This is a genomic window from Paenibacillus sp. SORGH_AS_0306, assembly GCF_030819345.1.
In the GTDB taxonomy this organism is placed as follows: domain Bacteria; phylum Bacillota; class Bacilli; order Paenibacillales; family Paenibacillaceae; genus Saccharibacillus; species Saccharibacillus kyungheensis.
In genome coordinates this window covers 2,998,914-3,114,256 of sequence record NZ_JAUTBP010000001.1, presented here as the reverse complement: position 1 = coordinate 3,114,256, position 115,343 = coordinate 2,998,914, and the positions used below count along the sequence as shown (strand labels likewise).

General features: G+C 38.1%; 105 protein-coding genes and 1 riboswitch (2 of these 106 cut by a window edge). Of the genes, 73 read left to right on the top strand and 32 right to left on the bottom strand.

The features are described from left to right. The 4 genes from QE450_RS13485 to QE450_RS13470 all read left to right on the top strand — a co-directional run. A protein-coding gene (locus QE450_RS13485; protein WP_307299742.1) for a methyl-accepting chemotaxis protein crosses the window boundary here: on the top strand, nucleotides 1-534 show its 3' portion. Its footprint begins 1,152 nt before the window's first position; 534 of the gene's 1,686 nt are visible here — the last part of the coding sequence; the start codon falls outside the window, past its left edge; its stop codon occupies nucleotides 532-534. Between the two features lie 129 nt (nucleotides 535-663). After that, nucleotides 664-1,944: a helix-turn-helix domain-containing protein gene (locus QE450_RS13480; RefSeq protein WP_307299741.1), complete on the top strand. Its 1,281-nt coding sequence runs from the start codon at nucleotides 664-666 to the stop codon at nucleotides 1,942-1,944. A 267-nt stretch (nucleotides 1,945-2,211) separates the two neighbouring features. Then, nucleotides 2,212-2,631 carry an integrin alpha gene (locus QE450_RS13475; protein ID WP_301262782.1) on the top strand — a complete coding sequence of 140 codons (420 nt, stop codon included), beginning with the start codon at nucleotides 2,212-2,214 and terminating at the stop codon, nucleotides 2,629-2,631. Nucleotides 2,632-2,678: 47 nt separating this feature from the next. Next, a complete protein-coding gene (locus QE450_RS13470) occupies nucleotides 2,679-3,479 on the top strand; it encodes a hypothetical protein (RefSeq protein ID WP_307299740.1) in 801 nt (266 codons plus the stop codon). Nucleotides 3,480-3,579: 100 nt separating this feature from the next. Here the strand turns inward: QE450_RS13470 and fabV are convergent, their stop codons facing one another. Continuing rightward, nucleotides 3,580-4,776: an enoyl-ACP reductase FabV gene (gene fabV, locus QE450_RS13465; RefSeq protein ID WP_274172126.1), complete on the bottom strand. Its 1,197-nt coding sequence runs from the start codon at nucleotides 4,774-4,776 to the stop codon at nucleotides 3,580-3,582. A 335-nt stretch (nucleotides 4,777-5,111) separates the two neighbouring features. Between fabV and QE450_RS13460 the strand changes: the two genes are divergently transcribed. Together QE450_RS13460 and lpdD are read left to right on the top strand one after the other, a co-directional pair. Beyond that, the gene (locus QE450_RS13460; protein ID WP_204823093.1) at nucleotides 5,112-5,546 is read left to right on the top strand and encodes a LysM peptidoglycan-binding domain-containing protein; all 435 of its coding nucleotides are present in this window, start codon (nucleotides 5,112-5,114) and stop codon (nucleotides 5,544-5,546) included. Nucleotides 5,547-5,776: 230 nt separating this feature from the next. Further along, entirely contained in the window at nucleotides 5,777-6,139 is a 363-nt protein-coding gene (lpdD, locus tag QE450_RS13455) for a prenylated flavin chaperone LpdD (protein WP_307299739.1), read from the top strand. A 150-nt stretch (nucleotides 6,140-6,289) separates the two neighbouring features. Here lpdD and QE450_RS13450 read toward each other — a convergent pair whose 3' ends face one another. The 3 genes from QE450_RS13450 to fdhF all read right to left on the bottom strand — a co-directional run bounded on the left by QE450_RS13450 (nucleotide 6,290) and on the right by fdhF (nucleotide 11,003). Then, the gene (locus QE450_RS13450; protein ID WP_307299738.1) at nucleotides 6,290-7,009 is read right to left on the bottom strand and encodes a stalk domain-containing protein; all 720 of its coding nucleotides are present in this window, start codon (nucleotides 7,007-7,009) and stop codon (nucleotides 6,290-6,292) included. Between the two features lie 186 nt (nucleotides 7,010-7,195). Further along, the gene (locus QE450_RS13445) at nucleotides 7,196-7,690 is read right to left on the bottom strand and encodes a helical membrane plugin domain-containing protein (RefSeq protein ID WP_307299737.1); all 495 of its coding nucleotides are present in this window, start codon (nucleotides 7,688-7,690) and stop codon (nucleotides 7,196-7,198) included. A 373-nt stretch (nucleotides 7,691-8,063) separates the two neighbouring features. Further along, nucleotides 8,064-11,003, bottom strand: coding sequence for a formate dehydrogenase subunit alpha (fdhF, locus tag QE450_RS13440; RefSeq protein ID WP_307299736.1), 2,940 nt, complete (start codon nucleotides 11,001-11,003; stop codon nucleotides 8,064-8,066). Between the two features lie 472 nt (nucleotides 11,004-11,475). On the opposite strand from fdhF, the gene QE450_RS13435 reads away from it, so the two are divergent. The 4 genes from QE450_RS13435 to QE450_RS13420 all read left to right on the top strand — a co-directional run bounded on the left by QE450_RS13435 (nucleotide 11,476) and on the right by QE450_RS13420 (nucleotide 14,960). Continuing rightward, nucleotides 11,476-11,826 (top strand): Na-translocating system protein MpsC family protein, encoded by a 351-nt coding sequence (locus QE450_RS13435; RefSeq protein WP_273616339.1) that lies wholly within the window; start codon nucleotides 11,476-11,478, stop codon nucleotides 11,824-11,826. Nucleotides 11,827-11,831: 5 nt separating this feature from the next. Beyond that, the gene (fdhD, locus tag QE450_RS13430; RefSeq protein ID WP_307299735.1) at nucleotides 11,832-12,659 is read left to right on the top strand and encodes a formate dehydrogenase accessory sulfurtransferase FdhD; all 828 of its coding nucleotides are present in this window, start codon (nucleotides 11,832-11,834) and stop codon (nucleotides 12,657-12,659) included. Between the two features lie 67 nt (nucleotides 12,660-12,726). Next, nucleotides 12,727-13,746 (top strand): GTP 3',8-cyclase MoaA, encoded by a 1,020-nt coding sequence (moaA, locus tag QE450_RS13425; protein WP_273613244.1) that lies wholly within the window; start codon nucleotides 12,727-12,729, stop codon nucleotides 13,744-13,746. Between the two features lie 356 nt (nucleotides 13,747-14,102). Continuing rightward, nucleotides 14,103-14,960: a formate/nitrite transporter family protein gene (locus tag QE450_RS13420; RefSeq protein WP_273613243.1), complete on the top strand. Its 858-nt coding sequence runs from the start codon at nucleotides 14,103-14,105 to the stop codon at nucleotides 14,958-14,960. Nucleotides 14,961-15,069: 109 nt separating this feature from the next. Here the strand turns inward: QE450_RS13420 and QE450_RS13415 are convergent, their stop codons facing one another. Beyond that, on the bottom strand, nucleotides 15,070-16,830 hold the full coding sequence (locus QE450_RS13415; protein ID WP_273613242.1) for a methyl-accepting chemotaxis protein: 1,761 nt from the start codon (nucleotides 16,828-16,830) through the stop codon (nucleotides 15,070-15,072). A 52-nt stretch (nucleotides 16,831-16,882) separates the two neighbouring features. Next, on the bottom strand, nucleotides 16,883-17,893 hold the full coding sequence (locus QE450_RS13410; RefSeq protein WP_301262789.1) for a BMP family lipoprotein: 1,011 nt from the start codon (nucleotides 17,891-17,893) through the stop codon (nucleotides 16,883-16,885). A 229-nt stretch (nucleotides 17,894-18,122) separates the two neighbouring features. Here QE450_RS13410 and thrC point away from each other — a divergent pair, with 229 nt between their 5' ends. The 5 genes from thrC (at nucleotide 18,123) to aspA (ending at nucleotide 24,595) form a co-directional block, all read left to right on the top strand. Further along, nucleotides 18,123-19,523: a threonine synthase gene (gene thrC / locus QE450_RS13405; RefSeq protein ID WP_274172134.1), complete on the top strand. Its 1,401-nt coding sequence runs from the start codon at nucleotides 18,123-18,125 to the stop codon at nucleotides 19,521-19,523. Between the two features lie 242 nt (nucleotides 19,524-19,765). Then, a complete protein-coding gene (locus QE450_RS13400) occupies nucleotides 19,766-20,179 on the top strand; it encodes an Rrf2 family transcriptional regulator (protein ID WP_273613239.1) in 414 nt (137 codons plus the stop codon). 158 nt (nucleotides 20,180-20,337) lie between these two features. Then, entirely contained in the window at nucleotides 20,338-21,654 is a 1,317-nt protein-coding gene (locus tag QE450_RS13395) for an SMI1/KNR4 family protein (protein WP_307299732.1), read from the top strand. 36 nt (nucleotides 21,655-21,690) lie between these two features. Continuing rightward, on the top strand, nucleotides 21,691-22,986 hold the full coding sequence (locus QE450_RS13390) for an arsenic transporter (protein ID WP_273613237.1): 1,296 nt from the start codon (nucleotides 21,691-21,693) through the stop codon (nucleotides 22,984-22,986). A gap of 199 nt (nucleotides 22,987-23,185) precedes the next feature. Then, nucleotides 23,186-24,595: an aspartate ammonia-lyase gene (gene aspA, locus QE450_RS13385; protein ID WP_273613236.1), complete on the top strand. Its 1,410-nt coding sequence runs from the start codon at nucleotides 23,186-23,188 to the stop codon at nucleotides 24,593-24,595. 159 nt (nucleotides 24,596-24,754) lie between these two features. Here aspA and QE450_RS13380 read toward each other — a convergent pair whose 3' ends face one another. Continuing rightward, on the bottom strand, nucleotides 24,755-25,663 hold the full coding sequence (locus QE450_RS13380; protein ID WP_307299728.1) for an FUSC family protein: 909 nt from the start codon (nucleotides 25,661-25,663) through the stop codon (nucleotides 24,755-24,757). Between the two features lie 150 nt (nucleotides 25,664-25,813). On the opposite strand from QE450_RS13380, the gene QE450_RS13375 reads away from it, so the two are divergent. From QE450_RS13375 to QE450_RS13365, 3 genes are all read left to right on the top strand, one after another. Further along, nucleotides 25,814-27,112, top strand: a complete 1,299-nt coding sequence (locus QE450_RS13375) for a hypothetical protein (RefSeq protein WP_307299726.1) — start codon at nucleotides 25,814-25,816, stop codon at nucleotides 27,110-27,112. A gap of 265 nt (nucleotides 27,113-27,377) precedes the next feature. Continuing rightward, nucleotides 27,378-27,800: a MarR family winged helix-turn-helix transcriptional regulator gene (locus tag QE450_RS13370; protein ID WP_307299725.1), complete on the top strand. Its 423-nt coding sequence runs from the start codon at nucleotides 27,378-27,380 to the stop codon at nucleotides 27,798-27,800. A gap of 41 nt (nucleotides 27,801-27,841) precedes the next feature. Beyond that, complete coding sequence (locus QE450_RS13365; protein ID WP_273613232.1) at nucleotides 27,842-28,489, top strand: nitroreductase family protein; 648 nt, start codon at nucleotides 27,842-27,844, stop codon at nucleotides 28,487-28,489. Nucleotides 28,490-28,630: 141 nt separating this feature from the next. Here the strand turns inward: QE450_RS13365 and QE450_RS13360 are convergent, their stop codons facing one another. From QE450_RS13360 to QE450_RS13350, 3 genes are all read right to left on the bottom strand, one after another. After that, nucleotides 28,631-29,389 carry a YdcF family protein gene (locus tag QE450_RS13360; RefSeq protein ID WP_307299724.1) on the bottom strand — a complete coding sequence of 253 codons (759 nt, stop codon included), beginning with the start codon at nucleotides 29,387-29,389 and terminating at the stop codon, nucleotides 28,631-28,633. A gap of 179 nt (nucleotides 29,390-29,568) precedes the next feature. Continuing rightward, on the bottom strand, nucleotides 29,569-30,711 hold the full coding sequence (locus QE450_RS13355; protein WP_307299722.1) for a VanZ family protein: 1,143 nt from the start codon (nucleotides 30,709-30,711) through the stop codon (nucleotides 29,569-29,571). Nucleotides 30,712-30,782: 71 nt separating this feature from the next. Then, nucleotides 30,783-32,129, bottom strand: coding sequence for an amino acid permease (locus tag QE450_RS13350; protein WP_301262797.1), 1,347 nt, complete (start codon nucleotides 32,127-32,129; stop codon nucleotides 30,783-30,785). 181 nt (nucleotides 32,130-32,310) lie between these two features. Here QE450_RS13350 and QE450_RS13345 point away from each other — a divergent pair, with 181 nt between their 5' ends. Further along, nucleotides 32,311-33,792: a family 43 glycosylhydrolase gene (locus QE450_RS13345; RefSeq protein WP_307299719.1), complete on the top strand. Its 1,482-nt coding sequence runs from the start codon at nucleotides 32,311-32,313 to the stop codon at nucleotides 33,790-33,792. 70 nt (nucleotides 33,793-33,862) lie between these two features. On the opposite strand, the gene QE450_RS13340 is transcribed toward QE450_RS13345, so the two are convergent. From QE450_RS13340 to QE450_RS13330, 3 genes are all read right to left on the bottom strand, one after another. Next, nucleotides 33,863-34,843 carry an iron-hydroxamate ABC transporter substrate-binding protein gene (locus tag QE450_RS13340; protein ID WP_307299717.1) on the bottom strand — a complete coding sequence of 327 codons (981 nt, stop codon included), beginning with the start codon at nucleotides 34,841-34,843 and terminating at the stop codon, nucleotides 33,863-33,865. 131 nt (nucleotides 34,844-34,974) lie between these two features. Continuing rightward, nucleotides 34,975-36,177, bottom strand: coding sequence for a PstS family phosphate ABC transporter substrate-binding protein (locus tag QE450_RS13335; protein WP_307299715.1), 1,203 nt, complete (start codon nucleotides 36,175-36,177; stop codon nucleotides 34,975-34,977). 62 nt (nucleotides 36,178-36,239) lie between these two features. Next, the gene (locus QE450_RS13330; RefSeq protein WP_307299714.1) at nucleotides 36,240-37,028 is read right to left on the bottom strand and encodes an exodeoxyribonuclease III; all 789 of its coding nucleotides are present in this window, start codon (nucleotides 37,026-37,028) and stop codon (nucleotides 36,240-36,242) included. Between the two features lie 128 nt (nucleotides 37,029-37,156). Here QE450_RS13330 and QE450_RS13325 point away from each other — a divergent pair, with 128 nt between their 5' ends. Beyond that, nucleotides 37,157-37,837 carry an alpha/beta hydrolase gene (locus tag QE450_RS13325; protein WP_307299713.1) on the top strand — a complete coding sequence of 227 codons (681 nt, stop codon included), beginning with the start codon at nucleotides 37,157-37,159 and terminating at the stop codon, nucleotides 37,835-37,837. Here QE450_RS13325 and QE450_RS13320 read toward each other — a convergent pair. Beyond that, on the bottom strand, nucleotides 37,818-38,696 hold the full coding sequence (locus tag QE450_RS13320; protein WP_307299712.1) for a PhzF family phenazine biosynthesis protein: 879 nt from the start codon (nucleotides 38,694-38,696) through the stop codon (nucleotides 37,818-37,820). The two genes, QE450_RS13325 and QE450_RS13320, sit on opposite strands and share 20 nt — an antisense overlap. Nucleotides 38,697-39,026: 330 nt before the next feature. On the opposite strand from QE450_RS13320, the gene QE450_RS13315 reads away from it, so the two are divergent. The 4 genes from QE450_RS13315 to QE450_RS13300 all read left to right on the top strand — a co-directional run bounded on the left by QE450_RS13315 (nucleotide 39,027) and on the right by QE450_RS13300 (nucleotide 42,154). Further along, entirely contained in the window at nucleotides 39,027-39,668 is a 642-nt protein-coding gene (locus tag QE450_RS13315; protein ID WP_274172147.1) for a cell wall hydrolase, read from the top strand. A 220-nt stretch (nucleotides 39,669-39,888) separates the two neighbouring features. After that, entirely contained in the window at nucleotides 39,889-40,191 is a 303-nt protein-coding gene (locus QE450_RS13310) for a hypothetical protein (protein ID WP_273613222.1), read from the top strand. Between the two features lie 147 nt (nucleotides 40,192-40,338). Next, nucleotides 40,339-41,652, top strand: a complete 1,314-nt coding sequence (locus QE450_RS13305; RefSeq protein ID WP_307299707.1) for a hypothetical protein — start codon at nucleotides 40,339-40,341, stop codon at nucleotides 41,650-41,652. A gap of 40 nt (nucleotides 41,653-41,692) precedes the next feature. After that, nucleotides 41,693-42,154: a hypothetical protein gene (locus QE450_RS13300; protein ID WP_307299706.1), complete on the top strand. Its 462-nt coding sequence runs from the start codon at nucleotides 41,693-41,695 to the stop codon at nucleotides 42,152-42,154. Between the two features lie 67 nt (nucleotides 42,155-42,221). Here the strand turns inward: QE450_RS13300 and QE450_RS13295 are convergent, their stop codons facing one another. Together QE450_RS13295 and QE450_RS13290 are read right to left on the bottom strand one after the other, a co-directional pair. Then, nucleotides 42,222-42,851 (bottom strand): YfbR-like 5'-deoxynucleotidase, encoded by a 630-nt coding sequence (locus QE450_RS13295; protein ID WP_301262806.1) that lies wholly within the window; start codon nucleotides 42,849-42,851, stop codon nucleotides 42,222-42,224. 160 nt (nucleotides 42,852-43,011) lie between these two features. Further along, a complete protein-coding gene (locus QE450_RS13290; RefSeq protein ID WP_307299703.1) occupies nucleotides 43,012-43,542 on the bottom strand; it encodes a cupin domain-containing protein in 531 nt (176 codons plus the stop codon). A gap of 234 nt (nucleotides 43,543-43,776) precedes the next feature. Here QE450_RS13290 and QE450_RS13285 point away from each other — a divergent pair, with 234 nt between their 5' ends. The 10 genes from QE450_RS13285 to QE450_RS13240 all read left to right on the top strand — a co-directional run bounded on the left by QE450_RS13285 (nucleotide 43,777) and on the right by QE450_RS13240 (nucleotide 52,632). Next, nucleotides 43,777-44,184 (top strand): DoxX family protein, encoded by a 408-nt coding sequence (locus tag QE450_RS13285; protein ID WP_307299701.1) that lies wholly within the window; start codon nucleotides 43,777-43,779, stop codon nucleotides 44,182-44,184. Beyond that, a complete protein-coding gene (locus QE450_RS13280) occupies nucleotides 44,181-44,849 on the top strand; it encodes an alpha/beta hydrolase (RefSeq protein ID WP_307299700.1) in 669 nt (222 codons plus the stop codon). Before QE450_RS13285 ends, QE450_RS13280 begins: the two co-directional genes overlap by 4 nt. After that, nucleotides 44,846-45,625: a dioxygenase family protein gene (locus QE450_RS13275; protein WP_307299698.1), complete on the top strand. Its 780-nt coding sequence runs from the start codon at nucleotides 44,846-44,848 to the stop codon at nucleotides 45,623-45,625. Before QE450_RS13280 ends, QE450_RS13275 begins: the two co-directional genes overlap by 4 nt. A 316-nt stretch (nucleotides 45,626-45,941) precedes the next feature. Then, nucleotides 45,942-46,685 (top strand): TerC family protein, encoded by a 744-nt coding sequence (locus QE450_RS13270; RefSeq protein WP_307299697.1) that lies wholly within the window; start codon nucleotides 45,942-45,944, stop codon nucleotides 46,683-46,685. Between the two features lie 230 nt (nucleotides 46,686-46,915). Further along, the gene (locus tag QE450_RS13265; RefSeq protein ID WP_307299696.1) at nucleotides 46,916-48,541 is read left to right on the top strand and encodes a DUF1593 domain-containing protein; all 1,626 of its coding nucleotides are present in this window, start codon (nucleotides 46,916-46,918) and stop codon (nucleotides 48,539-48,541) included. Between the two features lie 136 nt (nucleotides 48,542-48,677). Then, nucleotides 48,678-49,451 carry a hypothetical protein gene (locus QE450_RS13260; RefSeq protein WP_307299695.1) on the top strand — a complete coding sequence of 258 codons (774 nt, stop codon included), beginning with the start codon at nucleotides 48,678-48,680 and terminating at the stop codon, nucleotides 49,449-49,451. Nucleotides 49,452-49,510: 59 nt separating this feature from the next. Further along, complete coding sequence (locus QE450_RS13255) at nucleotides 49,511-50,227, top strand: DUF4274 domain-containing protein (RefSeq protein WP_307299693.1); 717 nt, start codon at nucleotides 49,511-49,513, stop codon at nucleotides 50,225-50,227. Beyond that, complete coding sequence (locus tag QE450_RS13250) at nucleotides 50,220-51,023, top strand: hypothetical protein (protein ID WP_307299692.1); 804 nt, start codon at nucleotides 50,220-50,222, stop codon at nucleotides 51,021-51,023. Before QE450_RS13255 ends, QE450_RS13250 begins: the two co-directional genes overlap by 8 nt. 57 nt (nucleotides 51,024-51,080) lie before the next feature. Continuing rightward, nucleotides 51,081-51,518 carry a DUF6678 family protein gene (locus tag QE450_RS13245; RefSeq protein ID WP_307299690.1) on the top strand — a complete coding sequence of 146 codons (438 nt, stop codon included), beginning with the start codon at nucleotides 51,081-51,083 and terminating at the stop codon, nucleotides 51,516-51,518. Between the two features lie 16 nt (nucleotides 51,519-51,534). Further along, entirely contained in the window at nucleotides 51,535-52,632 is a 1,098-nt protein-coding gene (locus QE450_RS13240) for a hypothetical protein (RefSeq protein WP_307299688.1), read from the top strand. Between the two features lie 50 nt (nucleotides 52,633-52,682). Here the strand turns inward: QE450_RS13240 and QE450_RS13235 are convergent, their stop codons facing one another. The 5 genes from QE450_RS13235 to QE450_RS13215 form a co-directional block, all read right to left on the bottom strand. Continuing rightward, nucleotides 52,683-53,228, bottom strand: a complete 546-nt coding sequence (locus QE450_RS13235) for a DUF1697 domain-containing protein (protein ID WP_307299687.1) — start codon at nucleotides 53,226-53,228, stop codon at nucleotides 52,683-52,685. A 311-nt stretch (nucleotides 53,229-53,539) separates the two neighbouring features. Next, on the bottom strand, nucleotides 53,540-55,192 hold the full coding sequence (locus tag QE450_RS13230; RefSeq protein ID WP_307299685.1) for a DUF6138 family protein: 1,653 nt from the start codon (nucleotides 55,190-55,192) through the stop codon (nucleotides 53,540-53,542). 197 nt (nucleotides 55,193-55,389) lie between these two features. After that, nucleotides 55,390-56,463, bottom strand: coding sequence for a hemolysin family protein (locus QE450_RS13225; RefSeq protein WP_273613207.1), 1,074 nt, complete (start codon nucleotides 56,461-56,463; stop codon nucleotides 55,390-55,392). A gap of 76 nt (nucleotides 56,464-56,539) precedes the next feature. Beyond that, the gene (locus QE450_RS13220) at nucleotides 56,540-57,838 is read right to left on the bottom strand and encodes a hemolysin family protein (RefSeq protein ID WP_273613206.1); all 1,299 of its coding nucleotides are present in this window, start codon (nucleotides 57,836-57,838) and stop codon (nucleotides 56,540-56,542) included. A 379-nt stretch (nucleotides 57,839-58,217) separates the two neighbouring features. Further along, entirely contained in the window at nucleotides 58,218-59,273 is a 1,056-nt protein-coding gene (locus QE450_RS13215) for a 2,3-butanediol dehydrogenase (protein ID WP_307299682.1), read from the bottom strand. 338 nt (nucleotides 59,274-59,611) lie between these two features. Between QE450_RS13215 and QE450_RS13210 the strand changes: the two genes are divergently transcribed. From QE450_RS13210 to QE450_RS13185, 6 genes are all read left to right on the top strand, one after another. Next, a complete protein-coding gene (locus QE450_RS13210; protein WP_307299681.1) occupies nucleotides 59,612-60,652 on the top strand; it encodes a LacI family DNA-binding transcriptional regulator in 1,041 nt (346 codons plus the stop codon). A gap of 208 nt (nucleotides 60,653-60,860) precedes the next feature. Continuing rightward, complete coding sequence (locus QE450_RS13205; protein ID WP_307299679.1) at nucleotides 60,861-61,715, top strand: SDR family oxidoreductase; 855 nt, start codon at nucleotides 60,861-60,863, stop codon at nucleotides 61,713-61,715. Between the two features lie 170 nt (nucleotides 61,716-61,885). Then, nucleotides 61,886-63,505 (top strand): helix-turn-helix domain-containing protein, encoded by a 1,620-nt coding sequence (locus QE450_RS13200; protein WP_307299678.1) that lies wholly within the window; start codon nucleotides 61,886-61,888, stop codon nucleotides 63,503-63,505. A gap of 111 nt (nucleotides 63,506-63,616) precedes the next feature. Further along, complete coding sequence (locus tag QE450_RS13195; protein ID WP_307299676.1) at nucleotides 63,617-64,276, top strand: ABC transporter substrate-binding protein; 660 nt, start codon at nucleotides 63,617-63,619, stop codon at nucleotides 64,274-64,276. A 97-nt stretch (nucleotides 64,277-64,373) separates the two neighbouring features. Then, on the top strand, nucleotides 64,374-64,592 hold the full coding sequence (locus QE450_RS13190; RefSeq protein WP_307299674.1) for an ABC transporter substrate-binding protein: 219 nt from the start codon (nucleotides 64,374-64,376) through the stop codon (nucleotides 64,590-64,592). A gap of 1 nt (nucleotide 64,593) precedes the next feature. After that, on the top strand, nucleotides 64,594-65,619 hold the full coding sequence (locus tag QE450_RS13185; protein ID WP_274172166.1) for an NAD(P)/FAD-dependent oxidoreductase: 1,026 nt from the start codon (nucleotides 64,594-64,596) through the stop codon (nucleotides 65,617-65,619). Between the two features lie 190 nt (nucleotides 65,620-65,809). On the opposite strand, the gene QE450_RS13180 is transcribed toward QE450_RS13185, so the two are convergent. The 3 genes from QE450_RS13180 to QE450_RS13170 all read right to left on the bottom strand — a co-directional run bounded on the left by QE450_RS13180 (nucleotide 65,810) and on the right by QE450_RS13170 (nucleotide 67,904). Further along, the gene (locus QE450_RS13180) at nucleotides 65,810-66,382 is read right to left on the bottom strand and encodes a DUF4352 domain-containing protein (RefSeq protein WP_307299673.1); all 573 of its coding nucleotides are present in this window, start codon (nucleotides 66,380-66,382) and stop codon (nucleotides 65,810-65,812) included. After that, nucleotides 66,339-66,743, bottom strand: coding sequence for a hypothetical protein (locus QE450_RS13175; protein WP_307299672.1), 405 nt, complete (start codon nucleotides 66,741-66,743; stop codon nucleotides 66,339-66,341). The genes QE450_RS13180 and QE450_RS13175 overlap by 44 nt, the downstream gene beginning before the upstream one ends. A 396-nt stretch (nucleotides 66,744-67,139) precedes the next feature. After that, nucleotides 67,140-67,904 carry an SDR family oxidoreductase gene (locus QE450_RS13170; protein ID WP_307299671.1) on the bottom strand — a complete coding sequence of 255 codons (765 nt, stop codon included), beginning with the start codon at nucleotides 67,902-67,904 and terminating at the stop codon, nucleotides 67,140-67,142. A gap of 154 nt (nucleotides 67,905-68,058) precedes the next feature. Between QE450_RS13170 and QE450_RS13165 the strand changes: the two genes are divergently transcribed. From QE450_RS13165 to QE450_RS13130, 8 genes are all read left to right on the top strand, one after another. Beyond that, entirely contained in the window at nucleotides 68,059-68,319 is a 261-nt protein-coding gene (locus QE450_RS13165) for a hypothetical protein (RefSeq protein ID WP_307299670.1), read from the top strand. Then, on the top strand, nucleotides 68,282-68,812 hold the full coding sequence (locus QE450_RS13160) for a hypothetical protein (RefSeq protein WP_307299668.1): 531 nt from the start codon (nucleotides 68,282-68,284) through the stop codon (nucleotides 68,810-68,812). The genes QE450_RS13165 and QE450_RS13160 overlap by 38 nt, the downstream gene beginning before the upstream one ends. Nucleotides 68,813-68,829: 17 nt before the next feature. Beyond that, nucleotides 68,830-69,390 (top strand): AAA family ATPase, encoded by a 561-nt coding sequence (locus QE450_RS13155; RefSeq protein WP_307299666.1) that lies wholly within the window; start codon nucleotides 68,830-68,832, stop codon nucleotides 69,388-69,390. Nucleotides 69,391-69,465: 75 nt separating this feature from the next. Next, the gene (locus tag QE450_RS13150; protein WP_307299663.1) at nucleotides 69,466-69,978 is read left to right on the top strand and encodes a DNA topology modulation protein; all 513 of its coding nucleotides are present in this window, start codon (nucleotides 69,466-69,468) and stop codon (nucleotides 69,976-69,978) included. A 286-nt stretch (nucleotides 69,979-70,264) separates the two neighbouring features. Next, the gene (locus QE450_RS13145) at nucleotides 70,265-70,909 is read left to right on the top strand and encodes a FusB/FusC family EF-G-binding protein (RefSeq protein ID WP_307299662.1); all 645 of its coding nucleotides are present in this window, start codon (nucleotides 70,265-70,267) and stop codon (nucleotides 70,907-70,909) included. A gap of 240 nt (nucleotides 70,910-71,149) precedes the next feature. Continuing rightward, nucleotides 71,150-71,653, top strand: a complete 504-nt coding sequence (locus QE450_RS13140; RefSeq protein ID WP_307299661.1) for a hypothetical protein — start codon at nucleotides 71,150-71,152, stop codon at nucleotides 71,651-71,653. Nucleotides 71,654-71,879: 226 nt separating this feature from the next. Beyond that, nucleotides 71,880-72,554, top strand: a complete 675-nt coding sequence (locus QE450_RS13135; protein WP_307299659.1) for a hypothetical protein — start codon at nucleotides 71,880-71,882, stop codon at nucleotides 72,552-72,554. Then, nucleotides 72,529-72,888 (top strand): hypothetical protein, encoded by a 360-nt coding sequence (locus QE450_RS13130; protein ID WP_307299658.1) that lies wholly within the window; start codon nucleotides 72,529-72,531, stop codon nucleotides 72,886-72,888. Before QE450_RS13135 ends, QE450_RS13130 begins: the two co-directional genes overlap by 26 nt. Before the next feature lie 163 nt (nucleotides 72,889-73,051). Here QE450_RS13130 and QE450_RS13125 read toward each other — a convergent pair whose 3' ends face one another. Then, nucleotides 73,052-74,266 carry an FAD-dependent monooxygenase gene (locus tag QE450_RS13125; RefSeq protein WP_307299656.1) on the bottom strand — a complete coding sequence of 405 codons (1,215 nt, stop codon included), beginning with the start codon at nucleotides 74,264-74,266 and terminating at the stop codon, nucleotides 73,052-73,054. Nucleotides 74,267-74,579: 313 nt separating this feature from the next. Between QE450_RS13125 and QE450_RS13120 the strand changes: the two genes are divergently transcribed. The 3 genes from QE450_RS13120 (at nucleotide 74,580) to QE450_RS13110 (ending at nucleotide 77,148) form a co-directional block, all read left to right on the top strand. Next, a complete protein-coding gene (locus tag QE450_RS13120) occupies nucleotides 74,580-75,026 on the top strand; it encodes a hypothetical protein (protein ID WP_301262829.1) in 447 nt (148 codons plus the stop codon). 324 nt (nucleotides 75,027-75,350) lie between these two features. After that, entirely contained in the window at nucleotides 75,351-76,280 is a 930-nt protein-coding gene (locus tag QE450_RS13115; RefSeq protein ID WP_307299653.1) for a VanZ family protein, read from the top strand. Nucleotides 76,281-76,629: 349 nt separating this feature from the next. After that, nucleotides 76,630-77,148, top strand: coding sequence for a GNAT family N-acetyltransferase (locus QE450_RS13110; RefSeq protein WP_307302699.1), 519 nt, complete (start codon nucleotides 76,630-76,632; stop codon nucleotides 77,146-77,148). Between the two features lie 104 nt (nucleotides 77,149-77,252). On the opposite strand, the gene QE450_RS23570 is transcribed toward QE450_RS13110, so the two are convergent. Next, a complete protein-coding gene (locus QE450_RS23570; RefSeq protein WP_373461980.1) occupies nucleotides 77,253-77,420 on the bottom strand; it encodes a sulfurtransferase in 168 nt (55 codons plus the stop codon). Nucleotides 77,421-77,710: 290 nt separating this feature from the next. Here QE450_RS23570 and QE450_RS13100 point away from each other — a divergent pair, with 290 nt between their 5' ends. Beyond that, the gene (locus QE450_RS13100; RefSeq protein WP_307299652.1) at nucleotides 77,711-79,645 is read left to right on the top strand and encodes a hypothetical protein; all 1,935 of its coding nucleotides are present in this window, start codon (nucleotides 77,711-77,713) and stop codon (nucleotides 79,643-79,645) included. 89 nt (nucleotides 79,646-79,734) lie between these two features. Continuing rightward, nucleotides 79,735-80,820, top strand: coding sequence for a Shedu immune nuclease family protein (locus QE450_RS13095; RefSeq protein ID WP_307299651.1), 1,086 nt, complete (start codon nucleotides 79,735-79,737; stop codon nucleotides 80,818-80,820). Nucleotides 80,821-80,939: 119 nt separating this feature from the next. On the opposite strand, the gene QE450_RS13090 is transcribed toward QE450_RS13095, so the two are convergent. Next, complete coding sequence (locus QE450_RS13090; RefSeq protein WP_307299650.1) at nucleotides 80,940-81,803, bottom strand: sulfurtransferase; 864 nt, start codon at nucleotides 81,801-81,803, stop codon at nucleotides 80,940-80,942. A gap of 188 nt (nucleotides 81,804-81,991) precedes the next feature. On the opposite strand from QE450_RS13090, the gene QE450_RS13085 reads away from it, so the two are divergent. Then, complete coding sequence (locus QE450_RS13085; protein WP_307299649.1) at nucleotides 81,992-83,770, top strand: acid phosphatase; 1,779 nt, start codon at nucleotides 81,992-81,994, stop codon at nucleotides 83,768-83,770. Between the two features lie 89 nt (nucleotides 83,771-83,859). Here QE450_RS13085 and QE450_RS13080 read toward each other — a convergent pair whose 3' ends face one another. Then, the gene (locus QE450_RS13080) at nucleotides 83,860-84,240 is read right to left on the bottom strand and encodes a winged helix-turn-helix transcriptional regulator (RefSeq protein ID WP_273613185.1); all 381 of its coding nucleotides are present in this window, start codon (nucleotides 84,238-84,240) and stop codon (nucleotides 83,860-83,862) included. A 211-nt stretch (nucleotides 84,241-84,451) separates the two neighbouring features. Here QE450_RS13080 and QE450_RS13075 point away from each other — a divergent pair, with 211 nt between their 5' ends. Together QE450_RS13075 and QE450_RS13070 are read left to right on the top strand one after the other, a co-directional pair. Next, the gene (locus QE450_RS13075; protein WP_307299648.1) at nucleotides 84,452-85,000 is read left to right on the top strand and encodes an NAD(P)H-dependent oxidoreductase; all 549 of its coding nucleotides are present in this window, start codon (nucleotides 84,452-84,454) and stop codon (nucleotides 84,998-85,000) included. A gap of 301 nt (nucleotides 85,001-85,301) precedes the next feature. Beyond that, the gene (locus tag QE450_RS13070; RefSeq protein ID WP_307299646.1) at nucleotides 85,302-85,934 is read left to right on the top strand and encodes a restriction endonuclease; all 633 of its coding nucleotides are present in this window, start codon (nucleotides 85,302-85,304) and stop codon (nucleotides 85,932-85,934) included. Nucleotides 85,935-86,323: 389 nt separating this feature from the next. On the opposite strand, the gene QE450_RS13065 is transcribed toward QE450_RS13070, so the two are convergent. Continuing rightward, nucleotides 86,324-87,277 carry a DMT family transporter gene (locus QE450_RS13065; RefSeq protein ID WP_307299644.1) on the bottom strand — a complete coding sequence of 318 codons (954 nt, stop codon included), beginning with the start codon at nucleotides 87,275-87,277 and terminating at the stop codon, nucleotides 86,324-86,326. 370 nt (nucleotides 87,278-87,647) lie between these two features. Here QE450_RS13065 and QE450_RS13060 point away from each other — a divergent pair, with 370 nt between their 5' ends. The 4 genes from QE450_RS13060 to QE450_RS13045 are packed head-to-tail and all read left to right on the top strand — an operon-like array spanning nucleotide 87,648 to nucleotide 92,158. Continuing rightward, nucleotides 87,648-88,769 (top strand): glycosyltransferase family 2 protein, encoded by a 1,122-nt coding sequence (locus tag QE450_RS13060; protein ID WP_273613181.1) that lies wholly within the window; start codon nucleotides 87,648-87,650, stop codon nucleotides 88,767-88,769. A gap of 1 nt (nucleotide 88,770) precedes the next feature. Then, entirely contained in the window at nucleotides 88,771-90,054 is a 1,284-nt protein-coding gene (locus QE450_RS13055) for an MATE family efflux transporter (RefSeq protein WP_307299642.1), read from the top strand. A gap of 12 nt (nucleotides 90,055-90,066) precedes the next feature. Beyond that, the gene (locus tag QE450_RS13050) at nucleotides 90,067-91,281 is read left to right on the top strand and encodes a glycosyltransferase family 4 protein (protein WP_307299640.1); all 1,215 of its coding nucleotides are present in this window, start codon (nucleotides 90,067-90,069) and stop codon (nucleotides 91,279-91,281) included. After that, a complete protein-coding gene (locus QE450_RS13045) occupies nucleotides 91,244-92,158 on the top strand; it encodes a glycosyltransferase family A protein (protein ID WP_301262837.1) in 915 nt (304 codons plus the stop codon). Before QE450_RS13050 ends, QE450_RS13045 begins: the two co-directional genes overlap by 38 nt. Here QE450_RS13045 and QE450_RS13040 read toward each other — a convergent pair. Beyond that, nucleotides 92,142-92,834: a response regulator gene (locus tag QE450_RS13040; protein ID WP_273613177.1), complete on the bottom strand. Its 693-nt coding sequence runs from the start codon at nucleotides 92,832-92,834 to the stop codon at nucleotides 92,142-92,144. The genes QE450_RS13045 and QE450_RS13040 overlap by 17 nt on opposite strands. A 45-nt stretch (nucleotides 92,835-92,879) precedes the next feature. On the opposite strand from QE450_RS13040, the gene QE450_RS13035 reads away from it, so the two are divergent. From QE450_RS13035 to QE450_RS13025, 3 genes are all read left to right on the top strand, one after another. Next, nucleotides 92,880-93,329 (top strand): hypothetical protein, encoded by a 450-nt coding sequence (locus QE450_RS13035; RefSeq protein ID WP_273613176.1) that lies wholly within the window; start codon nucleotides 92,880-92,882, stop codon nucleotides 93,327-93,329. Continuing rightward, nucleotides 93,326-95,062 (top strand): ATP-binding protein, encoded by a 1,737-nt coding sequence (locus tag QE450_RS13030; protein WP_307299637.1) that lies wholly within the window; start codon nucleotides 93,326-93,328, stop codon nucleotides 95,060-95,062. Before QE450_RS13035 ends, QE450_RS13030 begins: the two co-directional genes overlap by 4 nt. Nucleotides 95,063-95,156: 94 nt before the next feature. Continuing rightward, nucleotides 95,157-99,590, top strand: coding sequence for an O-antigen polymerase (locus tag QE450_RS13025; protein WP_307299635.1), 4,434 nt, complete (start codon nucleotides 95,157-95,159; stop codon nucleotides 99,588-99,590). Between the two features lie 23 nt (nucleotides 99,591-99,613). On the opposite strand, the gene QE450_RS13020 is transcribed toward QE450_RS13025, so the two are convergent. Then, complete coding sequence (locus QE450_RS13020) at nucleotides 99,614-100,309, bottom strand: response regulator transcription factor (RefSeq protein WP_204823172.1); 696 nt, start codon at nucleotides 100,307-100,309, stop codon at nucleotides 99,614-99,616. A gap of 357 nt (nucleotides 100,310-100,666) precedes the next feature. Between QE450_RS13020 and QE450_RS13015 the strand changes: the two genes are divergently transcribed. The 10 genes from QE450_RS13015 to QE450_RS12970 all read left to right on the top strand — a co-directional run bounded on the left by QE450_RS13015 (nucleotide 100,667) and on the right by QE450_RS12970 (nucleotide 114,345). Further along, nucleotides 100,667-102,049: a sugar phosphate nucleotidyltransferase gene (locus tag QE450_RS13015; RefSeq protein WP_274172193.1), complete on the top strand. Its 1,383-nt coding sequence runs from the start codon at nucleotides 100,667-100,669 to the stop codon at nucleotides 102,047-102,049. A gap of 32 nt (nucleotides 102,050-102,081) precedes the next feature. Further along, on the top strand, nucleotides 102,082-104,877 hold the full coding sequence (locus tag QE450_RS13010) for a PAS domain-containing sensor histidine kinase (RefSeq protein WP_307299633.1): 2,796 nt from the start codon (nucleotides 102,082-102,084) through the stop codon (nucleotides 104,875-104,877). 126 nt (nucleotides 104,878-105,003) lie between these two features. Further along, nucleotides 105,004-105,795, top strand: a complete 792-nt coding sequence (locus QE450_RS13005) for an SDR family oxidoreductase (protein WP_273613171.1) — start codon at nucleotides 105,004-105,006, stop codon at nucleotides 105,793-105,795. Nucleotides 105,796-106,010: 215 nt separating this feature from the next. Then, nucleotides 106,011-106,121, top strand: a riboswitch (glycine riboswitch). A 160-nt stretch (nucleotides 106,122-106,281) separates the two neighbouring features. Next, nucleotides 106,282-106,947 carry an L-serine ammonia-lyase, iron-sulfur-dependent subunit beta gene (sdaAB, locus tag QE450_RS13000; RefSeq protein WP_273616337.1) on the top strand — a complete coding sequence of 222 codons (666 nt, stop codon included), beginning with the start codon at nucleotides 106,282-106,284 and terminating at the stop codon, nucleotides 106,945-106,947. Between the two features lie 24 nt (nucleotides 106,948-106,971). Next, nucleotides 106,972-107,865 (top strand): L-serine ammonia-lyase, iron-sulfur-dependent, subunit alpha, encoded by an 894-nt coding sequence (sdaAA, locus tag QE450_RS12995; RefSeq protein ID WP_307299631.1) that lies wholly within the window; start codon nucleotides 106,972-106,974, stop codon nucleotides 107,863-107,865. Nucleotides 107,866-108,191: 326 nt separating this feature from the next. Then, nucleotides 108,192-111,017, top strand: a complete 2,826-nt coding sequence (locus tag QE450_RS12990) for an S-layer homology domain-containing protein (RefSeq protein ID WP_307299629.1) — start codon at nucleotides 108,192-108,194, stop codon at nucleotides 111,015-111,017. A 132-nt stretch (nucleotides 111,018-111,149) separates the two neighbouring features. Continuing rightward, nucleotides 111,150-111,971 carry an aminoglycoside adenylyltransferase domain-containing protein gene (locus QE450_RS12985; RefSeq protein ID WP_307299627.1) on the top strand — a complete coding sequence of 274 codons (822 nt, stop codon included), beginning with the start codon at nucleotides 111,150-111,152 and terminating at the stop codon, nucleotides 111,969-111,971. A 14-nt stretch (nucleotides 111,972-111,985) separates the two neighbouring features. Next, nucleotides 111,986-112,585 carry a nucleotidyltransferase family protein gene (locus QE450_RS12980; protein WP_307299625.1) on the top strand — a complete coding sequence of 200 codons (600 nt, stop codon included), beginning with the start codon at nucleotides 111,986-111,988 and terminating at the stop codon, nucleotides 112,583-112,585. 122 nt (nucleotides 112,586-112,707) lie between these two features. Beyond that, nucleotides 112,708-113,280, top strand: a complete 573-nt coding sequence (locus QE450_RS12975; protein WP_307299624.1) for a GNAT family N-acetyltransferase — start codon at nucleotides 112,708-112,710, stop codon at nucleotides 113,278-113,280. Nucleotides 113,281-113,283: 3 nt separating this feature from the next. Further along, entirely contained in the window at nucleotides 113,284-114,345 is a 1,062-nt protein-coding gene (locus QE450_RS12970; protein WP_274172199.1) for an LLM class flavin-dependent oxidoreductase, read from the top strand. 69 nt (nucleotides 114,346-114,414) lie between these two features. On the opposite strand, the gene QE450_RS12965 is transcribed toward QE450_RS12970, so the two are convergent. Continuing rightward, nucleotides 114,415-115,343, bottom strand: the 3' portion of a protein-coding gene (locus tag QE450_RS12965; RefSeq protein WP_273613165.1) for a ring-cleaving dioxygenase. Its footprint extends 46 nt past the window's final position; only the last 929 of its 975 coding nucleotides appear in the window; its start codon lies beyond the right edge, outside the window — the gene reads right to left on this strand; its stop codon occupies nucleotides 114,415-114,417.

Here is a 115,343-nt window from a genome sequence, read left to right as displayed (position 1 = left end):
AATGAAATTTCTTCTCAAACGAACTTGCTTGCTTTAAATGCTTCTATAGAAGCAGCTCGTTCTGGAGAACATGGACGTGGATTCGCAGTCGTTGCAGAAGAAGTTAGAAAATTAGCAGAACAATCAGCTAATGCAGGTAAACAAATCAAAGAACTGGTCAGTCATATTCAGTTAGAAACTCAATCTACGATGTCAGCTATTCAAACTGTTCAAACAGATGTAGCAACAGGTAATCAAATGACCAAAGCAACAGTACAGCAATTCCATGATATTTTACGTGCTGTTGAAGAAATTTCTACCAAAACTGAAAGTATTGCTTCCAATGCTTCACATGTTAACGATTCGTTTGCAAACTCTGCCGATTCTATGCAAACGATGACTAAAGGCACGCAAGAAATATCAGATAGCACACAGGAAATTGCAGCGGCAACCGAACAGCAATTAGCTTCTAGTGAAGAAGTTTTACATTCTGCTGTCGCTTTAACAAGCCTTGCCGAAGATTTACAAGCATTAGTAAGTCGCTTCAAAATATAATCTATTTCTGACAACCTGATGATCACTTATTCTGTGCATAAACCAACAGAATAGATGACCGTCAGGTTGTTTTTGATTACAATGAGCAGTAGCTACATGTCTACAACAATCGTTCAAGGAGGTTATATTATGCTAAAAGAACGTATTGATTATTTGTGCAAAAAAAAGGAGATTACTCGTAAAGACCTGGTGGAAGGATTAGTCACTCAAGCTCATTTTGCCAATATTTTAGCAGAACGTTATCCACTACCAGAAGATTTGGCAGAGCAGATTGCTGAACGTCTGGGTGTGAGTAAGGTGTATTTGGAACGGGCAGCAGCTGATGATCTGGAGACATTACAACGTGCTGAACAGATTTTTGAACGATTATCGATGCAAGCTTCTAGTATTCCTGAGCAAGAAGTAAATGATCTGCCTGATCGTGATAATACTTTAACGATAGAATTAACAACGGCTTTGATGAAAGCGACCTATTTTCAACAATTGAATGATCATGATGCGTACGACTATTTGCATCAATCGTATTTGAATTTTTATCTGGATAAGTTTGGACGACCGGACGATATTCTGTTGCCTATTCCATTACTCAAAGCGTTGTTATTTTATAAAATTCAACATTTCCGCTCCAAGCATCAATATTACGATGTTCTGCATCAAGTAGAACGCTGGATTGCATTGCTTCAGACCGGTAGTGAAACATGGCTTACAGCGCAACATATTCGGATGGAAGCATATGTACATACCAAGCAGTTTGAAGAAGCGAAAAAAATCTTTGAACAAATTATGAAGCAAGTGTATGAACAGCGATGGTTTCACCGATTATCCGGTCTGTATATCATCTATAGTGGTTACTGTTTTTCGATGAAATTTATACAAGAATCGCTAACTGCTCTCTCTATGGCAGAAGCTCATCTCGTCTATGCAGAACATCAAAGTGATATGTTAAGTATGATTATGAATAATCGGATTATGATGTTAACCATGACAGAGCAACTAGAACAGGCAGAAGCAGAGATTCTACGATTTGAAGCGATGGTGGATCATCAGTCTGAAGAAACAAAGCAAAATATGTGGCCTGTGTTACTTATTTATCGTTGTGAGATAGCACTTGCGACCAAAGATTGGGCATCCGTAATAAATCATATCGAACAATTGAATACGCTCACTCTTCATCAGGATCAGCAGATGGCTGTTACATTTTATGAAAGTCAGATAGCTTTGTCTCAAGGACAGTCGGAACTGTTTATTGAAAAAGCTTTGGTGTGTTTGCCTTACTTTGAATCAATCCATCAATCTACCCGACTCAGTATATTATATGAAGCTTTAGCAGTTGTATCAGAAGATCAGCGACGATACAAAGAAGCTGCTCAGTATTATCGAAAATTAGTCTATTTGTTACGTACTTATTAATATTGTTGGCTCATATATCTATATTATTTAGATAAAAGTATTGATTAATTTACAAATATCTAGGTGTGAAAAAGAATTAAAGCAAAGATTTGTACGTATTGTTTGCGAATATTTACTGAAACGAACCCTATTTTGATAGAAAAGCTAGATTAAGCAGACGATTTGTCTGCTTTTTTTGTATGTGCCTGTATCTATTGTTGTGTACCAAAAGCATTTATATAATAAAAGCAGAACCACAATATACCTGAACAGAAGGAGCATACACTTATGGGATTTTTTAAACGAAATAAAAAAGAGCAAGATCATATGGAGCAAGCAGATCAAGCTATGAACAAAGGATTAAGCGGATTAATTATGAAAAGTATAGTTCCTAAAGAACAGCGAGATCAGATAAATGCTAGCCTAGAGATGGCACGCCAAGCCCAATCCTCTGCAAGTGGACAAATTCCGATCACTGCTACTGCACAGGTTATCTCTGTAAAAGATACAGGCAAGTTAGTAAATTTTGATCCTATTATTATTCTGGTCTTAGATGTGACTGAGAACAATGGAACCCGATATCAGAAAACATTAGAAACAATGGTATCTAAAATGCATATTCCACGTCCGGGTGATCATATAGGATTAGGCATTCATCCATCTTCACCTGCTAATTTTATTTATATGGGAATCATATCTTCTTCATAATTAACAACCAAACAAACAACCATTTGAACAAATAAGGAGCCATAATAATGAAAAAAATTCTGCTAACAATAGGTATACTATGTATAGCACTTGTATGGGGACTACCGATGTACTTGAATATAACAGGGGGCGATGTGCTAGAATTCATAGATCAACCGTGGTATCATCCTTTGCTTTATATTGGAATTGCGCTTATTTTTATACCCACGATTCTTTCTACAGTATTCAGTCTCAAAACTGTCAAATCTGGCAAGTCCGCAGTTGGTCTTATTGAGTCTATTCAACAAACAGGTACTTATATCAATGAGCAACCGCAAATTCAGTGTAAAGTGATTGTGACCTGTCAGGGTGAAGATTCATATCCTGCTGAATTGCGAGCTGTAGTGCCGCTTACATCGTTGGCTCAATTTCAACCAGGTGCACTGATTCCGTTACTCGTTTCTCCTAAAGATCCATCTAAAGTAGGAATCGATTGGAAAGGGCAGGTCTCGCAAGCAGAAGCACAGCAATTATTAAATGAGCAAATGATCAAACAAGGCGTATCACCAGAAATGATGAATATCGCTACACAGGGTCAACAAGCGTACGCTAAAATAATCGATGTTGTACCTTTAGGAGATATCGATGCACATAAAATAAGTCTTCAACTTACACTTAGTATAACTCAACCATCGGGAGAGACATTAACTGTAAATGTGCAAAAAGAAATTTTTAAAAGCAGTTTAGCTCAAGTTCAACAAGGACAGATTATTCGTGTTATCTATTTGCCTGAAGATCCATCTCAATTAGTGCTATCACTACAATCGGAGTCTGCTGATCTACAACATATATTTGGAGCTACGCGATGAGAGGTAGAAGAGATGTAGATCATTTTGATCCTTATACTATAGTTATACACAAAAAGCACATCCTATATGAGATAGGCATGTGCTTTTTGGTATGAAAAGCTTATTCTGAATAAATATTAGGAACTTTTACATCGGGTTCTACATCAGCTTCATAATCAACATGATCGGTCTCAAAACCGAACAATTGGAAAAATTCACGACGATATCCTTCCAGATCAGTCAATTCATAAATATTTTCTGATGTTAAGTTATCCCAGATTTCAGCAACTTCGGCTTGCACGTCTTCGCGCAACTCCCAGTCATCAATACGAATCCGATTTTTTTCATCGACAGGAGCAGGGCCTTCTGTATACAAGCGATCTGCAAATAGACGATACATTTGCTCGATACAACCTTCATGAATACCTTTTTCTTTCATGACTTTGTACAATGCTGAGATATAAAGAGGAACAACAGGAATCGCCGAACTGGATTGAGTCACTAATCCTTTACTTACAGAGACAAAAGCACGTCCGCCTGTTGCACTCAATTGATCATTCATTTGTTGAGCAGTACGTTCTAGATCATCTTTCGCTTGACCGATCGAACCTTGACGATAGATCGCTTGTGTAATTTCAGAACCGATATAAGAGTAAGCCACTGTGGTTACATCTTCAGTTAATACACCTGCTTCGTGTAATTGATCCATCCACAATTTCCAATCTTCACCGCCCATAACTTTGACCGTATCTTGTACTTCTTGTTCAGAAGCAGGTTCGATCGTGATTGGAGTCACTTCGCCATTATGGAAGTTAACCGTTTTGTTTGTATATTCAGCGCCGATAGGTTTAAGAACAGAACTGAATGTTTCACCTGTTGCTGGGTCTGTGCGACGTGGAGCCGCTACACTATAGATGACAGTGTCGACTTGACCGAATTCTTTGCGAATCGCTTCAATCGTTTTGGCTTTGATTTCATTGGTAAATGCATCGCCAATCACACTGCAAGATTTGAGACCTGCTTTTTGAGCTTCTTGTTCAAAAGCTGCCGAGTTATACCAACCAGCAGAAGCAGTACGTCCTTTGACAGAACCACCATCACGATAAACACCAATCGTATTAGCGCCTGCACCGAATGCTGCTACAATGCGAGAAGCCAATCCGTATCCAGTAGAAGCACCGATCACAAGTACATTGCGTGGTCCGCTAATTTTAGGTTGAGATTGTACATATTCAATTTGTTCTTGAACTTGACGTGCACAGCCGACAGGGTGAGCTGTCGTGCAAATAAAACCACGTGTTCTAGGTTTAATAATCATAGAGAGGGTTCCTCGCTTTCACTTTTTACATCATCTTTCGTATTGTAGCATTTTTTGCGAATGAGTACACCGTATCACCAACTAAAGCTTCGATTAAGAAGAGATAGAAGCGTTATTGGAAAGTAAAAATAGTACGAAAATAGTAGGAAAGAGCTGTTTAAAATTTAGATAGGTTGGTTAATAAATAATATCGAAGAATAATTGCACAAAATATAATAAAATATTTTTAAATAGTATTGCAATATTCTTTAATTAATGTTATTATTAATTCATAAGGTTACTAAGAGAAAATTAGTTACCAAAAAACAGCTAACATCCCAAAGGAGAAATTAATCATGAATACCAAATTTCAAAAAGTTTTATTGTCAACTACTTTAGCACTAGGTCTTGGAGCAGTAGCAGTTGTAGCACCAATCGGAGCTAACCAAGTATCTGCAGCTTCTAACGATCAAAGCAACCACGAGAAAAACAAAGACAAAGCAGAACAACGTGCTAACAACCAAGCTTATGTAGATTCTGTAAGTGCACAAATCAACTCTATGTTCGGAACTGCTAACGAAACAACTGAACCTACTACACCAACAGACAACACAACTACTGAGCCTACAAAAACAACTGAGCCAGTAACAAACAACAAAATCACTGTAGTTCTTCCACAAGGTGCTAGCCTTACTGAAATCGCTGCTCAATATGGTGTAACTGTAGACGAATTGGTTGCTGCCAACAACCTTCTACCTGCTGGATACCAATTGACTATTCCTCAAAAATAAGAATTTAGACATTCTCGATCAACTGCCATCTGATCGGCCTAAATATTATCTACCCTTAAGTATCTGCCAAATGCTTATGGAGTAGTTTATATATAAAAAAGCTAACGTTCCCCCGAGCGTTGGCTTTTTTTGTTTGGTTTGGCAGAAGGATAATACACACCATTGTTATAAAGTTCATTGTGTCATAAAACCTGTTCACTTTTAATAATTAAAGAAAGCGAGGAGAGATTATGATTCATATACATAAAAGTAGAGGAAGAATCCAGATTCAAATGGATGTTTATTATATGGGTACAGACGATATCGTGATATTGATCAGTGGAGGAGATCGTCCTCATATAGGAACTATTACCGCAGGCACTCCGAACCAACCACTGCAAACGATCCAATTTCAGCAACATCAAGAATTTTATTTTACAGAAGAAATCGCTATCCATTTACGTAAACAATGGCGTGGGAATTTTGTAATCTGTGGAGGAGTTCATATTGATCAGATCAGTGGGGAAGAAATTAATCAAGTGATCGAAATGGTAGTAGAGATGGGAAGTGAATTAATACTTCATTTGCAGGAGAGTCAATCTATAGAATCATAGTCAAAGCCAGAAGATTCACTATTTAACTAATTTGCGCAGATCACTAAAGAGTAGATGTATATAGAAAAGAACGAGATCATAAGTCAACGAATACTCTATCTATCGTTAACACTATTCTCTCGTTCTTTTGCAACATAAATTGATTATAGATTATTTAGTTAATGAAGAAGTTGTTAAAGGCACAAATAATTTGGAATCATTATCAGCATCTTTAATGTCAACATAAATAGCTTTGGTATTAGCAATATCTACGTCAGTACTAACCATGCCATTGTCAGGATTAACAGATAACGTTTTGAGTGTTGTATTATCCTGATTCGTAATCACAATTTTTTGGTTACCACTAAGTGCTGCTAGTTCTAGATGTAGTTTGGAATATTTATTTTCAGTCATAATCTGAAAGCTTTTACTCTGGTTATTTTCGCCTGTATATAGGAAAACGTCTTTGTAATCTTTATCTTTGTAAACGGTATTGCTTGGATCTTTAGTATGCCAGTCTGAGGAACCTAACACTTTGGTGCCTAATGTACTTAAAGATTGTGAGCTTGTTTCTACAGGAGTTGTAGGCGATCCTGTGTTACCTGAACCTCCGATAATAACAGAAGAAGAAGCACTGTCATACGTAATAGAAGTTCCCATTAGAGTGCCGACTGCACGTACAGGTAAGTAAGTTGTACCGTTATAAGTAATAGGGAGAACAGCTTTGCCATTTGCATCTTTAGCAGTTACTGTTGCACCGTTCATTTTTAGAGAAATTGTACTGTTCAAATAAGCTTTGATAGGTTCTAATCCTGTCGCTGCTAGAGCACCTGTCCCTATTCCAAATGTCAATGTAGCTGCTAGAATTCCCAAACCAACCTTTTTGTTCATTAAATATCCCTCCTGAGTAATAAAGTAGCAATCACTATTATAAATAAACGATTAACAACCGATTGTCAAGTTTCTAAAGGCTACTTTATCAGTATGATTGGATAGTTGTGATATGACTACTTGGATATAAAAAAACAGTACAAAGTCAATAAACTTTGTACTGTCTGCTATAGTTAATGCTATATATTAGGAATGATCAGCAGGATTTTTTTCTTTCAATCCTTGACCAAGTCCTTTCATAAATCGCATACCGAATCGGAGCGCTCGATTGATATCAGGATCTTTCAAAGCTTTCATCAGCGAAAATACACCTATTTTTGTATTATCGTCTTTGCCTGCTTCTTCTAATCCTTTGGTAACACTGTTCATTAACTGGGTAGTCTGCGCAGGATCAACCGCAGTTAATGCACCCGCTGCCGCCATCCCATTGTTAATTAGATTAGTGATTTCTTTACGTGATACTTGCCCGAGTGCAATCTCTGCAATATGTGCTTTTGCTTTGAGCATAGATTCCGCCGCTTCCAAAATCCCGCTATCATTCAACTCCCGCAAAATCGACATCGAACGTGCCAGAGCCGCATTAGATTCAGCTAATTCCTTTTTCAATTCATCAATCGTCTGTTGCTGTTGTTCCTCTTCCGTCAGCACCCGCTTCCGAATCGTAGTAATCGGAGTCGCCATATATTCATTCTCCTTTCTCCCACTCAAAACATATAAATTCACCATCAAACATCCAAACACCAATCCCAACAATAAAAAAAGAACAAATAAAATGAAAAGCAGATAAAAGTAAAACCCAATCCTATAAAACCAATCCCTATAAAACCAACCACTTTATTCAACTCACTAAAAGGATTAAACTCTTTAAAGGTTCTATGCCTTACCCTGCTCCACAACCCCAAGTTGCACCAGCGAAGGGAGTGAGATTGTTCTGAAAGAGCGAAGCGCTCGCCTTTGTAATAGAATCCCTACCGCCCAGCGGTAAATCAAGGGATTCTGTTACAACAGCGACGACAAGAACAATTCACTCACGAAGCGCCATCAACCCTCCCACCTACATATCCACTAAAGAAACATAATCATCACGATTCCATTTGCGCTGCACCTCAACACCATTTTGCGGATGGCGTTTTTTGTTACGAGGATTAGAGGAAGGTAAAGGATTAACCCCTTTAACATTTAAGACCATCATACGTACTTTAGCTTGCTTGTAAGCAGGTGTATGTGTACGTACATCAACAGCAGAACCGGTTAACAGATTGACCGCTGTTTCGTGACTAGTAGAGTGCATCGGTACATAGATTTCATTACCACGTACCCGATCAGTGACGACTGCTCTTAATTTAATCGCTCCATATGGAGATTCCAGACGAACGAGTGTACCGTCTTCAACACCGCGTTCTACGGCAAGCTCAGGAGAGACTTCAACAAACACTTCCGGCAATTTACGATTAATTCCTTTAGATTTGTTCGTCATATTGCCTTCATGGAAATGTTCAAGTAAACGTCCATTATTGAGCACTAGATCGAATTCAGCCGGGAATTCAGCCGCAGGAACATATTGCACGAGAGAGAAACGAGCTTTTTTATCCGGGAAATGGAAACCATCGGTGTAAAGCAAAGGTGTACTTTCGCCTGTGCTTGAACCCCATAAGAAGCTTCCCCAACCTTCCAATACATCGTAATTACAACCAGAGAAGAAAGGAGTCAGACTTGCCATTTCATCAAAAATTTGAGAAGGATGAGTATAACCCCAATCGAATCCTAAACGTTTGGCAAGTTGGGTTGTAATCCACCAGTCTGGCTTGGAATCGCCCAAAGGCTCAAGCACTTGATATAGACGTTGTACACGACGCTCGGTATTTGAGAATGTACCGTCTTTTTCAAGTGATGGAGCAGCAGGTAACACAACATCTGCGAATTGAGCCGTTTTGGACAAAAATACATCTTGAACAACAAAAAATTCAAGTTGAGCTAGCATTTCATGTACATGATTCACATTGGAATCGACCCATGCCATATCTTCTCCTACAAGATACATCGCTTTAAGTTCTCCGCGCGCAATATCATCAACCATAGCAATATTATCTTTACCAGGAGCAGAAGAGATCGATACACCATAAGCTTTTTCAAATTTAGCACGTGCTTCATCATTAGAGACATGTTGGTAACCTGGCAACCACGGTGGCAAAGTACCCATATCACAAGCACCCTGTACGTTGTTATGACCACGAAGTGGATATGCTCCTGCACCTGGACGCATATAGTTACCTGTTGCTAACAGCAAGTTAGAAATTGCTGCCGATGTATGTGATCCGGCGATATTTTGCGTAACGCCCATACCCCAACAAATAACAGTACCATCTGCATCACGAATCATTTCAGCAATTCGGATTAATTCAGCTTGAGCTATTCCGGTCACTTCTTCTGCATAAGCCAGTGTATAAGGTTCCGATGCTTTGAGATATTCATCAAATTGGTTAACATGTTGCTGGATAAAGTCTGCTGCATGCCAGCCTTGTTCAACCATGTAGTTCATAATCGCTGTAATCCAGACGAAGTCTGTTCCTTGTTGTGGACGAATAAATAGATCTGCACGTTCAGCCATTTCATGCTTGCGTAGATCAGCGACAACTAATTGTTGACCATGCAATTTGTGCGCACGTTTGATACGAGTTGCCAGTACCGGATGACCTTCAGCCGGTGAACAGCCGATTAGAATAACCAGACCAGCAGCGGCGATATCTTTGATCGTACCTGCATCTCCACCGATACCTACAGTAGACATTAGACCATCGGAAGCAGGAGATTGGCAATAACGAGAACAGTTATCGACATTGTTCGTTTCAAATACTTGACGCGCTAATTTCTGAATTACATAGTTTTCTTCATTTGTAATTTTGGAAGAAGAAATAAATCCTAATTTGTCACTACCATGTTCTTTGCGAATTGCTGACATTTTTTCAGCTACAAGATCCAGCGCTTCATCCCATGTCGCTTCTACAAATTCACCATTACGACGGATCAGTGGAGTGGTCAAACGTTGATCACTGTTAACAAAGTCCCAACCAAATTTACCTTTAACACAAGTAGAAATAGCATTTACCGGTGCATCATGAGAAGGCTGTACCTTAAGAATCTCACGACCTTTGGTCCAGACTTCAAATGAACAACCAACTCCGCAGAAAGTACAGACAGTTTTGGTTTTGCGAGTACGTGTATCACGCATTGCTGCTTCGATCTCAGAAATAGCAAAAATACCGCTGTATCCTGGTTCTACATCTTTGATCAAATCGATCATTGGATTAAGCATTTCTTCGCCAATCCCGGACATAAATCCAGCTTCGCCAAGCATTGATTTCTCCATCAAAGCATTACATGGACAGATCGTGACGCATTGCCCACAACTTACACAAGAAGATTCGTTGATAGGTACGCCTTCATCCCACATTACGTATGGACGTTCGGCTTCCCAGTTGATCGACAACGTCTCATTGACTTGTAAATTCTGGCACACTTCTACACATTGACCACAAGCGATACATTGATTGGGATCATAGCGATAAAATGGGTGTGACATATCCACTTCGGTTGTAGGCACTTTAGGTTGGAAAGGGTATTTTTGATGTTCAATACCCATCGCTTCTACCGTATTATGGAGTTTGCAATTGCCGTTATTATTGTCGCAAACCGTACAGTACAACATATGATTTTCAAGTAAACGATCCATACCTTCTGTTTGTGCCGCTTTGGCAGAGACAGAGTTGGTCTGTACATTCATGCCTTCTGTAATGATAGTCGAACAGGCGCGTGCTAATTTGCCATCGATCTCAACAATACACGTATCACACGTCTGAATAGGATCGACTTCAGGAACATAACAGATTTGTGGATGCTCAATTTGAGCAAGATTGATCACATTCAGTACACTTAATCCAGAACCGGCTTCATACGATTCGCCATTGATTGTAATTTTGATAGGTTGTTCGCTCATGCAGATACCCCTTTATTTAACAGTTGTATTTCTAGATGTAAGCATTTGGCAATATAAATGCGGCTTCTTCTAGTGAAATCAAAAATGATTTTTGTGAAACAAAATATCGCCCAGCATTAGCGCATAATATAATGGATAACGGATAATTGTAGTATAATATTTATACTTTTATTTCTTTTATATGTATTATTATCTATTAGATACATATAAAGGGTATAGAAAAAAGAGCATAAAAAAACTCCACCTTAAAATCACTACCTCTTTTCAGGTAGCACTTTTAAAGTGGAGTAATCGTTTAGCAATGACATACTAACTGACCAATCCCATTATATTATGACGAAAATGTGAATACTCTAAATTATACTCTTCTTTTGTGAAATTTCAAGACACAATTAACACGATATGCTAGCTTGGAATAGTTGAAATCTGCAAAATGAGGTGTATGATCAAAACATCAGAGCAAGGAGGATTATTGATGAAAAAAGAAACAACTTTCAATGAAATCGTACGTAAAGTGCGTAAAGATACATTTGGCAAAGGCCCTGAACGGATTCATACGACCTTTGTTGATAATATGGCGATTACTAAAATGTGGGGTAATTTTACACCTACCGAAAAATTTATTGCTCTTACTCCTGAAGGCAAAGAAATGGTACACCGTGCACGTACACAGATGGTTCAAGGGCTATATGATCAGCATGTCCCAGATGGGATGGAAGAATTATGCGGTTCTAAACTACAGCATTTGTTTACCGATATTAAGGTGGAAGATGATTTTGCCATCTCTGTATTCGTTTTTGAAAAAAATATTGAGCAAGGATGAGGCAGATGGATCAAGAATTGCAACAAGACCGTACGATTGTACGTTATCGGCGCGGGCAAGTCACCACGACCACAGATCAGGTTGTTCGTGAACAACCGATTACAGTCAAAGTAAACGGCGAAGAATTTGTTACGTTGGTCTGTACGCCTGAATATATTGAAGATATGACGGTAGGATTTTTAGCTTCTGAAGGGGTCATTAAACAATATGACGATATTCAAGAATTGTGGGTACAGCCAGAAGAAGGGTTTGTGCATGTACGCACAGATCGCTGGAAACCTCAGCACCGTCAATTGTTTACCAAACGTTATATCACTTCATGTTGCGGAACAAGCCGGCAAGGATTTGTTTTTTTTAACGATGCTCGTACAGCCAAAGTAATGGATACAGTAAATGTTACGTTGTCGTTTGAAGATTGTTTTCGGCTGATGAATGAAGTGCAACACAGTGGAGAATTATTTCAGCATACCGGTGGTGTGCATACCGCTGCTTTGTGTGATCCTAATGGGATTATTGTAGCAAGAAGTGATATTGGTCGTCATAATGCTTTAGACAAAATTTATGGCTGGTGCTTAAAGCAGAATCTAAGTCTAGAAGGTAAAATTATTGTATTTAGCGGAAGGATGTCTTCCGAGATTTTGACGAAAGTATCTAAGATTGGCTGTGAAGTGATTTTGTCCAAATCTGCTCCTACAGGGCTAGCGTTAGAGTTAGCCGATCATTTGGGTATAACCACAGTTGGATTTATTCGCGGAGATTCTTGCAATGTATATACACATTCACAAAGAATTTCGGAATGTCAGGACATAGCACCGGATTCTATGATACTCTAGTAGGAAACCGAAAAATAAATATACAGTTCGAAGTCGTTGCAACACGGTATAAGTGAGGAATGGAGAGGTGTCTATGACTTCAAAAGATCAGCATAATCGTATATTAAGAGACTTACGCATCTCTGTCACAGACCGCTGTAACTTCCGTTGTCGATATTGTATGCCAGAAGAAATTTTTGGTAAGGATTATTCTTTTTTACCTAAAGAAAGCGTACTGACAGAGGAAGAGATCGGTAGAATTGCTAAAATATTTGTATCACTAGGAGCCAAAAAATTACGAATTACCGGCGGAGAACCTTTACTGCGTAAAGACTTGCCTAATATTATAGAGCGTCTATCTCGATTGGATGCAGAAGATATCTCGCTAACGACCAATGGCAGTCTGTTATCTCGTATGGCTGTAAGTCTGCGACAAGCGGGGCTTCATCGTGTCACTGTGAGTCTGGACAGTCTGGAAGACGATATGTTTTTACAGATGAATGGCGGTCGAAGTCGTGTTCAGCCTGTGCTTGATGGGATTGATGCGGCGGCAGAAGCGGGACTTCAAGTCAAAGTGAATATGGTCGTACAAAAAGGATTCAATGAAAATGCTGTTGTCCCGATGGTCGATTATTTCCGGCAAAAAGGTCATATTCTGCGAATGGTTGAATATATGGACGTAGGCAATAGCAATGGCTGGAATCGTCAGCATGTAGTCAGCAAGCAAGAATTACTGGATCGGATCGGAGAACATTTCCCACTTCAACCGATCGCACCGAATTATGATGGCGAAGTTGCTACACGTTATCAATTTGCAGATGGTATCGGAGAAGTAGGCTTTATTTCTTCAGTAACGGAAGCTTTCTGCTCTTCTTGCACACGAGCGCGATTGTCAGCAGAAGGCAAATTATATACCTGTCTATTTGCTACAAAAGGTCATGATTTAAGAGAGTGGCTGCGTTCAGATCGTAGTGATGAACAGATTGCCGATTATATACAAGCGGTATGGACCAATCGTAAAGACCAGTATTCGTTAGAACGAGGATTAGCGTCTGACAAAAATGATCCGAATGGTCATAAAGTAGAAATGTCGCATATTGGAGGATAGAAGGGGCAACCCTTCTATTTTTTTATTTCAAAATGTAGCAGAATTGTATATTGCAAAATTTTAGTTGTCACAGTATTGACAAATTTCTAAGGCGAGATTAATCTTAATGAGCAGTAGCAATATGTGTTTGAAGCAGACTCATGTGATGTTTTTGCTTTAAACCTGAATCGACCGTTGATTGATATCCTTATAGGAGTCTGTAAGGGCATTAACCAGCATTAATTATTCTCTAGACCTCTTGATGCTTAGAATATATAAGAGGAATATTAGGGCATTGTTAATGGTGGTTTTTTGGCGTTTTTGAACTGATGATACCAACAATGAGTAACAACCACGATGAACATGGAGGGTTTACAATGTCTTTTTACACCCCGCAAGAAATTATGAATATCACCGCTGAAAATGGTCTCAAAAAATCAAAATTACCGTTCTGGACAGTACTTATTTTAGGTTTTCTTGGAGGCGCTTTTATTTCGCTTGGATTTTTGGCAGATATACGTGTGATCGGGACAGCGCCTAAAGAATTAGGTTCGATCGCTGGATTTTTTGGAGCAGCGGTGTTTCCTGTCGGTCTTATGTTAACGATTCTTGCAGGGGCAGAGCTATTAACAGGGAATATGATGGTTATGGCGATGTCATGGTTTGCCAAAAAAATTACGTTATCTCAAGTAGTGGTAAATTGGGTACTGGTATTGCTGTCTAATTTTATCGGTGCTATTGCTGTTGCTTACTTTTTTGGACATGTGGTTGGATTAACAGAAGGCGATTTTTTAGCAAAAACACTCGCTATTGCTCATGCCAAAGTGAACGAAGGTTTTGGTGAAGCTTTTGTATCGGCGATTGGTTGTAACTGGTTGGTCTGTTTGGCAGTGTGGCTCGCTTATGGTAGCAAAGATTCAGTCGGTAAATTTGTAGGGATCTGGTTCCCCATTATGGCGTTCGTTGCTATCGGATTTCAGCACGTTATTGCTAATATGTTTGTGATTCCAGCTGCTATTTTTGCAGGTTCGGATATTACATGGACACAATATGTAGAAAATTTTGTGCCTGTCTTTTTGGGAAATCTAGTAGGGGGAGCTATCTTTGTCGCGTTGGCATATTTCGGAGCGTATCGATATACAACAGAAGCTAGTATGTCTCCTGAAGCAGTCAGCGATACGAACAACTATCATGAGCAAGGATTGAGCGGATCGACTGTTCATATCAAACATTAATATTGTATGTTATACATCGAAAAAAGAAGCAGAACCGCGTGTATACGGTCATGCTTCTTTTTTGATGTGAATGTATTACCTGATAGCATAGTATACGATCTGCTACTGATTAAGCAGAAGTTTTCTCATTATGCGTAGTAGAATCGGTTGGTGAAGGTTGAATGATAGGTTCAACATTATTTGATGCCTCAGTATTAGCCGATTCATCAGCACTCATATCAATTTGAAAACGATTCAGTTCATGTTGCATCTCTTCGCGAATCTGACGAAGCATTTTCACTTTTTCACTGGATTCCAAGAACGAACGTTGTTGTTCAACAGTAGAAGCAGTAATCTCTTCACTACCTGCAGCAGATTGTTCAGTGATTGCACTGATATTTTCTATCGCTTGATGCACTTGATTACTCATATCTTGAGAGACTTTCATATCTGTAGCGAGTTTACTTACATGCTCAGCAATCTGTCCTACTTTTTGGCTGATCGCAGCGAATGAAGCATCAGTAGAACTGGTAGCTTGTTCTTGCTCCTGGAACAGATCAATACTTTGAGCGACAGAAGATTTTACTTTGTTCATAGCAATAGTAATACTATCCACAGCAGCGAAGATTTGTTGTACAGCTGTGACAGATTGAGAAGCTAACTTTTTCACTTCATCTGCAACTACAGCAAATCCTTTACCTGCTTCACCTGCACGAGCCGCTTCAATCGAAGCATTGAGAGAAAGCAAGTTTGTTTGCGAAGCAATTTCAGAGACTAACTTGGTCATATCTGTAATTTGTTCTGCATTTTTTTCGAGTTCAGTGACTGTTTTCTCCACTTCAGCCATCGCAGAACGATTGTTAGCAACGAGTTGTAATTGTTGCTTCATCACTAGACTACCTTGTTGAATCGCTTGGATCGCTTCTTCGCTGTAGGCTGCTGATTCAGTAGTAGTCTCTAGATTAGATGAAAATTTCTGTTGCATATCATCGACAACCATAACAGTTGTGCTAAGATCTTCCGCAATCTTCTGACTGCCGATAGCTAGCTCTTCAGTAGAAGTAGCAACTTGATTCACAATTTCTTGCATCACATCGTTACTGCGGTCAATATCTTGAGCCATATTGTCTACGCGAACTCCTGCTTGATCAATTGAAGTCACGATACTACGCAAGTTATCAATCATAATATGGAAAGAACGATTCAGATCATCGAGCTCGTCTTTACCTTTAGTCTCTGCTAATTTGATTGTAAGATCTCCATCTGCAATTCGTTGTGCTGCAATATTCATTTGTTGAGTACGGCGTGCGAATTTGCGAGCAGTCCATGTATTGAATACACCGACAGCAATTAATAAGAAGATCGCACCAATCAAAGCGATTTGCCAGGTTAGATCAATACTGTTGGTCAAATCTTTCGTGTATTCGTTATAACGTGCTTGCGTAATTTCATTCAAAATATAAATATCATTTTGAACACCTTCAATACGAATACTTTGACGTTTCGCTTCTGCACTATCATTATTTGTTAATGCTTGTTGAGAAGCGTCGCTTAATTCTTTGAATTTCGTTACGATTGCGGACAGACGCTTTTGCTCTTCTGGTGTCTGTAACATGCCATTTGATAATGTATCAATAGTAGCTTGTGTTTGATTCAACTGTGTATTTACAATCGATTTGTTACTAGCTGACATCGTAAAGGAGAAGTTAGCCAAAGCTTGCCCGGTCTGTACCATATTGCCGTCTAGCTGTTTAACATTTAGCATCGCTGGTACAAGATTATTATTTTGTGAATTGATATTGAGTAATTGAAAAATGATATATGCGACAAGAATTAAGGAAGCAATTAGCGAAATCATCGCATTTAATACTAATTTACCTTGTATTTTCATAAGTTCCTCCACGTAGTTACTTGAAATTAAGGAGCTATAATGTACTCATTAATTAAGAAGTTAAATCGATTTTGATTTCGCCTGAAATTAATTTTTTCTTCAAGTCTTCTAATTGTTTTTGTTGTTCGGCGGTTAATTGAATAACATGAATATCAGTTAAGCCTACACCATCATCGGTTAGACCAAATACCATATCTTTATCTTTAAAAGTGTGATTGTTTTTGGCAAACGATTGTAATGCGCTATACAGAGCAACATCGACATTTTTGATCATCGAAGTCAGCACTGCTTTTTCAGCGACAAAAAATTGATCACTATCTACACCAATTGCGTATTTACCTTGAGTCTGGGCTTCTTGTAACGCACCGACTCCAGTCAAGCCAGCAACTGTATAAATGACATCGACATTGTCGTTTTCAATCATATCTTTAGCTGCTTTGGAACCCACAGCGGGATTACCAAAATCACCTGTATAATTCGTAACAAAAGAAACATTAGGATCGATAGAGCGAGCTCCTTGTTCAAATCCAGATTGGAATTTGTGTAACAACGGGGATTCAACACCACCGATAAAGCCAATACGGTTCGATGTACTTGCCATAGCAGCTACAGCACCTGCCAAAAAACTACCTTCTTCTTCTTTAAAAGTAATCGATGCCACGTTAGGCAATTCTGATGTTTCGTCCACGATAATAAATTGTTTGTTGGGATTAGCTTTAGCCGCTTTTTCTAAGCTGTCTTTCATGATGTAACCAAGTCCGATAATAACATCGTTATCTTCTTTCGTTAGTTGGTTAAAAGCTTCATCATACGTTTTGGTCTGAGAAATTTCTTTATAATCAAATATAATACTTTCTTCATTTCGAGCTTTGATCAACCCACGAAAAGCCGCATCACTATAAGATTGGTCACCTAATCCAATATCTGATAGCACGATACCTACTTTAGTTTTGGTAGTCGCTGTTGCTGCTTCTGTGGTCGCTTGCTGAGAAGAGCAAGCACTTAATAAAAGCATGATTGCGATCAAAGCTGTAAATCCAGACAGAAATGTTTTTTTTCTCATAATACTTCTCCTATTCCTCTCTAATCCCAAAATAAATAACTTCCTTTCTTATATCGGTTAATCGTAGAACTTCGTTTATAAAATTTTATTGTGGAATCTATAATTATTTCAAATTTAAATTAATATTTAGGTAGAAAATACGTTTTTTGAAATTAATGCTTGGATGCGACACTGTGACAGGGTATGATAGACAATAAAAATACGAATTCGTTATTACTGGAGGAGAAGCATGAAGTATATCAGTACTAGAGGACAAGTAGAGCCAAAAGGATTTATTGATACTGTTTTGATGGGACTTGCCGATGATGGCGGTCTTATGGTACCCGAGCATATTCCGGTGATTGCTCCTGAGACGTTAAATGAATGGAAAAGTCTAAGTTATGTAGATTTATTCCTTACTATATTTTCTTATTATACGAATGATGAGATTCCCGCAGACGATTTGAGAGATTTAGCGACTCGTAGTTATGCGAACTTCCGTCATCCTGAAGTTACACCGATTACTAAGATTGATGATTCTCTGTATATTATGGAATTGTTCCACGGACCTACTTTTGCTTTTAAAGATGTTGCATTGCAATTTATGGGTGAATTTTATTCCTATGTATCCAAAAAGCAAAACGAAATTATTCATATTTTGGGAGCTACTTCTGGAGATACCGGTGCGGCTGCAATTCAAGGGGTACGTGGTAAAGAAGGAATTAAAATCTGTATTTTGCATCCACATGAGAAAGTTAGTCGTGTACAAGAATTACAAATGACAACAGTAGATGATCAAAATGTACTGAACTTATCAGTAAAAGGTAATTTTGATGATTGTCAAAAAATCATTAAAGAGCTATTCGGTGATCTTGCATTTAAAAAAGAATATCATCTACGTGCGATCAACTCGATTAACTTTTTGCGGATTCTAGCACAGACGGTTTATTACTTCTATGCTTACTTGCATATCGATCAAGGACAGCACCAATTGAAAAAAATCAACTTTAGCGTACCATCTGGTAATTTTGGTAATATCTTTTCAGGATTTTTGGCTCAAAAAATGGGCTTACCGATCAACAAGTTGATTATTGCGACGAATGAAAATAATATTTTAGAGCGTTTTGTACAGACAGGTGAGTACAAGCCTGGTGATTTTAGAAGTACGTACAGCCCTTCTATGGATATTCAAGTGGCTAGTAATTTTGAGCGTTATCTGTATTACTTTGTAGGGGAAGATGCAGCTAAAGTATCTGAATATATGAATGTATTAAAAAGCGAAGGACAAATCGTAATGACAGGCGATGATCTTGCCAAAGTACAAAGTGACTTTGCAGCTTATGGCGCGTCGAATCAGGAATGTCTGGATATGATTTTGAAATACAAAGGCGATCATGATTATCTACTTGATCCTCATACCGCTTGTGGTATTACAGCTTATGAGAAATATCAAGGTGATGATGAGATCTGTATTACATTGGCTACTGCTCATCCAGCTAAATTTGATGAAGCGATTATCTTATGTGAGATTGAGCAAGAGTTCCCTGAAGAAATCAAAGAACTATTCGCCAAACCTCAATATCAAGAAGTAGTGGAGCATGATACAGCAGAGATAGTACGTCAATTAGAATCTTTTTATGCGTTAGATTAACAAATCATATATAGCATTCAACCACATCCTTTTACCTTCTATATCTTTATGATGATGTAAAACATTGTTATAGATTTAGAGGTAAAGGATGTTTTTATTATAGGTATAGGAGCGGACAGATTGACGGTCATTCTTTCGTTCGTTAAAATAAAAGACATCATACATCTTGATTATATGTAATAAAAATAAACAAGCTCAAACTAACGAATATATGATGCTAAACACTGGAAGTAGGTGTCTTTATGAAATTTTCAAAAGCAACGAATTATGCACTGCATACGATGGTATATCTTGTTCAAAATGAAGTAAACAAATCGTTAGGTGTTCAACAAATCGCTGAAACGTTTTCAGTATCGCCCACATATCTGTCCAAAATTTTGACCAAATTGGTTAAAGCCGGATTGATCGAATCAGCGTCAGGTGCAAATGGGGGTTACCGACTCAAGCGCAAGGGTGAAGACATTTCATTTCTGGAAGTTATTCATGCAATTGAAGGGGTGAACTCTTTATTCACCGGTTGCTTAAATAACAATGCTCAGTGTGCGATTCAGCAGGTTATGATTGAAGCAGAAGGTCAGATGGAAGAGTATCTCAAAAACAAAAAGTTGATTGATGTCTCGATCAAATCTGAAATTATGGCATCTCATTCTTCATAGTTTATACATTATAGATCGCAGAGAATGAGTCTGCGATCTTTTGTTTGCGTTAAGCCTATATTAAAATGGGTACTAAAAAGAAGCTGTATCCGTTACAGATTCTTTGTAAGCATATATGATAAAATCAAATGTTTTAGTATGGAAAGGATGACATAGCAATGCTGCAACAGAATCTAATCGAATGGCAACAACAATGGAAGCAATTACTACACCAGTTGGAGCAGAAAGGAGCATCCACAGCATTACTGTGGGAAGAACCAGCTACTGATCAAGAGATCACTGATATGGAACAAGAGTTAGAAGTGACTTTGCCAGAAGAATTAAGAAGTCTGTTACAAGACGGTGGTAAAAAAGTCACTATGTACTGGCAGATTACGTATCCACAGACAGCAGCTTTTGATCTATCAGGAGATATAGGCTGGAATATCGAAAGTATCATGTTTTCAGACTTTGGAGACGATGAGCAAATTGATCAAAAGCGTTATTTATGTTTTTATCATGCCGGTAACGGAGATGAACTGCTGTTAGATTTGTATAGTAATCCTCAGCGTCCAATGGTATTTCATTGGGGACATGAGACAGGTGAATTTCGTATTTTAGCAGTATCGCTAACAGACTTTTTAAATAAAGTCACAGAGTTGAGTGGAATCGGTGCAGAGGAATGGCAATACACTCCTTTTATCGATAACTGTGGTCTTAATCTCTATAGTCAACAATCGAAGAAGTGGAAGCAATGGATTCATGATTATCTTTATTTTACATTCGAAGAAGCAAAGCAAAATCTTCATCAATTGATTCGTTATACCGAATTGAATGGAGTAGACGATACTATAATTCAAGCCTTCTCAGCGTACCGCCCAGATGATGTATTACAAGCATGGCTTGAACGGCTTCATACCGAACATAATCAGTCTATCAAAGATGGGTTACTGGAATATACAGGCTTAATCAACCGTCATCATGCGGCAGATTGGGTGCGTGAGTTATGGAATTTACCGGAAGAACAACGTATTAATTCGTATATTCTAGCGTACCTGACAGCAATCTGTTTACCAGAAGATGAAGGACTAGAGCGGATATGGCAAAAGATCGAAGAGAAAGAAAAGGAAAAAGGACGCAAACTCAATGGATATGAAGCTAACACAGGGCTGAAGAATTTTCACAGTCGTAAAGTGATTCGTTGGATCAAAGATCGAGTGAATTTTCCATATGATGGTTGGGATGATCTATTTGCAACTTCTCGTCCTCATAGTGACGATTATAAAGAATGGCTACAAAGCAAAAATGTACATCAACAAATCGCTATTTCTGCTCTGGGCAAACAAACAGAATTGAAGCAAACTTTTGACACAGTTGAACAAATAGAAAGTGTGCGTGTATTATTAGAACAAGTGATGAGCAAAGCAGTGATTAAAAAAGAAAAACGAATTATCGCAGAAGCTTTGTATGTATTGAATCACTATAAGCTTGAATAATTAGATAAAGAATGATGTACAGTGGAGGCTAACTACGTGGTTTTGGTTATATTATCGTGTCTTATTTTTGTGATCACATTAACATTTGTGATCTGGCAACCACGAAATCTATCGATTGGTTGGTCTGCTTGTGGAGGAGCAGTACTTGCGCTTCTTCTAGGTGTAGTTAGCTTTCATGATGTCTGGGATGTCACCATGATCGTCTGGAATGCTACGCTAGCATTTGTAGGTATTATTTTAATTTCGCTTATTTTGGATCGGGTAGGATTATTTGAATGGGCAGCACTGCATGTCGCTCATATCTCCCGTGGTAACGGTGTACGGATGTTTATCTATGTAGGTATTCTAGGAGCAATTGTATCCGGATTGTTTGCAAATGATGGAGCAGCCTTAATCTTAACCCCTATTGTACTAGCGATGGTACGTGCTTTGAATCTGGATGAGCGTAAAGTGTTTCCTTTTATTATTGCAGGCGGGTTTATAGCAGATACAACGTCTTTGCCATTAGTTGTGAGCAATCTTGTAAATATTGTGTCTGCTGATTATTTTGGCATTACCTTTATGCAATATGCAGGGCATATGATAGTGCCTAATCTATTCGCCTTGATTGCAAGTATCGGTGTATTGTACCTTTATTTCCGCAAAAGTATTCCTCGTACGTTTGAAACTACTCATCTAAAACCACCTATGGATGCAATTAAAGATGTACGGATGTTTCGATTATCATGGATTGTATTAATCGTATTGTTAATCGGATATTTTGTGAGTGAATTTTTGAAAATTCCAGTCTCTATTGTTGCTGGTGTGATAGTCATTATCTTCTTAATTCTGGCACGCAAAAGCCCTATTGTGCCTGTCAAAGAAGTGCTCAAAAATGCTCCGTGGTCGATCGTATTTTTCTCTATCGGTATGTATGTTGTGGTGTACGGGCTACGTAATGCAGGCTTAACAGATCTGTTAGCGATACTTATTCAAAAGATTGCTGATCATGGAATGTTAGCAGCTACTATGGGAATGGGCTTTATTGCAGCGATCATATCATCAGTCATGAATAATTTACCGACAGTATTGATTAATGCGTTAGCTGTCAAAGCGACGGTGACCTCAGAGCCGATTCGCGAAGCGCTAGTATATGCAAATGTAATCGGGTCGGATCTAGGGCCTAAGATTACACCGATTGGTTCGTTGGCTACGTTATTATGGTTACATGTATTAGCTACCAAAGGAATCAAAATCTCATGGGGAACGTATTTCAAAATAGGAATTATTTTGACTATTCCAACGTTATTTATTACATTGCTTGGATTGTACTTGTGGTTACTGGTTGTATAATTCAAATCTAAATATCTTGATCTCAAAGCAGTACTGTTTCTCAACAAGAAGCAGTGCTGTTTGATTTATTTTTAAAATGTAAACGTTTACAAAATAAGGGTTGAATGTAGTGGCGTATATTATAATGGAAGCATATAATAGTCAATGTAGAACAACTATGACGTTTTTAACAAAAGGCAAACAGTCGGAGGAATGAATTGTGAGAATAGAAAAAGACTTTTTGGGTACGAAACAAGTGCCAGATGAAGCTTATTATGGTATTCAGACGATGCGCGCGGTAGAGAATTTTCCAATTACCGGACAACGTCTACATCCTGAATTAATTCGTGCTATGGCGATCGTCAAAAAAGGAGCGGCGATTGCAAACATGGAATTGTCGCGTCTATATGGTCCTAAAGGGGAAGCGATGGTACAAGCAGCTGAAGAGATTATTGCCGGACAATGGCAAGATCAATTTATCGTTGATCCGATTCAAGGTGGAGCAGGTACATCGATTAATATGAATACCAATGAAGTTATCGCTAATCGTGCATTGGAAATTATGGGCAAAGACAAAGGAAGTTATGTGGATATTAGCCCGAATAATCACGTGAATATGGCACAATCGACCAATGATGCTTTTCCAACAGCAATTCATATCGCAACATTATCGATGATCGAAAAATTGCTTGTAGCGATGCGTGAATTACAACAATCTTTTCAAGTCAAAGCAGACGAATTTGATACAGTGATCAAAATGGGACGTACTCATTTGCAAGATGCGGTACCGATCCGCTTAGGACAAGAATTTCAATCGTATGCTCGTGTATTAGGACGGGATATTCGCCGCGTGGAAGCAACCAAAGAAAACTTACTGCATATCAATATGGGAGCAACAGCAGTCGGTACAGGGCTTAATGCTGATCCACGTTATATTGTGCGTGTAGCTGAAATACTGGCTGATATTAGTGGATTTCCTGTAGTGGCATCTGATCATCTGGTAGATGCTACTCAAAATACCGATGCGTATACGGAAGTATCGGCTGCTCTCAAAATCTGTATGATGAATATGTCCAAAGTGGCTAACGATATTCGCTTAATGGCATCTGGGCCATACGCAGGTCTGGGCGAATTGGTACTGCCAGCGCGCCAACCGGGTTCTTCTATTATGCCGGGTAAAGTCAATCCGGTAATGTGTGAAGTGGTGAATCAGATTGCATTTCAAGTGATTGGTAATGATCACACCATCTGTCTTGCATCAGAAGCAGGTCAACTGGAACTGAATGTAATGGAGCCAGTATTGGTCTATAATTTATTGCAATCTTTAGAAATTATGAAGCAAGGATTTACTGTTTTCCGTCTGCATTGTGTCGATGGTATTCAAGCGAATGTAGATCGTTGTCGTGAATATGTAGAGCGTAGTGTAGGGATGATTACAGCGCTGAATCCTCATCTAGGATATGAAGTGGTATCACGGATTGCACGTGAAGCAATTCAGACCGGTAAGCCTGTACGTGAACTGTGCTTACTTTATAACGTACTGACAGAAGAAGAATTGAATATTATTCTCGATCCTTATCAAATGACAGAGCCGGGTATTGCAGGCGAGCAATTGTTGCATAAAGAATAATAGAGCCTTTTTCGCATCAGAACAAGATATTTTGTTATTATTAGATGTATTCAATATTGTGCACTGCCTCTAATCAAAATCAGTTGGCATAAACCTATATTATAAAAAATAAATAAGCGATGCTTTTTCCTTATGAATAGAAGGATAGCATCGCTTATTTTATGTGGATGACTTTGTAAATGGTTGCGCAATATGAGCAGGAATCAGCAAGCCAAGTGTACTCATTTCTTGCAAAATACAACTTACATGATAATTGTAAATAATCTGCTGAGAAGATAGATCCAGTGGCAATTGAGCCATCAGATGACTATGGTGTTGCTCTGGAAGATCCCAGTGATGATGTGTAGGCAATTCATCGGTCAATAGACGAATCATCCGCATATGAGAATACGTATTATGATACACATCAATTTCTTGTTCTAGATGTGCTAGCATTTTTTGTTTGTTCTTTTTGAGATGGAATTCAGAAGCATAGGTTTCATACGCTTTTTCCAGATTAGCCATATCTTTTTTGAGCGGACTAATATGAATATTTCCACCTTCCCGCAGTAATTCATGAGCAAGCTTGGTTAAATGTTTACGTAATACACTGCGCATTTGCTCCATCAATCGTTCATGATCCGGTGGGAAAACAAGATAATTGACGATTACAGCTACGCCAATACCGATCAATGTATCTGCTACCCGGTGCATACCGTACAAAAAAGGGCTCTCTCCGGGACGTAAATTCAACATAATCGCCAGAAAGACAATACTTGCAATCGATATCGATTTGTTCCAGTGAAGCAAGTTACAAATATAAATTACAATCACAATTCCTATCGCTGAAAAGAGGGCGCTATGTGGATCAATCCAAGCGAAAATAAAACCAATAGCTGCACCTACCAATGTACCCATCATTCGGTTTTTGCCGACAGTATACGAATTGGTGACCGAGTTTTCCATCGCAATGATAGTTGCAATCACAGCATAGAAAGGATACTCTAATTGCAGAAGTTGTGAGATAATAATGCAAATAAAAACAGCTAATGCTGTTTTGAGGTTACGCATACCTATTAAAAATTTCATAAGATTTCTGTGATTCCTTTCTACATCGTCAAACGTTTTCTATCGTACATTCATAAGGAGGTTAGATAACCGTATACGCTGATATGCTTTAATACCCGTAAATCGGGGTTATTAAAAATCTATAGTTCACTAACTGAGTGGAGGAATATAATGATTACCAAAAAGAAAATAATACAGTTCTCTTTGATCTGTACAGCATGTGCAGGACTATTGGTGAGTGGAAGTTCATTATCGTTACCAACAGCTACGACACAGGTCGTAAGCGCCGCAAGTAGCAAAGCGGACCAGAGCACCGATGTTACATCCAAATTACAATTGCTAGGGCAACCTTTCTCGACACCTGCTTATGCGCGCAATGTGTGGGATATGCAAGTCTTTGATGGCAAAATTTATCTAGGTCATGGCAACAGTAGTAATGCACAGCCCTCACCTAATGCAGGGCCGATTCCTATTGTCTATTATAACCCCCAGACCAGTCAATTTGTAACGCAAAAAGTCACATATACCGATCCCAAAACAGGCAAAAAAAGTACAGAAGATGCAACAAATGAAGAGCAGATCGATACGTTCAAAATTCTGAAAGGCAAACTGTATATTCCAGGGAACGATTCCAAAAGCGAAGAATGGAACTTTGGTAACTTTTACACTTTAGACGGAGATCAATGGACCAAGTATCGCAATTTACCGGATGGTATCCATGTGTATGATATGGCTTATTATCATGGCAAATTACTTGCAGCGATCGGTACAGATAGTGCACCAAAAGTATTGATTTCAGAAGATAATGGAGCCAACTGGAAAGAGTTAGCCCAGATCAAAGGAATTGGCACAAGAGCCTACAAATTTTTTGAATTTAAAGGAACATTGTATACAGCCGCTATCCTGATGCCAAATAATAATATTTGGAAAGATCAGACTCATCTGCTGGCGATCGATAAAAACTTTAACGTGACCCAACAACAAGTATCCGGTGCTAATTTGTTACCTGGTATGACGTATGTACAGACAGCAGGCAAAACGCCGTATATGAAAATGGGCAAAACGGTGGTCTTTAAAAAGCAACTGGCTTATATTGTAGGGGATGTATATAACGATGCTCAATTAGCTCCAAAAGCGCTAATCGTCACCAAAAATATAACCGATCCTGCACGTACGGTGACTTTCGCAGATGCAGGAGCATTGCCTACAGATATTATTACACGTCCTAACAAGACATATGTACTGACCTACACCAAGCAAGCTGACGGTTCTTATATCAATAGAGTGTATATGACCAAGAACCTCAAAAAATGGACTCAAATCTTACAATTCAAACAAGATACGTACGCCAAGTCATTTGAAGAATTGAATGGTGATTTCTACTTCGGTCTTGGCACAGATACCAAGCCTGTCTCTGAATCAGCAGGCAAGATTTTGAAAGTAAAAGCTTCTGATCTGAAAGGGAAGTAATCATTATACACTTAAATAATCGATAATAACCTGAAAGCGACCGATGTGAGTATCTAACTTGCATCGGTTTTATGATGTTCATAACGTTTTATTATTTCGCACCATTTAATTTTTAGAATAGTATTTGCAAGCATATGTATAATGTGTTATATTAATTGAGTACTCAATAGTTGATGGGTCAATTAATAAGAAGTAATTCAATTGAGAACATGTTATCTGATAGCATTTCTATATAAATGGTTGGTCTTGGACAAGGAGGGACGCTGTGCTTCATTCATCGTCTGAAGATATTTTTAACCAGTTGCAAGGGCTACATCGTCAGATCAGTTGTGTTTTTGAACGATGTGCTGGCATAAGTGCGTCACGCCTACAATTGTTACATCAGCTTTATCAAGTGGAAGAGATCAGTCAGACTTCTTTGCAAAAAACACTTGGTATCGATAGTGCAGCTGTCACTCGACATTTGAAGCAATTGGAAATATCGGGAATGGTGACACGTCGTATGAGTCCTGAAGACAATCGTTTTACGCTGGTACAGCTAACCGCAGAAGGTCGGCAAAAAATTCTAGCATACACCAAAGAAAAAGAACAATTTCTTAAAGAGATGCTTCAGAATTTTGAAGAGCAAGAACAAAAGCAATTATTGAATATGTTGCGTCGTCTCAATCAAAATATGAGCGAGATGTAAATAAAAAAATAATTATAACTTACATTTAAAGGAGTTTTCCCATGAATACTGTAAACCAAATTACAAAAACAAATGATTTTAACAAAATTGCTTTAGAGCGTCGTTCAATTAAAAAATACGATCCAACTGTAAAAATTAGCCGTGAAGAAATGACTGAAATTTTGGCAGAAGCTACACGTGCACCATCTTCGATCAACTTGCAACCTTGGCGTTTTCTAGTGATCGAAAGTGACGAAGCTAAAGCTACATTGTTGCCACTTGCGATGTTTAACCAACGTCAAGTAGAGACAGCTTCTGCGGTTATTGCTATTTTCGGTGATCTTCGTCATGAAGAAAATGCAGATGAAATCTTCAATGCTGCTGTAGAAGCGGGTCATATGCCTGCTGACGTAAGAGATCAACAACTTCCATTTGCTAAAGCATATTATGAAAATATTTCAGATGCTGCACGTAAAGATATCGCATTGATCGATAGCGGTCTTGTAGCGATGCAATTGATGTTGGTTGCTCGTGCTCATGGTTATGATACAAATGCTATCGGTGGATATGACAAAACTAAAATTGCTGAAGCATTTGGCATGGAAAAAGATCGTTATGTACCTGTAATGTTGTTGTCTATGGGTAAAGCAGACAGCGAAGGTCACGGTTCAGGTCGTCTTCCTGTAGAAAAAGTAGCAGAGTGGAAATAATCGTCTACCACGTAGATGTGAATACTAAATAAGCTAAACGAAAAAACCTCCTCAGCATGTATCCAGTGCAAGGAGGTTTTTTGCTATGGTTTGAATCCAAAGTAGCTTGATTAAGATAAATTAGCTTGATATACGATAATGTTAGTTTTTTATTTTTACAGCTAACATACCTAGATATTCTTTGATCGCTGTAGCTGTAGAAGACATTGCGCTTGCTGACGGGTAAAATTTGCTGAAATACATTGACGAAGGCTGACTTACCCAGTAATCGGTTGGAAAAGGTTGTACCGTTAATCCTACACGCTTGAACTGCATCACAGAGCGTGGCAGATGGAATCCAGAGGTGACCAATATCGGATGCGACAATCCTTTTTCTTTTAAAATAACAGCCGTATTGTTAGCATTCTGAGCGGTATTAAGTGAACGATTTTCGACCATAAGTTTACTTTCTTCTACACCCATGCCTAAAAGCTGGCGCTTCGCAATATCAGCTTCATTACCGCTATCTGAGAACACCTGACCACCTGAAAATAAAATCGGTAACCCTGTAATCCGATGTAGACGTGCAGCTGTAATCAGACGGTTGCCTGCTGATCCATACATATTACCTGTACCATCGATATCAGGTGTACCTTTGGAAGCTCCAGCACCCAGTACAACGATCACATCTCCTTGAAGTTCAGCAATAGTGGGCTGTGGATATTGACGTTCTAGACTGCCAATGAGCAAATTACTAACAATGCTAATCGAAGATATGTATAACAATACAGTAATAGCGAGTAACACCATTGCTACATTAAACTGACTTCTCCATAACCAGACTACAATACCGAATAATAAGACTAGAAAAAGTCCGGGAGGAAGCACAAAACTATACAAAAACTTAATAATATAAATCAAAAATGATCAACCGCCTTCTTTATTGCGCACCAGAGACACAATCCATTAGAATCTACTTAGATAATTAAATGTATTGTAACATGGTTGTATCGATCATAAAACCAACCACCCAAATAAAGACAGCTCAGATATACACAGATTCCAATGATCGGTGATATCAAGCTGTCTTTATAGTGCAGTTAACTATTTGGTTTGTTTTGGGTATCAGCAGAAGGTTGCTCTAACTCTGGCCACTGAATATGTTGCTTGGTATGACTGAGCTTTTCGTAAAATAACAATGATCCTTTGCGGAAAAAACAAGACATTAAATGCATCAAAAAACTAATATCGATTACAAATAAAAGTAGACTACATAGCGCACGCCAAAAAGTATGAATATCTGGCAACACAATCGTATCACTAAGAATATTATTGAGTCCAAGAAATACCCAGTACAGCAGACCATATCGAATCGTCAAAGCTAGCAAAGACACTCTGGAATGATCAGGGTGGGTGCTACTTACATAGATACGGACGATCCATTTTCCTACCGTAATTCCATGTGTCCAATAAGGAATAAGAATATAGTAAATACCACTAGATATCCAAAAAGGAACAGGAACATCATTAAGTGTCAGCAAGATCATCAATGTATACCAGATGAATAGATCAATCATAAAAGCAACAGCACGGCGAGTATACGATACACGCTTACTGGAGCGATCAATATGCAGGTCTAGATGTTCAATACGGGGTAGACGCTTCGCAATCCATTCCGCAATCATAAATCCAAGCATACCGCCTAGCGTATTACATAGTAAATCATCCACATCGAATATCCGATAAGCATGATCGTAAATACCATAGATTCCGGTCAATTGAGTCGTCTCGAAAAAAAGCGATAATAAAAACGATAAGATCAATCCATTAACCCAGCGCACTCTAAAGTAATAACGCAAAAACATTCCAAACGGTATAGTCAGCAAAATATTAAAGATCACTTGTAAAAAAGCTCGTTCGACAAACATATGCCAGTAAGTAGAAGGATGCGCAAACGAAACCGACGTTTCTTTCAAAAAGTCATATACAAATTGCAATGGTAACAATTGTAGATCACCATTAGCCAATGCCGGATTATGACGTGAAGAAGGTAAAGGCAAAATCACCAGAAAAAAAGCATTCATCAGATACAGTAACAACAAATACAGCGTAATCGCACGTACTTTGTGAATATAACCATATTTGCGATACTGTACAATCAGAAATGGCAATGTAAATAAGGCAGCTACAAACGGAAACGCGATAAAAGCATACGCAATCGGAAACAGATAAGATTGATACATTGGTATGACACCTGCCAGCAAAAATATTGTATTTTTAGTCTAATGTATCTTTACCTCGTGTTCAATTCTACTTAATGAGCAGATTTGCGGAACTTAAAGATAGACCATACAATCAGGAAAGCCAGGAAGATCAAGCAAGCTCCAATACTGATTCGATTATTAGCATCAAATATAAACAACACTGCAATAATCATCAGGCACAGCGTAGTAATCCCTGTAATATAAGGATAACCCCAGATACGGAATGTAGGTTGAGTCGGATAAGAACGTCTTAATTTTAATTGAGACAGACAGATACTAATCCATACTAACAACACGACAAAGCCGGGTACTGCAAGCAAAATGCCGAATACTTGATCCTGTGCTACATAAGCAAGCATAGATCCACCTAAAAGCACAACAGCACACAAAATCAGACTGTTGATAGGGACTCCTTTTGCAGATGTTTTGGCAAGTGCTTTGGGTGCTTCATTATTCGTAGCCAGTGAATGTAACATCCGCGTTGCTCCATAGATTCCAGAGTTGGCAGCAGACAATACAGCTGTAATCAGAATAAAGTTCATAATATGAGCTGCACCTTGTAGCCCTGTAGAAGATAATACTTGTACAAATGGACTGGTCTGGTCACTAAGCTGGTTCCACGGAATCAATCCGCAGATAACAAGAATCGGTAAGGTATAGAATAAAACAACACGTAAAATAAAACTTTTTACTACTTTAGGTAAAATTTTATCTGCATTTTCTGTTTCGGTTAATGTCAGTCCGATCAGTTCAGAGCCACCGTAAGAGAACATGACGACGAGCAAAGCAGATATAATAGCTGTCCACCCGTTAGGGAAAAATCCGCCATGAGCTGTAAAATTGCTCAAGTAAGGTGTAGGATCACTAGGAATAATACCAAATAACAACAAACCACCTAGTACGATAAAAATAATAATCATTCCTATTTTGATTCCTGCAAGCCAGAATTCAACTTCGCCTAGATTACCAACACTCATCGTATTAATTAACAAAATAAAAACAGCACTTGCTAGACTGAGTATCCAGAGTGGTACATCAGGCATCCAGTACTGAAGAAAGCTACCCGCAGCAATAACTTCTATCACACAGACCGATAACCACATAAAGCAGTACAACCAGCCTACAATAAAAGATAATCGTTCGCCAAACGCTTGGCGGATAAAGTCTTTCATATTCATATTAGGATAAACGGTAGCCATTTCAGCAATAGCACCCATTACTACTAATAGCAATATACCTGCGAAAATGTAGGTGAAAATAACCCCGGGTCCTGCTAATCCTATCGTTTCGCTACTTCCTTTAAAAATCCCTGTTCCGATCACGCCACCCATAGCCATAAATGTAATATGACGTGGACGTAATTTTTTCTGCAATGAAGCTTCTTCTTTGACGTTCAACGTTCCAATCCTCCTTCATAAATACACACACTCTATATATATCGTTCGTTCAGACTATCTATATTACACCAGAATGTGAGCATGAGAAATGAATTTAAATATGTAGTGCCATATCCTTATATTGTATGAATTAATGATAGCGCTTACAATATAAAAGACTAAATAATAAGGGGGAATATTAATGTTAAATAAGAATGTTTATATAGTATCTGTCTTAGTGTTTGTTTTGCTTCTATTAACGGTTTTACCTGTTCAAGCGCAAGCTGCATCGACCACATTTATTAATCCAGTAGCACCTTACTCATCGGCTGATCCTTTTGTTATGAAGCATACCGATGGTTATTATTATTTTGTGCATACGTCGCAGAATTGGGACAAAATAGATATTACTCGTTCTTCTTCATTAAGCGGAATCGGAAATGGAGAGCGCAAAACAGTATTTACCAGATCAACAGCGAACTGTACAGGCGCTAATTGCTATTCTAGCAATATTTGGGCACCGGAATTAAATTATATTGATGGCGCATGGTATCTATATTTTTCAGCAGGAAGTAGTGAAACAGGTACACCGAATCAACGGATGTGGGTGATTAAAAATACCAGTGCGAATCCGTTACAAGGCACATGGTCGGCACCGATTAAATTGAAAGATAGCAATGATTGGTGGTCGATCGACCATACGGTGGCTAACATCAATGGACAATTATATATCGCATGGTCACAGATCGCTCCGAACCAACCGCAACAGATCGCTATTGCCAAAATGAGTAGCCCTACAGCGATTCAAGGCAAAGCGACTATTATTTCTAGTCCTACGTATGCCTGGGAGACTTCCGGTGGAACAGTGAATGAAGCTCCTGCTTTTATTACGCATGGCTCCAAAGTCAATCTAACCTTTTCAGCCAGTGGATGTTGGACAGATGATTACAAGTTAGGTCTACTCAGTGCTAATCTTACTGCTGATCTAACCGTTGCTAGCAACTGGACGAAAAGTGCTAATCCTGTTTTTCAGAAAACAAATACTGTTTTTGGACCCGGTCATAATAGCTTTGTCAAATCTCCAGACGGCAAAGAAGATTGGATCGTCTACCATGCCAATGATGGTTCAGGTCAAGGATGTGCAGAACAACGAACGACTCGTATTCAGAAAATAAGTTGGAATGGAGATACTCCTGTGTTGGGATCACCGGTAAGTTCTGCTACAGCAGTTACTCGTCCTTCTGGTGAAGGTACAGGCGATATTTTGTACCGTATTAAAAATAAAAACAGCAGTAAAGTATTGGCTGTATTCAATGCTTCTACCGCAGAAGGCGCTAATGTTCTGCAATGGACATACAATGGTACAGGAGATCAACGATGGGCGCTTGATCCTGTATCTGGTGGATTTTTTAACTTGCGAGCCAGTCATAGTGGGCGGTTAGCTGGAGTAACCGGAGCAAGCACAGCAGACGGAGCAGATGTTGCACAATTTGCTTCAACAGGAGCGACCAGTCAACAATGGAGCTTTACCCCGACACAGAATCAATATTTTGAAATTAAAAATCGTAATAGTGGAAAATTACTAGATGTGACCAATGGAAGTCTGGACGATGGTGGCGATGTCAAACAATGGAGCGATCTGAATAATACGATACAACAGTGGATTTTTGAACGAGTGAATTAAACGTTTGGTCATATAAACACGACAAACTATAACAAAAAGAAGAAGCAGAACAAATCTGCTTCTTCTTTTTTTACTTTTTCAGTACACTTGCAAGCACGTCATCGATCATTTGACCGTTTGCAATAGCACCTGTATATAACCAGCTAGAATCAGCGCTAAAATCGTACACATGCCCTTTTTTAACAGCAGGGATGTTTTGCCATACCGCAGGGCTAGTGATTTCTTCTTTAGACTTTTCGGTACTGTTAATCAAAAATAAATAATCAGCATCCAAATCTGTTAACTTTTCTAACGAAATAGCTTGCCAGTTCGCTTCTCCTGATTTGGAAATTTCCTCTACTATCGCAGGAGCAGTTAAGCCTAGATCGTTATACAGTACATCTCCACTGGATAAATTACGACTGACTACATAGATACTTTTGCCAGTTACCCATAGAGCCGCAGCAGACTCGCTACCGATTTGCTGTTGCAATTGTTCTTTGGCGGATTTGGCTTTGGTCTCATAATCAGCTAATACTTTTTTAGCTTGATCGCTTTTGCCAAGTACATCGCCAATCGTTAGTAACTCTTGACGCCAATCGTTGTTTTGCGCTTTGCCAACCACATACGTAGGAGCAATCTGATTGTATTGCGCATATTTATCGCCAGCTACCATTTCCGCGCTATCCATCAAAATTAGATCAGGATTGGTATTCAGTACAGCTTCATAAGGAAGTGTAGAATCAATCGGTGGAACGTTAGCTAACTGCTTTTGCAAATAACCTTGTGTATTGCCTTCGCCAATCGCCCATTGAGCAACAGGTGTAACGCCTAGAGCTACAAGAGGATCTTCAAGGTAAGAAGCAAGTATACGTTGCGGATTAGCAGGTATAGTCACTTTATTACCGATCGCATCTGTTAATGTCCGTTCTGTAGCAGTTGATTCTGTAGTGGCTGTGTTTTCAGTACTTGTTGTTGGTGCTGTTGTAGATGTGCTTGAAGAACAAGCACTTAATAGTAACACCAGACTTAATAAAATAGCTGTTGCAGAGTAAGCAGTCTTTCGATTCATTTGTGTGTTCCCTCCACCAAGTTGTTGACAATGATTATCATCCTCACCGCTAGTATATCTTTAAAAGCACATCATCACAATGAAAAGTAGAGAGAACTTGTATATTTTCTTAAAATAGAGGGAGAGCACCTTTATCGAATCGGAAAATAGCCTGTTTTTTTCACCAATTGCTGACCTTGCTCGGATAAAATCCAATTTATAAAAGGTTGAATATTGGGATTAACCGAAGATGTTGTATCTTTTTTACGAGACGAAGCAGTAATCGCATAAAAAGGAGTAATAATCGGATACTTCTCATCCCGAATTGATGCTACATCTGGATACACACCATCTATAGCGAGTAGACGGATATCATCATTAGCATTCATTTGTGTTGCAAAATAGTGAAACGAATAGCCAATTGCGTTTTTGTAATTACGATAATCTGCGGTCTGTTCGATAATACCGCCCATTCCTGAAGCCACATCATCGACAATCGGAGTCATCGGTTGCTGATCACCCATCCAGCGTCGTAACATTGCTTGACTTCCGCTATCTTCAGGACGTTGAAATGCTCGGATGGGATCGTCATTGCCACCTACTTGCTTCCAGTTGGTAATTTCACCGGTATAAATCTGCTTGATCTGTGTAGAAGTCAGACTATGTACAGGATTATTTTTATGTACAAAAAATACAAAAGCTTCTCGCCCAATCGGTTGCATATTCAATTGTAATCCTTTAGCTTGAGCTGATTTCTGCTGTTCTTTGGATGGAGCAGCAGCAAAGATTATATCTACATTGTGATTGATTAAGCGTTGGTATGCTTTGCCTGTCCCTGTAATCCGAACAATACTTTTCGCATCATCAGGCTCATAATCTTGAGCAGGATACACAGCTTTGACAAATGCAGAATAGAGCGGATATAGAGCAGTTGCACCATCAAGCACCGGTAATTGATCCTGAGCAGACAATGTATAGGTAGAAGGGTTGTCCAGTGTTGATACTTTGCTATGATCTGCAAACGGACGATAATCATCTACATTTACATCTTGTTCACTCACAATCAGATGTTGATCACAAGCACGATCCACATGATATCCAATAGCAATCACAACAAACAATCCCAGACAAAGCTTGACCCCTATTGGAAAAAAGCGATGGCGAGCAATCGGCTGAATATTGCTAAGAATAACTGCGATAATCATAAGACCTGCGATCACTATAATAAAAGGGATATAAAAATTTTGCATATTGCTAAATAGTGCAACTCCCACCAATCCTACAACAGCTAGAAATAGTATAGCTAAAATAGCTCCAAAGCTTGCAAAAAAATGATCAACTCTGTCTCTTTTCAACAAAAATCCTCCTTCACAATCATATTCACCACTCTGTGTGCATCCTATTTTCAGCTTGGCAGTTATTGTACTGAAGAGTTTGCAAGCACATCTGTAAAATCATTTATCTGCAAAATAATCGGGCAATGATCGCTACCCATAATCTGATGATCTATTGAAGCATCAGCAAGATAAGGAGCTAGACGTACAGAAGCAAGAAAATAATCAATCCGCCATCCAATATTACGCTCACGTACTTTGGACATATACGACCACCAGCTATATACATCAGTAGTATCTGGATAGAAATAACGGAATGTATCGATAAAGCCAGTGTTCAACAATTCAGTCATTTTACCGCGTTCTTCAGTCGTGAAGCCTGAATTGCCATGATTAGACTTGGCATTTTTGACATCGATATCAAGATGAGCCACATTGAGATCCCCGCAAATAATAACCGGCTTGACCTGATCCAATTGCTGAACATATTGGCGAAAGCGATCTTCCCATTCTAAACGATACGGAAGGCGTGTTAAGTCACGTTTGGCATTAGGAGTATAGACATTCACAAGATAGAAATGTTGAAATTCTAACGTGATCATCCGACCTTCTTCTTCAAAATTCTCTTCTAGTCCGTAATGAACAGAAAGAGGTGCGATTTTGGTAAAAATAGCTGTCCCAGAATATCCTTTTTTGACAGCATAATTCCAATATTGTTGATACCGATCCCCATGATCCAGTTCAATCTGACCAGCTTGCAATTTGGATTCTTGGATACAGAAAATATCAGCATCCATCTGATCAAAATACTCATTAAATCCTTTTTTTACGGCGGCACGTAGTCCATTTACATTCCAAGATATTAATTTCATAAGTTACTTATCCTCCTTTGTCAGACTTTTCATAGTGTACCATAACCAGTTATGATAAGAATCTAGCGCTTGAACTCATAAGCGCATTCTACAATATTTTACATTTATCAAGACCAAAGGAGCTTATTGTGAAAGTATGTTTGCTTATCCATGGGTTCACAGGAGGAGAACATGAAGTCTCTCCGTTAGCTGAATATTTAGAAGCGCAAGGATATACTGTCAAAATGTTTACCTTACAAGGGCATGGTGGCAGTAAAGCGGATCTTAGAAATGCCACTCGTCTTGATTGGATCGATAGTGCTGAAGTTGAATTACAGCAATTGCTAACTACATATTCTAAAATACACCTGATCGGCTTTTCAACAGGGGCATTAATTGCGGCTCATTTAGTGGTGAAATATCCGAATCATATTTGCTCGTTGACAATGTTATCGACGCCTGTGTTTCCATTGAATCCACAGCAGATTATTCGAACACTGTATCAATGGCCGATGGTGAAAGCTTATATCCGTAATTTGTTTGTTGTGCCTTCTAAAGCAACACGTGAATTTTACCGGATTGTTCACGAATCATTTACGATCTATCCTCATATCAAAATCCCTGCACTTATTGTACAGGGAGATCAAGATCATCTTGTTAAAATGAAAAGCGCTTCTTATCTAGCAGAACATATAGGTACACCGGATACCAGAGTAATTATTGTACCTAAAAGTGGACATTTAGTCTGTTATGCAGAGCGTAAAAGCGATTTTTTTGCAGCTGTTCAAGTCTGGATCGATACTCACCATTTTACGTCTCCACAGTCATAATATGTTGCTGAATATTGGAGGCAAGACCTCCTACTTGTACCTGCTTAATAGCACCGTCATCATGCAGTTGTATAGTAACAAGCAATTGTGAAGGCACGTTCATCGTATATCCTTGTTCAAATACAAAGGGTGAAGTACTTGTTGCCGGAATCAAGTTATATTGATGCAAATAACACATTAATGCCCCTGTCGATGTTCCTGTAGCACTCTCTTCGGGAATATCGTATAGTGGAGCAAAATTACGACATTGTGCGATAGCATCACTATGCGTATCCAGTGTGAATAGATGATATCCGACAACATTATATTTTTGAGAAATACGTTTGATACGTTCAAAATTGGGAGTTATACGTTGTAAGGTATGTAATGAACGGATAGGGACAATAATATCACGTAATCCTGTCGATACGATCTGCACAGGTGCTTCTGCATGCAATTCGTCTACAGCGATTCCTAACGAATCTGCTATCTCTTGTCGATTGATTTCGATATCAAATTGAGGCGGTGTCTGTGTCAAAAAGACATGATGATCATCTTCAATATGCACATCCAGTATGCCTGCTAACGTTTCTATGCGATAATGACCTGCAACGATATGATTTTGCGTTACCATTAAGTAAAAGCTAGCAATCGTAGCATGTCCGCACAAATCGACTTCATGATTAGGTGTAAAATAACGAATCCGATAATCAGCAACAGTAGAAGGTAGAATAAAAGCAGTCTCAGAAAATCCTAATTGCTTGGCAATATATTGCATTTGTACAATCGATAAATGACTTGCTTCTAACACCACACCTGCCGGGTTACCGCCTTGATTTTGATACGAAAAAGCATCTAATGTATACACTTGAATGTCCATTTGTAATCTCCTTTCTTAACTATACGAAAGTATATCATGATCAAAAAGTGATTCAAGGAGCAAATTTGACTGTAATAAGGTAATAGCAGAAGTTCACAATAACGCATTTTATATTGTTTCCATTCCTCTTTTTAGCAACTAAATTGCTATTCACAGAAATATATGCTAGAATCCTACCGATGCTTTAATACAGCTTAGTCCCACTCCTTTAGTGCGTTACATTCTCCGTTTGGAGCGTGTATATTCGATTCAGGCGGATCAACGTCTCTCGGATGGACAGCCCGGCATATAGGACCGGTCAGAAAATCAAAGTGGAGGTTATCTCAAAAGATGAAAAAATTACCCGCTCTTCTTATATCTTGTGCATGTTTGTTCGGTACAGCTACGGTGGCTACGCCAGCCCATGCATTAATGCTGACACAAGGTATGCAAAATGAACATGTAAGTCAGGTACAGGAGCAACTGGCTTCACGCGGATATTTTCATGTTGGCGTTACCGGTTATTACGGTCAAATTACCAGCAAAGCCGTTAAAAATTTCCAAAGAGACCATGGTCTAATTGCAGATGGAGTCGCTGGCCCTGCTACATTAGCCAAGCTCAATCCATCGGGCAAAGTGAGCAATCATTCACTCAATATGCTAGCTAAAATTATTTATGCTGAAGCTCGTGGTGAATCATTCCGCGGACAAGTAGCGGTAGGCGCAGTCGTGCTAAATCGTGTACAATCCAATCAATTCCCTAATTCGATCTCTGCTGTCATTCTACAACCAGGGCAATTTACAGCTGTTCAAGATGGACAGTATGGCATGAAGCCGAATCAGATGGCTTATGATGCAGCAAGACAAGCATTAAATGGGGTTGATCCAACTAACGGTTCACTGTACTATTACAATCCTAAGATTGCGACATCCAGCTGGAGTATTGCACGTCCTAAAGTGATTTCTTTAGGTCAACATACATTTACGAACTAATCCAATCAATATACATGAATACTATGATCATATAGCCGTTTTGCTTATTCTGTCAGTACAGGAAAGCAAAGCGGCTTTTTGTTTACACCAAAGAAGTCGATCCAGATAATACTATTTTATTGGCTATATCTATGATTTCCTTACCCAATTGACTGATCATTTGGCACACTTTGGGTAATAGATACCATAAGCTTGTATGATATTGATAAGGAGGGCTGACATGAATCAAATTGCGGTACAACCTTATTACAAAGTAGAGCGCAAAATCGATGGACAAGAACAACAGCATTGGATCGATGAACGGATGCTTATTTTATATCATGATCGAGTAACGACCCACCGAAGAGAATTTGCTATTTTGGATGTATTTGATATGTCGTATCGCACATTTAGCGATGGCGAAGGGTTCTTTTATTTGCATACCCGCAAGGGCGTATTTTCATATATGATTCGTGATGATCCTTCTTTGTTTATTCAAGCATTCAAAGAATCTTCTTCGTCTTCCAAACTGTATTTTAAGTGACATAACAAAGTGTCTCCAGGCGAATATAGTAGACAGTTCAGATATGCATTTTGATAGTTTAGCCCTAATGATAGTTAGGGCTATTTTTATTTTGTGAAAAACTTTGAGATAATAATAAGATTATGAATAGAAAGAGAGATGAGTAGTATGGATTGGTTACAACCAGAAGTAGCATCAGAGTGGCGACAAGAAGGTAAAACATATGCACATGCTATTAATGAATTTGTACGTATAGGTATAGCAAGTGATTGGCAACAAGCTCAAGCAGAACCGGAGGAAGACAAGCGTCCTGTGTTAGCACCGGATATTATGCAAATGATTATAGCAGCGAATCAAGCTGATGATATAGAGCGTCTACATGAACAGGTGCCTCCAGCTTCTTCACCTTTGACTCCACAATTTGAAGAATCTTTACAACCGGTATGCCCGGTAGGATATATTCAAGATTATGTTGTAGTCGAAGCAGGCAATACGCGTGAACATCGCCGATTGTATTTAGCCAATACAGAGCAACTGATCGAAATTAAAAATGTATTGCGTATCGGCATGTCTCCAGACCAGCAGTATATAGCCAAAGTCACGACAGCAGGGATTAGTGTTGTACATAACCCCGATCTTGCTTTACATGGAGATCATACCGCTTATTTTAGTTGGGAACATATTCAGCAGACACTTAAAAAGAAATTAGCACGCTGGGAATCGCTAGCTGATTGTATATCCCCTGCAGATATTCTGATCGATATTATTCCATTTGCATCAGGAACCAAAGTATTGTTGATCAGTGCATATGGTATTTATATGATCGAAGGCGAACAAGTACATCTGTTATATCCTGAAATCGAAGAGATAGAGTCGTACGGAGAGGACTATACGACGATATCGGTTGATATGGCGCATGGAGCGGTCTCTTCAGACAGTCGCTGGATTGCTTACGGTAGCCAGATGAGTGAACATTACTTGTTAGATACGTATACGCAGAAAATACACAAATTTGAGCCAGCTTCCAGTTATCCGCATTACAGTCTATTTACGCAAGATAATCAAAGTGTATGGTACAATGCTTGTCATTTTTACAATGGAGCAACGATCAAAGTAGATCTTAATGATATTCAAAAAGATGTGCTCAACGAAGAAGATGAATTACCACTTATGGATCAAGAAATGCGTGTCTATGCAGGGGCTTCATTACAATCAGGTAATATTGTAGGCGATGCTTACGGATATTTGCGCTTGATCGATCATGATGGACAAGAAATATGGCGTTATTTTGTAGGCAGTACGATAGTAGGTATTGTTGTATCACCTGATGAAAAGTGGCTGGTCGTAGGCACACATGGTGGAATGGCACATTGGATTGATTTACAAAGTGGCTCTAGAGATGAGTATACGATCGGAACAGCCCCGATTCGTGAACAGAGCCGCTGGATTCTCTGGAAAGATCAACAACCGTTACGCTGGTAATCAAAGTGAACATGTACAGTATAGAGAAAGGAGTCTATTGATGAGCAATTGGATTGCAGGCGAATTAGAGGTGAATCAAGAACGAGCAATATATCCAGCACTGACGTTAGAACAAGTATTACAATCTCAATGGTATAACGATTATTTTACAGAAATTCGAGATATGAATAATGGTTATGTATGGTACTCTTTTCAAGACGTGCCGATTAGTTCTCATGTATTCTCAGTGTCTTTGTTATTCGAAAATTCAGTATTTCGCATGACGATGATGAGCATTTCTCATCCAAAGTATGGTCAATCCTGGGACGATTGGACAGAAGCAAAAGAGTTGCAACGCAAGCAAGAACATGATGCTTTGCTCCGCCAAGAACTAGAACGTAAACCAGATGTTCGGCGCTCCAAGCCTTATCCTTATATCGAATATAAAGTGGCCTATGGCAGTATTAGTTCATCGTATGATCCTCGTTCTGCTAGTTCTTCGATAAGTATTACCTACACGTAAAAGAATGTTATATGTATACAACGCAAAAAACTCTCATAAGAGTAAGAGAGCAGGGGGAAGTGCTGGGTTATAGTGCCAGTGCTTCTTCTGTAATGCGTTTGATATCAATCGGAGATAATGATTCTTCGTTAACCATATCCGGCAAAATCTCATTGAGAAAATAATCAACACAATGTAATTCAATATGCTTGATTTTGACGAGTGCATTGCGATACATGACGATAAATTCTTTTTCAGTATTTCCACGTTGCAATTCTGCAAAAGCTTCATAGACCTGATCCATTTTGTCCGCCACTTCCAAAATCAAACCTTCGACTGATTCGTCTTTACCTTCACGTAATTGCTGACGGAATATCGCTTTGAATTCTTCCGGAATATGTTCCTCGATAAAATGCTGTACCATACCTTCTTCTACCTGTTGGATCAATTTACGCAGTTCCATCGAAGAGTGCTTGACCGGTGTTTTGATATCTCCGATAAAAATTTCACCATAATCATGACTACTGGTAATCTCGTATAACTTTTTCCAATCGACAGTAACACCATGTTTTTCTTCGATATCAGCCAGCGTTTTGGCATATTGTACTACTTTCCACGAATGAGCAGATACACTGTGTTCTTCAAACTTAAATTTACCCGGGCAACGAATAATACGTTCTAATTCATTGAGTGATCGAAAATACGCATGAATTCCCATAACATAAGCCATCCTTTAGCTACATCAAAGTAGTAGATTTTGTTGAACACTTACATAGTCATAACAAAAAAATGTAAATATTCAGCAAGAGTATTGATAAGCTAAATTATAGACTTCATATGTTAGTAGGGTATTAACGCTGTATAAAATAATGTTTCTTTTATTTCTCTTTATATACAGAAATAAGCACGATAGCAGTATCTTCGCCGATATTTTTCACCCGATGCGGTACAGAAGCGTTCCAACTAAATGAATCGCCTTCATGTAGCTCAAATCGATCTTCACCTTGTTCTGCATAAATCGTTCCTTTAACGACCAGATGCACTTCTTCACCTTGATGCGCTATCGGCACTTCTCCTGTAGACGTTCCTGGAGGCACTTCGACTAACATCATTTGCATATTCGAGGTATGACCCAGATGAGAGACTTTGAGTTGGTCAGGGCCGCTTGAAGTTAATTCTCGTTCTTCTTTGCGAATCACTTGCATCCTTTCTTCTTGTTGCAGTAATAAATAACTTAAAGGTACTTGTAACGTCTGTGCAATACTTTCAAGTGTATTAATCGACGGAGACGTTTTGTTCGTTTCAACTTGACTCATAAATCCTTGAGATAATCCAGTTTCTTTGCATATTTGGGCAATCGTTATATTTTTACGTTTGCGAATGGAGCGAATCATCGAGCCTATATTCATCTAAATATCCCTCACTCTTCTTAACATTGTACTCTGATATCCTAATTAATCATCAACCATTATCATAGCGTAAAATGTAAAAAAAAAAAGCTTATTTCTAGTATTATATTGACTTTAATATTACTTATACAAATAATTAATTTATAATTAGAATATTTTGTTGACAATATTTTATTTATCTATTATAGTTACAAAATAAAAGTAAGTAATTAAAAGTAAAGAGGAGATGGCAAAATGAAAGTTAACGTAGCTACAGTAATTATGAGAGTGGTACTAGGGATTTTATTTTTGGCACATGGAATTAGCAAAGCACAAATGGGATTCGGTAATGTAGCCACATGGTTCCAAAGTATGGGTATTCCAGGATTTATGGCTTATATCGTAGGAACGATTGAAATTGTAGGTGGCATTTTGTTGATTGTTGGTTTGCTTACTCGTTATGTATCTATTGCATTTATTGTTATCTTGTTAGGAGCTATCTTCACAGCTAAATTGTCTGCGGGTCTGATGGGAAATGGACAAATGGCAGGATACGAATTGGATCTTTCCTTTATCGTGATTGCGTTGTATCTAGCATTAGCTAATAACACAAGTTGGTCTTTAGATGGATTGTTGTTTAAAAAGAATCGTACAACTGTATGAGTGCACCTTATACGTATGATATTCATTTTCCAGACGGCTATGATGAAAATCAGAAGTATCCTGTTATTTTTACTTTACATGGTAAAGGATCGAACGAGAAAAATATGTTCGATCTAGTATCGCCTCTAGCGAATCAATTTATTATTATTGGGATTCGTGGGGATCTTCGCTTAGGAGCTGGCTTTCAATATTATGAGTTGAAAAGTCTAGGCCATCCGATTCGAGAATTATTCGATCAATCCATCCAGAAATTGCAGGATTTTATAGCTTATGCTACAGAACGTTATGCGATTCATCCTCAACAACGTTATCTGTTAGGCTTTAGTCAAGGAGCTATCTTATCTATGAGTCTAGCATTAGTTATGGGTGAGCATTTAAGAGGAATTGTAGCATTGAACGGGTATGTACCGAATTTTGTAAAAGAAGAATATACTGTACAACCTGTGGATCAACTCTCTGTTTTTATTTCACATGGTGAATATGATCAAGTCTTTCCTATCCATATTGGACGAGAAACAGCAGAATACTGGCAACATCTTAATAATCATATTACATTCCATACGTATCCTTCAGATCATGGAGTATCTCAGCAGAATGCTCAGGATATATTAGAATGGCTATTATCTGATCTACAGGCAAGCAATACAGGAGTGAATTCAAAATGATGCCATCTTATTTTTTCGCACATGGAGCGCCTTCGTTAGTAATTGAAGATCATGAATATACTCAGTTTTTAAAAGAGTTTGCTCAGACCTTACCAAAGCCACCGAAAGCTATCGTGATTTTTTCAGCACACTGGGAAAGTCAGGTTCAACAAGTAAGCTATGCTAAACAATATGAGACGATTTATGATTTTGGTGGTTTTCCAGATGTTTTATATCAAATGACTTACCCAGCTTTGGGAGATGCTTCGGTTAGTGAACAGGTAACGTCATTGTTAGAACAACATCATATTGCTAGTCAGGCAGATGATTATCGTGGACTGGATCATGGAGCCTGGGCGGTATTAAAATTAATCTATCCACAGGTAGATATTCCGGTCATTGCTCTTTCGGTTAATCGTCATCTCAGCAATCAACAACAGTATGAAATTGGTCAAGCCCTTGGTGAATTGCGCGAGCAAGATATACTGATTATTGGTAGTGGTGGAATTGTGCATAATCTGCGTCAATTGAATTGGAGTGCAGCAGATCATCAAGTAGATTCGTGGGCAGCCGATTTTGACCAATGGATTCAAGAACGTGTTGAGCAGTGGAATATAGAAGAATTGTACCAATATGACAAGCTGGCTCCTTTTGTCAGTCAAGCCGTACCCACCAGTGAGCATTTTATTCCCTTACTATTAGCGATGGGTAGTGGAGATCAAAATCGACAAGCCAAACTATTACATCGAAGCTATCAGTATGGTAATTTGAGTCTAGCCGCATGGCAATTTAATTAATACAGGTTGTTCTATTTTAACGAAATGTTTTGTACATCGTTAGAATAGAGCAACCTTTTTTGCTATCTATTGATTTTAGTTGGATATCTATTTAAAATTCTAAAAAATATGAAACCTATCTGTATATTGTTACGTAGAAAGGTTATCTGACCTATATTTGTCTAAATTATGATACACTAAGAATGTCAGTTATTTAGCAAATATAGAAGAAGTAAACAGTTTGGCATAGATCAGAAATCCTCCGATTTTTTAACGGATGACGATAAAGAGGTATGCAAACAAATCTTGATGAATACAAAGAAGGGGTTGTGCGGTAATGACGTATAGTCATTTGTTTGAAATGAGTACATTTTTAGAAGCATTCGCAACACCTGTAGGCTGGGGATTTATTTTATCCCTTGTGATTATCGAAGGTCTGCTATCTGCGGATAACGCATTGGTATTAGCAGCTATCGTTAACAAACTACCTGCTCACCAGCGTAAAAAAGCGCTATTGTATGGTTTGTGGGGAGCTTACATTTTCCGTATTATCGCTATTGGAGTCGGTATTTATCTTGTGCAGATCGCATGGGTTAAATATATCGGTGCAGCGTATCTTCTCTGGATCGCATTCAAACACTTTTGGGATAAATTCAAAAGTAAAGACGGCGATGATGAAAGTGAAGAAGAAGGCGGTCTACAGAAATTACTTGCTAAGACCGGTATGAGTCTTTTTGTTCGTACAATCATTACTGTAGAGATGATGGATATCGCATTCTCTATCGATTCAATTCTAGCAGCGTTTGCTGTATCTCCTAACCCGTGGATTCTGATTGCGGGTGGATTATTGGGTATCTTGATGATGCGTCTAGTCGCTGGATTCATTCTGAAGTTGATGGATAAAATTCCTGAACTTGAGAATGCAGCATTTGTACTTATCGCGATTATCGGACTTAAAATGATTCTAGACACAGCAGGCATTTATCATATGGGACATGCTACATTCTTTGTTCTGTTGGTTGTAGTATTCGCCATTACATTTGTAATCAACCGTATCAAAGTAAGCAAAGCAAAAGCATAATAAGCAAGCTCCTTTGTCTTGATAGCAAAGGAGCTTTTTTTATTGTCTAGATAATAAACCGTTTACATTTAGAAATGAACATGATATTGTACGGATACGGATTGTGACTGATGATGCAGGCAAAACCTAAGTATATGTACCGCCCATACGTATTGGGGGATACATGTATTTAGGTTTTTTTTCGTTCTCAGGCAACTGATTCGATCAGCAATTAGAAAAGGGGATTTACGATGAAAAAAGCAAACTGGCTCAAAGTAGGAATAGTAGGTCTACTATGTGTATGGACATTAACAGCTTGTAATCAAGCAGTACCTCAAGCAAGCACCAATCAGCAGACCACATCAGAGACAAAGACTACAGTAACTACACCTGTCGCAAATAAAGCCACTAAAGCTCGAACAGTGATCACTACAGATGGTGAAGTGGATGATATGAACTCGGTTATTCGCTTTTTATTATATGCCAATGAAATGGATCTTGAAGGTATCGTATTGACCAGTTCTGTGTATCATTATGCAGGAGATAAGCAAGCAGGAATTAAGCCTTTTCGCTGGACAGGTACACAATGGGTATTTGATATGATAGATGCTTATGAAGAGATTTATCCTAACTTGAGCAAACAAGCAGAGGGTTATCCTACGCCTGACTATATTCGCAGTGTCACGAAGATTGGTAATATCTCAGATAAAGGCGAAATGAAAAAAGTAACCGAAGGTTCTGAATTTCTTGAGCAGTTATTTTTAGATGATGATGGACGTGATCTATATGTACAGACATGGGGTGGAACAAATACAACAGCAAGAGCACTTCAATCGATTGAAGAGAAATACAAAGATACGGCTGAATGGGCAGATATTCAGAAAAAAGTAAGCGATAAATTAGTGCTCTATATCATTCTTGATCAAGATGATAGCTATACCCATTATATTGCCAAAAACTGGCCCAATATTCGTATTATCAATGACCAATCGAATTTCTGGCATTTCGCTTATGCATGGAAAATGCATACCGATAAAGTAAATGACAAATTGCAAGGATCATGGAATGTGGAAAATATTCAGAAGGATCATGGTAAATTGCTTGATATGTATGCACTGATGGGCGATGGCAAAATGATCGATGGAGAACTTGCAGAAGAACAACGTGGTAGTGCAGATTATTTAGCTAACAATCCACAGTACAAAAAGTATGATTTTATATCAGAGGGTGATTCACCTTCATTCTTTTATCTAATCGATAATGGTCTACGCAGTATGGAAGACCCTAGCTATGGTGGATGGGGCGGTCGCTTTGGACAAGTTAGTGACACATTGTACCGTAATACTGTTCTTGATTATGATATCTATACCAAACAATATGAAGCTGAATATTCATTAATGCGTTGGTTTGATGATATTCAAAATGATTTTGCAGCTCGTGCAGACTGGGCGGTAGCGGATCAATATGCAGATGCGAATCATAATCCTACATTAACGATTAAAGAAGGATTAGATCTTACGGCTACGCCGGGTCAGCATATGACTTTGCATGCTGAAGGAACAGACCCTGACGGTGATCAATTGACCTACAAGTGGTGGAGATACTTTGAAGCCGATACGTATCAAGACTTTACAGGAACACCTGAAAAAGTAGAACCGACTATGGCGGGCGATCTAAAGCTTGGTCTACATCAAAAGGTAGCTAAAGGTGAACAAGTAGATACGATTGCTTTGACAGGTAAAGATACGAATACATTAGGTTTTACTGTTCCTACAGATGCTCAAGCAGGCGATACAATTCATATCATTGCTGAAGTACAAGATCATGGCAAACATCAACTTAAACACTATCAACGTGTGATCATTACCGTTCAATAACTTGATTTGATAAGAGTCACCTAGCCCACGTTTATCGTGGGCTTATTTTGTGCGATAATATACCTTTGAAATAGAAACAAATCAATAACTGCTTACTTGTGACTGTTGGATGATCAAACACTAAAGGAGATTCGATATGAACGGTGAAGTTCATCAACAATTATTGATTACAGCATTAGGGAATGCTTATCTAATACGGGGTATAGATGCTTCTCATCCCGAGCTGATCTATCAAGAAAGTATGCATGTTCAATTTAAATATCAGGAGCACAGCTTGTCATGGATCAAATGGTTAGATTATTTACGAGAATCAGGATATCAGCGCTTAATGCTAGTCAGTAGTCAGGCACCATCTTCATCCTGGCAAAGTAGTGGATTAGTAGGCGGAGGTAAGCCGATAGGTGTAAGAACGATCGGAACTGCGCTTGATATCGTATGGAGACCGAACTGGCAGGTGCATCGTCTGCCTTCTAAAATCACTTGGGACGTATCGTATACAGCAGAACCTTATGAAGCTATCAGACAAGAACAACATGCATTTAAGCCGCTGAGCGAATATAAAGCTCATTTACACCATATATTGCAACAAATCTCTATCTTTGCAGAGCAGATTGATCAGACATTCTGGCAACAGCAATTTTTTAATCCTGCGATAGAAATATTGCAAGGGTCTCAGACTGCTCCTAAGCTTGCTTTTGAATTGCCAGAAGTATATGCCGAAGAAGCATATCGTCTACTGAATGCTGTATACAAAGCATGGGTATTTGGAGGAATGGGATCTTGGAATGACGATCCAGCGAATAGCGCGCATAGTCATCAGTTAGAACAACAATATCGTGACCTTTCAGAACAGTTGTATACAGCGCTACTCCAATGCGCTCAAGCTGCTGTCAATTCGGTTGTGTTATAGATGTATACTTTATTTCATGTATATCTCACCAACATAGTTTATTACATCAAGGGAGGCATATGATATTGAACTGGCAAGACATAATAAAACGTCAAGATATAGAACAGCTTCGTCAAGCAGTACAGACGTTAGATGTGAATCAAAAAGATGAACGTGGTCGAACTCCGCTGATGTTATTGATTACCAATCGTTCGTCTTTGGAAGCGATTCAGCTTTTGTTAGAAAAGCAACCTGATTTGGAAATAGAAGATAAACTGGGACATACGGCTCTAAAAAAAGCGATTAAATTCAAACAAATGGCTGTGATAACTACTCTGATTCAAGCAGGAGCACGATTAGATTCAGAGCAAGGTATTTTAGCGACACCATGGAATTTTGCACGTCAACATCATCCCGGTATTGCAGATATGTTGCTAGATACAGTGGGATCAGTACGCTCTATTTTGCTAGCACAAGAAGAGCAACAGCTGGATGCCATTTTGTATGAAGAAGATATGGCGGTAGTATGTAGAAAAATAGAACAACTCGATTCTTCTGTTATATTGCATGCGGTAGTTCATCAATATAATTGGGATGATGGTCCAGAACCGATGTTGACAGTTGCTAAGCATCCGTTATGTTTGTCTATCACCAAGTTAGATATGTACGAATTACTAGAAGCAGACTACTGGCTTGCAAAAGAAGAGCAGGAGTTAGCTGAACATGAAGAATATCCGCGCTGGAAAGAACTGGCTCTATTATTAGATCGTGAATGCAAAGGAGAACATCATGGATAAAAAAGCGAAAAAGATTTTGGTAAACACATACTGGTCAGCACAAGGATGGAAATCAGCACCTATGTCGTTTGCAGGTGAAGAATTTGACTATGCTAAAAGTAAAGGTATGATGTTTGATCCGCTCTCTATCACTCATGATGCTATTATTCAAGACATCTATCGCTTGCATCAAGAAGTGATTACCAAAGAACAGGTAATGCAAGCTTTTTTACATAGTCTTTCGACACGTCAAACTCATTTGCGTAGTATATTATCTAGCTGGGCATTAACCGTTCATCTACCGCTACATACTTATGAAGAAAGACGCGCTGTACATGCAAATACGAGCAGTTGTGGAGATTGTAACTTTAACCGATTGATGTCCGATGATCAGTATACTAATGTTGATATCAATGTATTGAATTTTGAACGGATCAAGTGGGGTGGTATCCGTCTGAATCATTTACTATATTGCTGGCTAGATTTGAAATTATTTGTAGAACACTATCATTCAGCAATCACGGTTACACCGGAAGATGTACATATTCTAAAGCAGATGATCCATGCTATAGAAGAATGTAATGAAGATGAAGGTGCACGCAAATTAGAAAAGCGCTGGAAAGATCTTTTTCCAGCAAATAAACATGAACGTGATGTGATCATGGAAATATGGGGATATGCTGGCTTGCTGGTTCCTTTGGATACACCACGCAAATTACGCGGAGGTTCTGGTGACTTCAATGCAGTAGCCATGTGGCAAGGTGAAGATCGGTACTCATCGTCTGCATTAACATATTATTTTGGTGAATATTTATAAGAAATAGATAGCGATAATATAAGCAATGATCTCTACACAACGAGGAGGAATCTCTAGATGAGAGACAATCCACAACAACTGCATAAGCAAAAAGTGATAGCAGAAGTAGAACAGCGCTCACTAACTTCGGTGATGAATAATACGAAATGGAACAGTTTAACAGAAGCTATTTATTGTGAGCTTGCGTTTGCACCTGCATTTCAGAGTAAATATATATTGGAAGTTGAACCTTATCCGTTAGAGTTTGAACAAGATGTATTTTATTTAGGAGATTGGGAAAGCTTGAGTACAGCTTGGTACAATGTCGAATGGATAAGAGTAAAGCCTCGCTTACTTGAACATACAGGAAAGTACACAGCGCCGAATACGTTAACTATTGAAGCGGAATGGGTCAATTTATTGCAAAGGCTACGTATTCCATATGTGAAAAAAGAGCAAGATTACTGGATATATGGCTATGCAACAGCAACAGAGTATGAACAACTTGAATACTAAGCTGAGGTGATGATCGGTGTATAGCACAATTCGAGAAGGTGTTATTGAAGTAGAAAAAGAATTAACCGCCGCAGATTTAAAACAACTTCAACGTATGCCTGAACTGCGAATCATTCAATATAATCATTCGTTAGTGGCAGATACGTATACCGGGTTAAATGATCTAATATTTGCCGATCGCTCTGATATTACATTGCGAGTATATGGATTTTATGATGAGGTATGCGATCTTGAATTTCTCGAACAAATGCCAGCTTTACTTAATTTATCGATTGATTGTACAGGGGAAATGGCTCATATTGAGTCGATAACAACACTTCAACAATTGAAGCAACTCCATATAAATATATACCAGCTAGATCAATTTCATTTTTTAAAAGAAGTCCCTGAAGATCTAGAACAGTTAACACTAGGCAAAACATCTTCTCGTAAGCCCGATCTACAAGTGTTAGAACGTTTTACTCATCTAAGCGAATTAGTTATCAATGGTCATCACAAAAATATTGAAGTGATCGGGCAATTAACCACCTTAGAACGATTAGGATTACATTCTATTTCAGTGCCACAATTAGATTTTGTAACTAATCTCTATCGGTTATTGTCTCTTAGCATCATATGGGGTGGAACAAGAAATCTGAAAGCATTGCAGAAGATGACCGATATACAATATTTGCGTTTGTCCCAAATTAAAGGGTTAGATGATATTCAGCCGATCTCTGCTATGCATGGATTACAATATCTATATCTAGAAGGGTTACCTCATATTACTGAACTTCCTACATTCACAGAGTTGAACAAATTAAGAAAAATCGAATTAGTCAGTATGAAAAAGTTGAAAAATCTGGAGACACTTGAATATGCTCCGGCACTGGTTGAATGGGTTCATCGTGAAGCATGGGAAATGGAAGTATCATCCTATAAACCACTCATGCGTAATTTATCGCTACAAAGAGCATATGCCCATTTGAAAAATCCTAAAAAAATGGCTGCATTTGATCAATTGTTACATCAATACGGTAAAAAAAATACATTCCAAGAATATACCAACCAAAACGAAAGTTGGTGGTCTGATTTCCCGTATGACTCTAAACAGTCTGGATCACATGATAAATAGTAAAGAAATAGTAAGATATACCGAGTAAATAAGCCAAGTGTATCCTAATCTTACTCTTGTACGGCTTGCATGAATTCTAGTATTTTGCGGGTAGTATTCACATTGCGAATCGTCATTAACGGATATAATTTGGAGCTTACCAATTTGTTCATCTGACTTCGGGCAGCATCTTCACGACGGACTGCGAATAAAAGAGCGCCCGGTATGTATATCAATGTGCCTACACCAGCTTGGAGAGGAAGCTTCTCTACAATAGACTCATCATCGATCTCGTCCCAGAGAAAAAAGACATCACTTTTCATCTGATCATCATTACTCCACGCTTCGGGTAGATGCTCTATGACAGTTTGTATTTGCAGGATATCTCGAATCATGACTTTAATCTGTAGACCAAAATCTGTCGCTATCGCTTGTTGCAGAAGCTCTGACAATTCATGATGAGTCAGCGTAGCGTGGGAGAAGATAATATTGCCAGAGTTGATATAAGTAGTCACATGGTTCATTCCTGCGTTTTCAAATGTGACTTTGAGTGCTTTCATATTGATTTTGTTATTCCCACCGACATTAATGCCCCGTAGCAAAGCAATATAGATCATCAAGTCTGCTCCTTTTTATTCAAATAGTTATCGCATATAGATATAGTGTACATCGTTATTGCAAGGTTACAAGAGAACAGCCGCAATCGTTAGATACAAAGATTTTTCTATCTATCAAGACCATGTACCGAGAACGATAGTATCGAAAATAAAAGCCTGTACTTCTTTAGATCAAAGAAAGTACAGGCTCATACTCGAAGCTACTATATATTAAGCAATTATAGAGAAGAGGATTGCGGAACCGCTACAGAAGCTAGAATAGGTATAGATGCTACCTCTTGATCACTGTCGGCTAGTGATTTCCAAATAACTTAACTTTTAGATGAACGAAGTTTTTCGGCTTTTTGTATAAATGACTTCTGCTTGGCGGCACTACCACACAAACGGTATAACACCTGATCACGCTGGTAATCTTCTATCGTTTGAAGCTGTTGATCCCACGCTAGAATGATCTCAGGACGCTCTATATATGCTGTCCAAGCTTTAATCGGTTTAGCAGATTGACCGCTTGCTACTAAAATAGACATAAGCACAGGTACAAGCGATACATCCATTCCATGCGCCTCTACCAACGCTTCCGCATAATGATCTTGTGCAGATTGATGTTCTGTATCGACCATTTGCATATATTGGATCAATAAAGAGAAGTAGTTAGTACTATACAATCCCAGACCTAATATAGCATATGTTCCAGGCATAACTGACTTCTCACCAGGTTCTACATCGCTATACCATGCAAATTCCTGCATAGCCAGTTCTCCATACTCTGCAATTAACGGATGTAGTGCTGAATACTGCAACGCATTAGCAAAAAAACGATGCAAAGGAGATTTGGCTAATCCTTTTACAGGCAACAAAATTTTGGATTTACTGCTATATTTTAATTGATATTCATGCGGGAACCCTGTACGCAACAGATCACAAATATAAGTTAATGCTTCCCGATAATTGGATTCCTCTTCTGAAGTCAACTTGATCTGGATCGTCTGTAAAATATCATTGGCTTTACCATGAAAAAGATCGGTTTTTCGTTCGCTTTCGATCGTTCCACTACCTTGAAGAAGATAAATCTCTGCTTGATCTGAATGTAACTGAACTGCATATTCTAGATACGTTTGGCGTTGATCTGCATTACTTTTACCTATACGTAGTGCCGTATAGATCAATAACTCCAATTCTTTTGCATCGATAGCAGGGAGTGTATCTGCTGATTTGAGATGTAATGTCGTATTATATTCACTTTCCATATCGAAATAACGCGGTAAAAAGATTTCATTCGCCCAGTGAAGTAATGCCAGTCTAGAAGTGGATTGCCAATCACTATATAATTCTCGAAAAGTAATTAATTTTGTATCTGTATGCGCAAATAGCGATGAAATATTCTGTACATCAAGCGTCACTACATCTTGATTTAACATTAGATTAGCGAAAAAGAATAAATCTTCTTTTTGAGGCAATACCGGTAGATCAGACTTAATTTTACGATCTATAAAATCATTCAGAGCTTGTTGAAGCGATTGTAATTTGTCTGGATTGATCCATTGTTCAGTATGTACATACAGCGGTTCGCCTTGTTCATTTTCAAATGCAAATGAGACTGTAAAACGATAATCAAAAAAGTGACTACCGTATTCATCGGACATAAATAAAGTGTGCAGACGTTGTTGGAGTGCAGATGCATATTCTTCTTGTAAAAGTGTAGGGGAGAGATCATCAATAAAAACTTCACTTTCCCATGTGTAGGCGGAGTCACTCCATGAAAAAGGTTCTTCCACTTCGATAAAAAATGAACCTTGCTTATAACTGGATTTGCCTTTGCGGTAACCGACTTTGAAATAATCGCGCAGCCCTGCTTGTAATGAGCTATATCTTGGAAATTCATCAATACGCTTTTTTTCAGCTAGATATAATGGTTCAAGCTGTGACCATGTTTCTGATAACAAAAGTTCAATATGTGGATGCAAAGTAAAACCTCCTTGATCGGTCGCTAGTGATTATTACTTATTATATCATCTTGTACTCACAGTCAAAAATATCGAACCGACTGTATATGATCTTGATTATAATTTAATTGAACACTCTAATGTCTATTATAAATAAACAAAGAAAAAGGTCTCTATACGAGCTAGAGACCTTTTTTTATGAGTATTACAGATCACGATTAGATCGATTTGGGTTCAAATACAAGATCGCTTGTATCTGCTTCGTCTCGAATAGCACCGACAATTTTTTCTAAAATGTCTTCCATCGTCACCAGACCCACCGTTTGACCGGATGCATCAATAGCAATTGCCATATGCACACGACTTTGTTGCATTTTGATCAATACATCTTTAACAGAAGAAGTGGATGGGAAATGAGGCATCGTATGAATAAAATCAGCTACTTTGTAATCGCGACCTGCGGCTACTGCTGTTAATAATTCTTTGGTATTGATAAATCCGATAAAATGATCCGGGTTATCCAAGTCGATAACGGGGTAGCGAGTATATTCATATTCGTCCAATATCTCAATAATCCCGGCAAGAGGCATTTCTTTAGCAAGGGTAGCAATTTGAGACTTGGGAATCATAATTTCTTCTAATGTCCGCTCATCAAAAGTGAATATATTTTGTAAATAACTTAATTCGGTTTTGTTAATCTCGCCACTTTCGTAACTTTGATCTACAATCCAGCGTAATTCTTCTTCAGAGTATACCGAGTCATGACCTGCCGGCTTGATTCCGAAGATACGCAGTAGAAGGGTAGCCGAAGTATTTAGAATATAAATAAACGGATACATCACTTTACCGAACCAGTACAGTGGAGGAGCTAACAATAACGTCATTTTTTCAGCAAATTGAATCGCCAACGTTTTGGGTGCTAATTCACCGATAACCACATGTAAGAAAGTAATAATAGCTAAAGCAATCGCATACGAAAGAACAGTCGATAGCGCCGCTGGAACCTGTAATTGATCAAATAACGGGTGCAGTATTTTCTCTACTGTCGGCTCACCGAGAGCACCTAATACTAGCGCTGTAATCGTTATACCTAACTGACACGCCGATAAATAATAATCAAGATCATGAGCTACTTTTTTAGCGAGTACTGCTTTTTTGTTACCATCTTCAATCAACTGATCGATTCGAGACATCCTAACTTTCAATATAGCAAATTCTGCTCCTACAAAAAAAGCAGTTAAGCCGATAAATACAGCTACTAAAAATAAATTTAAACCAATTGTTCCGTCCAATGATTTCCCTCAGAAAGAGGGATTCACCTCCGTATAATTATAATTTGGCGAACCATACATATAAAATAGGTAAAGATTATGCTCGATAAAGTCGTACTTGTTTGATCTGTAAATGATCTTTCTCCGTTACTGTCCATACATAATCATCTTGTTCTAATACTTCACCGACTTGCACATCGGTTCCTTTGTAATGTTGAATCCAACCACCGATCGTATCAATCTCTTCATCATTTTCAAAAGTCATACCGAACTGCTTCTCAAGTTCATCTAATAAAGTACGTCCATTGATTAAATACGTAGTATCGTCGATAGGTTGAATATCAGCCACTTCATCAGCATCAAATTCATCTCGAATCTCGCCAACTAGCTCTTCCAATACATCTTCCATTGTAATGACACCTGAAGTACCGCCATATTCATCAATCACAAGCGCCATATGCACACGTTCTTTTTGCATGCGAATCATAGCATCTTGAATAGGGGTTGCTTCTTGTACCGAAGGAAGAGTACGCACAAATTGTTGTAATTGATGTTCTCGACCAGCAACAATATGAGGCAACATTTTTTTGACATTGACTACACCAAGAATCAAGTCTTTATCACCCGCTTGAGTAACCGGATAGCGAGTATAATAATTTTCATCCAGCGTAGCAATAATCTGTTGTTCGGTCATATTCAGATCAAGAGTCACCAGTGCCGTACGTGGCACCATAATATCGCGTGTTACTCGTTCGTCAAATGAAAACACATTTTCCATATAATCCAGCTTGGTCTGATTGATCTCGCCACCCTGAAAACTTTGAGTCATAATAATCTTCAATTCACTTTCAGAATAAATGTCTTCATGACCTGCTGGCTTTACGCCAAAAGAGCGTAGCAACACGCGTGAAGTACCATTCAAAGCCCAGATAAACGGGTTCATAATTTTACCGAACCAGTATAAATAAGGAGCAAGCATTAACGTCAATTTTTCCGAAAATTGAATCGCCAACGTTTTGGGAGCCATTTCTCCGATAACGACGTGCAAAAAGGTGACTAAAGCAAAAGCAATCGCATACGAAGCTATCGAAGCTGTAGCTGCTGAAACATTCAATAGATCAAATACAGGATACATTAATCGTTCTACAGCAGGTTTACCGATAGCTCCAAGTCCAAGTGCTGTTACTGTAATTCCTAACTGACACGCAGAAAGGTAATAGTCTAGATCGCTTGCTACTTTTTTAGCCAAATGAGCTTTTTTGTTACCCTCTGCAATCAATTGATCGATCCGGGACATCCGAATCTTTACAACAGCAAATTCAGAAGCAACAAAAAACGCAGTTAACACAATTAAAACAGCAAGTATGAGTAAATTAATGATCGTAATAATGTCCAATTATTTCCCTTAAAAAAGGGATTCACCTCCAGAAGTGTAAAAAGCCTTGTTCATTTTTTGTGTGATACATCCGTATAGAAAAGGTAGCCTACAAAGAACTTTGATTACAGTATGATATGTTGTTAATTGAGCAACTTGATCCATTTGCAATATCGCCTTCCCAATTGGACTACCCCCTCTCTTATAGTATTTCTATGATTATATCATGTTCTTACCCCAAGCATACAGTAGTAGGTGATGGTTCTTAGTTTGTCCACATTTCTAGAAATAATTACAAAAAGACCTCTTTTCGTAAAAAGAGGTCTTTCACTACATTATATATAGAAGGTATATACACCTATATTAAGCAATCCAAAAAAGAAAGATATAAAAGTATTTATTAAGATTGGTTAGGAGAAACCATGATTTTGACTTGATTTTTTTCTTTTAACAATGCTTCAAATCCTTGTTCTACAATATCATTCAAAGCAATACGTTTGGTGACTAATTTCTCGGATGAGAAGTATCCTTGACTCATAAGGCTGATAACCGCAGGGAATACATCACGATATCCAATAATGCCTGTAATATTACGTTCTTGCATAACGATCTGATTAGGATGAATAGGTGCTTCTTTTTCAAAAATACTAACGATCATAATCTGTCCGCTAAGCTTGGTAGATTGAATCGCTTGGGTTAAGACTACAGGCACACCTGTTACTTCATAAGCCACATCTGCACCGCCATTAGTAAGACGATGAATCTCTTGAACTACATCGACTTCAGCGGGATTAAGTCCGATAGCACCTAATGACTCGGCAGTGCTTCGACGTTCTTCTGATAATTCAACAGCATAGATTTCTGCCGCTCCTGATGCTTTGAGCGCTTCAATCACAAGTAGACCGATTGGACCTGCACCGAATACAACAGCACGATCGCCGACTTTTAATTGACTTTGACGAACAGCATACAAAGCAACCGCAGAAGGTTCAACAAGTGCCCCTTGCTCATATGATACGCTATCTGGAATTTTGTGCACCATATGTTCATCAGCAGCTACATATTCAGAGAAGCCACCGCCACCACCGGCAAGCCCTAAAAATCCCATATGTTCACAAAGGTTATATTTACCTTGCTTACAAGCTGTACATTTTCCACATGCAAAAATAGGCTCTACCACTACGCGGTCGCCAGCTTGAACTTTGGTAACACCTTCGCCGACTTCAACTACCTGTCCGGAAAATTCATGCCCCATCACTACAGGCGCTTGTTCATTTGTTAACGGATGATTTGTACCTTGCGAAATAAAGATAGGCCCTGCCGCATATTCATGTAGATCACTACCGCAGATACCGCACCATTCTATTTTAATTTTTACTTTACCTGTTGTTACTTGTGGTTCTTCAATTGTTTCTACTCTTAAATCTTTAACACCATGCCATCTTAATGCTTGCATTCCTGTCATCTCCCTAGTCTAAAATGTATCATTTCAAAGTTAAGTATAAAATAATTTAGGAAACGTTTCCGAAAAATATGATGTCACATTATTGACATAAAGTCAAATGATTTTACTAAAAAAAGTGATCATCATCATTGAAACAATATGATCTTTTTACATTGACGTGTCATCGCTATCAAACATATAGAAACAATAATAGTAAAAATGATGAATCCAGATGGTCTCCCAAAGCTTGATCAAGCTTGTATAGCATTGCCCATGATATAATGGATGTAAATCATGAAATATTTCACAGTATTATGGAAACGATTCCGATTAGGAAGGACTATTAATATATGCGTTCAAAAAAAGTAACGATTGAAGATGTAGCCAAGCAAGCAGGGGTAGGTATTGCTACCGTATCTCGAGCTTTGAATAATAGTACAGGAATTAGCCAGGCCACCAGAGCACGAATACTACAAATTATTGATGAAATGGGCTTTACACCAAATACATCTGCTCAAAGTCTCAAAATCCGTCAGACCCGTCAGATTGCTCTTGCTGTTCCTGATATTCGCAATGCTATTATTCCTGATATTGCTTGGGCAGTAGAGCAAGCCGCCAAGCAACATGGATATCGAGTTGTACAGATTAATACACTGGGTAACGCAAGATTGGAGTTGGAAACGTTACGTGAAATCAAAAAACTTCATGTAGATGGATTAGTGATGATGCCACTTGCTTATCCCAAGTCACTTGAAAGTATGATCAATCAAGCTGGCATTCCTATCTCGGTTATAAATTATAGTAAAACGCTAAGCCCTGATCTTAAAGCTGATATTGTTGGTCTTGCCAGACAAGAAGGTAAGCTCGTTATGGAACATCTTATTCAGATTGGACGTACCCGTATTGCTTATGCGGGAGCACCGAAAGATAAAATTGAAGAGCGTTATCTAGCATATGAACAATCGGTTAGACAGGTAGACGCTTCACTGGTGTATTTTGGTGAAGATTTTACATTTGAGACCGGACGACAAGCGGCTAATTACTTTTACCATTTGAAGCATATGCCTGATGCAATCTATGCAGTGAACGATATGGTCGCGATTGGAATTGTGAATCGTTTCAAAGAGTTAGGGGTTCGTGTGCCGCAAGATATCGCTGTAGTAGGGATTGATAACAATTTGTGGACAACGATCACAACGCCGCAAATTAGTTCGGTATCCATCATGGGGAATGAAGTAGGCAGATTAGCAGCAGAATTACTACTCAAACGCATTCAGTCACCGAATATCTCGGCATATGAACGTGTAGAATTTGAGCCTAGATTAATCGTACGAGAATCCAGTGTAGCCTCTCATCAGTATTCGCATATTGATATACAAGACGACAAATAATTGCTTTTTATTTAGTTACTTGACGAAACTTTATATTTTAAATATACTAACTTACATAAAGTAAATAAAATGAGTTTTGAAGATCATTGGATCAAAACTATTTTATTTCACTGAATGTCATGTTATTTATACGGATTATTGATTATGATGAATAGGCAAGTTAATAACAAAGCAGATTACGATTCTAAATTTGATGGAGGTTACACTTATGAAAATTCTAGTTACTGGAGCTACAGGTCAATTGGGTTCACTTGTTGTTGAGCAATTATTACAATCGGTTCCTGCTAGTGATATCGTGGCAAGTGTACGTGATCCGAAAAAAGCAGAGCATTTGAGCGCCAAAGGTGTAGAAGTTAGAGAAGGTGATTTTGCCCGTCCTGAAACGTTAGCTTCCGCTTTTGCAGGTGTTGATAAATTGCTTATGATCTCTACATCTCCGGGAAATCGTGTTGCTGAACATCAAGCTGCTATCGATGCCGCCAAAGCCGCAGGCGTTAGCTTTATCGCTTATACCAGTGCACCGAATGCACAGGAAAGTACATTCTTTTTAACCGAAGATCATCGTCAAACTGAGGATGCTTTGGTCGCTTCAGGAATCACATATGCTATTCTACGTAACAACTGGTATTTGGAAAATGAAATGGGTACGATTCAAGCTGCATTACAAGGTGCTCCTTGGTTAACATCTGCTGGAAATGGTAAAGTAGGCTGGGCGATTCGTCGTGATTATGCAGAAGCAGCAGCAAATGTGTTAACTCATGAAGGTCATAATAATAAAGTCTATGAATTATCAGGCCCATTATTGACACAAGAAGAACTAGCAGCCATTTTGGCGGAAGTGAGTGGGAAAGATATTTCTGTTCAACAAGTAGATGATGCTACGTATGAACAAGTCATGAAAGAAGCAGGCGTACCTGCTGATGCGCTTCCTTTTGTAGTTGGTATCCAAACAGCGATCCGCGAAGGTTCACTCGCTGTAGAAAGTCAAGATTTCGAAAAAGTATTAGGTCATCCGAATACACCACTTCAAGAAGGATTCCGCGAGATTTTAAATCAAGGATAATATAACCACCATATAGATACACCCATAAGTCTGCTTGTACAGTGAACGATGCTGTAGAGGTAGGCTTATTTTTTTATAGCATATGATACAATACACAAAAAAGTAAATTGAGCTTCAATTCAAATAGTCATAACAGCAAGCTTATATGAATGATCGTGAGGGAAGTTAGAATGTCAGTTGAAAATCAGTGGATTGTACAATGGAAATCGACTCAATCGTTAACACATCAATGGATGTCTGTAGGAGCATTCCATTCTTTTATATATCCAGCATTGATTCTTATTATAGATGGACAAGCGATCTGGAAAATAAACGGTGAACGTATTCAAGTATCATTTGGTCAATTGATTGCAGTAGAAGCATATTCGCTGATTGAAGTGTTAGAAGGCGGTCAACTTGATCTGTCCGGTTGGTGCATTGAATTTAATACATATGTGCTGACCGAAAATACGTCAACATGGAGCCCTCATCTATGGTCTGTTCCAGCAGAAGGAACCTATCAGAAAGTGCAATTAACAGGTGGGGTTGTTGCGAATATCAGTCAACATTTGAGTAAAGAAAGTTCAGATCTACAATATGAATTATCGGTAAAATATCCATCTGTTATCTATGAATTGCTCAACTATATATATCAAGCTCAACATCATATAACTGATGATCAGCAAACGCTAACGCAAGGTATTATCCGTTCTGCTGAATATATGCATACTCATTATGATCAAGTGATTACCCGTAAGCAGTTAGCAGAAATTGCCGGAGTAAGCCCTTGGTATTACTCGCGTAAATTTAGTGAACGATATGGGAAGCCACCGCTTGATTATCTAGCTTCGTTCCGTATGTATCGTGCGCAAGAACAATTGATCTTTACCCAGACCAATTCGCAAGACATTGCCAAACAGTCTGGTTTTGAAGATACGCATTATTTTAGCCGGCGATTCAAGCAGGTTGTCGGTGTGTCGCCAAGTCTGTATGCAGGAAGTCTATCGTCTCGTAAAATAGTATGCCTTTCTGCAACCTGCGCTGATATTATGATCAATCTCGGTATTATCCCTTATGCAGTGATGGTAACGCCGCTTCTATTAGCACCTCATCAATTGCAACAATTTGAAGCACATGGTATAAAGATCGTAGAGATGGCACAGTATGAACAAAATATTGGGCAGATTCAGCAATTAACTCCAGAATTGCTGATCGGTAATGTATGGTCTGAAGAAGTGAGACAACAGTTACGCGCGATAGCCCCTTTTATTACGAACTTGAGTATTGATGTGCTAACGTTACTGCAACAATTGTCTTCTATATTTCACAAGCAAGCAGAAGCAGAGCAGATTCAATTTCATTTAGAACAAGAGATCCAGATCGCCAGACAAAAGCTTCAACCGATCATTGATACGCAAGCAACGATTATGGTTTTGCGAATAGAGCCTTACGGTTATCGTTATCTAGGTGTAGATGCTGTTGGTGTAGCTAAGTTACTATATAGCCAATTGGCATTGAGTGCACCCGAAGTATTACAAGAAGGCAAGTCATGGTTCAATCCTTGTACATTAGAGCTGTTATTGTCAGCCAATCCTGATTATCTCTTTATAGAGAAAAGGATGATAGAGCAGTTCAGTACCGATGAGAGTATGCAAAAATTGCTAGAAAGTGATACGTGGCAACAGTTAAAGGCTGTTCAACAACATCAAGTGTTCGATATGGATACTCGTCTCTGGGTAGAAGGACGAGGGATCACAGGATATAAGATGATGTTAAATGAAATTGTGACTAATTTGACAGGTGAGTTATAAAAGAGTGCACAATAATTCAAATCAATACGCACGATTCCCCATGTAAGGAAGAGTTGTTGTCTGATACTATATGATAATAATAATCATTATCATATAAGGAGAGATACAGATATGTCGCGTCGGTTGTTAAGTTGGGGAATGATAGTCATGATATGCAGCTTGTTGTTATCCGCTTGTGCTAGCGGTTCGAATACAGAAGCTAATACAGCAAAAGCCACTGAGCAAGATACAGCTACCAAAGTAGTCAAAGATTATTTCGGGGAAGTTACGATTCCACAGCATCCCAAAAATGTACTGGTGCTTAGTTCGATCTATGCAGAGTATTTGATTGAAATGGGTGTTCCGCCACAGATGGTTATTTTTGTACCTGAGGTAGAGCCGGATTATCGTGCACCTTATTTTGAGAAGAATGGCGTGCAAATGATTCAAGCAGAGCAATATCAATACAACTATGAGCAATTATTATCATTATCTCCTGATCTAATCGTAGGCATAGGTGTTGGTATGGAGCCGGGTACGTACGAAGAATTATCTAAAATTGCACCAACTGTAGCGATTAATGCAGATAGTGAAATGAAAACAGCCATGCCTGATCTAGCAGCTATTTTCGATAAAACAGAAGTGTCTCAACAGGTATTAGCCACATTCGATGCTAAAGCCAAACAAGCTAGAGAACAAATTCAACAAGCGATTGGTGATAAAACCGTATTGATCTTGCGTGTTGAATCCGAACGTTATCGTGTAATGGGACCCAAAAGCTGCGAACAGTAGTGCATTCTTTTATCAAACGCTAGGTCTACATAGCCCTGAAGCGATCAAAGACTCGACCGATTGGTTTTCTCCAATATCACTCGAAGCTTTACCTGATATGAATCCTGATTATATTTTTGTCGAAGATCGGATTTTGAAAGATCACGATAATACCGAATCGATGAAAAGGTTAAAAGAAAACAAAGTATGGGCAAGTCTAACTGCTGTCAAAAACGATCATGTTTTCCCGTTGAAAACAAGTGATTTTGTCCATGGAGTAGGCCCTGTTGGTTCAGTATTGTTAATGAATAATGTTGTCGAAAAGTTGGTGAAATAAGATGAATACTCAACCGCTCGATATTTACGATATTACGATTATTGGTGGCGGCCCGGCGGGAATGTATGCTGCTTTTTACAGTGGCATGCGGGCGATGCGTACGAAGATTATTGAAGCTAAGCATGAACTCGGTGGATTTATGCGTACGTATCCTGAAAAGTTGGTCTGGGATGTAGGCGGAATTGAGCCTACCCGTTGTGAGCAGATTATACAATCTTTGGAGAAACAAGCTCAAACATTTGAACCTACAATTGTCTTTGGTCAGGAAATTGCTCATCTGGAACGTCTTGAAGATGGTGTGTTAATGCTGACATCTAGAACCGGTGAACGTCATTATACACGCACGATTGTATTATGTATCGGTAGAGGAATGACTCAGATCCAGAAGCTAGATATTCAAGGCGCGAATCAGTATGAGCTTACTAATCTACACTATACAGTAACCGATCTTTCTCGCTTTGCCGGTAAACGGGTATTGATTTCTGGTGGTGGAGACTCGGCAGTAGATTGGGCAAATGAATTGGCTGGATTAGCGAAGGAGGTGACTGTTGTTCATCGACGGGATGAATTTGGAGGGCATGAACACCCTGTTGCTCAGATGAAATCTTTTGCCAATGTACACACCCCTTATCGCATTGCTCATCTACATGGTGCACAAGATAAGATCGAATATGTTGAAATTGCACATATGCATACGGACGAACTACAACACATTGAAGTAGATGAAGTTATCGTCAATCATGGATACGATCGTAATTTCGGTAATCTGATGGAATGGGGCCTAGAACGGGAAGATTACGGAGTATCTGTAGACGCACGTATGCGTACAAATATTCAAGGCGTATTTGGTGCAGGAGATTGTATCACATATGGAAGCAAAGTTAGGCTGATCGCCGGAGCATTTAATGATGCTGTACTTGCGGTCAATGCAGCCAAATTGTATCTGGAACCGGATGCTTCTCATATGGCAGGCGTGTCTTCTCATAACGCGCGTTTTTATGAGAAAAATAAAAGTATTCATTCATAAGTTAGCGTAGCAAGTATAGCATGATGATTGATTAAGAAATGAGTATACCTAATAACGATACATCCAAAATATCATACAAGTAAGAATTAATTATATAGAAGTTATGATAGAACGAAAAAAAGAGTGAACCATTCTGTATGTATTACAGATTAGTTCACTCTTTTTTATAAAAGTATAAAACAAATGAAAATTATTTTTTAGTCAATTTGATGGTCTCTTTGCTGTTACTTCCAAAATTAAATACATCATCGACTTCTAAAGCATATTTAGATATTTTTTGACCTTTTGGCATATCGAATACGATATATCCATCTACTTGTACACCGGGATTAATATTATCTAAAAAGAATTTGTTTTTAGAATCCATATACATCACAGCTGTAGAATCAGGATCATATGTTGTACCATCACTAGAAACTAATTTAAACATATTTGTAGTTACCATACGTGCTTGCTTATCATCATTACGAACAGAGACAGGGATGACCCAGTATTCTCCATTAGCTTCTTGTTGTAAAAACTCATTACCTACGCTACTTTTTACTTCTGGCGTATGTATAGCCGTTGCAAAATGACCTACACTAACGGTATCTCCAATAAAGTATTCTTTCGTTTTCTCTGTAGTAGAATCAGTATTGGATTTGGATGTTGCAGAAGCTGACTTGGTATTACTTGTTGTATCTTCTTTATCATCATTCATACTACCTGCTGCTAAAACACTAAAAATTAGACATGCGAGTAGTGTATACGTTATCTTTTTCATTTGTAATTTGTTTCCCCTTTTGTTTTGAAATCATATAAAGTAAAACGGCTGCCAACCCATATGCGATAACATCATTAAAATCAAAAGTTCCTTGAATAAGGTGAGGGATCTGAAGAACTTCACTACCAATTCCAATACAAGGAATACCGAATATGATGCTATGAGTGACTATTTTTCTAGAATGTTGCCAGATCTGATATATGGTATAAGCAAAAGCATATGCCCATAATCCATCAGGTAAAGAGTATTTCACAAACGCTGGAAGAGATAATGTGATTCTTTCTCTAATAAGTGCAATAAAAGAACCTAAACCCACATGATCAATCCATTTAAATACTAATAAAGTATCTTGTCGGAACATGATATAGATAAAGCTCCCAATAACGATAGGCATTACCACATGTAATCCGAATTTTCTTATAGTAATTTTCGCACCTCCCTTCCACATTTTACAATAAGAAGGTAGTATATTGTCAATTAATTTATTACTTTAGGCGCATGTTTATTTTACTAATAAAGGTGAAAATAACTTTTTTAAATTAGAAAAATTTAATAATTTAATTCTTTAGTATTTATTATTTTAAATTTAATGAATCTTAGTGCCTACATAGTTGTGAAAATCGTCTATTTATTAATTCATAAGAAGGTTATCCTACTTTACAGAAAAAAGAATTTAAATTACAAAGTATATTTGAATACAAATAACCTCGCTAATGGAGTAGCGAGGTCGTTTACTTATTTCGTTATATTAATTCGTTTATGATTTCAAAAAGCCTTTAGTCATCTCGTACATCTGGTGGGTGTATTTATCGATATCATCACGTGACATTCGTAGACGATCTACCGAAGAACCGTAACCAATTTCTTGTTTGCCTGCGGCTAATCCTTCAAATATACCATCTGCAAAAGCATCTAACGGCTCGCCTTGAGTATGTTGTCCGGCTCCACCTAAATCTGTATTTACAGCAGGAGGTGCAATTTCTATCACTTCAATTGATGTATCTTCTAACTGGTATCGAAGACTCATCGTAAATGAATGGAGTGCTGCTTTGGTTGCTGAATAGATAGGAGCAATCACAAATGGTGTAAAAGCCAATCCCGAAGTAACATTAACAATAGAAGCATTTTGTTGAGTCGCAAAATAAGAAGCAAACAACATCGAAAGGTGAATAGGTGCTTCAATATTGATCGTGATTTCTTTGCTAAAATCGCTCCAATGGTTCTTAGCATCTGCTGTTAATACATTTAAGCGTTGCTGAATACCTGCATTATTAACAAGCACATTTACTTCCGGATAGTGAGTGGTGACCCAATCCAATAGTTGAATCCGTTCGGCTTCATTTTCCACATCGCATACACGTGTAATTAATGTTGGATATTGTTGCTCTGCTTGTTGCAGAACCTCTTCACGTCGTCCACAGATAATCACTTTATTACCTGCTTTCAAAAAACGCTCTGCAAAAGCAAGTCCAATTCCTGCACTTCCACCGGTGATCAATATCGTATTCCCTGTAAGCTGCATAATGATTCTCCTTTAGTTCATTGATTTGGTTAAGATTAGAGATCAAATAAATAGATAGAAAAGTGTCTTATCTCTTATTTGTACAAAAAAGAGCATGTTGAACTGATAAAAGGGCTGATATACTAAATAAAGAAATACATAACAAGGAGAATATATGCACAACATCAATCATTTACAGCTACAAAGTACACAACGATACGATGAGTTCGATCCTCAGCAAGAGGGAAATAAAAATGTGACTTTTATTGATTTTGTAATCGATGGCCAATCTCTTTATACTATGCTAAAAAAATATGATAGGATTCCCGCATTAGGATGGGGAGGTGAAGAGTATCAAAAGCAAATCTTAGATTATTATGCTTTGAAGGAGCAAAAACATGTCAAACTCTATATCGTTACCACCAGCGTTGAATGATAGTATTGAATCTATAGGTATGTCTAACGGGTTAACATCTGTTTTTATTGAAGTTTTATCGATTAGTGGTTCTCTATTAGCTCAAACCAATCGTGAAAAAGAACTGATCATCTGGATAGCGCAAAGAGATCAATCTGTTGTGGGTATGGGAACAGTGAGTTTTGATATTGATGAAATGCCATGGACGATTGAACATTTTTCGATAGAAAAAAGCTTTATATTGAAAGTGATTTTAAAAGCAATAGATGGACTAGGTTGGGAAAAATTAAGCTATCAACCTCAACCAGAATTTATTATAAGTTGCTTACAACAGTTTTATTCAATGATTGAAGTATTTAATGAAGAACATGTTAATATCAAAAATTATTTAGAGTGGGCAGAGATTGAAGAAGGTGATGATCGACCAACGATTCCAATAGGATATCCAAAGTGTGAAAAGCACGATATTTATATAACATGTCATGGATGTGTACTATGCAATAGTGAAAGCTGAAGAATAGGAGAATCATGATGAAATTTATGATCATATTTGGCCCACAAGCGGTAGGGAAGATGACAGTTGGTCAGAGTGTTGCAGCTAAAACGAATTTCAAATTATTTCACAATCATATGTCGATTGATCTAGTGTCAACTTTTTTCGATTATGGCACATCTGCGGGCAAGCGATTGGTACATTTGATTAGGCAAGAGATATTTGAAGAAGTATCCAAAAGTAATTTAGAAGGACTGATTTTTACATATGTATGGGCATTCGATCTACAAAGTGATTGGGACTATATCGAACAAGTTACAAGTCTTTTTCGCTCTAGAGGAGCAGATATCTATTTCGTAGAGCTTGAAGCCGATCTCGAAGAACGCAAACTAAGAAACAAAACCGAGCATAGATTATTACACAAACCTACAAAGCGAGATATACAATGGTCAGAAAATGAACTCATTGAAACGAGTCAAACGTATCGACTCAACTCATTACCCGGTGAGATACAACAGCAACATTATGTACGAATCAATAACAGTAATCTATCCGCAGATACGGTGGCACAACTGATTATAGAAACATTTGAATTGTAACAAAGTGATATAAGCGCTATGGATATCATTAATTTTCCAATATAAAATCAATATCTGGAAAAAGGAGGAGATATCATGGATCGCGTGATAGTGATCGGTTGTTCAGGTTCGGGAAAGTCAACTCTTTCGCAAAAGCTACATAAAATATTACAATTACCTATTATTCATCTAGACCGTTATTACTGGAAAGCGAACTGGCAAGCAACAGAGCAGGGAGCATGGGATCAGAAAGTCACAGAATTTGCGCTGACAGATCGATGGATTATAGATGGAAATTACTCTAGAACATTAGATATACGGATTGAGCGAGCTGATGTTATTGTCTTTTTGGATATGCCTAGATGGTTATGTATGTATCGAATTGTGAAGCGAAGAATACAGTATCATGGCAAAACAAGACCTGATCTTAATAAAGATTGCCCCGAAAAGCTTGATATCGGTTTTTTGAAATGGGTATGGGATTATAGGAAAAGAAATCGAGTTAAAACACTAGAAAAATTGAAGCAAGTGAAACAACATCAAAAAGTTGTGATTATACGTAATAAGAAGCAATTAGAAGAGTTGGTAGAGCAATTATCAAGTTATTAAAAACGAAGGTAAATTGAAAACAATGCTAGACGGTAACTTGTCAATAAATTCAAATTACTGCTATACTTTTCATATACTATTGAATTGGGGGTCATACCGTGGCAATGTTGGTAGCAGTGCTAGATTGCTCGTTCACTACAAAGGCCTTACGCAAAGCCTAAACGGGGCGCATATCTTTGTGTAGGGCGCGATAAATGTAATGATATCGCCCGGTTTTTAACGTATGTGGGTATACGTAGGCTTTGCACCTTATGAATGATTTAATAAATATAAGGGGCTGAAAGCAATGCAAACACCATTTATTCAGAATGATCAATTAAATTTTATTAAAAAACAGGCAGACTTTCTGTTGAAAACTATGCGTAGCGTTGGCGATCGTAAAGTGTTAGAAACAGTCAGAGAAACTACTGTTATGAACGTTATACAAGCTTTTGAACATTTGACTCCAGAACAAAAAAGTCTGTTAGAACAGTTGTCTACTTATGAAGCAACTCATGATTTGGAAAATTATCTGGATGAACTGGATGCTTATGTGATTCCATTTCCAGAAGTATCGTTGAAGCAGATTCAGAAGCTATTTCCCAAAGCCAAAAAGCTGAAAACACCTAATCTAGAAATGATCGATTATACACATACTACGTATTTAAGATGGACAGATATTGCTACAAACCGTCTGTATATCGTATATCCGTATCAAGATCAGATGGTGGGGATTGAAGGACAGATGACTTCGATGAACAAAAAAGGATTCTGTATGTTTTGTAATCGACATCGTGAGCTGGGATTTTTCAATGTGAAAATCAAAGCAAGTGGATCACCAGATAATATTGCTTCTGTAGGTCAGTATATTTGTGTAGATCATGAAGAATGTAATCATAATATTGCTGATACTACAGCATTGGAGAAGTTTATTGCTTCAGTGGGGAAATAATACAAAAAGGTCGCTCTATGAGCGATCTTTTTTTGTGATGTGCTGTGAATCTCAGTTAGAAATAAATAACCTTTATTTCTTTATTTTTTATATCCATTTATTTCTAAATATGATATATTTCAAATGGAATAAATTAACTAAATAGGTTAATTATATTCAAATAAAACAAGGAGGATGATCAGCAATATAGAAGCAGATAGATGCACAGTAAGTCAATAATAATAACGAGAGGAAGATATGATGAAAATTTCTAATCATTTTTTTAAAAATCTTTTAGTTATTCCGTTAACATTAAGTCTTGCATCTGTAGGGGCTTTGGCGGGTCAATCGTCTACTGTTTTTGCAGAAACGCCTTCTAGTAGTGCCCAAGCAGCACCGATTATTATACCAGAACCACCACAACCAGGAGATCCTGTACCTGATCTGGATTATTATATTATTTATACATTCGTAGCTAGTTCTACACCACGTATTTTGGATAATATCAATGCGGAAGGAATAACAGATGTACAATTCACTATTTTTCCTTTCGAAGGTCAAAACAAAGAAGTCGTTATTTTTAGTCTAGAAGCTCAGACAGACAAAGGATGGGAACCTGTATTTGTAACACCATTCCAACCCTATTCCAAAGTCCAGAAAAAACATTTGAAATTACCTAAAAACGATTATAAAAATTTTCGCATTATTGTGAATAGCACAAATAACCATTTTTCAGTTATGGGATATAAGCAGTGGACTAGATGATTAGAAGATCAATCAGGAAGTTGACTTTCTATCATCAATAGAAAAGAAAAGATAGCGATATAGTTATACGATGTATATGTTGCATACAAAAGAATTGATCTTCAATGATCAGTTCTTTTTTGTACTTATCTTGTAGAATGAATATCAAGCTATATATGATTGTATTACAGTTTATTATGATTTTATTGCATCCAAACAATTTAGAAAATGAAAGAAAGGATAGGTTATGACGATTATAAGTATTGAAGGCGCAAGTGCCGTAGGAAAAACGGCTACTTCGACTGCACTTGCTAGAGCAAACCAAGCTTTTCACATTCCCGAAGTTGCGACTTGGTGGGAAAAGCCAGAACGAGCATATCCTGAATGGTTTTTTGAGCGACAATTGGATCGATGGAATATTGCGCTGGAGAAGGAATTACATACACAAGTTATTATTGATATCGATCTGTTTCAACCATTCTGGTATAACTGGTCTTTTGATTTTACTTTATTTGATGGGCAAAGTTTGGACTTTGTAGAGCATTTTTATCGTCCTTTGATAGAGCAACAGAAGTTAGGGTTTCCAGATACCTATTTTGTTCTTTATACCGATGAAGCTAATCTCAGACAACGCAAAGCAGGTGATTCTACTCGGTTAAGAAGAGGGTTTGAATTAAATGTGCAATTTATTGAACCGCACAAACGATATTTTGAAGCATTGAATGACTTTTGTCCGGGGTTGGTACATTTTATCGAATCGGTTGATATTGAGAGCAATGTAGAAAAGATTAGAAATGAATTGCCACATTGTACTCATAAACATAGATACTCAATAGAACTTTTTGACTTTATGATCAACTGGTTAAGTACACATCAGGCAAATGAAGGAGAACAATATGAAAAAGATATGTACAGATTTTAATAACCCTAATCCTAATAGAATAAGAATCCCTGCTTTTGATATGAACTATTTTGAACTTATCGATGGAGAAAAAATCATTTTATATGCTGAGGATATTCAGGTAGAAGCGAAAATTATGTATGATCAAGAGCAATCTTCGTGGTGCGGTGAATTAACTAGTGAGTATATGGATGTTTCAAAAGATATTGAAGAAGCCAGAGACGATGGATTTATAAATGGGAAAGCATTTGGAATATGGACTGAAAGGAAAAATATAATAAGAAAAATGATAGAATTAAAATTAGATCCCCAAATAATCGAAAAAATAACCGGAATACCTCAAGAAAAATTCTAAACTTTGATTATATACAACATTATTCTCCTATAAGAGATTGGACAGAAAGCAAAGTTCTGTATCTTTTATAGGAGATAACCTGTACATGAAGAAGGCTAAACATCAGGTCAATACAATTATAATATCCATTTTATGTGTGCAGAGAAGTTTATAAATTAAATACTTATATTGTTGTCTGTACAAGTCTGATATCAGGTAGTTGTTGGTCAGTACGGGCTACATGACCGATACGGGAAGCAAGTTTGCGAATAGGACCCATACTAGCGATTCGTACAAGGGTCTGCATTGTGCCAACTCCAAGTTTGGTTTTAGGATAAAATAGATCAGGAGCTCCAGGAGGCAAATGCTGGGCTTTATCTACAATAGGGCGCATCCATTGTTCATACTTGTTTAGACAAATAGCTATTCCGTCTGCTTCATTGGATTCAGGTTGTGATAGGAATGCCGCAAGAACATATCCGCCGATCAATGCGAGTGATGATCCGCCACCACCGATAGGAGTCACACACCAAGCCGCATCACCGGTAACACATACTCTGCCTTCTGACCATGTGGACATCATAATTTGCGTAAGGTAATCAAAGTAAACATCTTTCGATGTAGCAAATCCATCAATCACACGCTGATCTTCCCAGCCCGCTCCTGCAAAAATAGTACGCAATTCTGTACGAGCCTGTTCTGAAGGGATAGATGCAAGATTACGATCACGATCTTTAAATGCGAGCATCGCACGTATCGTTCCTTGATTATCAGGACGAAGTGAAATTTGGCGACTACCTGTAGCCGTATACCAACGCCACCATCGATCATCTCCAGTTTGTCGCTCAATCGTACCATATGCGATATTCAGACCCAGTTCACGTCTGGATACACGATCTCCAAACACTTTATCCCGTGTTCTAGAGCGCACACCTTCTGCGATAATAAGCAAATCGTATATTTCAGTTTTGCCAGAATGCAGGTCGATCTCAACATGTTCTTTGTGATTTACAATATTTTCGATCCAGTCACCATAACGAACCTGAACTTGCTCTGGTAACGTATCTAAAATAATACGTGCCAAGTCTCCACGCAGAATTTCCAGTTCAGCCGTCAGTCCATCCGAATCGTCTACCGGAAATGCACCAACGATTTGCCCTTTTTCATTCACAAATGCAGTTCCTTCTTCTGTTGTCGTCTGGTTGCGAACTTGATCTTCCAAGCCCATCATTTGAAGAACTTCACGCGCAATTCCACGCACATCGACATTTTGTCCACCATCACGAAAAGCACTTGCGCGTTCGATAACCGTAACTTCCCAACCTGCTTTGCTCAACCAGAATGCCGTACTAAGCCCGGCAATACTTGCACCTGAAATCAGCGCTTTTTGAACCGTCATGATGTTGCTCCTCTCGACGTGTAGATCCGCCATTATGAATACGTTAGCATAATTAAAGTCAATCATAAAAAAACCACAACTCACCCTTAGTGAAAAGTGGAGAGATGCAGTTAGATGTTCCTTACCCGCTGTGATTAGAAATTGAAACTGTAGAGCAGATATTTCGGTTGTTTTGTTATCAAATGATTAGCAAATATTCTTGAATTTATTGAAGTATACCGTTCTCTTATCAATTAAACAAATGGTTGTATAATGTAATAAAGTATCGATAGACATCAAAAATACTGAATTAAAGATAGGAGTAAATCTATTTATGGATCAACAGATTGTAACTTGCTGTAGTGTAGGTGTATATGAGCATGCGCTTAAAAGAGGCAATCAATATATCGTAAACAACGAGCGTGACGATAAGTATAGAATATCTGGTAACCATGGCAGATTAGTTTGGATATCTAAAGCACACTTTATTGATGGGAATATCACATTACCGTATTTGAAAGAATGGAAGTCAGAAGATGATCTAATGGACTATGATTTGATGGAGGTTGATCTTATTTTTTCAGATGGAAGTAAGCGATGGTGTCTAATCACAACTCCTTCTAAACTGATACATTATTTTGAAGAGCAATCGCATCTTTCAGGTTTTAATATTAGGCACTTGCTTATATTGAAAGAAATAAATCATGAAGTTATTGAACAAACATTACGATATTTAGAAGCTCAAGATCGATTAACAGAAGCCAGTGTAGCTTTAGGATAATAGTATACATAAGGAGATACGTTTAGAAATGCAAGTCAAGTATGAATCTTAATTTTGCTGTTTTGGGATACAAGCAGTGGAGTAACTGAATAAACTCTTAGCTTCGTATCTATACTTAACTGCAGCGATAACAATAATAATAGAAAAGTAAATATATAAAGGATTGGTCGCGGTATAGGATCAATCCTTTTTGCTATTTCATGAGACTTTTTGTGTTTTTGATGACTTGTTCAATATTAGGCTCCTAAGAAATGGATACAAAACAAAGCGAAAGTCTGTCTTTTATACAGAGTATTGAACAATTTCTTTCCAAAGGAGCTAACAATGTTAACAAGACGCAAACTTATTCTCACTACAACACTGCTATATACGCTCTTCATTCTTTATTTTATGTTTTTTGCTTTTGGTAGAGGTGATTCTGAAGTTGACAGTTACACGTTTATCTTTGTACCCGATAATTTTTTAAAATTGCCCAATCCGTTAGAATTTTTACACCCAACGATAATGGATATTGTGAGTCTAGGAAATACGGCGGCTTTTATTCCTTTTGGCATTTTAATTCCACTGTTGTATCCTATGAAATTTATTCGATTCATTATCTTGTTTATGTTGTCTATCCTTGTGCTTGAAACTATACAGGCTTTAACCTTACGTGGAAGCTTTGACATAGGTGATGTGTTGAAAAATTCATCCGGCGCAGTGATCGGGTTCGTAGCTTATACCGTTGGCATTCGTGTGAAAGGTACTTGGCGAAGTGCCATCTCTATGGGAATTTGTATTATTTTACTATTATTCGTCTCATGGGGAATCGGTGCTGGAATCGATAAAGCTGTTGCTAAAAATCCGGGATCGTTTGTTGCTTTAAACGAGTGGGAAAATAGCAGTGGAGTCACATCGAAAAAATCTGCATTGCTTCCTTTCAAAATAGAGGGTCAAAAAATCACTCCTCAATTTAATGTATATGATGCAAACAATAAGAAATCCGAAACGTATACTTACAAGTTTGGTGGCAAAGATTTTTATTTTTATTTAAATTATGGAATTCCAGACCAAAAAGATTTGAAAGGAAGTGTAAGTGTTTTTGTGGACGGGCGACAAATCTTTTTATCCAATTTCGAAAAAGATGATCCATTGCGTACGCCACAAGTATTTGATTGGTATTTCGAACAAGCGAACGAGATTATCATTACGATAGAAGGAAACGAAAAGGTCTGGGATGTGAGATATCGAGAGATGAAGCATTTCTGGGAATGAGTTTATATAGAATAGAAATGAGCGAGTTCCAGCCTTCATTTAGAAGCAGAATCGCTCCTTTTTTATTTTTTTAAAGCGATATTTCTTCGCTTGTTTCTTGTTTATTCTGATTGCTAAATAATGATAAAATAATAAGGTGAATGGTATATGGATTAATTTATTTTAGAGTACAGATAACATATTATAAGAACAATTATAGAACTTCATATAATATTATTTTAAAGTAAGAATGAGTGAATGCATTGATAAGAGTGGAAACAAATACAGAAGTTATGAATTATAAATTTAGATACAAGAGATCTTATAAAAATTTAAAAAAATTAAATAATGAAACCAAACAGAAAGGAAGATAACAATAGAGACTTTAATAAATCTTAGAAAAATTGAACTTGATGATTATGAGACAATTTTAGCATGGAGTAGGGATGAACTATTCTGCTCATCAAATGGGTGGGAACAGAACAAGAATAAAAACGAGGTGTATCTATGGTGGAAAACTTATGTTAATAAGCCTTTAGACAATTTTGTACGTAAAGGAATTGTATATAAGCATGAACTTATTGGCTATGCAGATTTGGCTTACATAAAAGATCGGACAGCAGAGTTAGGAATTGCAATAGGTGCAAGGCATTATTGGGGAAAAGGTATAGGGTTTGAAGCAAGTAGAAAAATGATGGAATATGGATTGAAAGAGTTTGGAATAAACGTATATTATGCAGAAACAAATGAGCACAATGTTGCATCTAGAAGAATGTTGGAAAAGCTAGGTTATAAAGAAATAGGAAGAGAAGGAAGCGGAATTTATAGAAGTAAGGAAGGACAACTGATACAGTATGAATATAAAATAGCAAACAACAAAAATATATAGCTTAGAATTAGCCAATCATGCCTTCTACATTGTTTATTTTTTGAATCACTGTAAAACAAAAACAGCCCGTATCCTTAACGAACTGTTGCTATATTTATACATTTTTATTCCTCATCAGTCGCAATCGCATGCTCCTCATAACTAATCCAGTCACTCCAACTTCCACTGTACAACTTCACATTCTTATACCCAGCTTCTTTGAGCGCTAGTACATTCGGACAAGCCGACACGCCAGAACCGCAATACACAATAATCGGCTGTTCTTTATCCAATTCTGCAAAATGCTTCTTCAGCTTTTCCGTCGATTTCAAACTGCCAGAGGAAATTGCTAGAATCTGAAATATATTTGGCTTTGTTATCCATAGACTCTTTAAATCCGAGGCAGCAGTCGATCAGGACCATTAAAGAAGCCATTTATGTTAAATAATTATGCAATGAAAACTTCGTGAAATAAAAATATACTTTGTATTGAATTTATTGTCTAAATATTTCAATAGATGATAAAATTAGGAGTGATATATAAATTTAATTGAAGATATTTTGAAGTTGAGAGGAGCTACTTATGGAAAAAGTGAAATTTTTTTCGTCAAATGATCTATCTTCTGGATTGAACTTGCAAAAAAGTGCAGTTGTTTTAAATGAGTACAATAAAGTAACAAAAGAAATTAATAATATTAATGATGTTATTGAAATTTATAACATAAAGCAATTTTTTGATAATGGTTTATATATTGTAACATGGACACCAGAAGATATAGAAAAATTCAAAAAAATCATTTCTACTATTTTTAGTTTGGTAGCTAAGTATATACAATCTATAAACGATCAAAATATAGATCACATATATCAAGAAGTTGTTTTTTATTATAAATTAGATTTTTGGAAACTTATGGATAAATTTAAAGCATATAAAAATATTTCAGGAAATATAGTCGAAAGCCTTCTTGTGGATTCTAAAATTAGATTGATTGAATTATTAAAATATAAAAACATTACTGAATATTATGGAATTGAACTAAAAAAATATATGCTTAGCGACAATTCGACTGCAGAGATTCTTCTAGATAAGTATGAGATAAAGCATTTTAGAAAAGAGGAAGAAATATACCTTCCTAAAGAATTAAGTAGTCAAGATAAACAAAATATAATTTCAAAGTATATTGATAGTGATGAACCTAATTTAAACTATTTGAGACTTATAAAAAATGTTCAAAGTAATAAAGATAAGCTTGAAATCTCACCAGAAATTTTGTTAAAAGCTAAAAGAAAAGCAGGAGAACAGGAAAATCGTTTATTTGAGAACAGTTCAGGCATGGAAATAGAGACTGCCGTAATATTTTCTAAACATGAGGAAATAGAAGTATCAGTAAGTAATGAAGGATTCAAGACTGAAGCAACGTATAGTTCCAAATGGATTGAGGATAATTTAGATCAAGCTACTTTACTAAATAACTTTATATATATGTTTGAATTTGTTGATAGCCAAATGCGTTGTGCTTTTGTAAATAAAGCAAGTGAAATGGGAGTATTTGAGCGTTTTTTATCTACAACTTCTCAGACTGGGTATGTCAAAGGTTTTGCATTTGAACATAAAAATATTTTTGCATTACTACAAATGAATGGTTATTACAATCAACTTTTTAGTAATGGTATAAGATTGGAGGAAGTCATCGAGTGGTTTTTTGTTGATTATCTTTCTGCGGAATTTGATGCTTTTGGATTTAGGGTTTTTATGCCCTCAACTAACTCAACATTTCTTGAAAAATGTACTGCTGTGATGCCAGCATTAGAATCAATACTTAAGCAATTTACTTTATATGTTGAAACAAAACAAATTGATTTTGAGCTTCTTGAAATTCGCTCAGAACATTTGATTTATAAAAATATTCCTTCTTTAATCGAAAAGAAATATGCATATGGCATTGGAAACGAATTTGAACAAGTAACATTTTTGCTGTTTTCAGATCAAAGTGGTCTAGGATATATTGACGATACTAGAGAGACTTATAATAATTTTTTTGAATTATTGAGAAATGAGCAATTAAAAATAAGTGATTTTCCTGATTTCAATATACCTAATATTCAGTGGATGATTGACCGAGACTATTTAACAGTTGAGAATGATGGAGTGCTTGTCTTTTCTAACATACTTCTTATCAAAGTACTGCATGATTTATATAAAAATGAAGTTATAGCTTATTGGAGTTTTCCATTTGCAGGAAAAGCAGTAATAGATCAATTAAAAATCAGACAACTTATAGAATTTGAGAGCACACTGTTCTCAAGACCAGAATATCATTATATTAATTATTTGCTTAATAGATCTCAGTTTAGCAATGGTCTAGATTTAAGAAATAAGTATAGTCATATGCAACCTAATGCTATGAATGAAGATAAGACTCATGCTCATAATTATTTTATCTTTTTAAATTTATTTATCTTAGCAGTAATAAAAATTAATGATGAATTTTGCAATAAAGTAATTTCGGAAAATTAAAAATCATAATATCTATTCATGTATTGCAATATAAAATAAAAGATAATTTTCTCAATGTTATAATATTTTATCTTAAAGGAGATATAAAATTGAAATTGATCGATACAATTTTACGTTATCCAGTCAGTACTGTTGTTAATCGTGACGGTATTTGTAGAATTAGAACGTTTATAAATAGTTCAAAGGAATTATTTGTTGTAATTACAGAAATTGATGAATATAATCCGTCAGCGTCTGTAACCAATTCAATTGAGAACATAAAAATGACTTTGCTTCAACGAGGTTTAATTACAGATAAATATATTATTATTGAGCATTATGAAGAAGAATATATAAAAGCTTCTACATTTGACATTGTATCTTTTGATAACGATAATCGTCCAAGCTGGTCTCCAAAAAATATATCTAAAATATTAGAATTGTTAGAAGAAAATGTATCAGAGTTTCATGAACGAACCATTCAAATTAAGCGATTATTCAATGAAATTATGAAGATAAGAAACCAAATTGATCCGTATTTAGATTTACCATATAGTGAAAATCATGAAGTTATTAAACGTAGACTAGAAATAGAAGAGAATCACATCAGTAAAAAGGAAATTGAAGACCTGATTTTTAATGGTTCTAAAGAACAAGATATTCAAAAGTTGCTTAAAAAAGATTTGTCTATTTTCGGCGAATTATATGCAAGACCGAATGAAGAGTATATATGCTTTTCAGAATTCCCATTGTTAAATGGAAGTATTGATTTTGTAGTATTTAGTGGAAGATCACGCATGGATGTAATATTAATTGAAGTAAAAGGAGCAAGCTTTAATCTAGTTAATCAGAGGGGGTATAAAAGTTTTTCTAGTAAGATAGAAGAGGCTGCTGGACAAATACGTAAAAGATTAGGAGATATTCATAGGAATTATCAAATGTTTAGGGAGAATGTTCATAACATAAGAAAAAAAGTAGAATCTGGACAAAAATTGTATAATTCTTTAATTGGACCTGAAGGCAATTTAGAAGTCGATGAAAACAAAGATATTTCTATTCAAGCTGTACTTATTGGTGGAAGAACTGTTAAAGATATTGAAGAGAGTATCAAAAGACATGATTACGAGAACACTTTTAATCCTAAAGTTAGAATAGAGTCGTGGGACACTTGGCTGAAAAAAATTAAAAGAATTTAATAAACTGTAGTATAGTAATATACAAAAATACACCTCTGCAGGTTTAAATATTGCAAAGGTGTATTTTAGCTAATCACTTTATTTATTGTAAGCTAATCGTTCTGCAACATATTAATTGTTTACTCTTTCCCAATCGCAATCTGATTCTCCTCATAACTAATCCAGTCACTCCAACTTCCACTATACAACTTCACATTCTTATACCCAGCTTCGTTCAGCGCTAACACATTCGGACAAGCCGACACGCCAGAACCACAATACACAATAATCGGCTGTTCTTTATCCAATTCTGCAAAATGCTTCTCCAACTGCTCCACATCATCATATCGATCTTCTTCACCATGTCGAGTATCTAGCCAGAAATAATTGACTGCTCCTGGAATATGTCCAGCTTTGGGATCAATGGGTTCTTCCAGTCCCAAGTAACGTTTGTGTTCACGAGAATCAATCAGTACAGGCAACGAAGCATTGTCCTGAGTCTGAGCATAAGCTTGAGACACCTGACGAACTTCTTCAACATCTGCTAACAGTTCAGGCTGTACATTTGGAACGAAAGTGGTTGGAATCACAACAGGCTGATCGCTAGTGACAGGGAAGTTAGCATTTTTCCAAGTGGTAAATCCTTCGTTCAATACATACACTTGCTCATGTCCTACATAATGAAGCATCCACCACAATCTAGCAGCATTAAGCCCTTTGTTATCGTCATAGACCACGACACGACTATTTGAATGAATTCCAGCTTTGCCAAGAGTGAGTGCCAGTTGATCTACATCAGGTAACGGATGGCGACCACCATGTGCTGTAACAGGAGCCGACAAATCTGTTTCCAGATCAAGATAGACTGCACCCGGAATATGTTCTGCCTGATAAGCGATAGCCCCAGCAGGTTTGTCATTAAGCCAGAACCGACAATCTACAATAACCATATCCGGTTCATATAAGCGAGCAAGTAGCCATTTCATTGATACTATATTTTGCATAATATGTAGCTCCTTCTATACTGTAATGTCTTTTTGTATAGTGTACATGATATTTCAACAGGTATCTATTTGGAATAAGTAAAGACGTTTAACAAACTTCATATAAATAGCAGATATAGCGTTAACAAAAGTACCGTAAGATGTGGAAAGTACATAGATACGCACTGTTGAGGAGGATTTACATTATTATGAAATTATCCAAGTTTAAAATGCTAGGACTATCCCTGACGTTATCTGTATTCGCAGGTACGGTTGGTGGACATTATTCGCATGCGGCAGAAGCCAAAGATGCTTTGACTCCTGTTAAGCCAGCATGGGGTTATTTTGTAGAAAATTATAAAAACAATACGAAAGACCATCTGTCTGTATCTTCCAATCCTGTGATTGGTGTGTTATCTGGATTTGAAAAGTTATGGACGCCGGGTACGACATGGGATTCTGGGACAGCAGTGAATAGCAAAATTCTAGACCATAATATTCAAATGGTTATAGATATCGCCAAAAAGCGTACAGCCAGTCAAGCGGAAGCGGCTTATCTGGATGATCGCCGCAACCAGAGTTACAGTGTCATGGACGGTCTAGGTTCACTGACAGATGTGTATCGCAAAGATGCAGGAGCAACGACAACGATTACAGACGTTCCGGCAGATGCAACAACAAAGAAGTATGATGATGAAGGGAATAATGCAGGTGATCCTAACTCCAGTCTTGGAAGTGTTGTTAGTCTGGTGAACAAGTTACGTGGAGATTATTCATCGAGTAATCCAGCCAAAAGCTTTTTCAATTACAAACGTCCTTTCCGTTGGGATTCGCCAGCACTGGTTATTCCAACATTAGTTCCACAGATTAAGTCTGATCCTACGTCTGATGGTGGATTCCCAAGTGGACATACGAATGCGGCATATTTAAGTGCTTTTGCAATGGCTTATGCTGTTCCAGAACGCTATCAGGAGCTATTGACGCGTGCTTCTGAACTTGGAAATAACCGAATAGTTGCAGGCATGCATTCTCCTTTTGATGTGATGGGTGGACGTGTGATGGCGACCGCTCTATCTGCGGCGATTTTGAATGATCCAGCGAACAAAGAGTTGAAAAAGCAAGCATACCAACAAGCTCAAAAAGTATTAATAACACAAACAGGAACAGCGCCAGACCGCTTCAGCGATTACCAAGCAAATAAAAAAATGTATACCGAACGCTTAACATACCATTTCCCGCAAGTATCTGCTAAAGACCAACCTGTAACCGTACCTAAAGGGGCAGAAGTATTGTTAGAAACCCGCCAGCCGTACTTGAACGACCAACAGCGTCGTGCTGTGTTGGCAACAACAGGAATTCCTTCCGGTTATCCTGTATTGGATGATGCCGAAGGGTGGGGACGTTTGAATTTATTTGCCGCAGCCGATGGATATGGTGCATTTATGAGTAATGTTACAGTGACGATGGATGCTTACAAAGGTGGATTCAATCAGGAAGATCACTGGCGTAATGCTATCGCCGGCAAAGGCGGTCTGATTAAAAAGGGAACAGGAACGCTTTATCTAGAAGGTAAAAACACATTTAGCGGAAATACAATGGTGATGCAAGGTACACTCGAAGGAACCACAGCGACAGCTTTTGGACGTGGAAATGTTACGAACCAGGGCGGTACACTTGCAGAGCAGACTGCTGGCGTGTGGATGATTGATGGTGATTTCAAACAAAATGCTAAAGGTACACTGGAACTGAATATCGGAAGCAAAGCAGATCTTTTGAAAATCAAAGGAAAAGCTAGTTATAACGGTAAGCTACAATTGAACTTTACCAATAACTATGTGCCAGCAAATGGTATGAAAATTGTAATCAGCAAGAAATCTGTGCAACATGGACAATTCTCTTCGATCACGACAACAGGATTACCTAAAGGTTATAGTGTCAAAGCGATCTATACTAATACTAGTGTGAAATTAAAAGTGAGCAAAAAATAATTAAATATTGCGTAGTGATTGATATCGCTAAAGCCATCTTATAGATGGCTTTTTGTTTGTGCTTTTTTATCTTATATAGCAAGCGATCTTTATATAGTGTATTTAAAATCCTGCGTTAATTCGTTGTCTAATAGTTCAATGTCTTCTCCTTGTTGCTGGCGGATATAAATATTTTCTGTGCCCCATGCACACATCATTTCTATAATAGTATTGGCAGTTCTGCCGTATTCGGTTAAAGAGTATTCGACTTTGGGAGGCATTTGCTGATAGACATATCGACTGACTAGCCCATCTTGTTCAAGCTCACGTAATTGCTGAATGAGTACTTTTTGCGAAATGCCTTGAATATTGCGTTGTAATTCACTGGTACGCATCTTATCAGATAACATTAACAAACAGATGATCAAAGCTTTCCATTTCCCACCGATTATTTCAAGTGTCGCTTCTATACCTAAATGATATTGCTTCATTCTATATCCCTCCGTTTAAGCTATTTTGCTGTCCAGATCGAGCTGGGATCACCGTTGATCACAAGCTTGATTCTTTATTGTTACACCAGATCGAAGGTAAAGTCTATACACACTTTAAAGTAAGTACATGACTTTATTGTGTGTATTTTCTTTTCCGTCAAGCTATATCATAATGGCAATATTCTCCCATAACGAAAGGAAATCAGATCTGATGAAAACTTTGATTATATTAGCACATCCTAATCTTGCAACGTCCAAAGTCAATAAACGCTGGCACCAGGAGTTGCTTAAGTACCCGGATCAAGTCACTATTCATGAGTTATATCAAGCGTATCCTGATTGGAATATAAATGTAGCTCAAGAACAACAATTACTGGAAGCCTATGACCATATTATTTTACAATTTCCATTTTACTGGTATAGCTATCCACCGTTACTCAAAAAGTGGTTAGATGATGTATTTTTATATGGATGGGCGTATGGATCGTCTGGTAATAAGCTGAACGGTAAAAAGATAGGCTTAGCGATAGCGATTGGAAACAAGCAGGAAAATTATCGTCCAGAAGGTTCGGTCACGTTTACAGTCGAACAATTACTGAGTCCATTTCAAGCCAGTATGCAACATATAGGAGCTATAGCGTTGCCACACTTCGCTATGTTTGGCGCATCTTTTCAAGCAACAGAACAACAAATTGATCAAAGTGCAAAAGACTATATCAACTACATTATAGAGCATCAGAGTGAACCTGATCGCAAATAATATAGTGGATAAAAGATAGCTTTATCTCAGTAGAGATGGTTTATCGTAAGAAATAAAATAGATATACATTAGACCGAAAATAAGCTTAATGAAAAGCGAGTTCACTATACGACATGTTTCCTTTTGTAATTCCTGTTAGTAATTCTTTTAGTACTCTTTTTATTTATTGCTTGTATTTATACATCTCTCTCTTTTAGAAAAAGGCTTGAGCCAGTAGCGTTCCAGTATAACGTTTGTATTTCGGTTCAAGTCTTTTTTTTGTTACACTCAGGGTAACGATAAATTAGAGGAGAACATCATCATGAATATCAACGACATGTTTGCGCAGTATTCGCTATGGATTTATGCGGGCATAGCGATAATTGCGATATTGATCATCATACTTGTAATCAAAAGTATATCGCGCCGAAGAGCCAGAATACGCCGACAACAGCTTGATCCTTACCGTATTACGATGCAGGATATCGATCAAATGGAAGGATCAGAATTTGAACGCTATTTATACCACTTTTTCACCGAATTAGGATATGAAGATACATACAAAACGCAGGGGAGTGGAGACTTCGGAGCAGATCTGGTATTTACCGATCGAGAAGGAATACGCAACGTACTGCAAGCCAAATGCTATGCTGAACATAACAAAATCGGACTGAGTGCTGTACAAGAAATTTATTCGTCGATGCGTTATTATGAAGCTGACAAATGTATCGTACTGACATCCTCTTATTTTACCAAAGCTTGTGAAACACTTGCCGGAGTCAATGCTGTAAAGTTACTGGATCGCAACGATCTTATTCAATTGATCGAAGATTTTAAGTCCAACGATCATGAAGAAGCGATGGACATCATTGAAAGTGAACCTGTTATTCTTTCTTCCCCCTGGCAACAACAAACAAATCGAAGATCAACTTATCGTACACGTAAAAGCAGATAAAAAGGCTATCTTCCCTAATCCGGAAGTAGCCTTTTTTTTGATTCATTTTGATTCACTTTAACAATAATCAAGTAGAATGATTTGATGTAAAAGTAAACATATTAAATACTTAAATTTCATTAAAAGAAATAACTTGAAATACTATGATACAAGCCATAATTTCCTATACTTGTTGTAGATTTTTTAAGGTATATAAAATGATCATCTCAATCGAAGCGGAGGGAAATAATCGTACTGAAAGAGCGAAGCGTTCGCCTTTAAGGATAGATATCGACTGCTCAGCAGTCTATCAAGATATCTGTCCTTAACAGCGACGACAAGAACGATTATTTCTCCCACAGTGTTGAACTCCCAATTCATTGCATATCATTTATGCATCGTGTTGCATTTTATTTCTCCCTCTCTACCATTTCTTCTTCTGTCGCCATCAGATCAGGAGGTACTAACGCTTCAGTTTTGTCTTTACCGAATCGAATAAATACCCATACTCCGAGTAAAATCAATACACCAGCACCTAATTGAATACCTGTTAACGATTCGCCCAGTAACCAGAAAGCAAGCAGTGAAGCAAAAACAGGTTCACCCAATACCGCCATAGACACAGCACCAGCATTCATATATTTCAACAGCCAGTTAAACAAATAATGTCCAAATAGAGTAGGCACAATAGCGAGTAACCAGAATACGCCCCAATCTTTAGCAGCATAACCGGTAAACGGAATATCATTGAACAGATTGTAAAGTGCCATTACACTACCTGCAATAAAGAATACCCAGAAATTATAAATTAAAGCTTCCATATGAGAACGAATATGTTTGCTGATCAGCATATGTATAGCCACTGCAATCGTACCAAGAAACGATAAAATATCGCCTTGTAATGCTGTTCCTGAAAGGGCAAAATCTCCCCAACCGATCGCCACCGATCCGATAACAGCCATACCCATACCGATAATCATAAATCGATTTGTGTGGGTGCGGAATAGAAAATAGGAGCCAATAACGACCATAATCGGTTCCAGTGTCAAGATCACAGTGGAGCTAGCTACAGTAGTTAAGCGTAGCGAACCCATCCAGAGCAGGAAATGCAGAGCAAGCATCAAGCCTGAAATTCCTAACATCAACCATGTTTTGGGCTGAATCTGAAATAGTTCTTTGCGATAGCGAATCGCAAGCGGTAATAATAGTAAATTGGTGAAATATAATCGGTACATACCGATCACCGATACTTCTGCATCTGACCAGCGAATAAAAATAGAAGAAAACGAAATAGCCAGAATACCAATTACATAAAGAATTTCTAAAGGAATAGCAGGACTCTTAGAGGGTGCATGTGGATTCATAGGTGTGCTCCTAAATATAAGTATAATATTGGTTTATTTTTGAAGAATTATGCCTTTATGATTATACTCTATCCCTTACAAGCTGGAAACGATTACTCGAAAATCTTCCTATTGACACAATAAAAATCTTTAGTACTAGTAAAAAAGAACCATTTATTTCTATTTTTTAAGAAAAATAGGTCTAAAGATAAAACTCTTAACATCTTGCTTTTTAGTTTTTATTTATAAAAAATGCTTTTATATCAATGATTATATGTTATTTTGTTAATAAAGTATTAAAAATAGAAGTAGTACTTTTATACTAAAGTAAAAACATTTTTAATCCTTTTTAGACAAAATAAGGTATCCGCACTAAACGGAGGGTACTTTCATGCATGGACATATAACCATTTTTACGGATCATATCCGAAATATTGACTACGAAAATGTTATTTATTTTTACGAAACATCGTTTTGTGATCAACCGGATGAACTGGAAATGTATGAGACTGCACGTTGTTGCATTATCGCGTATACAGATCCTGAACGAACTGTACAAACGGCTAATCAGATCAGACTGTATTTTCCACAAATGGCACTATTGTTAATTACTGATGTTGCTCAGCCTGTTAGTGATCAACATCTCGTGCGCATTACAGGAGTAGGTCGATTGCGATTATTGTACTGGAAAGATAATCATAGCGAAGAAATGCTCTCTGAAATTCAAAGTTTGTTGTATCCCGAATATCCAGCTAAAAGCCCGCATATTGCTTTTATTTTGTCGGTGTACAACGAAGAAGAGCGGTTTATTCATGTGAAAAAATTTGCAGAACGATTGCAAACGTTTATACGCAGTCATCTGGTAGAAGGTTCTATCTATGTCATAGACGATGGAAGCTTGGACAGAACGCAGCATCTTTTAGAATCGTTAGAACATTCAACAAGTATGGTGATCAATCGAATTAATCGTAATGCTAGCCCGCTTTTCAAAGCCCAGCAATTAGAGCGTAATACACGCAAAGCAGGCACCTATTTAGAAGGAATGCGCACGATAGAAGCTGATTATTATGTATTTGTCGATGCAGATGATTCCTTTTTTATCGAAGATATTGCCAAAATGATCAATGTGGTCAGGCAAGGATATTACGATGTAGTGATTGGCACCAAAGACATGACCGCCGAAAATCGGTCACTGGTACGTTCAATAGTCAGCTTTTGCAAACGGCAGATTTGTAGGCCATTTTTGCCAACGGGTGTGATTGATTCACAGACCGGTCTCAAAATTATGAGTTCTGTAGCCGTAAAGCGAATGTTTCCTCATCTAAAGCAAGAGCTTGGACTGGCAGTTGATCTGGAAATGATGTTTATCGCCAAACGATTACAATTACGTGTGTTACAGATTCCTGTCAAATGTATTGACCGCGAAGGTTCGCATATTGAAGTGTGGAAAGATTCAGCTCGCTTTTTGCGATCTTTAATCGATATCTGGCGACTGGATCGGCGGGTGCGTTAAAATGATCAGTCGGGTACGTGCTATCTTTTTTCCTTTTTTTAATGTGTTACTAAACGGGTTTAATTTTTTCTTTCATATTGCGGCTAGTTGGTATTTAACAGGGGCTGCTTATGGACAAGCAAATGCCTTACTGGCTTTGTTCGCTTTATTGTCAGTTATGGGCTTATCGGTTCAACTGTTAACAGCCAAAGTGGTTTCAAAAGAAGATCGAACATTAGCGCTCAAGCAATTGCCTTTAGGTGCATTGTTGATCAAAACACCCATAATATTGAGTCTGGCTTCATGTATTATCCTATTGATGCTTTTACCTGTATTGCGTTCGATGCTTGGCGTTGATGCTAGTTCATTACTACTCCTTTACATACTTGTTTTCCTGCATACGATTGTGAGTATGACCCGTGGTGATATGCAAGGCAAAGAACGTATGTTAGCGCTCAACATTAATTATTATATCGAAGTACTTGGTAAATTGACGGTCTTTTTTATACTGGCAACTTCAGGATTTACATTAAAAGCTGTATTGATTGGCAGTTGCGCAGGAATGTTATTGTCATTGATACATGGATGGATATTCAGTATTCGTCAGCATAGAGTATCGTCTACAGCTGCACAGACCCATCAGTTATCAGGTATTTGGAAGTCACTTGGTCAGGATTTTACAGATAGTCTGATTACCAATCTGTTTGTATTGTTTTTTATTTCTATCGACATGATTGTAGTACAGCATTATTTCCCTGTACAAAGCAGTGGGTATGCTATTGCACTGAAATATAGTCAACTTGTCTATTATGTCTCGTATAGTCTGATCGCAGCTTTTATCCCCAAGTTGGGAGCTAACGGTGATAACAAAAAAGGATTACGTCAATTGATCGGTATCTACAGTGGATTGATGTTTTGCGCGGCGATCTGTGTGTATATCGGAACTACATTTATTTTTCCGATGTCGATTCCATTACTATTTGGCACCGCTTATCAATCCGCAGAACAATATTTAATACTGGGTGGTTGGGTATACTGGTTATTTTCAATTGTGCTCTTTTTCGTACATGTTCACGTACTGATGGGACGGCGTACATTTATGTGGGGAATGCTTGCTGGAGCTATATTGTTGTTGATTTCATTTGGCTCATGGCATACAAGCCCGCAAAGCTTTTTGTATGCTGAACTTTGCTTATATAGCGTGTTAGCTATTTATTTTATTATCGATGCGTGGAGGTATTTATATCCACGTCAGACGATCCGATCCAATTCTGTTCAGCCGCATGACCCTACTATTTTGAATTGAAGGAGCAAGATTATGGATTCTATCAATGTAAAAAAAGATCAAATCACTATTCTACTATTATCATGGCGTGATATTCGTTCTCCCAAAAGTGGAGGCGCGGAAATTTTTACTCATGAAATGTTAAAACGTTCCCAGCAAAATCGCTATCGTTTTATCCATTTTGCTCCTCAATTTGCAGGATTACCGGCTGAAGAAGAGATCGATGGAGTGACCTATATTCGTCAAGGTAATATCTATAGTGTGATCGGTCATGCGATTCGGTATTATCGTCAACATCGTAGCGAAATTGATTATGTGGTCAATCAATCCAATACACATCAATTCTTCACTTCATTCTGGGTAGAACCAGCCAAACGCATCTTTTTTATCCATCAATTAACTCGTGAGATCTGGTATGAAAATGCTAGCTTTCCACTGAATCATATCGGTCATGCACTGGAACCATGGATGCTGAAGTTAGCGCAAAAAGATCAGACAATCACTGTATCACCGTCGACTCGTTATGATTTGTTGCAACTGGGCTTTGACGCCAAGCGTGTTCATTTATTGCCAGAAGGAATTGAATTTGAGCACTGGCAGCCAGAGCAATTTTTACCGAAAGAAGAGCAACCTACTTTTATGTATGTCGGTCGATTTGTGAAATACAAAGGAATTGATCTGGTATTTCAAGCTTTTGGCGAATTGAAAAAGAAATTTCCGCAGGCTAAATTGTGGATTGCTGGTCGCACGAATGAAGAGTATGTACAGTGTGCATTGTTGCCGATTATGAATCAATATGGATTAACGTATGGCAAAGAAAATGATCCAGAAGTAGATGTGATTTTTCATGGATTTGTCTCTGAAGAACGCAAGCTTGAATTGATGAGCCGGGCGCAAGCATTGGTATTTCCATCCTTACGTGAAGGATGGGGATTGACGGTAACCGAAGCGGCGGCTGTAGGTACACCAAGTATTGTTAGTAACTCTCCAGGGCTTGTTGATGCGACTGATTTTGGCAAAGCAGGCTATCTCTGCTTTCATGGCGATGTAAAAGGATTATCCGAGCAAATGGAACGTGCCGCAATGGGCGGAGAAGATTATGCAGGTATGCGTAAGCGTGCATATGAATATGCGCTTAAATTCCATTTTAATCATACCGGAGCAGCGTTCGATACATTTGTTGATCATCTGGTAAAGGAGGCACAAGAGCATGGACAAAGTCGTCATCCTCTTCTCCACGTACAATAATGAACAAACGGTAGTGGATTGTCTACGTAGCTGTATGAATCAGCATGATTATCAATCTCTTCATATCGTTGTTGCAGACGATGGTTCTAGCGATCATACGGTTCAGACGATTCAGCAGTTGTCCGAAGAGAGTATTGTTCCGATCACCGTATTGGCATTGCCTCATGGAGAACGTGGGGTAGCGCGAGTTACAGCGATTGAGGAAGCACAGCGATTGAATGCAAAGTATATATTTGTGATTGATTCTGATATGATTTTGGCGAATCAGCTAGTAAGTCAGTGTACTTCATTTTTGAATGAACATCCTGAAGTGGGGGCACTGGTTGTACCGGAAGAAGCCTATTCAACAGCAACTAACTTCTTTTCTAAAGTGAAAGTGTTTGAGCGTAATGTAATTAATAATGCAGGAGAGCAACTGGGTAAGCGTTCGATAGAAGCAGCAAGATTCTGGCGTATAGATGCTTATGAATCAACAGGTGGATTTAATGCCGATCAAATCGCATTTGAAGAAATTCAACCGACATTACGTTATGTAGAAGAAGGCGGAGAGATTCGGCGTGCTACTTTTACGCGTATTTACCATGATGAAAAGCAAGTATATCTGAATGATGTATTACGTAAAAAAGCGTATTATTTCTCCGTAATGGATCGTACTCTTTCTACAGAAGAAGGAGGATTACGCAAAGCGTTAGAGCGATGGTACTTTTTCCGTCCGGTATTGTATTCACGTGACAATCTGATTTGTTATCTACGTCATCCGTTGTTAACAGTCGGAATGGTATGGATGTATATCTGCCTTAGCGTGCTCGGGGTAACTGCACTTTTGCAAAGCAGTTCCCGTTCTGCCCAATCGTTACCTATTAATGAAAATAAATAAATCGCAATAAAGTATCTCCAAAAGTTAACTGGCGGATATTGCAAATCGATGATTGATAATTTTCAAGTTCGTGACGAGGAATATACAACGAATGTGAATCTAACTGAATACCGTCATAGCTCGGATGAAGCAGAGATTGTCCGACTGTATACAGGTGAGCGAACGAGTGATGATGAGCAATAACCAGATGATCATGATTGAGCAATACATACGGTTGATCGGTTACCTTCATCATATCGATAATAAATGCCGATAAATGATTGGCGAACTGTTGCTCAGCATGGTGAGCCAATTGATTTCGTTCGGCTTGTTGTAAGGCTTCATAAAATATCTGCTTCAACGAGTCAGTGAGTTCTAACGGTTTGGTAAGAAATTTGAAAATTCCCACTTGATTAATCGCAGCTAGCATCGATTGTGTATGTAAATGACCGGATAAAATAATGCGGACGACATGGGGATAATCTGCTTTCATCATTGTTAAAAAAGCAAGCCCATCGATACCTGGCATTAGCAAATCAGATACAACAACATCGATGTGGTGTTGCTCAATAATCCGTAAAGCTTCTTTGGGATTATTAGCCATATGAATGTGAAAATTTTCCTCTTCTAACCAGCGTTCAAGAATCGTTAATACCATCTTATTATCATCAACAAACAGAATACTTTGGGTTTTCATAAGCTCTGGATAACTCCAATCATAGGTTCAGAAATGAGGAACTACATGTATAATATCAATATTTTGGCATTTTTAAAAGATACGAGTGTAGCTTGCGAACTGCGCTTATTTTGCGAACGATTCAGTTCAGCCGAGCATGCACTATGGGAAAAAGGAATGCGTTTATTTCACCAATATCAAGGAAATCAGCATGCCAATCTGACATTAACTGTATCTCATGGACTCAAACATATGGATGAAACTTACGACATTTATATCGTGAATCTTCGCGAGTATACGGAAGAAGAATTAGACCTTCTGTATATCGCGAAGCATTGCGAACTGTTGCTCCTTAGCTACGGAGAACCCGAAGATGCTGTGCGATTTGCAGCACTGCAACGCCGAACACCGCACTTATGGTGTGCACGATTGCCATTGGTTACATTTGAACTGGAATGTCTTATGCAAGCGATACTGTATCGTTTGGAGCAACGCAAAGGAGAGAAATCGTCATGAAAGGTTGGGCTTTTATTAGACCCATATGGCAACGGCTGATTTTGTATGCAGTTGTTATGGGCATTTCAGCGGTGTTGCTATTTGCAATCCAATGGTTTGCTGTTCGTGAATATCAGACACAGATTACAGAGATTAGTGAAACACGTCTGCAAGATATTGTGCAAGCTACTTCTACCAATATCAATAGCCAGTATCAGACGTGGCAAGTAGAACTTAATGAATTGGCAGCGACGATTGGCAAAAATATATTGGATAATGCCAAACGATCTTATACCAATGGAATAACACGCAATCCAGGTGAATTCTATGTGCTGAACAATCAATATGAACTGATCGGCGGACATGATAACCCGGTAATGCAAGCCGCTGTCAAACAGATCCAAACGTTACAAAATGGCTGTGGGATTACAGGATTTACGACAGAAAATAATCAACCTGTACAATATATGATCTGTCGGATCAAAGGTACAAGCCAAAATGGATTTGCAGTGCGTACGATTGATACCGCTATGTTAACCCAACGCATTATAGCTGATCCTACTCATTATGAGACATTAATCTATAATGAAGAATTCAAAGTAGTAGGATCACGGACATCAACAGATATCGGTAGAGTCGATATTACAACAGTTACTAAGAAATTACTAGACGGTAACACAGGAATAGTCGAAGACAATCATCTCAAATACGGCATTGGATTCAGTCGTATTGATGATGATCATGCGCTGTATATCGCTGTTCATGAAATGGATAACGATACTGTCAAAAATGTAAATCAGTTCCGAAATCGGATGTTGTTAATCTATATACCGATTTTGTTTATAGCGGCTATTGTAATGGTCTTTTATCGTAGACGTGTGATCAAAGACAATACCATCAATACTCAAGTACGGGATCAACGTCGTGAAGAAGATTTAAAACAGCAACAAGATACGTACTATTTGCCGATGTTGCAATCGATGGAAGAACAGTTACAACAACTACAGAATCGAACAACACGCTTAACAGGTGGAGATGATCTGAAGTTGCTTGGTTTTTATAATAATTTAGCAGACAATTTAGAAGCTTCTGCCAGTCGAGGAGATTCTGCATCACGCGCTGAACTTGAATTTTTCCGCGAGCTGAATCAGAATTTCACACAAGGACGATTGAAGCAAGAGTCTTATATTGCTGAACTGGCTCTATCTGTACAAGAATTGCGTGAAGAATTAGAGCAGAAGATGCATGGTGCAGCAGGTATTCATTTTGCCGATATGAATGAAGTGATTACAGAGTCGTTGAAATGGGCGAATCGTGCGCTGGATATGAAAGGGATTGAAGTGATCGTGAAGCAGGAGCCTGTATCTCCGATCGCTGCTCAATCTGCTATGTTGTATCGCACAATTCAAGGATTGGTCGAAAATGCAGTAACAGCGATGGCACATCATTATGAAGCACCAGCAGATATGAATGAACAAGGTGCATTTGCACCCAGATCCAAGCGAGCGAACAAAACACTTAAAATCAGTTCACGTATGGAAGAAGAAGAGATTGTAATTACGATAGAAGATACAGGTGGAGGTATTGATGATAAGATGCGCTGGAATTATTTTCAGTCGGATTATTCTCAAAACAACAATGCAGATACGATCAGTCTGTATCATATGGATGCTTTTCTCAAAACGATTGGCGGACGACTCAAATTGCGTAATACTGATCGCGGATTACAAGCGATTATTCAATTGCGACGTTAATTACGATGTAGTTTGAAGTGATGATATCTAAGTGATCTCTAGCTACAGTATTCAACAAGTAGATAAAACATAGGAGTAGAAAGGAGGCTGTCGTATGAAAAAATGGATCGAAATGTATCGTTATGATCTGGTAGCTGTCATGATTATGCTGGCAGCCATCCTGTTGTTTTTACTTCCTATTTATAGCCCGGGACAAATTGTTTTTAGCGATATTGCTTTTGGAGCAACTTCTCATCGTTATTTAGAAGAAATTGCAGGGGTATGGAATGAGCGCTGGTCGACGTCTACTTTATTTAATGCACCACGTATTTTGTATATTCTGCCTTTCTATTTATTATCATTAGTATTCGGGGAAAGTGGCCCTGTGTTGCTCAAATCATTTATTACAGGGTTATTATTTATTTCTGCTTTTTCGATGTATGCTTTTGCTAAGCGGTTAGTTAGTGTGTATTATTCGCCTAGTTTTACCAAAACACGTATTTTTGCGATAGTGATCGGAGCCTTATTTTATGCGCTGAATCCATGGGTTGTTTTTCGTATTCAGCATATTTATTTATTATGCGGGTACAGTCTGTTTCCGTTAGTGTTGCGATTTTTCTTTAGTAGCTTTGATCCGAAGTTTCAGAAGCAACAGATTCATCATTATCATCTACATAAATTATATCAGCGGAATTGGATCGATCTTTTTATGTTGGCAGCGGTATTTACTATTAGCGCAGCCGCGATCCATTATTTCTTTTTTGGCATGATCTATTTAGCATTTTTTACAGCTCTTTTATTAATCAAATTAACATGGACGTATAGACAAAATGGTTGGGCTTTTTTAAAACCTTTATATATTAATTTTGCTCGTAAATGGCTCATTTTTGGCTGTTTTTTCGGCTTATTAAGTTTTTACTGGTTGTCTTTGTATATGGGAAGTATCCTTATGGATGCACAGGCGTCCCAGCACAATATCAATGTGGTTGATACGTTATCGTTATTTAGCCGTAACAGTACACTGAAAAATGTCGCTTATTTGCTAAGTTACTGGTGGCCTATGTTTCCATTATCCAGTCTACCGATCGTATTTTATATCGGTGGTGGGGTGTTATTACTGCTTATCGGATATGCGATGGTCACTCGTTCACACAAAAATCCAATTATTTTGATTTTCACTTTATTAACATTATTCTTTTTGATTGCAGCTACTGGAACTACTTTTCCTTCGATTGCTGGATTTTTTGTGATTTTGGTAACCAAGACACCTGTGATCGGTTCTGTTTTTCGTGATCCAAATAAATTTATTGGGTTGATAGCTTTGAATTTTGGAGTGCTGTTGACGTTTGGGATTATACAGTTACTTGAATGGTTCGGAAGTTCCAGAATACAGCGAATAATCAAACATACTGCTTTTGTAGCGGTGATTGCGTGTCTGATTATTTATGTAACACCTTTGCGTACGCAATTTGTAGCAGGGTACTATAAGCCAGTGACAGTGCCTAAAGAATATACCGAAATGGCAAATAAATTAACAGATCCTGATCGTTATGATAGCAAAGCGTTATATTTCCCGATAGCAGATAATATGATTCAGAGTTTTAACGGGGTAGCTACACCTTACTGGAATAAAGGCGAGACATCGATGCAAAAAGCGACCGGTGATTTTCAAGTCTATTCTTCACCTAAAAACACAATTTTTCACCATGAAGGTAACGATCCAAGTATTACGTATTATATAAATTTTCTAGAGTATATGTTGGACAATGGGTTAAGCTCGAAAATGGGTTCATTGTTCTCTACGTTTGGTATTAATCAGCTTGTCTATCATAACGAATATGAAGGACAGGAAAAGCGGCAACAATTTCAATTATCGATGCTAGAAGATCAGGCGGGATTGAAGCGAACGTATCAAAATTCGATCTTTTCAATCTTTCAATTGGATCAGGCGCCTAATTATATGAATATTTTACCTGCCAAAGTGGTTACACCATACGGATATAGCCGCTTGGAAAGTTATAGCCATCAACCTGGTTTTAATTTCAATCAATTCGGTGTGTTGTTCACTACGCTGAATCCGAAGCTGAATACGATCCAGACTGTGCGTAAAGGCGATTATGTTGAAGCTTCTTCGTATAATGATTTATTTTTATCGCAATTGCCAGAAGCAGATTATTTACGTCCATTTGATGCGATCGAAGATGGAAATGCGTTTTTAAAATGGTCTAAAACATTTGCTTCTACCAACGATTGGCTCTGGTATCTTTCTTCACAAAATATTAAAAATTTCTCATTCGATATGGAGATGGATGCAGGAATTGCAGTCACTTTTGCCAGTGAAAAATTAGACGTACAGCCTTATCAGATGAGCAAGCTTGAAGGACGAACTGTTGTCGATTTTGATTCATTATTACGAACTGAAAAGTTCTTTACACCTGATAATCCGCAAATGTTTAGTGTACAGGCAAATCCTCTGGAGGGATTAAATGATGTTCCTACTTTGCATGGAGAAATTATTAAAGGCGATGCCAACAATATCTGGCAAGTTGCCAAATCAGGCATGATCGAAGCCAAAGAAAATAATCCGTATCAATTCAATATTACTGCTTCAGGTAGAGGTACCAATAAAATGCATGTCAAAATGAGATTTTATGATGAGCATATGGATGAACTTGGAGTGAGTTATGTTGTGGCTCCTTCAGAAGAAAATAACTTCAACGGGGTAAATTTCTACGGGGAATATGTATCCCCACCAGGCAGTAAATGGATGCGAATTGATCTGTTAACCCAGCAACGTCCTGAACAAAAAAATTACTGGTGGATTCATGATATTCAGTTGTTAGATCTGGGGAAATATCGTAAGCCGAATACATTTACAATGCATAAAAAAATGGAGCAAGAGCAGACATCCCATGTGTATGCGAGAGTATTTATGAACAAGCAAGGTGGAGAACTGGTATTTGGATTGCCTGACAAACAGGTGAAGATCACTACTCAACACGAAGGAAGCAATCAGTTTGAATGGATTGATCTGGGAGAGCATCATTTTCCCGCAGGAGATTCAGCGATTACAGTCAATAATGTAAAAGGATTTAATGCGATCAACTTACTGGCGATTGTACCTACCGATCAAGCAGAGAAGTTATCATTTCCGGTAGAGCAAGCAGTGAAGCGAGGTAAATTATTTTTTACATTAGAAGCTGAAAATGATTTCTCCGGACAAGGGAATATGCAGACAGAACGTGCTTTTCCTTTGTTGAGTATGGGACGAGGAATCAGTTATCAACAAGGAACATTGCAGAAAAAAGTAGATGTTCTCAAAACAGCCAACTATTCTGCCTCGATTTTGGCAAATATTCCTTCTGGATATCAAGGTAACTTAACGATGAAATGGATCAATCAAAAAACAGGCGAAGTCATTTCCCGCCAGATAACAAGTGATCAAGCGTATACCCGATCGACAGAAAATACTACGACCAAAAATACAGTTATCGAGACATTGCCTGATCAAGATGGATTCGCCAAGCAAAAATTAAGTATTCCAGGATTACTGCGTAATTACGGGCGGATAGAGTTCAAGGATTTATTGCTAACGAAAGGCACATATCAATTGAAATTGGTATTGGATAGTCAGGTGCCTTCTCTAACGACCGATCAAGATATTCATTTGATGAAAGCGAATGAAGTGAATGTACTGCCAAGTGAAGAGACGAGCGAAAGCTTGCTTCAAAACAGTTCAGCCGAATGTATGACAGATATTCAGCCCGGTCATACACGCAAAGTAATATCTTCTCAAGGCATGTCGATCGAATATGCACCTAGTTATTCTTGTGATTGGAATATCTATGCTTCTCAAAAAATGAAAGCTAGTCCGTTAGAAGAATATTCAGTCACTCTGGATGCGATCTCACAACATGTCAAACAGCGTCATATGAAATTAGTATTTTTGAATGCTGATTCTCAGATATTGCAGACTTCTTATATTAATGAAGTAGAAGAAGAGGATAAAACGAAGTGGAACCATTACGATCAAATTATAAAAGCGCCAGCCGGAACCGCGATGATGCAGTTCCAAATGCTAGCGCATGCAGATCAGAAAGTAAAAGGTTCTTTTCAAATTAAAAATTACTCTATTATTCCGTATAAAGCGATGATCATGGTCGATCAATTCATGTTATTTGAAGGTCAAGATATCGATCAGTTTTTTACAGTTCCTTCACATAAAGCTACAATCAAAGCCAATCGTGAAAATTCGATGGAACGAAGTTTTATACTCAGCAATCCGAATCATGAGCAAGTGCTGATTCGTGAAACAGAATCGCCGAATCCGCTCTGGGAATTCCGCCTGAATGGAGAAACTCAGCGAGCAAGATTGGCTGTGAATGGCGTGACCACTGGGTTTATGAGCGAAGACAGTGGAAGTGGCACTGTTGTTATTATTCTAGCTTCTGCTTATCGTATAGGCTGGATACTGTTCGGTATAGGGATATTAGCTGGTATCGCTTGTATTCTTCCTTATAAACGCTGGAAAAAGCGAAGGCGAATGTAAAACAATCCAATGATAAGCTGATATTACATCACATATTTATATCCTGTACCCCATACTGTACGAATATGCTGAGGATTTTTGGGATCGCGCTCTATCTTTTTACGCAAGCTGGAAATATGTACATCGATGGTACGATCCAGATAAGCGCGATCTCCTCCTTTAATACGATCCATCAGTTCATTGCGGGTAAAGACTTTGCCAGGGTAATTATACAGTTCTTTCATAATCGCAAATTCGATATGAGTGACTTCAACTTCTTGTTCTTCGACAAACAGACTATGACGATAGTCATTCACAGAAATTCGTCCTTTTTTGTCTTTAGATACATTGACTTTGGGCTCGGTAATAATAGTCGGGCCACTACGACGTAGCAATGCTTTGATGCGAGCATCCAATTCTTTGAGACTAAATGGTTTACACAAAAAGTCATCAGCACCGTTATCCAGTGCCTTGATCCGCTCATTCAGCATCGTATTGGCAGATATCATCAATACAGGTACGGTAGATTGTTTGCGGATCTGACTGACTAATTCACTTCCATCCATATCAGGAAGCATAAGATCGGTTACGATAATATCCGGTTTGAAATGAAACAGTTTTTGAATAGCGTCTTTGGAATCATGAATCATTTCGGTAAGGTAACCTTCTTCTTGAAGAAAAAATGCAATCATATCTGCCAGACTTTTCTCATCTTCAATAAGAAGAACTTTGATAGACATCGCTGTCACTCTCCTGTATGAAAAATAATAGGCTTGTTGAATATCTCCCTTTACTATTCTATAACATGCTTAATACAACGATATTTAAGCGAAATATATAGAAAGATCAAGAATAGAATTTCAAGTAAACATAGCAATTTCAGCTTTAAAACAATGAAAGTAATCCAAATGTTAAAAAAATGCGAATCAATTAGCATGAAATTTTATACGGAAAAGAGAACTTTCTTAAAATATACATGAGAAAATGGAATAGGACTATAGTATCATTCGACTCCCTATATTTATTTTCGGCAGAAACAGCTAAAATGAACAGTTTTTTTAAGTTCTTACTACATTTTTCGGAAGAGGGTTTCATATATGCGCATGATATTGTTGTCCGGTGGGTCAGGTAAACGTTTATGGCCTTTATCGAACGTTAATCGTCCCAAACAATTTCTTCCTGTTCTTCGTCATCAAGGTCAGCCTGAAAGTATGCTACAGCGAATCTGGAGACAATTGCAAGATGCAGGTTTGTCAGAGCAAGCTTATTTTTCAGCTAGCGGGTATCAAGCTGATCTGATTCGTGGGCAAATTGGTATCGATGCTACGATTATTGAAGAACCTGCGCAAAGAGACACGTTTCCGGCAATCGCTTTAGCAGCTTCATATTTATATCATCATGCTGGTGCTACACGTGATGAAATGATAGGAGTCATGCCGGTAGACGGTTATGCCGGTGACGAGTTTTTTGAGCATTTGCGTAAGCTTCCATCTATATTGGAGAAGTCTGGTGATGAGATGGTCTTAATGGGTGCTTCTCCAACGGAGCCTTCAGACAAATACGGATATATTGTACCATTGATGTCTGAACTGGTGGATAAGGAATATTTTGGGGTTTGCTCCTTTTTAGAAAAACCAGATATAATCACTGCCCAATCGTTAATACATAAAGGGGCATTGTGGAATTGCGGTGTATTTGCATTCCGCTTAGGATTTTTGCTAGACCATATTGAAAATCAAGGTTGGAACTCTAACTATAATGAATTGTTAAAGCACTATTTAGCATTACCCAAAACAAGTTTTGATCTAGCGGTTGTAGAAAAAACAAAGCATATATCTGTATTACCGTTTCATGGAGAATGGAGAGATTTGGGAACATGGGATTCATTAATTCGTGAAATGGATTTTGATGTGACCGGTTCAGGATATATCTCTCCTTTATCTCAAGATACTCGTATTATTAACGAACTAGATATACCGGTAAGTGTATGGAATGTTCCTAATGTGATCGTAGTGGCAGGGCCTGACGGTATTTTAGTGACCAATCGTGAAGATGCTACAGGCATTAAAGAGATGGTGGGACAGATAGAAATCGCTCCGCGATTTGAAGAACGCTTTTGGGGCAAACAAACGATTATTTCTCATCGGCAAGATGAAGGTGGGCTAGAGACAGTGACCAAACGAGTCGTGATTACATCAGGTCGCTTTATCAGTTATCATGAACATAAATTACGTAAAGAAGTATGGACGATTATATCAGGTATAGGATATATCTGCCTTGATGGAGTTATCACGATGATCTCTCCAGGTGATGTTATCGTTGTAGAACCGGGGATGAAGCATTGTATTGGTGCTTCTGAAGGTGAACTGGAATTTATTGAGTCACAGATAGGCAAAGCTGTATCGGAGACTGACATTATAAGATACGAATATCCTGGAGTGACTCCAGATGGTTTGTTATCAGAAGGTCTTTCGGGTTAACCTGCTGTCCGTGGTAGAAAGGACCGTTAGTCATGAAATACAGAATACTTCTTTGGTTCCGATCTCCTTTGATAGGAACAATCATCTTAACGATCTTTGGCATAGCAGGCAATTATTTTAAATTGGACTTATCTTTAAATTTACGGTTTGCACTAGGCAGCGCAGCACTTCTAATTATTTTCCGGTTATATGGATTACGATTTGCTGTGCCTGCTTTACTCGCTATAAATATACCTTTTGGATTTGGCGGGTCTTATCTTTTTATGACCGGCTTGTTTGGTTTGGAGATTTTATTTTTGCATTTGTACTTCAAGCGATTTAGCAGAGGAGTTTTATTCAAAGCAGATCTGATCTTTTGGTTATGTATAGGTCTACCTCTGATATATGGTATGTATGAATATCGTCTTCATCCTATTGATATTCAAATGATCGCATTGATTCTTCTTGAGCAAAGTTTTAATAGCATTATTAATTTATTGATTGCTTCGATTTTGTTAGAAAGTATTATGAGTCGTGTAGCGATAGGCAATCAGCCGATCTATTCGATTTCGCTGGGACGTATTATTTTTAAATATTTAATTGCCTTCGTTATCTTTACAGCGTTGTTATTATTAGTGGTTATCAGTCATCAACAATTTTATGATATTCAAGGGTTGTATTCTTCATATATGGAACGTTCTTCACAAGTGTATAAGCAAGATATACAGATTAGTTTGTCAGATATGCGCAAAACCAAACCGTTAATGAACATATATAAAAAGAACTTTTATATCGATTCAGTTGTCGTAAGCCCGTTAGGTACATCTATGTATAGCACGCTCAATAGCGAGACGACACAACAACTTGTAGAGTCTAGAAATGATGAATCGTTGATTATTTCTACTACCAAAGATGGAGCTACTATTTTTCATCATTTCCCTATAAATCGGTTAACCCTGATCGAGCGATGGCAGGAGTCGTACTTTGTTATGGATATTCCACTAGATCATAATTATCGATTAATTTTAAAATTGACAGCGGCGTTTTATTTAGAACGTATTTATATATTTTATATTCAAAGTATTACAACGATTTTGATTGTTATCGGGATAGCGATTTTGTTGGCAGGTCCGATTAGCCGTAAAATTACTAAGTCTTTACTGGAGTTAGCCAAAGCGTCTAACAATATTCCTGATAAATTGAGTAAAAATAAGCCGATAGATTGGCCGGATAGTAATATTGTTGAATTTCACGCATTAATTGATAACTTCAAATTAGTATCACTGGTATTAGAAGAACAGTTTTTGCAAATTCAACATGATAAAGAAAATTTAGAAATTCGTGTAGTTGAACGTACATTTGATCTGGCGGAAAGTGAAGCTCAAAAAAGTGCTATTCTCAAATACGCTATCGATGGCATCATTTCAACAGATCATCAGAAAAAAATAACAGAGTTTAATCCTGCCGCTGAAAAGATGTTTGGCTATACACGTGAACAAGTAATGGGTAGACCATTATCGGAATTATTGCTATTAGATACGATTCCAGCAGGAGACAACAACTGCCCGGTCACAGCTATTCATGCAGACCGTACAGCTTTTCAAGTGGGATTAACACGCAGTGAGATTCTAGCCGAAGAATCTTCGTTTCAGACATTTTTTGTACATGACTTGACGCAACAAGAAAGAGCGCAAGCCGAGCGTTATGAACATGAACGTCAATTGGAAGTGCTGACCGACCGATTACGAGAAGAACAAGGCGCAGCAGAAAAGCAAAAAAGTATTACCGGCAATTTACTGGAATCGGTACAAGAAGGCATTGTAATGTGTGACTCTCAAGGGATTATTTCATTTATTAATCCGACGATGTTATCGCTATTTTCAATCAAAGATTATACCGGTTATCCTATCCAGCAATTGTTACGTGATATAGAAAATCAACTGGTTACCGAAACGTCTTTATGGATCGAAAAGTTAGAGCGATTTCTGCAAGGAGAACACACATGGAATCAAGGCGAGATGGTGTTGTTACAAAATGAAAAGATTCTATCGCTCTATGTCACTCCAGTAACAGATACGGTGCAACAGATTGAACATGGTGTGATTCTTGTTTTTCGAGATCGCACTGAAGAAGAGCATATGAAGCAGATGCAAAATGAATTGATGAGCGTAGTCTCTCATGAATTGCGCACACCATTATCTGCAATGATGGGTTATATCGAAATGTTAATGATCTATGAAGATATGTCGATTGAAAAAAGGCATGCTTTTATAGAAACGATTCATCAAGAAGGACAGCGGTTGTCTCATTTAATAGATGATTTTCTAGATATTCAGCGGATCGAAGCCGATTATGCCGAGTATCATATGACTTATATTCCGCTATATGAAATGTTGCAAGGTATTTGTGATCAATGGAATCCAGAATCAAGAGACCGTATCATGCTTCACCATGAAGGATTGCATGAAGTATTTATTAACGGCGATCAGCAACGCTTAATTCAAGTCTTTCGAAATCTGATTAGTAATGCTCTTAAATACTCTTCAGATGATTCGATGGTTCATATTGTTATCAACGAATTACAGGATCATATTTCGGTATCGATCAAAGATTCAGGGATCGGGATTCCACCGGAAGATCATAGTCGCATATTCCAGAAATTTTTCCGGGCAAGTTCTGCTTCCAAGCACAATATTCGAGGAACAGGGCTTGGATTATATATTACAGAGCGGATCGTCAAAGATCATCAGGGTGAATTGAATTTTGTATCCAGACCCAATAAAGGTTCTACCTTTTCTGTGATTCTACCCAAACCGAAAAAGAACGATTCTATTCAGCACACTGAATAATATGCAATCATCTGATTCACTGCTCTGTCTGCTAGGGTACTTACAATAGGAAACGAGATAACGTTATCATAGAGCTACAACGTTTATCTTTAAAAGACAAATTCTGAAATATGGAGGCTTATCCCCATGGCAGAAACAAAATTAACCGGTAAAGTAGCAGCAGTAACAGGTGGCGGATCAGGAATAGGTAAAGCATCAGCGATACGATTTGCAGCAGAAGGTGCTGTTGTATATATGTTAGATCGTACGCCTGAAAATGCAGAAAAAACCAAAGCTGAAATTGAACAAGCTGGCGGTAAAGCATATGTAATCGAATGTGATATTTCCAAGCCAGAAATGATTGAAAGTGCAATGAAACAAGTAGCATCTGAAGCAGGTCAATTGGATATTGTATTTGCTAATGCAGGAATCAACGGTAGCAAAGCTCCTATTGAAACTTTGGAAATAGATGATTGGAATCAAACGGTGGAGATCAATTTGCGCGGTACATTTGCAACTGTAAAATATGCTATCCCTCATTTGAAAGAAAATGGTGGTAGTATTATTATTACAAGTTCTATCAATGGTAATCGTGTGTTCTCTAATGTAGGATTCTCTGCATATGCCTCTACCAAAGCAGCGCAAGTTGCTTTTATGAAAATGGCGGCATTGGAACTGGCTCGTTACAAAATTCGAGTCAATGCTATCTGTCCGGGAGCGATCGATACTGAAATCGATGATAATACGTATCCAAGTGATGATCTAAAAGAAGTAGAGATTCCTATGGAATTCCCTGAAGGTGATCATCCGCTTAAAGGTGAACCAGGCAAAATCGAAGAAGTAGCTAACCTTGTGCTGTTTTTAGCATCTAGTGAAGCTTCTCATGTAACAGGTACAGAGATATTTGTAGATGGCGCTGAATCGTTATTAAGAGGATAGTTGTATCTACAAGTATATAAGATAAAATGTTCTATCAATTCACTAGCCAAATCCTTTTTCGAGCATATCGGGAAAGGATTTTGTTATGTCTACCACTTATTAGTTCTTTTTCAAATCAATCAATTGACAGTGTTAGGTGTGCTGAATTAAGCTAAAGATATTGAACGTATTCACGTTAATAAGATCAGGTCAATCACGTAAATAAATAACTGCACATGAAGATAGAGGGAGAGTCTGTGGATGTATGTGATCCACCACCGAAGGAGCAAGCTAACCATTTGGCGATGGTTAATTAATCTCTCAGGTACCCGAACCGCTATTGGATGCAACTCTGGAGAGAGCATATGAGCCACCCAAGGAGTACCACCGACAGTTGTGTTCGGTCTAAACTCTCAGGTAACGAGGACAGAGGAATAGGCCACGCGCAGGCTATTCACTGTCTTTTTTTGTGCGCGCATATTTTGGTGATAAGGGAGAAGAAAAATGATGCGATTTAAAAATGTATTTAATATTATTGGACCTGCAATGGTAGGACCGTCTAGTTCACATACAGCAGGAGCAGCACGTCTGGGTAGAGCAGCGCGACACTTTTTGGGCAAATGTCCTGAGCATGTACAGATTATTTTGTATGGTTCTTTTGCAGAGACGTATTGGGGACATGGAACAGACCTTGCTCTAGTAGGTGGTTTGCTTGATTATGATACCGATGATGATCGCTTACCGGATGCAGCTGAAGAAGCGGATCGTCAAGGCATTACGATTTCTTTTGATAAAGGAACAGGCAATTATCCTCATCCTAACTTTGTGCGTATTATTGTACAGCATGGAGAAGAACGTGCCGAAGTCGCAGGTGCTTCGATTGGTGGAGGTAATATTGAGATTCATGAGTTAAATGGATTCGATGTGCGCGGGTCGGGTCAATATCCGATGTTAGCAGTTGAGCATATGGATAGTAAAGGAGTACTTGCTGATATTACACGTACACTGAGCGATGCTGAATTGAATATCGGATTTATGGATGTCGATCGCAAAGCACGTAGCGGAGAAGCGATGACTGTGATAGAACTTGATACTGTACCTGACCAGTCTGTGCTTAATCAGATTTTGCAATTGCCTTATGTTACCCGGGCAGCTGTGATTGATTTGAAGTAAACGAAGTTCAAAGGAGAGTGTGATATGCAATTTCGCACATTAAAAGATATTGTTCGGTTATGTGAAGAACGTTCACTAACGATAGCGGAACTGATGATTGAAGAGCAAGTGAAAGAAACAGGAGTAAGCGAGCAAGACGTTATTCAACAAATGACTGATTATTATCAGGTGATGAAAGAAGCAGTCGAGCGCGGAATCACAGAAGATACCGTTTCACGAAGTGGACTGACCGGTGGAGATGCACGTCGTGTGCATGACTATATGTTAAGCGGAGATACATCGTCAGGCAGTGATGCGACGCGTGCGATGGCTTATGCGTTAGCCGTATCAGAAGTGAATGCTTCAATGGGACGGATTATCGCTACGCCTACTGCAGGCTCATGTGGTATTATTCCGGGAGTATTTGTCAGTTCGCAAGAGCGTTTTGGTTGGGATGATACACATATGGTACAAGGATTGTTCGCAGCCGGTGCTATCGGCTATGTGATTGCTAACAACTCTTCGATCTCAGGTGCAGAAGGTGGATGTCAGGCAGAAGTCGGTTCAGCAATAGGTATGGCCGCTGGAGCAGTTGTTGAGATGCGTGGTGGTACACCGGAACAAGCGATGCATGCTGTAGGGCTGGCTCTAAAAAATACACTTGGATTAATCTGTGATCCGGTAGCAGGGTTAGTCGAGATTCCTTGTATTGTTCGTAATGGATTAGGTGCAGTAAATGCGTTAGCAGCCGCAGATATGGGGCTGGCTGGAGTACGGAGTGCTATTCCATCAGATGAAGTGGTCGATGTCATGTTACAAGTGGGACGTTCGATGCCAAGTGAACATCGCGAAACAGCTCGGGGCGGACTCGCTCAAACGCCAACAGGACGTAAAATTACGGAAGAATTAAGACGTCGTAGACAAGAGAATAAGAATTAACTAACAAAATATCCATTTATATGCATAATACCGAAAAGCCGTTTATAATAAAGCGGCTTTTTTCGATTTTTCTTCAAACCTTTCCTTAATATTCCGATAAATTGTTGTATAATTCGATATATACGCAAATAAATTAGTAGTATAGTTATTCAACTTTTACCCTACTTCAAAGAGTACATACCCGTATGTATGGGTCTAAAGTATTGTATTAATTTTGAAATAAAGGTTCATACGATGTGTTTGGAGGTGAATACAACGTTATAGCTTGTTCGTTATGTCAACAAGCTTTAAATAATCTTATGATATTCAAAGTGGGGTCAACACACATGAGGCAGTATGTAGCTTGCTTGCTGATGATATTACTATTATGTACGAATGCGACAAGCGTTTCAGCCACTAGCACAGAAGCATTTACAGATATCAAACAATCGTATGCTTTTGATGCAATTACGTCATTATCCGCGCAAGGAGTCATTACAGGTTATGAAGATGGAAGCTTTCAACCGCAACGCTCGATTTCCAGACAGGAATGGGCGAGTGTTTTTGTTAAAAGCTTGAATTGGACATCCGAACCAGGAACAGTATTACCTTTTACAGATGTCTCTCCCTGGGCTGTTCCTTATGTCAGTGCATTGTATCAACATCAGATTACGAATGGGATCGATGCAACCACATTTGGTGTAAAGCAATCGATTACCCGTCAAGACATAGCGGTCTGGTATGCTCGTTATCTAGGATTAACCGATACCTTGCAAAAAGAAGGCATAGCTACATTTGCCGATCAAGCAGATATTTCAGATTATGCCAAGTCCAGCGTATGGCTGATGGAGCAGTTAGGTTTGATGCAAGGAAATGAGCAACATCTGTTTGCACCAAAACAGCCTGTTCAACGTCAAGCAGCTATACTGGTCGCTTATCGGGTACTACAATCTGGAGATGAGTTACATCAGCGTGCAAAGCAATTGTTAGCGCAAGGGAATAAGCCTGTATCTAAGCCAGCAAGTGAGGCAGAGCCAGACCTTCAACCTGTACTGACGATAGGCGGTAAATCACCTTCTACAACCATAGATAAAGTAGAAACAACACCTGAGATCACAGGAAAACGGGCAAATGCCAAAGACAAAGATCGTAATCAAAATAATCCTAGACCCGATCCTGAAGTACCTGTTGTTCCACCAGTAACTCCACCTCCAGTTGAGCCTATATTTGTATTTGATCGTGTGAGTATAGACGCTCCTGTATTGTGGAATGATCCAGCAACATATAATGATTATCAACTATCATTTTATTTCTGGTATCAAGGTCAGAAGATTGCTTGGTCTGAGAAAATATTATCCGATCTTACGTATCAATTTGAAGATACATTAAATATATTTGATACCCGTGGCAAAATTATTCATCCTGAACATATTCCTGCAACAGGTGGATTGATTCCGGTCACACTTCATCTTGTATCACCACAAGCGAAGCTTGATCTTCATGTCACAACGATGGTGATGGTCACTATCAAATCACCACCGCCAGTAACTCCACCTGTAGAACAGCCGGAAGCGGAGCCAGATCGTGTGATTCGCTCTGTTTATATGGATACGTATACGTTAGATCAATCGGTATCACTCAAGTTAGATTCATGGCGTATTCGTTATGTGCTTCAAGATGTGTATGGTCAGCCGATTGCGCCTGAGTATTTACCAGCCGACCTGCATATTCGATTTGAAAATGATACAGGGATTATTGATGAACAGGGACGTATTATCAATGTGCATAATATTCCGCCTGTAGGCAGCATAATTCCGGTTCGAATCAGTGTAACCTCACCTTCGACCAGCGTATATCTAAATAAAGAATTTGAGCTGAAAGTCGTAGCAGGTGAACGTAGAAAGCAATATTTTGCTGTATCTGTGATGTTAGAAGGAGGATCAGGTTCTTCGACGACACTAGCTGAAATGCAACAGATGCGTAGTATGCTGGCACAGATTGATCCGCATTTACACATTACATGGGCAATCGATAACAATTTTGTTTTCCAAGAAAGCAATCGTCCGCAATTACAACAAGTATTACAGTATGTGGATCTGTATGGAGATGAAGTAGGTATTTTGTCAGGTTATCCGAACAATCACTATACATTAGCACAATGGGGCAATGAAATGAATGAGTGGTTGTATATGTATCGCTATAATGCTATGAATGCGTTGCATGAATCAGGTACAGTAGGGCAACCTTCAGTATTTACCAGTATTCCGGTAGCATATCGTCCTACTTCATTGTCTAGCTTTGCCGTCAATCCAGAGCAGGTGACATGGCTCAAAGATCATTTTGAGATCACCTCGTATATGGGCTGGGCAGCGACGCAGTATAATGTAAATCAATTATTTGGAGAAGGTTCGCCATTAATGCCTTACTGGTCGAATCAATATAATCCATTAGTGCCAGCGCAAGGAGATGTAGACAATAGCGGAGCTGTATTTATGAATCCTGTCACGATCGACCCGATTGGTTCAAGGTATGTGGAAAAGTCCTCCCGTTGGACGATTCATCCGGGTGATCCGTATGTGAAAGATTCGAATGCTGAGCCTCAACTATATACAGCACAGCAATATGTCGATAATCCGTATCAAATGATGAATACAGTTAATTATTTATCTATAGTGATTGATACAAACTGGGTGTTACGTCATGATAACTTGTTCAATGGATGGAAAGACTTTGTCGATCATTTTCCAGCAGGACGTGATGTGAGTATTGTAGGGATTAATGAGCTTGGTCAAACGTATCGCACCCAATCAGGAGCTACTAATCATCAAGCCCAATTTACACTGATGTTCAGAGGCTCCGGATATACAACAGCTTTAGATGGCAATAATTCACCAGCCGATACTCGTTATTTATGGACCGAAAATGCGTATCAACGTCTTATTTTGCGTAAACAAGATGGAGATCAAGCATGGTCGGTGATCGATTTTACCGATTATACGAAAACACCTGTTCCGCAGACACCGTATGCTTTTGATAGTCATACAGAAGTGAGTTATGTGACCGGACGTAATTACAAAATTGCGCCCAACGCACCGCTAACGTCGGCTGAAATTCAACGGATTCAAGAGCGATTGCAACAGATTCATTTTACCGAAGAAGTGGATTATCAATAGAACATCATACTCAAGGCATTCCTGGAAAGTTAGGGATGCCTTTTTGGTATATTATGATAGAAGGAATACATAATAGAGACAGTACAAAATAGAAGATATTGCATCAGATATCGAACAAAGGAGTAGAGAATAGTGGACATTCAAGCGATGATATCAAATAACTCTTATGGTATAGCAGACATTATTCATTTATTTCAAGAAGAATTGGCGCATAATTTGGTAGGCATTTATATTCATGGTTCTTTAGCGATGGGTGGTTTTCATCCGCATCACAGTGATATCGATTTGCTGGTTATTGTACAACAGAAAGTCAGTCGTTCGGCAAAGCTCCATATCGCTAACAGACTTTTGAAATTAGAAGAACATCTGATATCTAGTAGTGGATTGGAGATAAGTATTTTATTGGAAAACGATGTGAAGCAGTTTGTATATCCTACTCCATTTGAATTCCATTATTCTGCATATCACCGCGAAAAGTATCGAACAGATAAGCAATATGTCTGTGAAGGAGCAGAAGATCCTGATCTAGCAGCCCATATATTTGTAACATATGATCGAGGTATAACATTGTATGGCAAAGAGATCAAAGAAGTATTTGTCCCTATTGATCCACAGTGGTATATTCGCTCGATTTTGGCAGATATTGAACATGTAGCAGACGATATTGTTACATCACCTGTATATTTCACACTCAATCTGTGCCGGATCTTATTTTTCCTCAGCGAAAATGTAATTTCTTCCAAACAAGAAGGCGGAGAGTGGGGATTAACACATGTTCCTGCTACATATTCCAAGCTTATTCAGACTTGCCTTGATCAATATCAAGGAGTTAGTGATTCTACTGCGTTAGAGATTATACAATTACAAGAATTTGCCTGCTATATGAAAGGTGAAATTCAAAAGCAAGTGAATAGTTCAAATGAAAAGATAGACGATCTTAAATCTTTTTTATAAAGGAGATAATAGATATGCCTGTACCTCATAGCGATCACGAACAGATGATACACCAAATTATTATAGAATGGATCACTGCTGATTGCTGGATGATGGAGATTTTGCGAAATGTACGGGATCTAGGATTGCCAGATAGTTGGGTATGCGCTGGATTTGTGCGTTCGAAAATCTGGGATCAACTTCATCAGATAGAACCTCGTACACCATTAGCAGATATTGATGTGGTCTATTATGATGCTAGTGATCTAGATGAAAAAACAGAAAAAGTATGGGAACAACAGCTTTGCCGGATACAACCACAATTACCATGGTCAGTGAAAAATGAAGCACGCATGCATATCGCTAATCGGATTGCGCCCTATCATTCTACAGTTGATGCGATATCATGTTTTCCAGAAACAGCTACAGCATTAGGGATTAGATTAGACGAACAGGATCAATTGATTCTGGTCGCTCCATGTGGACTAAGGGATGTTTTTGAAATGAAGATACGTGTCAATCCACGCTTTCTTCAAAGTCGAGGAGATATTCATATTTATCAGCAACGTATTCAACAGAAAAATTGGCAACAGATCTGGAATCGTTTAACGATTATCGATTCCCCAACACTGTAGCTTATGAATTGATAAGCTCCATAAGTACCTATAGAAAAAATCAATTAGAAAAGTGGTATAATCAATGTTAGATTATAATATAATAATCTGATGAACATAGTCGGAATAAAGAGGTGACAGAATTGAGTGACATTTATCGTTTGGCAGCATTGGAAGATGCAGAGCGTGTACTTCATATCACATATGAAGCCTATGTAACTATTCGTGAATTAGGATTAACATGGCCAGCAGCTCATGCTGATCTAGCATTGATTCAAGACAATATTACGCATAATAAATGTTATGTGTTAGAACAAGATGGATTGATTGTAGCGACTGTAACTTTGGCTGATCCTGAACGGGTCAAAGAATTAACAGCTGAGACAGGATTACCGTTTATTATGTGGTTTGCGGTTGATCCGAATGTACAAGGAACCGGCGCAGGTAGCAAATTGTTAAACTGGGTTGAACAACATATTATTCGTGATGAAGTAGGAGCACCTGCGGTGACACTCGGAACAGCGGAAAAACACCCGTGGTTGTTGCCGATGTATGAGCGTAGAGGATATGAAAGTATACGAGCTAGAGATGCAGGCAAAGGAGAAGGACCGATGCATTTAATGCGTAAAGTGGTTCATCCCGAGCGTTTTGAAGCTTATTTGCAAGAGCGTAAGCAAGCAGAACAAATTCAACAAACCTCTTCTCAAGGTAATTAACATATGAAATTTGTCGTATTCAGTCTTATTGCGAACCTTCCTCATGCGCTAACAGGTGAGACCTTAACAGCACAACAGAAATTCCAAAATATATTAAAACAAGCAGAGTTAACAGAGCGTCTAGGTTATGATGCTTATGGTGTAGGTGAGCGACATGGAGAACCTTTTTTGTCTTCTTCACCTGCTATTGTGCTGACTGCAATTGCAGCACGCACATCACGCATCCGTCTGTTGACGACTGTAACAGTATTAAGTGTGCTTGATCCGGTAAGAGTAGCAGAAGACTATGCTACTCTTGATCATTTATCTAATGGACGCTTGGAATTGATTATTGGTAAAGGGAACGATCCGCGCCATTATGGATTATTCGGAATCACTGAAGAAGAACAATGGGATTCATTAGCAGAAAGATATGAATTGTTACGACAATTATGGAGTCAAGAAAAGGTGAATTGGCAGGGGAAATATCGTCCGGCATTGAATGAGTTTACAAGTCAACCGCGTCCACTTCAATCGCCGATTCCAATCTGGCATGGAAGTGCCTCAAGTACACGTTCTACAGAATTGGCAGCCAAGTATGGAGAACCGATTTTCTCATCCAATTCTTTTCATCGACAGGACAAATATAAAGCATTAATTGATCATTATCGGGAACGGTTAGCTTATTATGGTCATGATCCATCTCAAGCTATTGTTGGAGCAGGAGCAGGAAGCCTGTATCTAGCGAATACGAGTGAAGAAGCTATTCGCCGTTATCGTCCATATTATGATCATTTTCAATCTACGGATGCTGCTAAGCACAATCAATCGCCTTTTGTAGATTTAGAAGATAATATTGCAAATGGCCCGGCTCTTATCGGAAGCCCTGATCAAGTCATTGAGAAAATTCTAGATTATTACCAAGCATTTGGACATCAGGCATTAAGTATCAGCGTAGATGGATTAACCGAAACAGAACAGTTAGAACAACTCGAACGGTTTGCAACAGAAGTTGCACCTGTGTTAAAAAAAGAAATTCCCAGTACGATATGGGAAAAAGAAGTGCAAAAAGAGCAGCTCATTTAAGAGTTGCTCTTTTTGTGTATATTCTATTATTTGAAGATGATTAGATTATTTTTTATTCTGTTGCTTAACTTATACTTCATCCAGTACAAGCGGACGAAGATTAGCTTCGATCTGTGCACGTTTGCCTTCAAGGAAAGGAGGCAGAGAAAGGGTTTCACCTAACGAATCCATCGATTCATCAATATCGAATCCTGGTGTGTCTGTGGATAATTCGAATAAGATACCATTCGGTTCACGGAAATAAAGAGCACGGAAGTAGTGACGATCTACTTTACCTGAATTAGGAATACCTAATTTGGATAATTTGTCTGACCATAGATCATATTCGGACTCATCTGGTACACGGAACGCTACATGATGGACACCACCGCGACCTAGACGTGCATGTGGAAGATCAGGACGTGTCTCGATATGGACTTCTGCGCCTGCGCCACCTTGTCCAGTAGAATAGACTTCAATATCTGCAAAATCACCTGCAAGCGAAGGATATGAGCCTGTATGACGGAATCCCATCACTTCAGTCAAAATCATAATGGTCGAAGCAGGTTGAGCTAGTGTTAGTGTAGTTGGTCCAAGTCCAAGAATCCCGTATTCTACAGGTACTTCAGATTGATCCCAAGCTGTTCCAGCAGCTACACCTTGTTCGCCATTGTCGGCTACAAGAATAAGGCGTGTACCTTCAAAGTCTTGAAAAGCCAATGTATCTCGTCCAGCACGTTGTTTGATTTCTTCATGAGTCACATTCAATTGGTCAAATCGATCAGACCAGTATTGCAAAGCTTCTGTTGTCGCTACTCGTAAAGATGTTGCTGAAATACTAGATACCCCTTGATAGCTAGGTCCGATACCCGGTAAATCAAAGAAAGTCAATTCGGTACCAGGAGAAGCAACAGCATCACCGTAAAATAGATGATACGAAGTAGTATCGTCTTGATTAACTCCTTTTTTCACTAAACGCATACCCATAACTTTAGTATAAAAATCGTAATTTTTTTCCG

Bases quoted from the DNA above. Each gene is read 5' to 3' on its own strand.
- QE450_RS13415 (WP_273613242.1), bottom strand. From the start codon at position 16,830: ATGAAAATACAAGGTAAATTAGTATTAAATGCGATGATTTCGCTAATT.
- QE450_RS13355 (WP_307299722.1), bottom strand. From the start codon at position 30,711: ATGTATCAATCTTATCTGTTTCCGATTGCGTATGCTTTTATCGCGTTT.
- QE450_RS13130 (WP_307299658.1), top strand. From the start codon at position 72,529: ATGAAAAAGATATGTACAGATTTTAATAACCCTAATCCTAATAGAATA.
- QE450_RS13040 (WP_273613177.1), bottom strand. From the start codon at position 92,834: ATGAAAACCCAAAGTATTCTGTTTGTTGATGATAATAAGATGGTATTA.
- QE450_RS13420 (WP_273613243.1), top strand. From the start codon at position 14,103: ATGTCTTTTTACACCCCGCAAGAAATTATGAATATCACCGCTGAAAAT.
- QE450_RS13295 (WP_301262806.1), bottom strand. From the start codon at position 42,851: ATGGGAATTCATGCGTATTTTCGATCACTCAATGAATTAGAACGTATT.
- QE450_RS13470 (WP_307299740.1), top strand. From the start codon at position 2,679: ATGAAAAAAATTCTGCTAACAATAGGTATACTATGTATAGCACTTGTA.
- QE450_RS13480 (WP_307299741.1), top strand. From the start codon at position 664: ATGCTAAAAGAACGTATTGATTATTTGTGCAAAAAAAAGGAGATTACT.
- QE450_RS13100 (WP_307299652.1), top strand. From the start codon at position 77,711: ATGGAAAAAGTGAAATTTTTTTCGTCAAATGATCTATCTTCTGGATTG.
- QE450_RS13175 (WP_307299672.1), bottom strand. From the start codon at position 66,743: ATGTTCCGACAAGATACTTTATTAGTATTTAAATGGATTGATCATGTG.
- fabV (WP_274172126.1), bottom strand. From the start codon at position 4,776: ATGATTATTAAACCTAGAACACGTGGTTTTATTTGCACGACAGCTCAC.
- QE450_RS13135 (WP_307299659.1), top strand. From the start codon at position 71,880: ATGACGATTATAAGTATTGAAGGCGCAAGTGCCGTAGGAAAAACGGCT.
- QE450_RS13125 (WP_307299656.1), bottom strand. From the start codon at position 74,266: ATGACGGTTCAAAAAGCGCTGATTTCAGGTGCAAGTATTGCCGGGCTT.
- QE450_RS13445 (WP_307299737.1), bottom strand. From the start codon at position 7,690: ATGGCGACTCCGATTACTACGATTCGGAAGCGGGTGCTGACGGAAGAG.
- QE450_RS13085 (WP_307299649.1), top strand. From the start codon at position 81,992: ATGAAATTATCCAAGTTTAAAATGCTAGGACTATCCCTGACGTTATCT.
- QE450_RS13270 (WP_307299697.1), top strand. From the start codon at position 45,942: ATGACGTATAGTCATTTGTTTGAAATGAGTACATTTTTAGAAGCATTC.
- QE450_RS13185 (WP_274172166.1), top strand. From the start codon at position 64,594: ATGAATACTCAACCGCTCGATATTTACGATATTACGATTATTGGTGGC.
- QE450_RS13475 (WP_301262782.1), top strand. From the start codon at position 2,212: ATGGGATTTTTTAAACGAAATAAAAAAGAGCAAGATCATATGGAGCAA.
- QE450_RS13140 (WP_307299661.1), top strand. From the start codon at position 71,150: ATGAAAATTTCTAATCATTTTTTTAAAAATCTTTTAGTTATTCCGTTA.
- QE450_RS13300 (WP_307299706.1), top strand. From the start codon at position 41,693: ATGAGCAATTGGATTGCAGGCGAATTAGAGGTGAATCAAGAACGAGCA.
- QE450_RS13250 (WP_307299692.1), top strand. From the start codon at position 50,220: ATGGATAAAAAAGCGAAAAAGATTTTGGTAAACACATACTGGTCAGCA.
- QE450_RS13310 (WP_273613222.1), top strand. From the start codon at position 39,889: ATGAATCAAATTGCGGTACAACCTTATTACAAAGTAGAGCGCAAAATC.
- QE450_RS13305 (WP_307299707.1), top strand. From the start codon at position 40,339: ATGGATTGGTTACAACCAGAAGTAGCATCAGAGTGGCGACAAGAAGGT.
- sdaAB (WP_273616337.1), top strand. From the start codon at position 106,282: ATGCGATTTAAAAATGTATTTAATATTATTGGACCTGCAATGGTAGGA.
- QE450_RS13045 (WP_301262837.1), top strand. From the start codon at position 91,244: ATGGACAAAGTCGTCATCCTCTTCTCCACGTACAATAATGAACAAACG.
- QE450_RS13330 (WP_307299714.1), bottom strand. From the start codon at position 37,028: ATGAAATTAATATCTTGGAATGTAAATGGACTACGTGCCGCCGTAAAA.
- QE450_RS13115 (WP_307299653.1), top strand. From the start codon at position 75,351: ATGTTAACAAGACGCAAACTTATTCTCACTACAACACTGCTATATACG.
- QE450_RS13245 (WP_307299690.1), top strand. From the start codon at position 51,081: ATGAGAGACAATCCACAACAACTGCATAAGCAAAAAGTGATAGCAGAA.
- QE450_RS13260 (WP_307299695.1), top strand. From the start codon at position 48,678: ATGAACGGTGAAGTTCATCAACAATTATTGATTACAGCATTAGGGAAT.
- QE450_RS13375 (WP_307299726.1), top strand. From the start codon at position 25,814: ATGATTACCAAAAAGAAAATAATACAGTTCTCTTTGATCTGTACAGCA.
- QE450_RS13050 (WP_307299640.1), top strand. From the start codon at position 90,067: ATGGATTCTATCAATGTAAAAAAAGATCAAATCACTATTCTACTATTA.
- QE450_RS13195 (WP_307299676.1), top strand. From the start codon at position 63,617: ATGTCGCGTCGGTTGTTAAGTTGGGGAATGATAGTCATGATATGCAGC.
- QE450_RS13005 (WP_273613171.1), top strand. From the start codon at position 105,004: ATGGCAGAAACAAAATTAACCGGTAAAGTAGCAGCAGTAACAGGTGGC.
- QE450_RS13080 (WP_273613185.1), bottom strand. From the start codon at position 84,240: ATGAAGCAATATCATTTAGGTATAGAAGCGACACTTGAAATAATCGGT.
- QE450_RS13205 (WP_307299679.1), top strand. From the start codon at position 60,861: ATGAAAATTCTAGTTACTGGAGCTACAGGTCAATTGGGTTCACTTGTT.
- QE450_RS13075 (WP_307299648.1), top strand. From the start codon at position 84,452: ATGAAAACTTTGATTATATTAGCACATCCTAATCTTGCAACGTCCAAA.
- QE450_RS13165 (WP_307299670.1), top strand. From the start codon at position 68,059: ATGCACAACATCAATCATTTACAGCTACAAAGTACACAACGATACGAT.
- QE450_RS13320 (WP_307299712.1), bottom strand. From the start codon at position 38,696: ATGGACATTCAAGTGTATACATTAGATGCTTTTTCGTATCAAAATCAA.
- QE450_RS13120 (WP_301262829.1), top strand. From the start codon at position 74,580: ATGGATCAACAGATTGTAACTTGCTGTAGTGTAGGTGTATATGAGCAT.
- QE450_RS13170 (WP_307299671.1), bottom strand. From the start codon at position 67,904: ATGCAGCTTACAGGGAATACGATATTGATCACCGGTGGAAGTGCAGGA.
- QE450_RS13160 (WP_307299668.1), top strand. From the start codon at position 68,282: ATGTCAAACTCTATATCGTTACCACCAGCGTTGAATGATAGTATTGAA.
- QE450_RS13275 (WP_307299698.1), top strand. From the start codon at position 44,846: ATGATGCCATCTTATTTTTTCGCACATGGAGCGCCTTCGTTAGTAATT.
- QE450_RS13285 (WP_307299701.1), top strand. From the start codon at position 43,777: ATGAAAGTTAACGTAGCTACAGTAATTATGAGAGTGGTACTAGGGATT.
- QE450_RS13340 (WP_307299717.1), bottom strand. From the start codon at position 34,843: ATGAATCGAAAGACTGCTTACTCTGCAACAGCTATTTTATTAAGTCTG.
- QE450_RS13190 (WP_307299674.1), top strand. From the start codon at position 64,374: ATGAATCCTGATTATATTTTTGTCGAAGATCGGATTTTGAAAGATCAC.
- QE450_RS13010 (WP_307299633.1), top strand. From the start codon at position 102,082: ATGAAATACAGAATACTTCTTTGGTTCCGATCTCCTTTGATAGGAACA.
- sdaAA (WP_307299631.1), top strand. From the start codon at position 106,972: ATGCAATTTCGCACATTAAAAGATATTGTTCGGTTATGTGAAGAACGT.
- QE450_RS13460 (WP_204823093.1), top strand. From the start codon at position 5,112: ATGAATACCAAATTTCAAAAAGTTTTATTGTCAACTACTTTAGCACTA.
- QE450_RS13380 (WP_307299728.1), bottom strand. From the start codon at position 25,663: ATGAAATTTTTAATAGGTATGCGTAACCTCAAAACAGCATTAGCTGTT.
- QE450_RS13450 (WP_307299738.1), bottom strand. From the start codon at position 7,009: ATGAACAAAAAGGTTGGTTTGGGAATTCTAGCAGCTACATTGACATTT.
- QE450_RS13090 (WP_307299650.1), bottom strand. From the start codon at position 81,803: ATGCAAAATATAGTATCAATGAAATGGCTACTTGCTCGCTTATATGAA.
- QE450_RS13210 (WP_307299681.1), top strand. From the start codon at position 59,612: ATGCGTTCAAAAAAAGTAACGATTGAAGATGTAGCCAAGCAAGCAGGG.
- QE450_RS13070 (WP_307299646.1), top strand. From the start codon at position 85,302: ATGAATATCAACGACATGTTTGCGCAGTATTCGCTATGGATTTATGCG.
- lpdD (WP_307299739.1), top strand. From the start codon at position 5,777: ATGATTCATATACATAAAAGTAGAGGAAGAATCCAGATTCAAATGGAT.
- QE450_RS13145 (WP_307299662.1), top strand. From the start codon at position 70,265: ATGCAAACACCATTTATTCAGAATGATCAATTAAATTTTATTAAAAAA.
- QE450_RS13235 (WP_307299687.1), bottom strand. From the start codon at position 53,228: ATGATCTATATTGCTTTGCTACGGGGCATTAATGTCGGTGGGAATAAC.
- QE450_RS12990 (WP_307299629.1), top strand. From the start codon at position 108,192: ATGAGGCAGTATGTAGCTTGCTTGCTGATGATATTACTATTATGTACG.
- QE450_RS13395 (WP_307299732.1), top strand. From the start codon at position 20,338: ATGCTGCAACAGAATCTAATCGAATGGCAACAACAATGGAAGCAATTA.
- QE450_RS13015 (WP_274172193.1), top strand. From the start codon at position 100,667: ATGCGCATGATATTGTTGTCCGGTGGGTCAGGTAAACGTTTATGGCCT.
- QE450_RS13065 (WP_307299644.1), bottom strand. From the start codon at position 87,277: ATGAATCCACATGCACCCTCTAAGAGTCCTGCTATTCCTTTAGAAATT.
- QE450_RS13200 (WP_307299678.1), top strand. From the start codon at position 61,886: ATGTCAGTTGAAAATCAGTGGATTGTACAATGGAAATCGACTCAATCG.
- QE450_RS13255 (WP_307299693.1), top strand. From the start codon at position 49,511: ATGATATTGAACTGGCAAGACATAATAAAACGTCAAGATATAGAACAG.
- QE450_RS12970 (WP_274172199.1), top strand. From the start codon at position 113,284: ATGAAATTTGTCGTATTCAGTCTTATTGCGAACCTTCCTCATGCGCTA.
- fdhF (WP_307299736.1), bottom strand. From the start codon at position 11,003: ATGAGCGAACAACCTATCAAAATTACAATCAATGGCGAATCGTATGAA.
- QE450_RS13025 (WP_307299635.1), top strand. From the start codon at position 95,157: ATGAAAAAATGGATCGAAATGTATCGTTATGATCTGGTAGCTGTCATG.
- thrC (WP_274172134.1), top strand. From the start codon at position 18,123: ATGAAGTATATCAGTACTAGAGGACAAGTAGAGCCAAAAGGATTTATT.
- QE450_RS13345 (WP_307299719.1), top strand. From the start codon at position 32,311: ATGTTAAATAAGAATGTTTATATAGTATCTGTCTTAGTGTTTGTTTTG.
- QE450_RS13150 (WP_307299663.1), top strand. From the start codon at position 69,466: ATGGATCGCGTGATAGTGATCGGTTGTTCAGGTTCGGGAAAGTCAACT.
- QE450_RS13215 (WP_307299682.1), bottom strand. From the start codon at position 59,273: ATGCAAGCATTAAGATGGCATGGTGTTAAAGATTTAAGAGTAGAAACA.
- QE450_RS13180 (WP_307299673.1), bottom strand. From the start codon at position 66,382: ATGAAAAAGATAACGTATACACTACTCGCATGTCTAATTTTTAGTGTT.
- QE450_RS13290 (WP_307299703.1), bottom strand. From the start codon at position 43,542: ATGAATATAGGCTCGATGATTCGCTCCATTCGCAAACGTAAAAATATA.
- QE450_RS13265 (WP_307299696.1), top strand. From the start codon at position 46,916: ATGAAAAAAGCAAACTGGCTCAAAGTAGGAATAGTAGGTCTACTATGT.
- QE450_RS13280 (WP_307299700.1), top strand. From the start codon at position 44,181: ATGAGTGCACCTTATACGTATGATATTCATTTTCCAGACGGCTATGAT.
- QE450_RS13315 (WP_274172147.1), top strand. From the start codon at position 39,027: ATGAAAAAATTACCCGCTCTTCTTATATCTTGTGCATGTTTGTTCGGT.
- QE450_RS13030 (WP_307299637.1), top strand. From the start codon at position 93,326: ATGAAAGGTTGGGCTTTTATTAGACCCATATGGCAACGGCTGATTTTG.
- QE450_RS13020 (WP_204823172.1), bottom strand. From the start codon at position 100,309: ATGTCTATCAAAGTTCTTCTTATTGAAGATGAGAAAAGTCTGGCAGAT.
- QE450_RS12980 (WP_307299625.1), top strand. From the start codon at position 111,986: ATGCCTGTACCTCATAGCGATCACGAACAGATGATACACCAAATTATT.
- QE450_RS13410 (WP_301262789.1), bottom strand. From the start codon at position 17,893: ATGAGAAAAAAAACATTTCTGTCTGGATTTACAGCTTTGATCGCAATC.
- QE450_RS13365 (WP_273613232.1), top strand. From the start codon at position 27,842: ATGAATACTGTAAACCAAATTACAAAAACAAATGATTTTAACAAAATT.
- QE450_RS13055 (WP_307299642.1), top strand. From the start codon at position 88,771: ATGATCAGTCGGGTACGTGCTATCTTTTTTCCTTTTTTTAATGTGTTA.
- fdhD (WP_307299735.1), top strand. From the start codon at position 11,832: ATGGATCAAGAATTGCAACAAGACCGTACGATTGTACGTTATCGGCGC.
- QE450_RS13035 (WP_273613176.1), top strand. From the start codon at position 92,880: ATGTATAATATCAATATTTTGGCATTTTTAAAAGATACGAGTGTAGCT.
- QE450_RS13400 (WP_273613239.1), top strand. From the start codon at position 19,766: ATGAAATTTTCAAAAGCAACGAATTATGCACTGCATACGATGGTATAT.
- QE450_RS13060 (WP_273613181.1), top strand. From the start codon at position 87,648: ATGCATGGACATATAACCATTTTTACGGATCATATCCGAAATATTGAC.
- QE450_RS13155 (WP_307299666.1), top strand. From the start codon at position 68,830: ATGAAATTTATGATCATATTTGGCCCACAAGCGGTAGGGAAGATGACA.